Here is a 115,343-nt window from a genome sequence, read left to right on the forward strand (position 1 = left end):
TGAATAATTTTCGAGCCGAGCCGACATAACCGGTGTAGCCTTCACGCAGTGAAGCTGTTGGAATAAATGCGACTTTCTTATTTTCAATTTCTTCCTTTATCAGACTTCCTACACTTGAAAAGTGCGAACATAAAAATAGTTTCATCAATATTCTCCTTTATAAATCCCGACTTGTTACTCACATTATATCATATTTTTTCTTCAGTTACATCCACCAAATTTTAGTACACTGCCATTCGGCTTGCTTCTGTAACCGACATCCGTTTAATCTTCTCCTGCATTGTTTCCTTTGTATCTTCATTGATTTCTATACGGATTTCCCTTATGTTTTGATTAAGAATACCCTCTCAATGTATGAAAGGCCGGTTCAATTATATGTGTCTATTTTAATTCTGGAAACAGTTTCTCCAATTCTTCATGAAATGTCCCATTCCTTAATGGTTTGCCGCAGCGTCTCGATGGTCTGCGTTTTCTGCTCATTGATGTTCCGGTTTACAGCCTGCATTTCTTCCTCGGTTGTAGTAGATTCCTGCCAGCCTCTGTTCACGATCATTTTTCTGGATCTTCTGTTGGTTCTGGAAGTCTCCGGCTGCTTTTCCTATAACGGTATGGGTTTCCGTCTGAAACTTCCGTTCCGGATTTTTCTTTGTGGATACAGAAAGCTCTTTTCCATTAATAGAACCGTTTATAACAACATATCTTTCACGCATTTACTCCGATAGTCACTCGGCGATATTTTGTATCTTTCTTTAAATGTTCGGTTAAACGTTCTTTGACTTTCAAATCCACTATCCAGTAGGAATCCGAATCACCAATGCTCAGATTTTACTTGAAACAACAACTTATTCCATCAATGAGATTTCTAAGATTGTCGGGTATGATAACCAGCTTTATTTCAGCCGACTCTTCCACAAGCTAAAAGGATATTCACCTAGAGAATACCAAAAGATAAGAAATAAGTTCTGAAAACCATAATATTATAAGAATCCAATTTATGTGAACTACTCGGTAACTAAGTTACCAGAGCATCTGAAATCTGGCGGGATACCGCCTTTTTTCAGGGTGCGTCCATGACACCACTACTGCTTACCTTTCGGCTATACAGCTACTTTTATTATTTCTGGATTCTTTAGTCCGGTTACGGACAGTTCTTTCTGTTTTCCGGATACGGAAAGATATTTACGCAGGATATTAAATGCTCCTACTGCATCCGCATTATTTTTTACTTTTAGGGCATTTCCAGAGCACTCGGTAACATGGATTATTTAAATAATGTGACATAGGACGCAATTTCCTATGAAACAAAAAGAGAGATGCCGTAAAGGTATCTCTCCCAAAATCATTACTTCTGATGACTGATAACCCATTGTAATATAGTCTCAAATCTTATTTTTCCCGCAGCTAAATCAAGACTTCCTCCCGCCGTTTCGATCAATCTAAATTGACATAGTAATAAAATTATATTCCGTTCATTTTCTTTCTTTCCAGTTTACCCCAGTTCAGTTTGTTCTTCTTGTATCCCACAAATGCAGTCACACGGACAAATGCCAGATAAAAGCGGAGAAAAGTTGTTTCAAAAAAACAAGCAGTAATAGCAAGGCTCAGTTCTCGAAAAGAAAGCCTCTGGTCAATGGTATAGATTCTTGAAAAATATGCAGTTAATGTGAGTAAAATACCATACAGGGCATAGCAGGCAAGAAATACCAGCATAAATTTCACATTTAGCATATCCATCATCACAGATAAAACCATTGTAAGTATACCAAAAAGTTCAATAAATGGTGACAATAATTCGTAAAACAGAAAATAAATATAGGATAAAAGTCCTACAGCTCCGTACCGTGGGTTTGCCAGCATTTTACGGTGTCCCCACATACACTGGAACAATCCTCTCTGCCATCTTTTCCGCTGCTTGCCCAATTCACTTAATTTTTCCGGTGTTTGCGACCAGCAGATGGCATCCTGTGCAAAATCAATCTTATATGGCTTACGATTCATGCGGCTGAATTCATGAAGTCTGACTACCAGTTCCATATCCTCGCCCATTGTACTGCTGTCATATCCGCCTACGGCAATCACTGTTTTTTTCTCAAATAATCCAAAAGCTCCGGATATGATCATGTTTGCATTGATTTTATCCAACAGGATACGTGCTGCCAGAAAAGAACGGTCATATTCCAGGGATTGCATTCTTGCTATTATATTTCTAGGCAGCCTATATTTTATCACATGACCTTTTTTTATGACAACACCATTGGCTGGACGGACACTTCCACCAACGGCTATTACATTTTCGTCCTCCAGAACCGGACGAACGATTTTCTCCAGTGAATCATGCTGTAAAATAGAGTCCGCATCCATACAGATAAACCAAGGATACCTGGCTGCATTGATTCCGGCATTTAGGCTGTCTGCTTTTCCGCCGTTCTTCTTACGGATCAAAGTAATGGGTACTTTCTGGTTCGGGCATTCATAAACATCTTCCTCGGGCTGACATTGGATTAGATGACGGATCGGGCGCGCCACTCGCTCCATATGAAATGCATCAATCAGGATCTGAGATGTTTTGTCTTTAGAACCATCATCTATCACTATAATTTCATATAGTTTATAATCCAGGTTGAGAAGTGAAGTAACTGTGTCCTTCACCGTGATCTCCTCATTATAAGCCGGAACAAGAATGGAAACCGGTATGTAATAGCTTTGCCACAGTTTATTGTGCAGCTGTTCAAGGTGGTATGATTTGTACAGTTCAATTGCTCCTGCTACAACCGACAAAAACAAAAAGCTGGAATATCCAATCAGATATATAATAAAAAACAGATTGACACATTCCAGAAAAAAACGAAATGCATCGGTCATAAACCCGCCCTCCTTTGTGCTTTTGCTGCATCTAACTGGTACTCTAACATTTCTTTTGCATAGCGGTCATTTCCCTGTAAAATATCAGCTAATGCGTCCCTATCTGTATTCAGAACTGCAAGGCTTTTTGCAGCATTATGACGGACATACCAGTTTTTACTGGAAATCTCTTTTTTCAAAATTTCCAGTGTCTGCGGTCCGGGATACATAGCAAGAGCGGAAATACAGGCATTCTGCAATTCCCAGACCCCTTCCTTTTCTTCTTTGGCGTGATGAAGCAAAAAAGAAACACTTCGTTCATCCTGATATCTGCCAAAATAGCGGACACATGCGATCTGAATTTCCCTATCCTGGCTTGTTTCCAACATAGACAGCATTTCATCCTTCCAGTTTGACGATGCATATCGAATATAATCCAACAGGTTTACCTGCATCCTTGGATGAAATTCACTCAATTTTTTCCAAAGGAGTGGTATCAGTTCTTCTTTTTTATCGAAGGAAAGAAGTCCATCTACAAGTATTTTTTTATGCGGAAGCAGCTGCTCATTTGCATTCAGGAATTCCAATGCCTGCATAACTGCGTGTATATCTTCTGAACTGTATAACGCCCGCAAAGCATTCTCTCTGCAATAGAGACTTTTATTTCTAAGCAGGTCAAAAAGAAATGGGAAAACAATTTCCTTAGCCTGGAATTTCGTCATATGAAATATGGCAAATACATAAGCCAAGCAGGCCTTTTCCATATCCGATTTTCTTTTATAAACCGGTATCAGTTCTTCCATCAGCCGACTTACAGATGCTATTCCCTGCTGGAATTGTTCCGGCATACGGTTTTCAACTTTATATAATGCTTCACTGAACGTCAGAAGTCTACTGGTTGACTGAAGCTCTTTAACCAGCCTTTTTTCCTGCTTTTTATTTTCCGTTATATTATCTAAAAACAGCTGTCTGTATTCTTCGCAATATCGTTGTTCCCTCCTTTTCAGAACACAGGAACGATATCTTGAAATTATCTCTGTGAAGCAGTTAAACAGAATAATCCCCACACAGACAATAAAATAAAAAACAATCACAAATTGTGCTATCATTCGTGTTCCTTTCCTGTCCAGTATGTCTTCAGAACCTGGTATGCTTCTTTTAATCTTTCATGGTAAGATACTGTATTTTCCCATCCTTTCAGTTTAAGCCGTCCCATCTCGATAGTATTTCCTTCTCTGCCAAGACCTATAAACATCTCTTTGATCCCCACTGCTTCAATGCCATAATTTCCGTCATAATAATCATCATGAATCTGCATTCGGGACGGATCAGAAAAATTCAGCAGCTGCCATGGGATTCTAATTTCCACATCATCTCCGTTACAGATAAAATCTGCCCTGGAATCATAAGCAGATGCAGATGGATTTCCATTACCATAATACAGCTTTCCACTTTCAAAGGTTCTTAACGGTGTGGCAACATCCTGATACTGACCAATAACATCCCGTAATACCATGCAGATATTTTCGAATACAGCGCTATCCCGAGCCGGTGGATCAATATAAGAATCTTCTCCTGTAATATCTTCCTCATAATTGGCATGAATGGGATTATACCGATCCTGAACCAACAGACGAGTATTATCTTTTCCATTTAAGATCAGTACAAAATCTGTAGGTCTTTCAAATTCTGCTGTACAATTTTCCATACGGGTACTGCCTGTTTTAGGGGTCGTATCAACCGGAACATACAGCGTGTCATTTTCCAGATCAAAGCCCTTTTTATGGAGATATAAATAAACATCGGAGGCATCATACTTCACACTGATGAAAGAGCCGTCTTCATATTGGATCACCATATCTTTATCCGTCCATTCGGAAGTATCCCCGTCCACGTAACAAACACTTTCTTTTTCCCCACAGTCAAATGCCAGCAAGCCAAAATGCTGGTCATTTGTCTGAGCATCTTCCCAGTAAATATTACGGCTTAAATCTACAGCATACATGGTATTCCAGGTATGCTTGAACCATTCATCCTGCCAGGAATAGACACAGCCTCCGGAAAGTCCGGCAGCCATAATGTCTTCATAACAATCTACCAGAATCTTTCCCTGTTCTTTTTCAGAATAGTATCCAAGTCCTCTGCTGGTCACCTGATTCTCCTGAATCTCACCTCGTCCTGTGGCTGCACCAAATTCAACAGCCAAAACCGGCATTGTATGATGTTCGTTTAAAAGTCTTAAATATGCCCGATAAGTATTCCGTTTTCCGTCAGGAGTGATACAGTCACTAAAGTCAATCTTTTTATCAGACAAGCTGTTCCATGTTGTGTATTCCATACAGGAAAGGTAATCCTGATCATATGGAGATGCACTGTAGCTGGCAAACTGACCTGATATAAATTTATCAGTTGCAGTTATATGTTCTGCGTCGATCCGGGCACATTTTCGGAAATATTCTGCAATCTCTTTAGGATAATCAAAGGGATCTGTTGCATTTCCACTGGAAAAGGAGAGCAGACGCTGCTCATCATATCTTGTTGATTCATAGTACAGCATCCTGTCACCTGTTTCTGCAAGCAGGGATTCAAAGGCAGAAGCATCTTTTGAAGCAGTAAGATAGGTTCCTTTATACGGTTCCATATCCGGATATTTCTCATCTGTATATGCAACGGTTGTATCTTCCCATCCATTTCCGATAATATATCCCAGCACCCATTTCGAGACATCGTGTAAATAAAGTCCTGTACTTGTATCTGCATCATTATTGATGATAAGTCGTTTTCCATGGATCACATCTACAGTGACCAGGCAATTATCCAGAAGCTTTCCTGCAAAGGAGTCGGCATATGCATCCACTCGGGAGTTCTGTATATAATCATTTACCCAGATTCCCTGAAGTAAATATAACGGCTCCTCATGTTGGGAATTGTATTCATAGAACGCTTTATAAAAAGACGGATTCTGGACAGAATAGACTCTCAGCGTATTTGCTCCTGCTTCCTGGATCAGCTGAAACCAGCGCAGATAGGTTTCTTTGGTGATCGCATAATCGGTAGACCATTCACCTGGAATACCGCTTCCCATGTCAATTCCTCTGACTTCAAATGGTTTCCACTTATCTTTGTCCTTTATAAGTATCTCTTTATTCTCAGTCCGGACAAATGTGTTTACATGATTGTCCCGGCCTGAGTCTACATAAAATCCGCCATAAAACACAGCTATAAATCCAATAAATACAAGCAGAATGATGGCAGATATACTGATAATAAATCGTTTCATATTTTAATCATTAACCTCATTATACTGCTTTACACGGGAGGATGCTGAATACTGACGCAGAGTCTCAATGTTTTCATCCAGCCATTTTCCTCTGTTTCGCAAGTAACCTTTTAATTGTCCTTCAGCGGCAGATCTGCTGTCAAGATTTCTCGATACCGGAACCAGAAGTCCCTTTGCCTGCTGTTCCACACTTCCCCATCGTGCATCGTTTCTTGCAAGAGCTGGTGCGATAAAATCAAGGGTTTCATCGATATAACGATAAAGTGATTCTTCACTTAACAGACCTTTTCGCAGGGAATGATATCGCTGGATGATCCGTTCAGTAAAATCCTCATCTTTAATAAGCATTTCAAACCATAATCGGTTGTTCAGGAAAAATCCTGTATAAGGAAGTTCCTCCTCGAAATAGTTATTGCAGGCATTATTAAAATCCCATACACACATACGATACAGATTGTCGGTTCCCTTATAAATATAAGTGGAATAGTTTCCGGCATCTGCATTACTGGAAAGCTCATTGATTATAAAGTAATCTACAAAGCTGTCTACATCTATCATAGAAGTGTAGCCATGTTTTTCCCTGTCATAATCATATGAATACAGAGTTTTTTCAAAATTTGAAAAATCCTGTCGGATTTCTTCTGTCAGTCTGGCATCCCTGTTCCTGTTTCCGGGATATTCTATCTGCAGCAGGAAGGGGGTTTTGTAGGTATACGTTGTAAAGCTGTTTAAAGCTTCTTCGCCCGCATGCTGATGATCCAGGCGAAGCAGGTATCCGGAAAATGTGCTGCGCTTGGCATTTACACGAAGTCCCAGCCTGGCGCCATCTTTTCCGCCGGTTATCATTTCAGTCATTACATATAGACCTTCATATTCACCATTAAGAATTACTTCGCAGAATCTTACATTTGGCGCATAAGACATCATTTCTCCGGCAAGATTGTAAAACATATAATTTCGTATGGCTGTTTTATCGAGCCAGGGACCGTATAATACCCATTCATGGTGCGCATCCATTCCCATAATGGAAAGCGAATTGTTTTCCCCTTTTTTATCTACAAGTCTGATGGCATAGCTTGGCTTATCAAACTTTCTTGAGGAATTACCTCTCATTCGTATACGGATTTCAGAAGAGACATCTGCCGTTTCATTTGCATGATGGTACTCTTTGCTGTCATTCCCAATTATATCCATCTGAGCAGCAATTGTAGTTTCCCCATCCGTAGCGCGTGTATAAATGCGGTTGTTTCCATCATCCTTAATGGGTCTTCCCGGGATTTCTATCCCATCTGTATCAATTTTGACAATCGGAAGATATGTACACAGACCGCCATCCGCAGGATCCGTACATGGTTCCTGGGGAATTTCCTGTTCATGCTGATGAATTCTCTCTGTTTTTCGGTAGTCCTTATAAGACAATGGCGCAAAAACGGCAATCAGGATAACCGCAAAGCAGCATATAAATCCTATTATTTTATATTTCATATCAGTTATAAATCTCATCGCTTTGAGCTACAATATTAACACTTTCGATTTGTCCAAGGTTATAGAAATCATCTGTTAAAGCCGGATACTGTTTCTGAACTTTCTCCAGTATTTTTCTGGATAATTCATAAATGTACTCAGCATTTTCCTCTGTCGTATTTTTTACCCGAAGAACGACACCAGTCCCAAAATAACGAAAGACCTGAGATTCTATATTTTCACAGCGGCTTCTTTTTGCACGGATGATCAAAAGCATACGGTTATCACTGCGAATCGCTCCCATGATAAGAAAAATAAGAAAAATAGCAGAACTGCCTACTGCAGCAACCAGATAATCTCCAACTCCACAGCATATTCCCACAATAATCGTCCAGAAAATATATACAGTATCTCTGGAATCTTTTATTGCAGTTCGAAAACGCACAATAGATAATGCACCGACCATACCAAGCGACAATGCAATATTGTTTCCTATGACAGTCATAACTGTTCCTGTCATAACCGTCAGAACGATCAGTGTTACTCCAAATTTTTTGCTGTAAATCGTTCCCTTATGTGAAATCACATATGAAATAAAAATAAACAGACCAATGACAGCACTTACCAGAATATGCATTATAATTTGCTGCCAGGTCATATCCCCCTGTTGGGCAAGCAGGTTATAAATCGTCTCTTTCATTTCCTTTCCTCCTAAAACCTGTAGTTACAGCCAATTTGTCTTGCCATACAATATTTGCTCACGGAAAGCTCGCTTTTCTGAACGGGCAGAAGCATATGCTTGATATAGCTTAACAAAAAGCCATTGTATTTTACTTCCAGCACTACAGCAAAAGGCGACATTACACTGTTTAACACCAGATTTCTATCAAACACATTAAAATTCACTTCATTAGCCCGTATTCTGGAATCAAAGGTTATTCGAATAGAGTTTTCTGGCGCGATAAATGCAAATCTGTCATATTCTACAACTGTTTTAGGACGGTATGCCCACATTTCCATAATTGAATAACATTCCTGTCCAAACTCACTGCCACTGTTTAAAAGTACAGAATAATCACCCTCAATGAGAGCCTGCGCTTCCTTTCTGGATAATCTTAATGACCGCTTTCGCTGATATGGTCCCTGCTTCTGCTTCATTTCAAACAGTGCAAAATCCGCATCAGGACTATATACCCGCAAACGAAACTTTCTTCTTAACTCCAGACCATCTTCTTTTTCCTGAAAATCCCGATTTGACAAAGAATCAAAGTACAAAGAACGTACCTGGTAACCATCTGGTCCATTATGTAAATCGGTATGAACCACATTTGACAGATAATTCCGGAGTTTTAAAGCTTCTGCCTGATTCAGCAGAAATTTCTTTTCTTCTCGCAGTACATCGCGCACAGTATTATTTCCTCCTGCTTTTGCTTTTTAGTAAATCCAACTCTATAGTATACATCCAAAAAATTCTTCTGTCTAGAATACAACTTCATACTATACAATGACCTCTCAGTTACTATTCAGGGGTTAGCTGGACTTGAGGAAACCGATGGTGTAGACTGATAACAGTCAAAGCCATCGGGTAAGCTCATCTGTATTTGTTTTCCATTTTGGGGAACATATCCAAAATACATTCCACTGACATTAACCCTTTTTGCGGATAACTGCTTTTGGAATTCTTGTAACCCACTTTATTCCACTATTTATGAAATTTCCAAAATGGAGCGATTTGAAAATGTACTTTATTCTGTTTCGAAATAAAGTACATTCTGAAATAAAGTGCATTTTGAAATTTTTGTACTTTATGCTATAATCCTTGTATCTAAGCCATTTATTAACCACTAACTATAAAGTACAAAATTTTTTACTTTTAAATTTTTCGATGAAAAAGGCTAATTTCGTACTTTATTAAAAAAGCAAAAAAGGCATCGTACAAAAATTTTAAAAGTTGAACACTTGAATTTCTCACAGTTTTCACAGAAAGGAAATGTTTATGATAAAAGGAACCTTATATGGCGTAGGAGTAGGTCCGGGCGATCCGCGGCTCATGACGTATCTGGCAGTTGACACGATTCAGAAGTGCCCGGTGATTGCGGTACCGGCGGATGGAAAGGAAAATGCAGTTTCCTATAAAATTGCCAGTGGGATCGTGGAAAATCTGGATGAAAAGGAATGCTTAAACCTCACTACTCCGATGACAAAAGATAAAGCTGTTTTAAATGCAGCATACCAGGCTGCCTCGGATCAGATTATAAAGCAGCTGGAACAGGGGAAGGATGTTGCCTGCCTCACGCTCGGAGATCCGACGATTTACAGTACCTATATTTATATCCATCGAATTGTAAAAGCACATGGTTATGCAACTGAAATCATCAATGGCATTCCGTCCTTCTGCGCGGTCAGCGCCAAGCTTCAGGACAGTCTTGTCGACCGCTCAGAACAGCTTCATATTATTCCGTCCACTTATGATATTGAGGCGGCGCTGGAACTTCCAGGTACCAAGGTTCTGATGAAAGCAGCTTCCAAGATGCCGCTTGTCAAGGCGACCCTGAAAGAAAAGCATATGACAGGTACCATGATCGAAAATTGCGGTATGCCAGAGGAGCATATTTATCATAAAATCGATGAAATTCCAGATCGGGCAAGTTATTATTCGATTATTGTCGTGAAGGAAGGGAACCATGATTGAATTAAAGCATCTGACAAAAAAATACGATCATTTTCTGGCGGTCGAGGATCTGAACCTGAAAATTGAGACAGGCGAGTTCTTTGGGCTTTTGGGACCGAATGGTGCCGGAAAAACGACCACCATCGGAATGCTCTCCACTCTCCTGCTTCCGACTTCGGGTGAAATCTGGATCAACGGAGAGCTGCTGACCCGTCAGAAAAATCAGCTGAAACAAAAACTCAGTGTCGTTACGCAGGAATACTCGATGCGTCAGGATATGACGATGAACGAGATTATGGAATATCAGGGACGTCTTTATTATATGCCGATCAAAAAGATTCGGGAGCGGTCAGAGGAATTGCTGGAATTCTGCGGGTTGATCGATTATCGGAAGAGAACCGTCCGAAAGCTTTCCGGAGGCATGAAGCGGAAGCTGATGGTCTGCCGGGCACTTTTAACAGAACCGGAAATCCTTCTTCTGGATGAACCGACTGCAGGGATGGATGCATTTGCCCGCCGTCAGATGTGGAATCTTCTGAAAAAGCTGAATCAGCAAAAGCTTACCATTCTTCTGACAACGCATTATATGGAGGAAGCAGAAACGCTTTGTGACCGTGTCGGCTTTATGTGCGGTGGACGTCTGGAGGAAACAGATGCTCCGGGGCATATGATAGAGACGCTGGGGCGGTATGCGGTTGATGAGACTTCACCAGATGGGCTGAAATCACACTATTTTCATGGAAAGGAGGAGGCAATTCAGTATTTGTCCGCGTCAGAACAGGAAACAGCGCTTCGCAGTACGACATTGGAAGATGTATTTCTGGAGACAATCGGGCAGCAGCTGGAATGCCGGTAAAAATGGGTATTCTTACTGTGTTATGGGAAAAATGGGTAGAATTCCGGCGGGATTTTTATAAAATCACGCTGGCTGCCATGATTGCCCCTCTTTTATATATTCTGGTGTTTGGTCTTGGAATCCAGACCATGTCGCACGGACAATCGTATCTGAACTTTCTGATTCCGGGAGTGGTTGCCCTGACGACCATGAACGGCAGTTTCAATGCTATCGCCCAGAATTTAAACGTCCAGAGATTGTACGAAAAAGCATTTGACCAGGTCATCATCTCTCCTACCCCGCTGTGGCAGTTCATCGCGGGACAGATCATCGGCGGAAGTCTCCGGGGATTATATGCGGGAGCCGTGATTATTCTTCTGATTTTGCCGATCGGAACGGGGCTCTGTTTTAACGGCTGGTCGTTCCTTCTAATGTTTTTAAACGGATCTGTGTTTTCCACAATTGGAGTTGTGGTATCTTTTTATGCCAAAAACCATGCCGATGTGCCGCGCTTTTCGAATTACGTGATTATGCCGATGGCATATCTGTGCAATACATTCTTTTCAGCCCGGAGTATGCCGGATGGTCTGCGCCAGGTGATTGAATATCTGCCGTTATCGCAGACCAGTGCGGCGCTTCGCAGCATCGCCAATCATGAGGCATTTTCTTATACAACGATTGGGATCCTGCTTCTGTATCTGGCGTGTTTTTCGGTTGCTGCGTCCTGGTTTCTGTATAAGAAAAAGAATTTATAAACACAGGGGAAGGAGTTTTCTGTCTATGAAAAAAATAGGTTTCATTCTTCTGGGAATCATTTGTATCTTATTTAGCAGCCGGTGGACGTTGACGGCACAGGCAGGTGCTGGAACGCTACTTTCCCTGGAGGATGGTGAATATGCCATCGAGGTAACGATGACCGGAGGAAGCGGAAAGGCTTCGATCCAAAGTCCTGCTCTTCTGACGGTGACAGATGGAACGGCATACATATCCATCACATGGAGCAGTTCCAATTATGATTACATGGTGGTAGATAATAGAAAATACGAGAATGAAAGTGCCAAGGACGCAAATTCTCATTTTACGATCCCTGTTTTGGATCTGACAAAAGAACTTACAGTCAGGGCGGATACACTGGCGATGGGAACGCCTCATGAAATCGAATATACCCTTCAATTCAATACTACGTCGATTGCGTCTAAGAGCACACTTCCGCAGGAAGGGGCGAAACGTGTGCTGATGATGGCAGCCGTTATTATTATCGGTGGCGGGATTCTGAATCATATCGTAAATGAACGCCGGAAGCGGGATTATACGGGGAAACGCCGGACTTAAATTAAAAGGGATTCGTAACTGTTCAGTACCTTCACAGTCACGCGCAGTAAATGCGCAGACCTACTGAACAGTTACAGGGATTCTTCTTTAAAAACCAGATTCGGGAGCATCCCCTTTCAATGCCTTTATCTTATTTATTATTCAGCCTGCTTTTGTACATAAAACAGGCGAGAATCAAAGTCGCAGCTCTCTCTTCTACCATCCATATACTGTCCGGAAGAGGCGTCACTGGTAATCAGTCCTAAATTCATCAGTTCGTCACCATAGTGGGTGCTTACGGCACTTTCATGTCCTTCTGTATATTCCGTGACATTGTAAAGATCGGATTCTTCCAGTCCCTGTAAATACAGCCGCGTAAACGGACCATTGGCGACATTCAGTGTCCGGTACCAGCCGACCAGGGCTTCTGTGCGGTCTTCACTGACTGCCATCCAGGCAGTGATATTGTTTTCAAACGGACTGGAAAGTCTGTAAAAAGTACCATACTGAATCAGGGACCGGTGCTGTTTCATAAAGGCGGTCTGAATTTTTAATTCAGATAGCTCATCTTCTCCGAGCTGTGCCAGATCCAGTTCATAGCCGAACGTTCCGAAGAACGCGGTATTGGCACGTGTCCAAAGAGGTGTCTGACGATGAAGCTGATGGTTCGGAGAAGCAGATACATGGGATCCCATCGAGCTGATCGGGTAACCATAGGAAGTACCGTATTGAATCCGCAGGCGTTCAATCGCATCTGTATCATCACTGATCCATCCCTGCGGTGCGTAATACAGCATACCTGCATCAAAACGCGCTCCGCCGCTGGCGCACGATTCGAACAGAATGTCCGGAAAGCGTGTGGTCAGCCGCTCATACATCTGATAAACACCCAGAATGTAGCGGTGAAATACTTCTCCCTGCTGTCTGGCGGAAACTCCTCTGCTCCATACATCACTGAGACTTCGGTTCATATCCCACTTGATATAGGAAATGGAGGTGCCTTCCAGAATCGATGCAATCTTTTCATAGATGTAATCAAGGATCTCCTGCCGGGAAAAATCCAATACATACTGGTAACGTCCGTGACAAGGCGTTCGCCCTGGAATCTGGAGGATCCAATCCGGATGCGTGCGGAATAAATCGGAATCGGCATTTACCATCTCCGGTTCGATCCAGAGACCAAACTTCATGCCGAGCGCTTCTATCTTCTGTGCCAGTCCGGAAAGACCGTTTGGCAGACGGTCGCGGTTTGCCTCCCAGTCGCCCAGTCCGGCTTTTGAGCTGCTTCTGGCACCAAACCAGCCGTCATCTAAAACAAACAGCTCTATGCCGCATTTCTGCGCTCTGGAAGCCAGCTGTAGAAGTTTTTCTTCGGTAAAATTGAAGTAAGTTGCCTCCCAGTTATTGATCAGGATTGGGCGCTCGCGATCACGCCAGTACCCCCTTGCCAGTCGGCGCCGGTACAGCCGGTGTAAAGTCTGGCTCATGTCGTTAAGTCCCTGAGAGGAGTAAACAAGCACTGCCTCCGGAGTCTGGAAGCTTTCACCAGGGTTCAGCTCCCAGCTAAAGCCAAACGGATTAATTCCTATCATAAGACGGGTGGTTCCATGTGACTCCACTTCTGCCTGAGCCAGAAAATTACCGCTGTAAATCAAGCTGCAGCCAATGGCTTCTCCCTGAAATTCGTCAGCCGAAGGGCGTTTTAAAATAATGAACGGATTCTGCTCATGGGAAGAATGTCCCCGGGTGCTGTCAATCGCCTGAATGCCATACTCAAGCCTGCGTGTGTGGAGTGCGCGCTCTCTCGCCCATGCCCCAGAAAACTGCATCCACTCATAATCGTGGTCAGGAAGATCCAGGCAAAGACTCATCGCGGTCTGAACCTGTACAGAAATGTCTCCCTGATTGGAAATAGAAGCACTTCGGGCAATGACACCGCCCTCGACAAATATTGTATATAAAAGATGCAGCTCCAGATTAGTATGGGTATCTTTTAACGTAATAATAAGAGTTTCAGCTTCCCCGTCCTGTTCAGTATAAGTAGCGGGAAGTCCCGGCAGTTTTGGCTTTCCGGATGTAACCTGATATCCAGTAAATTGAAAATCTGAATAGGTACTTCCATCATTCTGGAGAATCTCTACTGCCGGATGCCGGTAATCACCGCTTCCGTAAGTACCGTACTCCAGCTTAATATGTCCAAGTGAAAAGGTGCGATCGTTTTCATAGAGATAAGATGCCATGTCTCTGGGAGCTAATTCAAGAAGGTATGAGAAATCTTCCTTGTCACGAATCTTTTTCCCATAATACAGCTGTCCCATATGTCCGTTTGGAAGAACCATCATGATATAGCTGATGGTCTGGTTATATAAATGAAATATCTTCGATGATTCGTGATATACAATACTCATATCCTTATTTCCTCCTGTTCATCTGTCGCTTGTCATTTAATCAGATATAGACTGCTTGCTAAACTTTATTCTACCAGAAAATAGATTAAATGAACAGACTACGGACAGGAATATGGAAAATTCTATAAATTTGATTCTGTCTCTGTTATCGGTTGTGTGTACGTGTATGTGAACGGTAACGATTTATTTATAATAACGAATGGTCAGGTAATGCCCTGCGTCAATATGGTCATCCGAAAGACTGTTCATCTGGCGCAGCTCCCGTACATACTCTTCAACTGACTCCTCCGAATCTGCACAATATGTCTGAGCAATGCTCCAGAGCGTATCTCCATCTTTCAGATGAATACTGGTATAGTACTTTTCCGGTCTAGTATCTGCTTCTTCCTCAGCCATCACATACATCAGACTCCGTCCAAAAAAGCCCGAAAGCAGCATGATGAAAACAACAGCTAAAACCATAACACCTTTTTTCAACGTATACATTTGCAATCTTCTCCTCTCGTGTTTTGTTGGAATCGTCTTTTTGTATTCAAATCTGTTCTTAAAGAATGAGAAGAGATTTGAATATTATAAAAATGTCAGGAACATTTGTTCTGTATGATTACATTATACGATACGAACAAATGTTTGTCAATGATTTTGAAAGAAAAAAACAAACATTTGTTCGCAGTTTGCTACTGTTCCCGCATACGTGCCCAGTAACGAAATTTTCCGTGTCTTCGCATTTAAATACGGCAAATTTCTGTTGCCACCACCTTTTCTTACGGTATTTTCGGTTTCAAAAGTGACGTAAGAAAACGCGGCTTTGCTCGTAAGCAGCAGACACCTGCTCCCTATAAAAATCTAAATACTTTAGGTATATAGATTTTATAGGAAATCATACATATTGCACAAAACTGCGCTGCTATTTCTGGCAAATATGACCACAAAAGTCGATGAAACTATTCGCGAAAGCATCCTTTCACGAATAGTTGATAGTTTCATTCCTATTTTTACTATCAAAATCATAATCTATGTATAACAATAATCATGTATAACATATATATAACATACCACAGAATCAGATTGACGCCATTGTGGTTTCATGATAATCTATATACATAAAATAAAGTATGACGCAATTTGAAATTTCAGTTTAAATCGAACGTTATAAGACTTGGCGCATGATCTTTGCAAAGCACTTCTTTGAAATCAGTTTGATAAGCAGAGTATTATCTCGCGTAACTGTCTACATGAGTATGAACAGTTACCATCTCGCAGCAAGAATGTCAGGGTATTAAACAAACAGGTAACTGTTCAGTACCTTCACAGTCACACGCAAAAATCCATTAAAAATTACCTACGGCAATGGGATTTTTGCCTGCTGACCCATGTTTTCGTACGGTCAGCGCAGTAAATGCGCAGACCTACTGAATAGTTGCATAAACAGTTACAAAAAAATAGATTGGAGAATATAGAATATGGGAGAAATTAAACAGGCAAACTTTCGAATCGATTCCGATACAGCGGATGCTTTCCGTGCATTTTGCGAACAAAAAGGAATGAACCAGGCCCAGGGCTTTGATCATGTGATGCAGGTGTTTGAGTTAAATCAAGCCAAATCCTCAATCCCGGGGAGAAGTGTCGAGATTGAGGAGTTTGAAACCATGGTTAAGTCCATCACCTCCGCATATCTGTATAGCTTGGAATTGAACCAGAATGCAGAAGCCAGAGCACGGGAGGAGTTCTCTTCTGAACTCCAGAGAAAAGAACTGCGCCTCACAGAGTTACAGAAAAAAGTAGAACAACTTCAAGCAGAAAAGAAAAAAATGGATGCGGAGTCCGCTTTGCTGACCAAGCAGGAACAGACACTCACCGAACAGCTAGAATCGCTCAGAAAAGGTGCTGCTGACCAGGAGCAGATCAACCAGATGCTGAAGGAGAAACTAGAAGAGGCACAAAATCAGCTGAAGAAAAATGAACATTCAAAAGAATCAGAAGAAATGCTTAAGAATGAGCTTTTACAATGCAAACAGGAGCTTCATGATACGGTACTTGCTCTCTCTCACTCTCAGAAGGAACAGGAGGTAAAGTCAGAGTCCTATCAGCATGCATCCGATCGGATTCTGGCACTTGAAACTGAAAATAAAGAACTACAGCAGAAACTCACAGGACTTACCCAGGAATTATCAAAACAAAAAGCAGATGCTGATATGGGTCTTCAGCAATGCAAAGCCCAGGGGGAGCTTACGATGGAGCGCGCACTATTCAAAAAAGAACGGGAAATGCAGGAACTCCTTCGTCAGGCAGACAAAGAAAATGCCCGTTTGGAAGTGCTGCTTGAGCAGGCAAGAGAACAGCTTAAAAAAGAAAACATTGATAAAGACGAACAATAGTTTGCATTTTGCCCGAACATATGTTACTATATATAATATAATAAGGGCTTACTATAGGCCAGACCTTTCAGTGATTCAGCTGCTGGTCCCATCAGGTGGGCGTTCGACTTGTATCCTGCCAGAATCACTGTATATCCGATATTAAAAACATTTTATATACTTCATCGACAGGAGGAATCTATATGGCACAGGGACGTATTACAGATAAACAGAAAGAGATCTTGGAATTTATTAAAGCATGCATTTTAAAGAAAGGTTATCCGCCGACGGTACGTGAAATTTGTGAAAAGGTACAGCTTAAGTCTACCTCTTCTGTCCACTCTCATCTGGAACAGCTTGAGAAGAACGGATATATTCACCGGGATCCGACAAAACCGAGAGCCATCGAGATCGTTGATGACACCTTTAACCTGTCCCGCCGCGAACTGGTGAATGTACCCCTTATCGGTACTGTAGCAGCCGGTGCGCCGATTCTGGCTGATGAGAATGTGGAGAACTATTTCCCGATTCCGGCAGAACTGCTTCCGAACAGCGAAACTTTTATGCTGAAGGTCCGCGGCAATAGTATGATCGATGTGGGCATCTATGACGGAGATCGTGTTATCGTGGAACAGACCAGTGTCGCAGAGAATGGCGAGATCGTGGTTGCACTCATCGATGATTCAGCTACCGTTAAGCGTTTCTTCAAGGAGAACGGTCACTATCGTCTCCAGCCAGAGAATGCAACCATGGATCCGATTATTGTGGATAAAGTACAGATTCTTGGCAAAGTAATCGGTCTGCTGCGCCTTATGCGGTAACCTCTTGGTTTACTGACGCTTACCTTTTGCTTATTATCATGAAAATGACAGAAGCATTATGTGGCAAAAATTAACTCAAAAGCTCTATGCTATTCGTTGACGTCCGGAGATACGGTACGCTCAATTTTATAGAATAGAGCTTTTTTGTTCGTATGATTCATTTTTGCAATATGCTTCTTTCGGTGATTAAACCGGTGCATACCGCTCAAAAAGCCAGTCTTCCAGTGCATTTAAGTTATCATCGGAATGTTCTACTTCCCGGGCATATCTCCAGGAGATTTCTTCCACATCCTTCATGGAAAGTTTCTTTCCATTTTCCAGCCATCTGACCATCAGAAATTCCTGTATCCAGCGGACAGAGAACAATGCCAGTTCCATCTTGGAACAGACCATATCGTCGTAGACAGCCCCGCAAAAATAGGTATAGACAAAAAACATTAAAAGCTGCTCGCCCAGATTTTCCCATTCTTCTTTGTGACTTCCTAAGCTTCCATATGCCTTATGAAATTCTTCGCAAATTTTATGATAGGTTTCCTCACTTCCCTGATACAGCCACTTTTCAGCACCATCCAGCACATCATCCCATTCCGGACGCAGGCGTTCCAGACCGCGTAGTACCTGCAATTCTTCTATCTGGCGTGCCCACCGATGGAGAGATGCTGCATCAATGCCTTTTTCAGCAAGACTTTCTGATACAAATTCCTGGAGTTTTTTTCTCTGATGATGAGCTTCACAGTTTCGCAGAAGTTCATCAATTTCATATTCCTTCTGCTCTTCCACCCGGATCTGATATTGTTCTGTCAGCTGTTCGGATGCCGACATTCGGAGAGTCAGAGGAAGGGATCGATCCTGTAAAATCGAAAACAGAACATCTCTTGTATCTTCCAACTGGGAAAACATCATAAAATCGAATTCTTCAAAATCGTCCTCCAAATCGTCCTCTTCTTCCAGAAAACGGACCGGTTCTTTACAGGAAAGAATGATTCTAGCCGCCTCCGGACAGGACAGGGAAAGAGATAATTCCCGAAGTCCCTCGTATTCTTCCGTATGTCTCGGGTACATCCGGCAGGTATCACAAAGAGAATCTGGTCCCAGTGCTTTATAAAGATCGCAGAGATTTTCTTCATTTAAAAATGCACAGCGCCGATTGTTCTGGTAAAAACATTCTTCATCCCAGTCAATAGAATTGCGTAATCGCGTTCCGAACTCGCTCTTTTCATCTCCATATCGCTCCAGAGAGGCTTCATCAATCACGATCTGCCATCCGGCACAGCAGCTATCCGGACAATCTCCTGCTGTACAGACAAATTTATCATAATAATGTGGTTCTAAATATCGCATTTATTTTCCTTCTTTCTTTTTATATAGATCCAGGCACATAAGGCAGTAAAAATAACAGCCGCAGCAATCCATACCGACCATACCGGAATCGGACAGACTCTTGCGTTCATCATGTTCAGTCCCTGATAAAGTGTGAAAGCACCAAATATGGAAAAAATAACAAATGCCAGTGTATTCAGCAGCCCATCGGGAGTTTTGCTCTTTAAAAGATATCCAACCAGCATTCCGAGAATATCCGCTGCAAAAAGTCCCAGAGAGCATCCAATCCATACAACAAAGGCTGATTTCATGCCTTCATTGGCTCCGAACGTGATGGCTGTAAGCTGAGTCTTATCTCCCAGTTCTGCCACAAAAAATGTACAAAAAACAGCTAAGGGTGCGAACTGAATCTTTGATTTACCGCCCTCCTCCTCTTCTTCTTCATCATCACCGGCAAGAGTCGATGCGGCGAAATACAGAAATGCAAGTGCTGCAATCATCTTAATAAGCCAGTCAGGAATAAATTCACTGACAAGTCCGCCCGCCAGAACCGCAAGACCATTCAGAACAAGAATCGCCGCCGCAGTTCCTAGTATAATATCTCTCAACTTATATTTTGAAGTCAGAGCAATCAGCATAAGCTGGGTTTTATCGCCCATCTCTGCGATAAATTCTGTAAAAAACACTTTAAAAAACAGCATCATTTTTCATTTCCTCCTAGATGTAATGCATGTTCCTTCACCGCTCACTGTCGATTATGATGTCCTCCCTTTTTTGCATCAATGCACAAAAGAAAAACTCATGTATATCAACTGACAGCTATGCATGATACAAAAACTGTCGTCCATCGATATACATGAGTCTCATTATTTAAGATTTGCCAGATTATACAGTTGCTATAATCAGAATGTTGACAAACCACACTTTCGCGCTAACTACTCCCTCATGGAATATTGAATTTACTTGATAAATAGTATCAAATAAAGAATGTGTTGTCAACGGAATTTAACGCTTTTACCTACGATTGTTTCATTCGGGTTATGATCTCATTTGCCCTTTTGTAAACTTCCTTTGGCTCCACCCCAATGAAGAATTTCTGGTCTTCATAGAGGATCTTGCCGTTGATCATGGTCATCTTCACATTCTGTTTGCTTCCGCTGTATACCAGGTTTTTCATCGGGTTGTTGATAGGTTGCATATTCGGCTGGTTCAGATCGATCATAATCAGATCCGCCTTTTTGCCTTCTGCAAGGCAGTCGCAGTCTGTCAGTCCCATTGCTTTTGCACCGCCGGTTACTGCCATTTTCAGAACTTCTTCTGCTGGTACTGCAGATGCATCCCGATCATGAAGTTTTCCCAGTCCCGTCACTAAAAACATTTCCCGGAACATATCCAGGCAGTTGTTGCTGGCTGGTCCATCTGTGCCGATGGCCATATTGACTCCGTGTTTCAAAAATGCCGTAGTGTTGGCGATGCCGCTTGCAAGTTTTGTGTTGGATCCAGGATTGGTTACCGCTGTCAGTCCTTTCCTGCGGAAGAGTTCTATTTCCTCATCGGTAAACCAAATGCAATGATATCCACCGCCCCCATGTTCAAATAAGCCCAGGGAATCCAGATAAGCTGCAGGTGTAGTTCCATGGCGCTGTACACACTCTGCCACTTCCCGTTCTGTTTCTGACATATGAGCAAATACAGGAGCCTTGTAGCGCTGTGACAGCTCGGCAATCTTTTTTAAGAGTTCTTCGGAACAAGTGTATTCTGCATGAAATCCCAGACAATACCTGATCAGCTCATCATATTGGTTGTAGGTATTAAAATCTGCCTCCACTTCCTCCAATGAAGAGGAAAAATCATTGATTCCGCTGACGAGTACACTCCGGAATCCACATTCTACCGATGCTTTAGCCATCATTTCTGTATTCAGATACATATCAAAGCAGGAGGTAATACCGCTGGTCAGGTATTCCATGATTCCCAGTTTGGAGAGCCAGTAGATATCATCCGGCTGTAATTTTGCTTCCATCGGGAAGATCTGCTTTGTCAGCCAGTCCTGCAGCGGCATATCATCCGCATAGGATCGAAGAAACGTCATGGCTGTGTGCGTATGTGCATTTTTAAAGCCCGGCATGATGAGATTTTTTTCTGCATCGATCTCACGGTCCCACACATTGCCGCATTCCTTATGAGGACCTACATATGTAATAGTGTTCCCTTCGACCCATACCTCTCCGTGGATGATATCCATATTTCCATTCATCGGAAGAATCTGGGCATTATAAAAACGAATATTCATGTTCTACCTCTTTCCTTTGTCGTAAATCTCTCCAAGTGCACGAGGAGCACGATTGTATTTTGAGAAGAAAATCAAAAGCAGCATTGTAACGATATAAGGCAGCGTCATGGCAAGATCCGAGTAACTGCTGGGCATCTGCATCTTCTGGACAAGATAATAGCCTCCGGATCGGGCAAAACCAAATAGCAGGCAGGATCCAAGTGTAGGAAGGATCTTCCAGTTTCCGAATATCATGGCTGCAATCGCCAGATATCCGTATCCCACATAGATGTTGGAAGAAAAGTTCGCTGAAATGGAATAAGCAAAGCTGATTCCAGCCAGACCGGACAGAGCACCGGATACAAGGACTGCAATCAGACGAATCCAGGTAACATTCTCTCCTGCTGCGTCTACTGCGTGAGGATTATCTCCACAGGCACGAAGATTCATGCCATAACGCGTTTTATACAGCACATACCAGGCAACAACTGCGATCAGAAGGATCAGGATCTCAAATGGATAGACATCTTTAAATGCGGCTCCAATTACTGGGATGCCGGAGAGCAGCGGAATTGTAAACCGTGCAGACACACCCAGAACAAATTTTTCCGAAGCTGCACCGAACACAAGGCGGTTTAAAAGTTTTGTAAAAAATGCAGTCAGTGACATAGCCAGGATATTGATCACGACTCCGCCAATGATCTGATTTGCCTTCAGACGGATACATAACAGTCCATATAAGAGCGAATACAGCATTCCACCTGCCATGGCACATACAATTGCGAGATAATAAGGAACCTGGGAATTGCTTCCAAAATAGCCTGCAGCCAGAACGGCCACAAAGGCGCCTATAAATGCCCCCATTCCCTGCAATCCCTCCAAAGCCAGATTCGTCACGCCGCTCTTTTCGCTGTAGATCCCTCCGATTGCCATTACGAACAGCGGGATCGCAAAGGATAAACCATCAATCAGGATTCGTTCCATCAGCTGATCCCCCTTTCTGTCTCTTCATTTAACTCTTGTTTCATTCGATTCACTTTGTAACGGATATATACACCGCAGGCGGAAAACAGCAGGATCAATCCGGTGATAACGGATGCGATCTCTGATTCCAGACCGGATGATGAATTCATGTAGGTACTGCCCTTGCTGATCACTGTGATCAGAAGAGATGAAAATATGATGCCGATGGGATGGTTTCCTGCAAGAAGTGCCACTGCGATGGCATCAAAACCGGTGCTTGGAAGGACGCGGGGCTGAATCGAACCAAAATACCCCAGGTAGTACGTCACTCCTGCCAGGCCTCCTAATGCACCGGAGAACATCATCGCCATGATCATGCTTTTGCCAACATTGACACCTGCATACATGGCCGCTTTTCTTCCAAGTCCCACGCATTTGAGTTCATAGCCAAATACGGTGCGATCTAGCACGAACTTCACCAGGACTGCAGTCAGAACTGCAAGAAGGATTCCTAAGGGAATATCCATTTTCAAGTTTCCGACGGGTGTGTCCATCAGAGTCAGGCGGGATGCTTTCGAGACGGCCTGGACTGCCTGGAAACCGGATTGATATAGTACGTGTTGATGAAAAAGCTGATCACATACTGGGCCGTATAGTTTATCATGATCGAAGATACGACTTCATTGATATTAAATTTGTATTTTAACCAGCCAATAAGTGCACCGATGAGTGCACCAACGACTGCTCCGACAATCAGTACGCATGGCTTAGCCACCGCTGCCGGAAGGGAACTATATCCGATCACCAGAGTTGTGATAAAACCAGAGGTAAGCATCTGACCGGAGACACCGATATTAAAGAGTCCGGCACACATACCGACTGCTACTGCCAGAGACGCAAAAAGCATCGGAGTCCAGGCATTCATATAACTGGTGAAGTCGGTCAGCATATTCTTATATCCGGCATAACTCGGTTTCGGGAGGAATCCAGCCCCCTGAAGAAGGTTACCATAGGCCGACAGAGGATTCTTGCCAAGCGAAAGAATGATCACAGCTCCAGCCAGAAGGCTTAAGAAAATGGCCGACATGGGAATGGTGATACCCTGGTATTTTTCATTTCCCAGGAGTCTGACAAGCATCTTTTTCAATCTGTGTTTAATTTTCAGCATTTTGGTGCACCCCCATCATAAATTCTCCCACTTCATTTGATGTAAGCGTTTTTGCAGCTGCTATTTTCTGGATTTCTCCATTATATATTACTCCGATGGTATCTGCACAATTCATGATCTCATCCAGCTCTAACGAAATCAGCAGGATTGCCTTTCCTGCATCTCTCTGTCGGATAATCTGCTTATGGATATTTTCGATGGCTCCGATATCCAGACCTCTGGTTGGCTGCACAAAGATCATCAGAGGAGACTGAAGTTCAATCTCTCTTCCGATGATGGCCTTCTGCTGATTACCGCCGCTCATGGAGCGGACAATGGTCTTGTTTCCCTGACTGCTCCGGATGTCATACCGGTCAATCAGTTCATTTCCGTACTGGGAAAATTCTGCTTTATCCAGTACACCTTTATGGGAAAATGGTTCTCGGAAGTAGTTTTTCAGTCCCAGATTTTCCTCCAGGGTAAAATCCATGACCAGGCCGCAGCTCTGCCGATCCTCCGGAATATAAGAGATTCCTTCCAGGGTTCGTTTGCGGATGGAGTAATTGGTGATATCGACTCCATTCAGAAGAATACTACCTGAAGCTGCCTTCTCAACTCCTGCAATCGCATCTGCAATCTCAATTTGACCATTGCCGGATACTCCGGCAATGGCAAATACTTCTCCGCCGTGGACAGAAAAGGATACATTTTTTACTACTTCAAAATGATCCTGATTTTTTACAGTGAGATTCTTTACCTCTAACACAGTCTCCCGGTAATGAGGCTCTGATTTCTCTACTTCAAAAGAAACTTCCCGTCCAACCATCAAATTGGCCATCTGCTTTGTAGAGGTCGTGGCGACATCTAGAACATCGATGAGCTTTCCTCTGTTTAAAATCGCACATCTATCTGCAATTTTTTTTGATTTCCTCCAGCTTATGGGTGATCAGGATGATGGTTTTTCCATCATCTCTGAGGTTGCGGATGATCGTCAGCAGGGATTCAATCTCCTGAGGCGTCAGCACTGCTGTCGGCTCATCAAAGATCAGAATTTCAGCTTCCCGGTACAGCATTTTCAGGATCTCGACACGCTGCTGTGTCGATACACTTGTATTTTCGATCACATCGATCGGATTGACTTCCAGACCGTACTTCTTAGAAAGCGCCTCGATCTCCTGATCTGCTTTTTTTAAATCAACATAGGGAAGGATTCCAAACAGTTTGTCTTTCTTCTTTAAACCCAGAATAATGTTTTCTGTAATCGTGTAATTCTGTACCAGCTTAAAATGCTGATGGACCATACCAATATTGAGTTTTGTTGCGTAGCTTGGAGAATGAATCTGTTCTTTCTTACCCCGATGAAGATCTCACCTTCATCCGGTTCATACATACCAAATATCATGCTCATCAAAGTTGATTTTCCGGCACCGTTTTCGCCAAGCAGTGCGAAGATCTCACCTTTTTTAATTTGAAGCGTCACATCATCGTTTGCCACGATACCTGGGAAACGTTTTGTGATGTGCTTCATTTCAATGATATATTCCGACATTTAAGCCTCCTCATTTTCTGGTACAGAACGTATTATTTCAATCCTGGGAAATCTTCCGGCTCAATTCCGTTAAAGTTTGCTGCCGGAACGATAGTTCCATCTTTTACAAGTTCATATGCTTCGTCCATCTTCTTCACGGTATCCTCAGACATGCTTTGACGTCCTTCCTCTGTTACATAACCAACAGAATCAGAATCTGCACCTAACAGAGCGTTTGCTCCCTGGAAACCTCCGTCTGCGATAGCATTTAATTGTTTCTCTACGTTCATGCTCATAACTTTCAGTACAGAAGTCAGAATAATGTTATCAGAACCGTTAGCACCATCATCATACTGGTCTACGTCACAGCCTACTACTTTTACATTGCCAGCTTCTTTAGCAGCAGTAAATACACCGTTTCCAGAACCGCCTGCAGCTACGAACAGAATATCACAGCCCTCATCGATGAGAGCTTTTCCAACAACTTTACCGGTTGCTTCATCTGCAAAGCTTCCAACATAGTTTCCACCTACATTTTTATTGGTAACGTCAACGCCTGCGTAAGATGGGATCTCTACGATCTCAACACCGGTATCATATTTCTCATTTGCGTAATTGACACCACTCTCAAAACCGTACTGATAGTTTACATTGCTTGGGTATGCAATACCGGTTACTACAGCTACCTTTTTGCTTTCAGACTCCAGTGCAGCTGCCATTCCCGCGAAGAAACCTCCTTCCTGCTCCTTGAAAGTCATTGCATAAATATTATCACATTCGATGTCATTACCCTCAGAATCGGTCGGATTCGTATCTACAAGGATAAAATCTACATCTGGGTTATCGGTTGCGATGGTTCCGATTCCGGAGAATTGGAAGCCCGGGCATACGATCACATTGTAGTCTGCAACGATATCAGCAACTGCCTGAATAACTGCAGCCGGATCACCGGTTTCCTCGCGAACCGGAGTTACGGTTGCTCCCGGATGAGACTCGATAAATTTCAGGATACCGTTGTAGTTATCCTGGTTAAAGGAGCCGTCATCTACACCGGATGGACTGGTCACGATGGCGATCTTTAAATCTCCATCAGCGTTCTCAGCAGAAGCTGCTGTTTCAGCCGTATTTTCCTTTGTCTCGGCTGTATTATTGTTTCCACCGCATCCTGTCATTAACGCTGCGGATACTGCTACACCTGCTACAATACCAAATAATTTTTTCATCAATCTTTTCCTCCTATTTTTTGTTTTTGCCAAACATATTTGCAAGACTCTCCGTATACGGTGGTCTGCAGATTCCTTTTTCCGTTACAATTCCGGCGATCAGCGTGTGATCGGTTACATCAAATGCCGGATTATAACATTTGACACCCTCCGGTGCCATCGGTTTTTCATAAAATTTGCTTTTGATCTCTTCCGGACTTCGAAGTTCGATCTGGATATCATCGCCAGTTGCACAGTCAAGATCGATGGTTGAACTCGGTCCTAATACATAGAACGGAATTCCGTAATGTTTTGCAAGGATTGCAACACCACTGGTTCCAATCTTATTGGCCGCATCACCGTTGGCAGCGATACGATCACAGCCTACGAAGCAGGCCTGGATCCAGCCGTTTTTCATTACAATGCTGGCCATGTTATCACAAATCAATGTTACATCGATTCCTGCCTGCTCTAACTCATATGAGGTAAGTCTTGCTCCCTGAAGAAGCGGCCTTGTCTCATCTGCAAATACATGGAAATTCATGCCCTGCTCTTTTCCAAGGAAGAGAGGTCCTAAGGCAGTTCCATAGCGGGAGGTGGCTAAGGGTCCGGCATTGCAATGTGTCAGAATTCCGTCTCCGTCCTTAATAAGGCTTAAACCATATTCAGAAATCGCTCTGCACATCTGGCTGTCCTCTTCCTGAATATCCATGCACTCTTTCTTCAGATATCCAAGAATCTCTGGTACAGAAGCATCGCTATGGCTTGTCACTACCTGCTCCATGCGGTTTAATGCCCAGCTCAGGTTCACTGCCGTTGGACGGGAAGAGTTCAGATAATCCTTATACTCTCTGAATTTCTTTAAAAACTCATCGTAATCCCCGGTTTCAATCGTTCCGGCCAGAACATACATTCCAAATGCCGCACAAATTCCGATTGCCGGTGCTCCCCGGACTTTCAATTCAAAAATGGCATCATACAGATCCTTCGCCGTTCCAAGGGTCAGGTATTCGGTAACCGTTGGAAGCTTAGTCTGATCAATGATGGTCACAGCTTTGCCGTCTTCATGCAAGTACACATTTTTGATTGCTTCTGACTGATTGTCCACTTTATCATCTCCTTTGTTTTTTATTCATCACTCAGATCATTTTACCGATTCGAACTATGGATTCCGTAATCAGCTGTTTAAATAACGGTGCAACACGGTCAGCTGTTTCCTTCACTTCCTCCGCACTCAAAGGCTGATCAGTCATTCCGCATCCCAGATTGGAAATGCAGGAAATACCGCAGACCTTCATGCCCATATGATTGGCAGCTATGGCCTCGCATGCGGTGCTCATTCCTACTGCATCTCCTCCAAGTATCCGGCACATTTTTACTTCATGGGGAGTTTCAAAATTCGGACCGGACAGCTGGATATAGGTTCCCTCCTGAAGCGGAATCTGAAGGTCTGCAGCAGCACCCCGGATGATCTCACAAAGGTCCTTACGGTAAATCTCAGACATATCGCTGAAACGCTCTCCCAGCATCTCCTCATTGGGTCCGATGAGAGGAGACGGTACAAAATTACTGATCTGGTCGGTGATCATCATAAAATCACCGGCTTTGTAATCATAATTCACACTGCCGGAAGCATTGGTCAGAAACAAGACCCGGGCCCCCATCATCTTCATGAGACGGGTGGGAAGAACTACATCCTCCATGGAATATCCTTCATAGTAGTGGACACGTCCCTGCATGATTACGACCGGGACATCTCCTACGTATCCAAAGACAAATCTGCCCTTATGTCCGCTGACTGTGGACACAGGAAAACCCTCAATATCATGATAATCCAAAACAGCTTCTACCCGAATGGTATCTGCATAATCACCGAGTCCGGATCCCAGCATCAGTGCCACCTCCGGCTTAAAATTAATTTTGTCTTTAAAGCACTGATAGCATTTTAATAATCGTTCATACGCCTTTGTCATATCAGACCTCCTCGTATTCTTTGATCACAACCGGATGTCCTGAACAGAGTGCAAGATGATAGATCTTTGCAGCATCCTCCACATAAACACTGTTTGTATATGCTTCCGGTAATGTTCCGCCGATAGCCACGACACCGTGATTGGCCATCAGACAGGCATTTTTCCGTTCCAGGATTGGAACTGCATTCAGACCAACCTCTGCACTTCCCTGCTGTGCATAAGGACTTACCTCCAGTTTCCCTTTTAAGAAAGGAATCATTTCAATCAGTACAACTGGAATTTCCTGATGGTTTACCGCAAAACTGCTTGCATAAGGAGAATGTGTATGCACCACCGCATTAGCATGGGACAGGTGACGGTAAATCTCAGCATGCATTTTCCACTCGGAAGATGGCTTGTGTCTTCCTTCGACCAGATTGCCATCCAGATCAATCACTACGATATCCTCTTCCGCCATCAAACTGTAATCATAGGAGCTGGGAGTAATTACGATCCACTGCTTCTCACGAAAGTAAGCACTGATATTGCCGCTTGTTCCGGCCATCAGCTTTTCATCATGGGCCTTTTTCGCTGTCATCAGCACATTTTGTTTCAGTTCCTTCAAATCTGTCATAATCTTATCGCTCATCTCCTTTGGTTTTTGATTTTCTTTCCGCTTTCCCTTCCAGGACAGGGATCTGATGTGCCTGGAACCATTCCCATAGGTCCGGATTGGTTTTTCGGATGGAATGATCCACAACCACCTGACTGAGCTGCTCCAACTCTCCGATCACATACACCTCGTTGCGTCCGATCTTCGTATTGTCCACCACCAGGATCTTATGTTTCGCCTGCTTTAATACCTGACGACGGATATCTGCTTCTTCACGGGTGGAATCTGTAATACCTGCCTCCAGACTGCAGCCGGCACTGCTGACAAATGCATAATTGATAAAGCAGGTTTTCATCTGTTCCAGTACGGTCTGTCCTTCAAACGCTTCCCGATCGCGATTCAGCTCACCGCCAAATAAAATAAGACGAATCTGCGGATTCGCATCAATCTCCTTTGCCACTGCCAGAGAATTGGTCATGACGGTCAGCTTGCCGGGAAAATCCGCTAATTGCTTCGCAATATGAAGAGCCGTGGTACTGCAATCCAGAAAAATGGAACTCTTTTCGTGGATCCATTGCATGCAGAGAGATGCAAGAAGCTTTTTCTCTTCCTGCATCACCTTGCTGCGAACCGAGATGGGAGTTTCATTGCCAAAACCTTCGTTTAAGTAGGCACCTCCGTGAACACGGTTTAATTTCTCCTGTTTTTCCAGTTTTTCCAGATCCTTTCGAACCGTTTCTTCCGTAACTCCCATTTCACGGCTCAGATCCGTCACCATGACTACTTTATTCTTCTCCAGCATGGACAAGATGTATTCTGCACGTTCGATTGCATGCATATTACTGATAGTCCTCACCTTCCAGGTAATTATAGAAAGCGGTATTGCAGAAGCGTTCAACCGGTACAACTTCCAGGCCGTCGGAGATTTCCGTCAGTTTTTCAACAACCTCATCTTTATCTTCCGGTAAGGTAAATGGATGAATGGAATACGTATCGTTCGTGATTACGCAATCATAGATCTGATGATAATCAGTCTCCGGCATATCTGTTCTGGTTGAAGAATAAAGCGGCTGCCACCAGGATGCATAGAGCAGGCCCTTTGCTTCTTCATTTCCTTCATTTTTCTTTGCGTACGTCTTGATTACTTCGTCAAAACGATTCATATCCTCAAGATTGTCGAACTCAAGCTCAAGGTCATATTCTACTGCATATACCAGTGCAAGATCTTCATATTCTTTTACTTCGTAGGTTGGAGTAGCCTCCGGGATCGGACCCCACTCCGGCAGATACTGGTAAATACTAATCTTCGGCTCAAGCTGAACCTTTGCTGTGATATTCTCGCTGTTCAGAAGCCCCATCAGCTGATGTACATGTTTGATATCAGAATGACCGTACTGTAAGGTCAGTTCCGGTAAAAAGCGGGCACTGTATGCAGCAGATTTTAATCCATATCCGGTGGTTACCTTGTTCTGTACAGCTTCTTTTCCGATCTCTGCCAGTTTGCTGTCATCAAATAAGATAAAGGAATTCCATGCCTGGTCCAGTTTCGCGTAAATGTCTGGATCATTTGACATGCCAAGGTAGTTTCTTGCGTCTCCATTTGCATTGGCAATTGCCATCAGAAGACTGATTTCATCCTCAGCTGTAAAGGCATCTTCTGCAACGACTTTTTTCGCAGTTTCGGAAGTGATGAGGCTGGTATCCAGAGCAGTAGCAACGTATCTGGCATATTCATTCGTCTCATCCATCTTTACCCCATATTGTTCAAGACGATCTTTAATCTTATCTTCCGGATAGCTAAGAGCAAGCTCTTCATAATCAGCAGCAGCCACAGCAGCTTTCACAGCAGAAAACCAGGTCATGTCCCCCTCGACAGCCGGTGCCTCATCTCCTGCTACCTTTTTCAGGTCAGCGGAAAAAGCAGCACTGTCCGGATCTTCTTTGATCTGTACATCGAAAAACTCTGCCAGATATTCTGTCTCATGGGCATCAGCCTCTTTGGTTTCTTCCTGAGCTGCTTCTGTCTCCTGAGCAGCAGAAGTCTCAGCCGGTTTGGTCTCTGCGCCGGTCGGTGCTGCATCCTTTGCACCACAGCCCCCTACCATCGCGGTTGCGGCCATAGCAGCCATCATTACTGCAAGTTTTTTTCTCATCTCTTCTTCTCCTCTTATATGTATTTATTAGTTTTGCTACTAACTAGCAGCTGATTTATTTACATACATTATAAGCACCTTTTATAGGAAAAGCAAGTACTAATCTTTTTTTTTCTTTGTTTTTCTGTTTTTTGTTTTGTTTTTTCACCATAGGATGAGGTTTTCTATGTCACAAAAAGATCCCCCGAAAAATCGAAGGGATCTTTCTAGGAGAGCTGAATTGGAATCCGAGCTTCCAGTTTGCAAGTTTAAGTTCTGATTTAGCTAATCACTTGCAAAAGTAAATTCTGGCAAATCAAAATATCATGATTTTTATGGACGTTAGTTTTGCAAAGTTCTTCAAAACTGGAATTTACTATTAGAAACAAGTTGTTTTATGCTTCATATGCTGATATACCCTTGAATAATGTACTGTTTCACTTCAAATACGTGACCGCAGCAACAACACTTAAGCTTTCGCATAACAACAATTCCCGGCTCGCCCAGAAGTAACTCCAAGGATGATTTTCCCTCACTGGCTGCCACATACGCATCCATCTTCGCCTGTTCCTCATCCGTCAGCTGAATATGCCACCAATTATGTTCCTCATGGCACTTGGGACACGGCTGGTTGATTTTGTAAAGTCTTCCCATAGTCTGATCTCCTTTCGATTTTTTCTGCCCAACTATATCATCATCGAATTCGAATTTCCAATTAGCGGTTTCTGCGGATAACGTTTTGAGTCAAATTTTCGCTCAGACGTTCCTGCCTGAAATCATAAAGCGCTTTATCATAATTCCGGTTTTGGAATTCTTGTGACCCAATCCATTCCGTGTTTATAACCCACTTCAGTACACTATTTTTGAAATTTCCAAAATGGAGCGATTTTAAAAAGTAAGTTTTGAGTTAGGTTTTGAACTCTTTCAGACCGAAATCCTTCTTACCATGAAAAATGGCTACGGAATTGCTTCCGCAGCCGTTGTGCCTGAAAACCGTACCTTGGCACCGTGATCCCTCACAGGTTTTTTACAGGGTGATTTGAAAATCTGCATGATATGCTTTTCCAAAGCCGTCTCCATGAACCGAAACACATAACCCGATAACAAATAACCGATAAGCGATGACAATGAACCGTAACCACTCGTAATTTTTTGTTAGAAGTATGCCCTGTACGGAAATTCTACTTAGATATCCACCTCAAACAGCACCGTCTGATTATAACGATCCAGTGCAATCTGCATTTCCATGATCGTATTGGAGATGCGGTCATATTCCTGCCGGATCAGTTCCGGATCGTAGTTGATATACTTATACTCCGGTGCCGAACCAGAAGAACCGAAGGAGTTGCCATAGACTCGCGTTTTTGGAAGTCTCTTGCGCATATCGTCAAGCACCGTCTTTCTCTTGTTGAGCTGCGCCATCCGGATTAGGATGCCGTCAATGCTCATTTCCTGAGCGCCGACCTGCACTTTTGCGGTGGCATTGGTCAGATTCAATGTGTGCTTGATAGTAAGGATCTTCCTGTCAATCTCATCAATCGTATTCGCAACAGTCATGTAATCATATTCCGGAACGACTGGTTCCTCGTTGACCGCAGCCACGTAAGTACTGGATGTCGATTCCTTGTTTACCCAGAATGCCTTGTCTTCTTCCAGGCTTCTCAGCATCTTATTTGCATAAGCCGATGTAATTTTCTGCATGATTTTCGCCTCCCACAATGTTCTTATCAATATAAATAAAAATGATCTCAGTCCCACAGATCCCAGAGATATCTGGTAAAAAGCTTCATTCCTTCTTTCATACACCGATCTCGGTATGCTGCCAGTTCCTTCTCCGCTGCAAACCATTGGTCCAATATTTCCTTGTATTCCGGCACATCGGACATGGTATGCACACAGTAATAACCTTTATCTTTTTCCTGCTCTTTTTCTTCTTCGGTTTTCAGCTTTTCACCAAACATCCCGTATTTCCGGGTGAAAGCTTCTCTTGCCTGATCATATGCTTCTTCATATGGATTTTTCCGGTGACAGGTTTCCTCGTTTGCCTCCCGAAATAGAAATTCCATATGTTCCAGGATCCGGTTCCATTTCCGCACATTCTCTTCTTCGGTTCCTGTGAAAGATCCCGGATATCCATGACCGTTGATACGTAGATCGTTGAGCATGTTGGGGATGATAACAAGAAACCACTGGTCAATCGCCCAGGCATCACGGTAGCAGTATCCGTAACGCAATCTCTGACAGATGCAGATGATATCTTCTTTCCAACGTTTTATCCATCCCAAGGGGGAAACGTGAATCGGTCCGTAAGTAAGAAAAACAAGACATTCCGGTTTGCGCATCTTACTTTTCCGTTTCTTTCGCAGAATATCATTTAACATAAATTTATGTTCCGATTCCATGTTTCACCGTCCTCTCCGCTATCATTTGTTTCTGATCCGATTGTAAATCATACGGCAACGGATGTCATTCAACCATCGGTTTAAAATTCCCCATAAACGAGGAATATCCCCGTCAATGACGAGGATATCTTCAATCGTAGTATGCAATAATCTACTTAAAATAATGAAGTTGTCGATGCTGGGTAACGATTTACCGGACAGCCATTTGTAAATGGCCTGCGGATTTTCAAACCCGAAAGCTCCCTGGATTTCCCGAATCGTATACCCTTGTTCCAAAAGCAGTCTTCTTATGCGTTCCCCTGTCTCTTCCGGCTGGATTGACAAATACATTGGTTCCATACTTTGCACCTCCATGATTCAGGACCGTGTTTCTTGATAACGTAAATATTCTACCACGGAAAGGACAGACCCACCAGTACCAATCATACTATAGCAGTAGGGAATGTATGGTTTTTCCTACCACTATTATATGATCTTTTAAAAAAATATCAATATATATACTTATTGCTTTGATACAACACTTCTCAATAAACAAATTGCGTTCGTTGCAATTAGCGTATTCCAACCTTGTAACTCGTTTTATTTCACTATTTTTGAAATTTACAAAATGGAGCGCTTTTAAAAAGTAAGTTTTGAGTTGAAAGGAAAACACTTTATCAGCCTTGTTCGCGATAGATGGGAAAACACAGTTTTCAGGTTTTTCTCTCTTATTCGCGATAAAAGGGAAAAACCATTTGCAGGTTTTTCCCTTTCTGTTCGTGATATAAAAGGAATGAAACAAAAATCTATTACAATTCCTCCACATTCTCAACTACTTTTCCGTCTCTCCAGATGCGCTCCAGATCATAAAACAGTCTGTCATCGCGGGAGAAAATGTGTACGATCAGATCGCCGTAATCCATCAGGATCCATCCGGCAGTCTGATAGCCCTCGATCTGACGGCACTCATGACCGGCTTTGCCGAGTTCTTCCTCTACATTATCTGCCATTGCCTTTACCTGGCTGGCGTTGCTTCCGTCTGCGATGACAAAGTAATCAGCCAGTACAGATACTCCATGAATATCAATGACGCGAATATCTTCGCCTTTTTTATCTTCCAGCGCCTTTACGGCAAGTTTGGTCAGCTCTTTTGCTTCCACGGGGATTATCCTCCTCATTATTTTATTTAAATCCTGTTATTGTGTCTATTGATGAACATGACGTTCATGATAGTATTCCCAGGTCTGTTCGGTTGTATCATCCTCTGCCGTGCCCGTTTCCTTTAAATAATTGCGGGTGCTGTCCAGAATCTGATACAGCGCTTCGTCCAGATCTTCAAATGCAAGACGGCGGAGCTTCGGCAGATTTGGCGCCTTATCACGGCGCGGTTCGATGTAATCGGCTACGTACAGGATCTTGTCTAACAGGGACATCGCCGGTTTTCCGGTCGTATGGCAGGCGATTGCAGATAAGACCTCTGGATCGGTAATACCATACTTGTGTTCTGCCATCCATGCGCCTAATTTTGCATGAATCACAGCCGGAGCCCGCAGTTCACCTTCAGTCAGTTCAATGCCATGCTCCTGGCATTTGCAGATGATAGTCGCATCATCATAGCGCTTTGCACAGTCATGGAGAAGTCCAGCCATCTCCGCCTGATCCAGATTGGCACTGTAACGCATTGCCAGAGCCATACATGTGTATGAAACACCCAGCGTATGTTCATAGCGCATCGGGTTCAATTTCTTTTTCAAATGCTTTCGTATCTCTGTAATTCTTTCGTCCATTACACATTTACCTCCTGATACAAGCCGTGCTGTTCGATATATTGACAGACTTCCTTCGGCACCAGGGAACGAACGTCTGCTGCGTGTCCTGCTCGGAAAGCCGCGCGGATCTCCGCCGAAGCAACATCCATTTCACGGCAGTGAAGACGCAGAATATGCGCCTGATATTTCTGGTTTAAATAGGAAATCTGCTCATCCAGCGAACGATCCGCCTCCTCATGCTCTCTTGCTGCCGCCAAAAATGTGACGGCTGGAAGAACATATTCGGGATGATACCATTTTTCAATGTCCATAATTGAGTCTGCGCCCGCGATAAAGAAAAATTCAACATCCGGATATTCTTCTTTCAATAAGCGAAGCGTGTCTGCTGTGTAGGTATTTCCGCCGGTTCTGCGAAGTTCAAAATCAGACAGCTTAAAATAAGGATACGGCGCGATCGCAGCTGCAGTCATTGCCAAACGGTCCTTTGCCGCTGTGATCGTATGATCCTTTTTATGCGGCGGGATCCTGGAGGGCATATACCAGATGCAGTCAAGATCATATTCTTCATACGCCTGTCTTCCCAACATGATATGTCCATTATGGATCGGGTCAAATGTTCCCCCCATAATACCGATCTTTTTCATCGTCATCCGTATCCTTTCTGTCAGAGATTCATTCGCAGAATGCAGCCCCTTTATTTTGGCAGAACGATCTTACGTTTTTTCTCGTCCTTTGCCTCTTTATAAAGAACAATTTTCTTGCCGATTACCTGTACTACCTGTGCGTGGGTACGCTCGGCCAGAACGGCTGCCAGCTCATTGCCGTCATCGACGCAGTTCTTCAGAATATTCAGTTTAATTAACTCGCGAGCCTCCAGCGCCTCTGCCACAGCAGCGGTCAATTCCGGTGTCAGGCTGGATTTGCCGATCTGGAAGATCGGATCCATGGTCATCGCGAGACCTTTTAAATAAGCTCTCTGTTTGCTTGTCATAAAATCTATCTCCTGTTAAAATTCAAACTCAGATCCAGTGTGGATTTCTGAGTTTGAAATATTGTAAATGTCAATTATTTATAGTAATCAAATTCAAGACCATACATACGAACTGTATCGCCCTCTTCGATGCCAGCTTCTTCCAGCTCAGCCAGAATACCGCTGTCCTTTAAGAATTTCTGGAAGAACTGGAAGCCCTTCTCAGAATCAAGGTTTGTGTAACCAAGCATCTTCTCGATCTTCGGTCCTTCTACCACATAAATACCATCTTCATTGCGTTCCACGGTATACGGAAGATTCTCGCCCTGATACTGGTACTCAAATTCTTTTTCGAAAATAACTGGCTTGCGGTCAACCGTTTTCAGCAGATCATTTACATGGTAAAGGAGCTCTTTTACACCCTGTCCGGTAACTGCAGAAATGGCAAATACCTGGATGCCTTCCGGCTCAAATTCGCGTTTTAAGCGCTCTACCGGGTCTTCCCAGTCCTCTTCGCCGGTATTGTAAATCGAATCTACCTTGTTGGCAGCAATCACCTGCGGACGCTCTAAAAGCGACGGATTATATGCTTTTAACTCCGCATTGATGGTACGGATATCTTCAACCGGATCACGTCCCTCGACGGATGCCGCATCCACAACATGAACGAGAACCTTGGTTCTCTCGATATGGCGCAGGAAATCATGTCCCAGACCGATTCCCTGGGAAGCACCCTCGATGAGCCCCGGAATATCTGCCATGACAAAGCCTTGTCCATCCTGCAGATCAACCACGCCAAGATGCGGGTTCAGCGTCGTGAAATGATAATTGGCAATCTTCGGACGTGCATTGGAAACGCGTGAAAGCAAGGTCGATTTACCGACGTTCGGGAAACCAACCAGACCAACATCTGCGATTACCTTTAATTCCAGCTGTATCCAGAGTTCCTGTGCCGGCTGTCCCGGCTGTGCATACTTCGGAACCTGCATCGTCGAGGTCGCAAAGTGCATATTTCCAAGACCGCCCTTGCCACCTTTTAAAATCACTTCTCGGCGGTTCTCGCCGGACATATCCGCGATTACCTTACCGGATTCAAAATCCTTGATAACGGTTCCTTCCGGAACCTTGACAATCAGATCCTCGCCGTCTGCTCCGTGACAGCGGCGCTTTCCGCCCTGCTCTCCGTCGCCAGCCACATATTTGCGGACATGACGGAAATCGGTCAGGGTATTCAGTCCGTCGTCCACTTCAAAAATGACATCGCCGCCGCGACCGCCATCGCCGCCGTCCGGACCGCCAGCAGCTACGAAAAGTTCCCGGCGGAAGCTGACATGACCGTCGCCGCCTTTTCCGGATCTGATATAAATTTTTGCACTGTCGGCAAACATAAATACCTCCTTCTGATCTGAAAAAAGCTCCATACAATCCGTATGGAGCTTCTTTATAATTATTCGTTAATTGTTCTCGGGTAAACAGAAACCTGCTTTTTGTCTCTGCCCTTTCTTTCAAACTTTACGACGCCGTCAACCATAGCGAATAATGTATCATCTCCACCGCGTCCTACGTTCACACCTGGATGAATCTTGGTTCCGCGCTGTCTGTAAAGAATGTTGCCAGCTAATACGAACTGTCCGTCTGCTCTCTTCGCACCAAGTCTCTTGGACTCAGAATCACGACCGTTCTTTGTGGAACCAACACCTTTTTTATGAGCGAATAACTGAAGGTTCATTTTAAACATGCGTTACACCTCCCTGAATCGAATTTTAATGTATTTATCTCCATAACTCTCCGCGATATCGGTAAGTCCAAGTATCAGCGAATCCATCAGGAGTTTTGATTCCGCACTTACAGTACCGGTAAAATGAAAAATAAACTGACCTGTCTTTTCATCCACACTGCCCTTAAAACTGTCATCGGTAAATTTCTCCACCGAATTAGCCATATTGACAGTCAGAACGGATACAGCCGCACAGACAATATCTTTGCCGTACTCATCATATCCAGCATGTCCCTTTACTTCCACTCCCGTGGTACATCCTTTGGAATCGGAGTATACGTCTACTTGAATCATTTCAATTAAGCGTTGATCTTTTCGATCTTAACTTCTGTAAAGAGCTGTCTGTGACCATTTTTCTTATGGTAGCCAGTTTTTCTCTTATACTTGTAAACGATAACTTTTTTGCCTTTGCCTTCTTTAACAACTGTTGCGGATACAGTAGCACCCTCAACGGTCGGGCATCCGATCTTCATCTCACCGTTGTTAACAGCCAGAACCTGATCGAAAGTAACAGCTTCACCTGCAGCAGCACCGAGTCTCTCAACTTTGATTACATCGCCCTCGGCAACCTTATACTGCTTACCACCTGTTGCAATAATCGCGTACATCTGATGGCACCTCCTATTATCATTACTCGCCAGCTATGGCGGCTTACGCACTTTTAGCCTCGCTGTGCGGCACACTTAGATATTCTAGCATCGGAATATGGATCTGTCAACGGTTTTTTCTTGAATTTAGGAGAAAATTTTAAACCAGTGTTACGGATAAAGCTGCTTTTTCCAAGTCCTCATAAGTACCACCAAATTGTTCAAGGGCTTGTTCCTTTGTTAGTATGCCTTTTTCAATCAGGTTTAAAAGTATTTTAGCCTCACCAACCTTCTCCCCTTCTGCAAACTCCGCCTTCCGTATCAATTCCGTTTCCCTCTTCTCGTCATACTCAAAAATACACACCTCTATCGCCTCCGCTCGATTCTTCCTCAGAAACTCTGCCAATATATTTTCATCAATACATTCCGTCACAGCCTTTTCAGCTGCCTGATTGATATCTTTGTATTCAATCGCATACCGCCGTATTTTATGAACCAACAGCATATACTCTTTCAACAACCGGCAGGTTCCCAGGATCTCCAGATTTTTATCCAGATTGATATTTAAAACCTTCACAAGCAATTCCAGCTCAGGATGTTCTGTCTTCTGCATGAACGAATGTGACAATTTAAGCAGACCCTCCGCCTCCCGCTCTTTTTCTCCATTGTAGAATACTACAAAATGCGGTGTCGGCAATTCCACCAATGCCGATGCGTACAAGGTCTGGTTCCGGACCAGCATCTGGTACTCTTTTGCCACATAGAACAGAAAACGCAGTGGCATATTCGGATTCCATGTCGATTGATGTTCATATAAGTTTAACTGCATATCCAGCAAAAATGCCTGATCGTTTTTCATATTCATATATACAGCATTTTTCAGCGTCACAATCTCCAATTCTTTCGGATCTGTATAATGCGAATGATTCACTGCATTGTACAGACTCAGCAGATTCTCCCTTGTGCTGAACAGCATCCGGAACAGCGTGTCCTTGTGATTTCTCCGCACCCTCATTAAATTCCCCATAATTCTCCCCTTTCTGACAGGAGAATCTGGCTTTTCTGAGAATCCCCTGCTCTTTCGTATTGCCAATTTGGATAAGCATAAGATTTCTCAGATTAATAATTAGAATATAAGATTGCTTGAATTGCAGATAAAGAAATATATATGCTTGATGAGTCAAATGTAACACATCTGGTTCGGATATGCAAGTACGAATTTTGCAACTATTTATTCTGTAAATACGCACAAACATATAACGGGTGTATTTCCTGTATGTGAAATGATACATACAATATAGCTAAAAGCGATTCTATATATTTGTGCAAAAATAAGGAAATATTTTTCAAAACCATATTATGCATAAACATATTTGTATACACTTGGAGATTTTAAACCTGGTAGCGGGGGAAGGGGAAAATAGCAACTATCTTTAAGCCAGTTCCATTAAATGATTGATATAAAATTTCATCTAAAAAAACATAATCTAGTTCGTTATCAATGTCTGCAACAAAAAAATGTTCCAGGTTGATGGGTATTTCTGTCGCTGCTCTGGTTAGTGGCTGCTCCGTTTCCTCTGCTGCGGATACATTGTTTATAGGCTGCATATTGGATAACGCTTTTTGTGACAATGTTTCATTTGCGCTGACGCTTCTATTTTTACTGGTATGACTGGTAATAAGGTACATGAGAGTGAATCCACCAAAACAAATCATAAACGACTGCCATCTGAAAAAGTTTACATGAAAATTCCGATTAAAAAATAGATTCAAACACACCCCAGCAAACGCACCACCCAGACCAAACAGAAATGCTTTGTTTGAGAGCGAAAAATCAAGCGGAATTGTATCCGTTTTTTTCGTTAGCTTTTTAGCACAAAAATATCCGATTCCATAGAAGTCTAAAAAATATAAAATATCCAGTATGAAGCTCATCCTGTTTCCATAATAAATTTTATAATAGAAATAATGAAATGGATTCCATTTAACAGAAAAATTAATATTGACTTACCAGTCATGAAAGTAAACAGGCAATTTGCACTATTATATAAGGGCAATTTGCCTGTTTAAAGGATTGTCTTTATTTCATAATCACTCTACACTGCTTCTTATGACAGCAAACTTTTTCCCAATCTCCACTAGAACCCTGGACGTCTTCTCCAATGACGCCACCGGAATAAATTCATATTTTCCATGATAGTTATATCCGCCGGTGCAGAGATTCGGGCACGGGAGCCCCATGTAGGAGAGGCGGGCGCCGTCGGTGCCGCCGCGGATCGGAACGACCTCCGGCTCGATGCCGCAGGCTGCCATCGCCTCTTTGGCGGTATCGATCAGGTACATGCACGGCTCAATTTTTTCTTTCATGTTGTAGTAGCTGTCCGTTACTTCGGCGATCACGGTGCCCTTACCGTATTTGCGGTTCAGAAAATCGGCGGCTTCGGCGAAAAATTTCTTTTTCTGTTCAAATTTTTCATGGTCGTGATCGCGGATGATATAATTTAACTGCGCCTCTTCTACATTTCCGCTCATTTCATCCAGATGATAGAATCCCTCGTAACCCTCTGTGTACATCGGATTTTCGAAGACCGGCAGCAGGCTTTGAAATTCCATTCCGATGAGAATGGCATTTTTCATCTTGAGCTTCGCATCGCCCGGATGGATGCTGGCTCCCTGAATCCGGACTTTGCCGGAAGCGGCGTTGAAATTTTCATATTCGATCTCGCCGATCGGACCGCCGTCTACCGTATAAGCAACCGCTGCACCGAAGTCTTTCACATCGAAACGATCCGCGCCGCGTCCGATCTCCTCGTCCGGCGTAAATCCAATGCAGATCTCGCCGTGCGGGATCTCCGGGTGGCTCAGGAAATATTCTGCCATCGTCATGATCTCCGCCACGCCTGCCTTATCGTCGGCGCCCAGAAGCGTGGTTCCATCGGTTACGATCAGATCCTGACCTTTTAAGTCGGCTAAAAACGGAAATTCTGAAACTTTCATGACAATTTGTTTTTCTGCATTTAATACGATATCTTTGCCGTCATATGCCTGGACGATGCGCGGCTTTACGTTTGTTCCGGTTAAGGACGGCGCGGTGTCCATGTGGGAAATGAAGCCAAGTGCCGATGGTAGCTTTCTGCCCAACGTCGGATGCACCGTGAGCAGACGCAGTGCTAAAAGAAGCTTCCGCTTCTTGCGGTGCAGAGGTACTGTCAGTATTATCCGGAATGCGTGCAAACAAGTATCCGTACTTGCTCATCCGCACATCGGATGCACCCATTTCTTCCAGCTCGCGTTTCAGCTCATTGGCTAACAGAAGCTGTTTTTTTGTGCTCGGGCAGGTGTCATATGCCTCGTCTGACTGCGTATCATATGATACATATTTCAAAAAACGTTCTACGGCTGTTGTCATGAAAAATCATCCTCTCTTTCTCCTAAATCCCGGCTCAGCGGTTCCAGATAATGGACTAATATATCCCGGTGGCTTTTGATGCGCCACGTTTTATCCATTTCCTCATATGTAAAACTCTTTCGTCCGCCCTGCTGCATCCGCTCCCAGTATGCGTCCAGATGGAAAAATGGCAGGTAGTAAAGTTCATCCCTCTGTGAAAAATATATAATTAAGAAAGCAATCCCGCCCTGCTCTTCAAATTCCCGCATAAATGCGACCTGATGCGGATGGACGTTCTGCAGTGGAAATGTATCTGCCGCGCATTCTTTCGCATCAAAGCAGACCGGGACGCCCTGAATCGCGCCGATGTAATCGACGGTACTCTTCTGGTCGAAATACGCCAGCGTGATATGGCGGCTGGTTTTATCGATCGAAACGGGTGTGATCGGCGTCGGGATTTTCTGGATCAATGCCAGCTTTTTCTCACGGTAAAGATCGTTTGTGTGGTTTATCATATCCTCCAGGGTTGAACCACGAAGTCCCCGGCTGTTCCAAGTCCCCATGTTGTTGCTCCTCCACTTATTTTTTTGATTTTTCGCACAATTTAAAATTTACAGGCGATGATTGGCTGGGCGTTTTGGAGCTGATTTCATCATCTCTTCCATCCGTTTCATCTCCGCCGGCATAGGCGCGGTAAATTCTTTGCCCGCCAGATATGAAAGCGGCTCGGAGATCGTTTCCGGCATTACCAGCCGCCACGCATGAAGCATCTGCGAACGGACGCCGAAGCGTTTCTTCACTTCCTCATTGACCCGGGGATCGCCGTACTTCGGATCCCCGGCGATCGGGTGTCCGATGGAAGCCAGGTGGGCGCGGATCTGGTGGGAGCGTCCGGTGATCAGATGAACCTCCAGAAGGGTATATCCATTTCCAGATACCAGCGGTCTGTATGCAGTCCGGATCGGCAGACTTCCAGGGGTCTCCTCTTTTCGGATCGACACCTGATTCGTCTTTTCATTTTTCGTCAGCCATCCCTCGATCCGGGCTTCGCCTTTTACGATTCCCCGCACGACGCAGACATAATATTTTCCCAGACTCCGGTCCTTGATGACCTCAGACATGATCTGCAGTCCCGGCAGGGAACGTCCAGCTGCCACGATGCCGCTTGTGTTGCGGTCGAGGCGGTTGCAGACGGACGGGCGGAAGCACGCCAGTTCCTCTTTCTTTAATTTGCCGGAATCCAGCAGATAGTCAATCAGGTATTCAACCAGCGATTCATCCGTCTCTTTCGCTTTCTGGGACAGCATTCCAGATGGCTTATTGATCAGTAAAATATGTTCGTCCTCGTAGACGATATCGAGCTTTTTCTTTTGAACCTTCTGAATCTTCACTTCCGAAAATTTCTCGATCGTCTCCTCTGCCAGAAACAGCTTGATCTCATCGCCCTCGGTCAGATGTTCGGAACCGTCGCATTTTTTTCCGTTCAGGGTAATATTTTTCTTCCGCATCATTTTATAAATGAAGCTTTTTCCCGCCAGATTCAGATATTTTGCCAGCAGCTTGTCCAGGCGCTGCCCCGCCTCATTTTTAGATACTGTCAGCATCCGCATGGCTGCCGCCTCCCTTTTTTACATCGATAATCCTTTTATTACGCGCACACCGTACTCTACAGTTCCATCGTCCTCATACTCTGACGCCGGTTTCAGGCTGTGAATCCGCTTGTCAAAGGTGCTGCGTGAGGTCACGATTTTCAGGTTCGGATCCAGTTTGTTAGCCTTTAACAGTTCATTTAAACCTGCCTCCGCGCGCTTTACATTCAGCTTTGGATTAATGCAGTACACATAGATGCCGGTCGGGTGAACGACGGTCACATCGGACGGAATCACATCTTCCGGTGTCGTCAGAACCAGATCATAGAGAACTTCAAATTTTTCCTCATACGGCATATATGCCTCATGAAACGCCTGCTCCGGTGTATGGTATTTGAAAATGGCAATCAGCGGGGAAGCGAGATTCGCCGCCGGAAGTACCGTGACGATCGCCATGACCGTCAGAATTTTTTTGACGGAATCATTGTCTGTAAAAGACCGTCCAACCAGCTGTGCGATGATAAATAATGCCAGAAGTGCGATGATAAAAAGCTGTTTCCGCTTGAAATGATTGCGGTAGCCGTAATCGCCTTTTTTTATCTTTTTCACGGTGTAAAAATCCTTTCTATCATGTTTTTATTGAATGATACTAGCTTTTTGTCTGATTTAATGGTTTAACGCCTGCATCGCGCGCAGAATCCACTCATGCGGAACTATCTTGCAGAGCACAAAGAATGCCTTCATCCATACGCCGTAAATCGACACGCTTTTTCCCGCCATACAGTCGCGGATGGCAAGTTTTACAACTTTGTGCGGATCTGCCATCACCAGACGCTTATAAAGAGGAATCTCCCCGGTTGTCTCGGCAATGTCGAAAAATTCGGTTTTGACCGGTCCGGGGCAGACCGCCGTCACGCCGATTCTGCGCGGGCGGAGTTCTTCCCGCAGGGCGCGGCTGTAGCTTAAGACAAATGCCTTGGTTGCCGCATAGATGGCAAATCCCGGCTGCGGCAGAAAGGAGGCTGCTGACGCGAACTGGAGAATCCGGCTGTTTTCGCTCATATAGGGAAGCACCATATGCGTGACCGCGCACAGCGCCTCGCAGTTGAGCTCTACCATTCCCGTTTCATCGTCAAGCGGCAGGTTCCCGACCGTTCCGATTTTACCAAAGCCGGAAGCATTTACTAAAAGCTTTACGTTGGGCTTGCGCGCCGCCAGCTCGTTTTCCAGCGTCTCCCGCTGGGATGCATCCGTCAGATCGATGGCGAAACACCGCGCCGGGATCGGCAGCGTCCGTTCCAGCTCCTGCATCCGGTCCATCCGGCGGGCAATCAGCCAGACTTCCTGAAGTCCCGAAAAGCGATCCGCCAGCTGTCTGGCTGCCTCGCGCCCCATGCCGGAAGAGGCACCTGTAATTATCGCAATTTTCATGAGAAATTCCTCCCGTCTCAAGTATGTACGCTCGGAGTCGTTCCTGCATTCCGAGCGTACATACGTTTTATTTCTTCTTGTGCACGTTCCGGATGGTTTTTTTCTTTCCGCTTCCGCTGCTCTTTCCACCTACAGCGCCGCCAAATCCCCCCGCATTTCGTCCATTTTCATTTACGCCGGTCTGTTTGTGCCCGGTCATACCGCCCACAGCCGGTCTTTTGGCGTCTTTTGCACGATTGGCAGCAGCCGGTTTTGCCGTCTGGGTGCATGATGCGCCCCTTTATATCCGCCAGCCGCGAAATCGCGGCCTTTGATCTGCCGCGGACGGATCAGGCATTTCTTATCAAAACCGATCAGATCCGTTCTGCCTGCCAGACGGAGTGCTTCCAGCACCAGATCATAGTTTTTCGGATTGCGGTACTGGATTAACGCACGCTGCATCGCTTTCTCATGCGGGTTGGTCGGCACGTACACTTTTTCCATCGTGCGCGGATCATATCCCGTGTAATACATACACGTAGACAGTGTGGATGGTGTCGGATAGAAATCCTGCACCTGCTCCGGCATGTAGCCGAGGTCCCGCAGATATTCTGCCAGTTCGATCGCCTCCTTGAGCGTGGAACCCGGATGGGAGGACATCAGGTACGGAACGAGGTACTGCTTCATTCCCAGCGAGTCATTCATCGCTGCATATTCCTTCATGAACTGGCGGTAAACCTTATTCTCCGGTTTTCCCATCCGCTTTAATACATTATCCGATATATGTTCCGGCGCTACCTTGAGCTGTCCGCTGACATGGTACTGACAAAGCTCCCGCAAGAATGCCCTGTTTTTCTCCGCCAGCAGATAATCGAAACGGATACCCGAACGGATGAAAACTTTTTTTACCTTCGGAATCGCCCGCAGCTTCTTTAACAGGGAAATATAGTCGCTGTGATCGGCATTCATGTTTTTACACGGCTGCGGGAACAGGCACTGTTTGTGCGGACAGGCGCCGTAGGTCATCTGTTTTTCGCATGCCGGATGACGGAAGTTTGCGGTCGGACCGCCGACATCGTGGATGTACCCCTTGAAATCTGGTTCCTGGGTCAAAAGTTCTGCTTCCTGAATAATTGATTCATGGCTGCGGGTCTGCACGATGCGTCCCTGATGGAAGGTCAGCGCACAGAAGCTGCATCCGCCGAAGCATCCGCGGTTGCTGATGAGGCTGAATTTTACTTCCGTGATCGCTGGAATACCACCCGCTGCATCGTAACACGGATGCCAGGTTCTCATGTATGGAAGTGCGTAGACATCGTCCATCTCTTCCTGGGTCAGCGGTTTCGCCGCCGGATTCTGCACCACATAGAGGCGGTCGCTGTACGGCTCAACGAGGCGTTTTCCCGAAAATGGATCGGTGTTGCTGTACTGGGTGTAAAAGCTCTCCGCATACGTCTTTTTATCGGAGGAAACCTCGCGGTAAGACGGCAGACGGATTTCGTCGTAAACAGAATCCAGGTTTTCCGCCTTATAAACAGTTCCCTCGATGAAGGTGATATCCTTTGCCTCGATGCCGCTGGCCAGTGCATCCGCGATCTCCACGATCGAGCGCTCGCCCATTCCGTAGGAAATCAGATCTGCCTGGGAATCCAGCAGAATGGACCGTTTCATTTTTCCAGACCAGTAATCATAATGTGCCAGACGCCGCAGGCTGGCTTCGATACCGCCGAGAATGATTGGCTTTTTCGACCAGGTGCGGATCAGGTTAGAATAGACGATCGTCGCATAATCCGGACGTTTTCCCATCTCGCCGCCCGGTGTGTAGGAATCCTTTGCGCGGCGCTTTTTCGAAACCGAATAATGGTTTACCATAGAGTCCATATTTCCGGCGCTCACAAGCCATCCGAGACGCGGTTCGCCCAGAATCTGAATGGATTTCTGATTCTTCCAGTCCGGCTGGGCGATGATGCCTACTTTATAGCCGTGCGCTTCGAGCATACGGCTGATGATCGCGTGGCCGAATGACGGGTGATCGACATACGCATCCCCGCACACGTAGACAAAATCGCAGCTCTCCCAGCCGCGCTTGTCCATATCCGCCCGGCAGATCGGTAAAAAATCATGTATCATTTTATCTTGCCCCCTGTATCAGTTCCCGGTAGTCCCGGATATAAAAATCAGCTAATTCTTTCTTTTCTTCGGTCATGGAAAGTGAAAATACGTCCTCGACCGCGCCAACGCGCATACCAGCCCGTTTTCCAGCCAGAATCCCCGCCGGGACGTCCTCAAATACCAGACATTTTTCCGGCTGTACGCCCAGATCCGCCGCTACTTTCAGATAGATATCCGGCGCCGGTTTTCCTGCTGCCACCTCACAGGCAGTTGCCACCACACCGAAATAGGAACGGATATCCAGAGAATCCAGCACGGCTGCTACCATATCCTGTGCGTTGCTCGTTGCAATTCCCATGCGGATTCCTTTTTTCTTTAAAAATGAAAGAAATTCCGCAACACCCGATTTCAGCGGTACCTCATGGCGGTATTTATCGATCGACATTTCAATCCAGATGGCCTTTATCTCATCCAGGGTCATCGGCAGCTGGAAGCGATCTTTAAAATAGATTGCTGTCTCGGAAAAGCTCATGCCCTCGATCACCTTCTCAAGATCTTCCGGACAGTCATAGCCGTAACGCTTTAAAAATTCCACATCGATCGCTTTCCACATCCACATGGAATCGACCAGGGTGCCGTCGAGATCGAAGAGGACGGCGTCTACTGTGTTCCAGTTGATTTCAGGAGGTGTGTTATTTGGGGTGTCTGACAAATTTTCGTCATTTGATACACAATTTTGTGAGGTTAGCGTTCTTTCTTTTAATGCTCTAATTTCATCTTCCCTCAGCGCCCGGTACTCTCCCGTCGCCAGTGCCTCATCCAGGGCAAGCGGTCCCATCGAAAGGCGTTTCAGGTAAATAACTTCGCCGCCCTCTGCCTCAAACATCCGCTTTACCTGATGAAATTTTCCTTCATGGATGGTCAGGCGCGCCTCGCAGAGGTCTTCTCCTGCGTCGTTCCATTTTTTCTCGATCACAAGCTCTGCCGGCCGTACCGGTGTGCCATCCGTCAGCGTCAGTCCCGCCTGAAAGCGCGCTTCGATTCCTTCTTTCAGTGTTCCCTTTACGCGTGCAAAATAGACCTTATCCACGTGTTTTTTCGGTGCCAGAAGCTCATGCGCCAGCGCACCGTCGTTCGTGATGAGAAGCAGTCCTTCCGTATCAATATCGAGGCGTCCGACCGGGAAGAGGTCTTTTCGCTTTGCTTCATCAATAAGGTCAATGACAGTCTGATAGCGCCCGTCTTCCGTTGCGGAAACGACGCCCTGCGGTTTATTTAACATATAATATTCCGTGTCTGCCCAGCCAACCGGCTGTCCATCCAGTGTAACCCGGGTTTCGTCCGGGAATATTTTCCGGTCAGACTCGCGGCAGACGGTTCCATCGACCAGAACCCGCCCTTTGCGGATCATCTCTTTTACCTGACTGCGCGTTCCCTGCTTCATCTCTGCCAGGAAACGGTCTAAACGTATACTTTTACCCTGTCCCATCACTGCCACCTCCATCCGGGATTGTATTTATTTTTAAGCTGACCGCCCCGTTTCTGCGCCCAGCCAAGTGGAAATCCATCCACACAGATTAGTACAAGACCATCTGCTGCCTCTTCCTCTGCGGCTGTCAATGTCTCGCCCTTTAAATAGCGGATCGTGCGCTCATCCGAGGCATTAAAATTTAAGTAATTTACAAATTCCTGCATCCGCAGGTTCATTGCCAGCGCCTGGGATGGTTCAAACCGCCCTTTTTTCAGTTCTCCGAGCAGAAGTCCGGTACGCAGACAGCGGAGCGGCTTAAAATAACGTGTATTGTCGCCTGCCAGCGCTGCCGGGAGGTAATAGATGCGCTCGCCGTCACGGTAGAATTGCTCCGGATTCCAGGTTCTTACCGGAAGCTGGCGCAGAAGCTCAAACAGGGGGGAAAAATCCTCGGCGGTCTGGTTTTGCGCCACGTTTTTTCCCTTTCCAAACATTTTCCATTTCGCTTTTCCGGAAACCATCTGTCTGGACTTACCGTCTTCCGCCACACGGCACAACCGCGCTTCTATTTCCTCTACCAAAAGTGGATCGCTCAATGCTTTCTCACCGGCATTTTCCAAATCCTTGACATTTGCGTCTGGTTTCTCCGTCCGCTTCTCCAACAGCGCAACAAAATGTCCTTCGCCCTCCAGACGGTGCGGAAACAATCTCAGACAGCCCTCAATGCCACGGCTTCCCTCAAAGCCATATTCCGGTTTCTGCGGCACGACCGCCATCTGCGGATATTTCTCCAGAATATACTCGATCGTTCCCTCGTCCTCGTCCCTGTCAAAGGTACAAGTCGAATAAACCAGTTTCCCGCCCGGCGCAAGCATCTGCACGGCACAGTCGAGAATCTGGCGCTGCAGCGGCGCATAATAATCGGGACCTTTTTCGTTCCAGCTCTTTACCATCGACGGATCGCGGCGGAACATACCTTCGCCGGAGCACGGCGCATCGACCAGAATTTTATCAAAAAACTCCGGCAGGATACCAGCCATTTTTTCCGGTGCCTCGCTCGTTACACAGATATTTCCCGCTCCGAACATTTCCAGATTTTTAAGAAGCGCTTTTGCGCGCGAATTGCTGATATCATTGGAAAACAGGACACCTGTACCGGTTAATTTCGCCGCCAGTTCCGTACTTTTACCGCCCGGTGCCGCGCACAAATCCAGAACCCGGTCGCCCGGCTTGATCGGCAGCCATGCCGCCGGTGCCATCGCACTCGGTTCCTGCAAATAGTAGAGTCCCGCGTAGTACCACGGATGCCTGGATGGGCGTTCGCCCTGATAATAAAAACCGTTCTTCGTCCACGGCACTGGTTTCAAATTCCAGTCCGCCGTCTGTGCCATCTCTAAAAACTGTTCCGGTGTCAGCCTGCCCGTGTTGACGCGCAGCCCTGAACGCGGCTCTTCCTCATACGAAGCCAGATACTCCGGGTATTCCTCCCCCAGAAATTGTTTCATTTTTTCAAGAAATTCTTCCGGCAGTTCTCGGTAATCCAATCGTTTTCCTCCTGTTTTTGTCTATTGCTCTGTATATCCATTTATAATCGTGATTCTAAAGACTTTTTCTTGGCGCTCATTCGTTCTTTCTTTGTTCGGTATGCCGGTTTTCAGGCTTCCAAAAGGAATGAGCCATTTTCTGTCTACATATATATAATCTATCTTTATATTACTTTTTAATGATAGAAAGGCGCTCCCATGCCATATATAAAAAAAATATTATCCGCCCTGTTCCCAGCACTTATCCTGGCGCTTCTGCTCTCGCATCCGCGTCTCTCTGCGGATGGGGCACAGAAAGGACTTCTTTTATGGTTCAATACGGTCTTTCCGACGTTATTTCCCTTTATGCTCTTCTCAAAGCTTTTAGCTGAACACGGCGGCGTCCGGCTGCTTCTAGCGCCATTTCACCCGGTTTTGAAACATCTTGGGATGTCTGTCTACAGCGGCTATGCCCTGCTTGCCGGGCTGCTCTGCGGTTACCCGATGGGAATGAAAACTGCCGCCGATTTTAACCGGAAATCGCTGCTTTCGGCACATGAAAAACGGCTTCTGACCGCCATCAGCGCTTCGCCAAGCCCCATGTTTATCGCCGGATATGCTGCACCTAGGCTGAACCCGGCAGTTCCGCCAAACTATCTGGTTCTGGCACTATATACGCCGCTTTTATTGGTTGGAAGTCTCCTATGCATTTATAATAAAGTAACTTCTTTTACCCTTCAAAACCGATTTTTTTCGAAACAAACCGGCTCTGTCAAGCCCGCCCGCACAAAATCCACATCCGTTTCCGTTCCCGCTTCCTTCGACACCATCCTGATGGACTGCATCGAACTGCAGGTCCGCATCGGCGGTTTGATCATGCTGTATTCGATCCTCGCTGCCTTTGCCGACGCCTTCTGTTCCGGCACGCTGCGTCTGGTTCTGATCGGGACGGCTGAAATGACAACCGGCATCGATGCGATCGCCCGTTCTGGTGCCATATTCAGTATCCCGGTTCAATCCGGCGCGATGGCGGCATGTGCTGCGTTCGGCGGGTTATCCGGGATCGCCCAGACAAATTCAGTCATACGGGACAGCCGAAAAGACAGAGAAAAAAATGCCGGACTTTCCATCCGGCATTATGTACTGTGGAAACTGGTTCACGCCAGTCTCTCGTTCGTTCTCTTTATTCTGCTGCTTCGCCGGATGCCGCCTGTGTAGCGGCCACTGCTGCCTCGGCGCCTGTGTTCTCCTCCGGCTCGGTCACGACACTGCCAGCCAGCTCATTACGGTTGGAAGATACGACATCGTAGCTGGACTGCATCGAACTCATGTAAGACTCGAAACGGCTCTGCGCGCCCTCCATCGAATGCTTGATGATGGTCTGCAGGCTGCGGAGCATGTCGTCCGTGTACTGAACGGAACCCTGGCGGATATTGTTTGCCTCTGTGACAGCGTTGTCCACGATCTGCTGTGCCTGTGCATTTGCCTGCTCAATAATGCTGTTTGCTTCTGCATATGCACGCTGCATGATCTCATGCTCATTAACCAGCTCATTGGTCTGGGCGGTCGCCTCGGCTACCATCGCGTCTGCCTGGGAACGTGCCTCCTGCAGAATCGCATCCTGGTTGCTGATGATCTTCTGATATTTCTTGATCTCCTCCGGAATGCGAAGACGCAGTTCCACGAGCAGTTCTTCAATCTCTTCTTTATTTACTAAAATCTTCGTGTTGGACAGCGGCTGAAACTTGCAGCTGTCGATATAATCTTCAATTTCTGTGATGATCTGTTCAATTCTGCTCATAGCTTTTCTCCTTACTTACATTCCCTGTCTTCCTGAAGCGCCTGGTATTTCTCCTGTACTTGTTTTGCAATGACCGGATCGAGAAATTCGGAAATGTCTCCGCCGTACATCGCAACCTCTTTTGCCATACTGGAACTTAAATACGCGTATTTAAGGTTCGTTGTCAGAAACAGGGTATCTATTTCGGGTGCAATCACCCGGTTCATCTGCGCGAGCTGCAACTCATATTCGAAATCCGTGATCGCACGCAGACCACGCACGATGACCTTTGCGTGATTCTGGCGCATGAAATCGACCAGAAGTCCGTCAAACGACTGCACCTCCACGTTAGGAATGTCTTTTGTCACTTCCTCTAACATCTTAACACGTTCTTCGACAGAAAACAACGGAGATTTTGCGTTATTACACAAAACTCCCACGATGACCTGATCAAAAATTTCGGAGGATCGCTTTATAATATCAAAATGTCCGAGCGTCACCGGATCAAAGCTGCCCGGATAAATGGCTGTTTTCATCTTTTTTTCTCCTTTGGTATTCAAGCTTTTCGGATAAACAGATGTTTATTCGTCTTATATATCTTCTCTTTTTCGAGATGGTATCCCAGTTCTGAAAGGTAGCTGCACCCGGTCTCTTTCGATGCCTCTGTGATGATCATCGTATGTTCATCTGCCAGGGACGAATGCGCCAGATAAGTAAGCACTTCTTTCTCCCAAAGATGGTTATACGGAGGATCCATAAAAATGAAATCAAACGCACTCTTCCGGTTTTCTATCCGTTTCAATGCATCCGAAATATCACAGTTTAACAGCGTCGCCTTATCAGCTAGGCGGGCCGCTTTCAGATTGTCACGGATGCAGTCCGCCGCTTTCGGATTCTTCTCCACAAAAACAGCTTCTTTTGCCCCGCGGCTTAAAGCTTCGATCCCGATCGCCCCGCTTCCGCTGAATAAATCGAGAAATGTGCATCCATAGATATCATTCTGAATCATATTAAAAAGAGTTTCTTTGATACGGTCCGTCGTCGGTCTCGTATCCATTCCCTCGATCGTCTTTAAAGTAAGCCTTCTGGCACTTCCTGCTATTACCCGCATGGATTTTTCTCCATCTTACTAGAAATATTAATGTATTTTGAACTGCAACCGTAAAATTCACCAAACAGTTTGCGTATTTTTTAACACTACATCTGTTCTATTATAGTATGAGTTTTACTGATATACAAGCATAAAATCGGATCAATACTAACTTTTTTCCCTACATTGTGGGTGTTTTGCCCCAAAATGTCAATTTGCACAAAACCTTCTAGTGTATTTCACTTTTAAGATCCGCATACTGAGAATGTAACAAAAAGAGACACCCGGACAAACGAAAGTTTGAAGGGGCACACGCAAAAAAGGAGGCGTCTGTTATGTCTAGTTCCAACAACACTAACAAAACCAATGTACCGGAAGCCAAGGAAGCGATGAACCGCTTTAAGATGGAGGTTGCCAATGAGATTGGCGTTCCGTTAAGCGAGGGCTACAATGGTAACCTGACCTCCGCACAGGCTGGTTCCGTCGGCGGCTATATGGTCAAAAAGATGATTGAGGAACAGGAAAAAAAGATGGCTGGTAAATAAGGCATCGTAGGGCTCTTCTGAATCTTCGCTGAAACGGCGAAAAAAACGGCAGCAGCATGATTGACAAAACCGGACTTGAACGACCGATTTTCAATCATGCTGCTGTTCTTTTCTGCAAAACATTCATTCACTTGTTTGACAGACAGATTGTATACTTACTTTAGCGATAAAAATGCCGCCAGATTCCCCCTCTTATCTCCCATCACGCGGTGTGAATATAAAAGATCCGGATTGCATTTCGTACATACATTCGTCACAGCCAGATGCTCCGGCAAAATTCCGGCATCCAGAAGCACCAGGCGGTTCGCGCCCCAGAGGTCAAGCTGGTACTTGCCATTCCCCTTATTCATGAGAATCGATTTCCCATTCCAGGAATAACAGGATGTTGAATCATCCTGACTGATTTCTGCTCCAAATTCTTCTTTAAATGCATCTGCCACATCCTCACTGACCTCATAACAGTCCCGGCAGATGCTCGGTCCGATGCAGACGCACAGATCCTCCGGCTTCGTGCCGAACGCCTCTCCCATCGCCTCGATCGTTTTCTGTCCCATCCGGTGAACGGTTCCCTTCCAGCCGGAATGCGACAGTCCGATCGCACGATGCACCGGATCTACAAAATATAATGGTACACAGTCCGCAAAAAATGTAACCAGCGTCAGCCCCGACACGTTTGTGATAAGCCCGTCGATGTTTTCATAATCGCGTTCCCGCCAGATTCCTTTTCCAGCGTCCGCTTCCGTAACAAGACGGATATTCGTCGTGTGTGTCTGATGGCTGAGCACCATCTTTGACACATCCGTTCCCAGAATCCGCGCCATTTTCCGGTAATTTTCAAGCACATCGTCCCGGTTGTCGCCGCGCGTCAGCGAAAAGTTCATCGTACTGAAATACCCCTTGCTCGCTCCGCCAAGCCGGGTAGAAAATGCGTGGCGCACTATCCTGGTCTGCTCTAAAAGCGGAAAGGTAAAATAAGCCACTCCGTTTGACTCATGAAGGGTAATTGGTGCCGGATGAACTGTTTTTTGTATATAGGTAAGGGCCATGATTGTCACATCCTTTTTCTGTCTCTTGCTCAAATCTGATTGTGCAGTTTTTGAATTCTCTCATTTGTAATTATCCGCACCAGAACGCGTCCCGAATTAATCTCACGTTACTGCCAAGCACCGCCACCACATCAAACCGGCACGGCGTGTCCTCGGAAATATGATAACGCGTCATATAATACCGGGCGGTATGAAGAATCCTCGCCTGCTTGCGGGCATCCACTGCCTCCGCCGGATCGCCTTCGTGTTCATCGCGGCGGTATTTGACCTCGATAAAAACCAGGTAGTCTCTATCTCTTGCGATAATATCAATCTCACCCTGGCGACAGCGGAAATTCCGGCAGAGAATCTGGTAACCGTGCCGGGTGAGATATTCACACGCCAGGGTTTCATATTCAGTTCCGATGGCACGGCGGTTGAATGAATTTCCATGAAGATGAAAGTTTCTTTCTCCCATTCAGCTCCTTTTCTGTTATTTCATCCCCTGCATCGCGGCTTCCTCGCCCAGCAGCTTCTTCAAAAAGGTTCTCCGGTGGATCGGGCATGGACCATAGGTTAAAATTGCCTCGTTATGCATCTTGGTTCCGTATCCTTTATGCTTCGCAAACCCGTATTCCGGATAGATTTTATCATACTCCATCATCATATGATCCCTCGTCACTTTTGCCAGGATACTGGCTGCCGCGATCGAGACACTTTTTGCATCGCCCTTGATAATCTTAATCTGCTTTTCCTCCGAAATCCCCGGAATGATGACCGCGTCATTTAAAAAGATATCCGGCTCCTGCGGAAGCTGTGCGACTGCCTGACGCATTGCTTCATAGGTCGCCTGCAAAATATTGATGGAATCGATCACCTCCGGGCTTACAATTCCAATTCCGTAGGCAGCTGCCTTTTCTTTGATTTCCAGAAATAATTCTTCCCGGCATTTTTCCGACAATTTTTTGGAATCGTTCAGCCGCATAATCGTACAGTCTTTCGGAAGTACCGCGACCGCCGCCACCACCGGACCGGCTAATGGACCTCTGCCCGCCTCATCAATGCCGCAGACGATCCCTGCACTTTCGTACTGATGTTCATAGGCGCGCATTCCTTCGAGACGCGCCAGTTCTGCTTCCAGTTTTTCTCCTGTTAGTTTTCTCATGTTTTCCTATACCTCCGGCACTTCCAGCGTCACGCGCCCCAGTTTGCCGCTGCGGAAGTCATCTAATAGGAAGCCAGCCGCTTTTTTCGTATCCAGCTCGCTGCCCTTTAAAAGACAGGAACGTGCCCTTGCGATTTCACGCAGAATTTCCCAGGCTTTTTTTGTATCTTCGCCGTCCCCAGCCGTATTCTCAACCAGCGTCACACCATACCGCTCTTCCAGGCGCTTTCCGTAACGTCCGGACATATTTTTGATCAGCTCGGCTGCCAGCTCTTCCTTATCCAGAATCTCATCGTTGATCGAGCCGATAAATGCAAGGCACAGTCCCACATTCGGATCTTCAAATTTCGGCCAGAGGATTCCCGGCGTATCGAGAAGTTCCAGTGTCTTATTTAAGCGGATCCACTGGTTTCCCTTGGTAACACCCGGTTTATTTCCAGTCTTGGCGCAGGCTTTTCCGGCAAAGGAATTGATAAAGGTCGATTTTCCGACATTCGGAATGCCGACTACCATCGTCCGCACCGGGCGGTTTTTGATACCGCGGCGGCGGTCACGCTCAATTTTCTCCTTGCATGCCTCCTGCACCAGCGGCTGGATCTGCTTCATTCCCATGCCGCTGCGCGCGTTGATGCGGAGTGCATGGATGCCCTGCTCCTTAAACCATGCGATCCAGCGCTCTGTACAGCCGTCGTCCGCCAGATCCGCCTTATTTAAAAGGACAATCCGTCCCTTTCCCTTCGCAAGCTCATCAATATCCGGGTTGCGGCTGCCGAGCGGCACGCGCGCATCCACCAGCTCAATCACCAGATCGATCAGCTTGATATCTTCCTTCATGGCTCTTTTCGCCTTTGTCATATGTCCAGGGTACCATTGTATCTGCATGAAATTTTCTTCCTTTCTTAGAACCTATCTCGACGAAATCAACCCAAACCGGCTAACCGGCTGGATCCGCAGCCAGACCTTTCCTTTGATCTGCCGGAACTTCACATTTCCCACATTGGAAAAGCGGCTGTCCTCACTGCCGGAGCGGTTGTCACCCAGCAGAAAATATTCGTTTTTATCCAGACTAATCGGATATTCCGCCAGTCCAGCCAGAGCCGCCTTACCCAAGTCGTTCGGGGCGTCTAATTTTTCATTATTAATGTAAATATAACCGTCCTTGATCTGCACCGTCTCACCTGGCAGTCCAATGACGCGTTTTATATTGTAATTTCCCGTTTCTTTTTCAAATACAATAATGTCATAGCGCTTTGGGCGCATCACGCGGTAACTCAGGCGGTTCATCAGAACCTTTTCGTTCTGCGACAACACCGGTTCCATTGATTGACCGCTCACCCGTATCTGTGTCCCCATCGCAAACACGGCGAACCACGCGATCGAAATTACCACCGCGATATCCACGATCCATCCAACCACCAGACGGATGCGGTTTTTATCCTCTTTCAGCTCCATATGTCACTCCCTCTCTATCCGTTCCCCATGAATCATCGCTCATGTCGCAAGCGACCGCGCTCGGCGCGAGAATGTGCCAGGACACATTCTTTTTTATAATAGGGAATCACAAGGAATTTCCTATTACACGAAAAAAAGCTGCTGCACAGCTCCTCCCGCCGCGCCGGACACACATAACCGCATATCCGGATGCACAGCAGGCTGGCCTGTACAGCAGCCCCATCCGCTTCAGAAATTATTTTACTAACTCTTTTACCTTCGCTGCCTTGCCGATTCTGGATCTCAGGTAGTTCAGTTTTGCTCTTCTTACTTTACCTCTTCTTACTACTTCAACGTTCTCTACAGACGGAGAATGTAACGGCCAGGTCTTCTCTACACCAACACCGTTGGAGCTCTTTCTAACAGTGAAAGTCTCGCGAACGCCGCCGTTCTGTCTCTTAATAACAGTTCCCTCGAAAACCTGAATTCTCTCGCGGTTTCCCTCTTTGATCTTAGCAGATACACGTACTGTATCGCCTACGTTGAAACTCGGAACGGTTTCCTTTAACTGAGCTGCTTCAATGTTCTTAATAATCTCGTTCATCTTTGTGAACCTCCTTTAAAATCTTTGATGTTCTTAATACGATCTTTTATCCCGTAAAAACGTGCTTCCTGTAACAGCGGAACATCTCTTTATTTCACAGAATATGATTTTATCATAGAAATCCTTGATTTGCAAGGACTTTCTGCTCTCTTTTTTAGAGTTTTTTTGTTTCTTTTTCCTCTTTCTGACGAATCAGCTCTTCCAGATATTTCTTCTCTTTCTTATCCAGAACCGCATCCTTTAAAAGGTCCGGGCGCGTTCCAGCGTCCGTTCGATCGATTTCTGACGGCGCCAGGTCTCGATATTTTTGTGATGCCCGGTCAGAAGTACGTCCGGGACCGCCTTATCCATAAATACAACCGGGCGGGTGTACTGTGGATATTCCAGCAGATTGTCGTGAAATGACTCAAATTCCGCGGATACGTCATTATTTAACACACCAGGCACCAGACGGGAAATGCAGTCGATCATAACCATCGCCGGAAGCTCACCGCCCGTCAGGACATAATCGCCGATGGAGAGATAGTCGGTCACAACCAGCTCTAACGCGCGCTCATCGATCCCCTCATAATGCCCGCAGAGGAACACCAGATCCTCTTCTTTCGCCAGTTCTTCTGCGATTTTCTGGTTGAAAACCTGCCCCTGCGGAGTCAGATAGATCACGCGCGGACGTTTTCCGGTGCGCGCCGCCAGGGCTTCATATGCATCGTAAATCGGTTCCGGCTGCATCACCATACCGGCGCCGCCGCCATAGGGCGCATCGTCTACATGGTGGTGTTTGTCCTTCGAGTAATCGCGGATATTGATCGCCTCGACCGAGATCAGCCCTTTGTCAATCGCACGCCCCGTAATACTTGTGTTCAGTCCCCCCATTACCATCTCCGGAAACAGGGTCAGAATATGAAAATTCATCCGTTTCTCCTATATTTATACAGCACTTTCACAACGGTACTTTCATTTTAGGATTTTCATTCCATTTACAGATCCAGCAGACCGTCCATGATATGAACCGTTACAGTGCCAGCCTCCAGATCCACATTCAGGATGCATTCCTTGATGGATGGGAAAAGGTATTCTTTGCCCTCAGGTCCTTCGATCACGTACACGTCGTTAGCCGCTGTCTGAAGGATATCTTTCACCGTACCGAACTCCTCGCCCTCGTCCGTCAGCACTTTCAGACCAATCAGATCGGCAATGAAATTCTCATCTGGATTCAGTTTCACCGCCTGATCGCGGGTGATCAGAATATCCTTATTACGAAACGGCTCGCAGTCCTCAATCCGATTCATCTCTTTAAATTTAAGAATGACCATATTTTTGAAAAAACGCACCTGTTCCACGGTCACCGGCATTTTTTCTTTTCCAGTGTCGATATACGCTTTTTTTAATTTTTTAAAACGATTCACATCATCGGTGGTAGGAAATACTTTCACATCTCCGCGCAGGCCATGCGGGGATGTAATTACACCAACTCTCAGATAATCAACCATTCTATAATCCTCCTGTATGAAATAGAACGTGCCTTGCATTCCCGCGCCGGGGTGCGGTTGCGTTGGCATCCTCTTGAATTTCCTGTGATATAAAAAAGCCGGACACCCTTTCAGGCAGCCGGCTTTTCAGCTTCGTCTGTATTACTGAATCTCTACAATAACTTTCTTGTCTTCCTTGGATGAAGCCGCCTTGACAACCGAGCGAATCGCTTTCGCGATACGACCCTGTTTTCCAATTACCTTACCCATATCGGCCGGTGCAACGGAAAGCTCGATTACAGTCTCGTCGTCTTTGACCGATTCTGTAACCACTACCTCGTCCGGGTTCTCAACCAGTGCTTTCGCGATAACTTCTACTAATTCTTTCATACCTTTGCACCTCACAGGTCAGTATGCTTGATTTACTGGATACCAGCGATCTTTAAGAGTTTACCAACAGTCTCTGTCGGCTGAGCGCCTGTTGCTAACCATTTCTTAGCAGCTTCCTCATCGAATTTCAGAGTGCTCGGCTCTGTGTTCGGATCGTAGATACCGATCTCCTCGATGAATCTGCCATCTCTCGGGGATCTGGAATCTGCAACAACGATTCTATAGAAAGGAGCTTTCTTCTGACCCATTCTTCTTAATCTCATCTTTACCATTTTAAATTACCTCCTGAAATTTTCCTTATTTCCTTGAATTATAAAATATAGCTAATGCACACTGCATCTACTAACACTTGTTTAAAACGGCAGCTTCATCTTGCCAAGCATACCGCCGAGTCCGCCAAGACCCTTGCGTTTTCCGCCGCCTGCCATGCCCGGAAGCTGTTTCATCAGCTTTTTCATATCTCCGAACTGTTTTACCAGGCGGTTGACTTCTGCGATATCCACGCCTGCGCCCTGTGCGATTCGTTTCTTGCGGGACGGATTCATCAGATCCGGGTTGCGCCGCTCTTCGGCTGTCATCGAGAGGATGATCGCCTCTACGCGCCCCATCGTCTTCTCATTTTCATCTAAATCCAGACCCTTAAGCTGTCCCATGCCCGGCATCATGCTCATGATGCTAGCCATGCCGCCCATCTTCTTGATCTGGTTCATCTGATCGAGGAAGTCGTTGTAATCAAATTCTGCCTTCTTAATCTTGCGGCCGAGTTCTTTTGCCTTCTCCTCGTCGATCACAGCAGATGCTTTGTCGATAATGGAAAGAACATCGCCCATGCCCAAGATCCGGGAAGCCATACGGTCCGGGTAAAACTGTTCCAAATCGGAAAGTTTCTCGCCCATACCGACATAGAGAATCGGTTTTCCGGTTACCGCCTTGATAGAAAGAGCCGCACCGCCTCGCGTATCGCCATCCATCTTTGTCAGAACCACACCGTCAATGCCGATTTTGTCGTTAAACATGCTCGCTACATTGACTGCATCCTGACCAGTCATGGCATCTACAACGAGAAGTGTCTGATAAACATCCACATTCTCTTTGATCTCAACCAGCTCATCCATCATCGCTTCATCGATGTGGAGACGACCGGCTGTATCGATGATAACCACATTGTTGCCATTTTTCGCCGCGTGCTCAAGCGCTGCCTTTGCGATATTGACCGGTTTGTGGTTCGTTCCCATCGCAAATACGGGAACACCCTGTTTTTCACCATTTTTCTGCAGCTGTTCGATTGCCGCCGGTCGGTAGACATCACATGCTACCAGCAATGGATTTTTTCCCTTTGCCTTGAGCTTTCCGGCAATCTTTGCCGTCGTGGTCGTCTTACCAGCACCCTGGAGACCTGCCATCATGATGACGGTAATCTCATTGCCCGGTTTTAACGCAATCTCTGTCATTTCGGAGCCCATCAGCTTGACCAGCTCGTCGTTGACAATCTTTATTACCATCTGTCCTGGATTCAGACCATTTAAAACATCGGTTCCAATTGCCCGCTCCTGTACAGAATTGATAAACTGTTTTACTACCTTGAAGCTTACATCCGCTTCCAGAAGGGCCATCTTGACTTCTTTGAGTCCGGCTTTTACGTCGCTCTCGCTGAGTCGTCCCTTGCCTGTCAGGTTTTTAAACACATTCTGCAGTTTGTCTGCCAAGCTTTCAAATGCCATCAAAAACCTCCTGCATTATAAATCCAATATCTCGTTTGAGATTCTCCCGATTGCCTCAATCAGCGCCTGATTCTGTGTCTGGCTGAATTCTTCCGTCAACCGATGAATCTCAGTTACTTTTTCCTTGGTTTTCTGGAATTTGGCAATCAGTCCAAGCTTTTCCTCATAACCAAGAAGTGTACGGTCACAGCGCCGGATCAGATCATGCACACCCTGACGGGTAATGCCCTGTTCGTCTGCAATCTCGCTGAGGGACAGATCGTTAAATACCACATCCTCATATACACTTTGCTGATGCTTTGTCAGGAGTTCTCCGTAGAAATCATACAAAAGACCCTGTTCAACAATTTTTTCCATTCCTCATCACCTGTGTTATCATACACGATAATCTAATTGGTGTCAAGTATTTTTTCTTTACACTAATCAGATTATCAAACGAATTATTTTTTTTGCTGCTCTGTCTGTGTTTTCTTTCAAAAACAAGCAGCTTAATGATCGCATTACATCGTTTCAAATTCTATCCCCGCACCGGATGGCCATCTTCCTTCGGCATCTTCTTCGCCGCCCGCCAGAAACAGATCATATGTGCCGTCGCTGTGACCGCCCAGGAGATTGGGTACGACAGATACAGAATTGCCAGCGACCGCTGCGCTGCAAATATGGTAAAGATCCAAATCACTCGCAGTCCGCAGGCGCCGGTCAGAGAGACAAGCGTCGGCAGGATCGAATACCCAAGTCCCCGGATGCTTCCGACCATCGTATCCATCACGCCGCACAGGAAATACGTCGTACAGATGATCGACATCCGGAGCAGTCCATAGGAAATAACGTCGGCGTCTTCTGAATATACCTGCAACAGCCACGGACCGCCGAGGTATGCTGCAAATCCAAGCACCAGTCCTACTGTCACAACGACGCTTGGCAGGTGGCAAGAATCTTTTTGATCCGCGTATATTTCTCCGCTCCGATATTCTGGCTCGTAAAGCTTAAATTGGTCTGATACAGCGCATTCATCGAGGTATACACAAATCCCTCGATATTCTGCGACGCCGTGTTGCCTGCCATCGCGATCGAACCGAAGGAATTGACGGACGACTGAATCAGTACGTTGGAGATCGCAAAAATCGCACCCTGGATACCAGCCGGAAGACCTACCTTTATAATAAGAAGAAGTTTTCTACGGTTGACTCCCAGCTTGGAAAGCGACAGCTTCATCGCGCCATCTGAACGCATCAGGCAGCGGATAACCAGAAATGCGGAAATACACTGGGAAATCACGGTTGCCAGCGCGACACCCGCTACATCCATCTGGAGCTGGGTAACAAAGAATACGTTCAGTGCCGCATTGATAACACCTGCCACGGTCAGGAAATACAGCGGACGTTTCGTATCGCCGATCGCGCGCAGGATTGCACTTCCGAAATTGTACACCATCGTTGCCGGCATACCGGCAAAATAAATCCGCATGTAGATCGTCGATTTATCGATGACATCGTCCGGCGTCCCCATCAGTTCCAGCCAGAAACGTGAGGTAAACAAACCCAAAAAGACCAGAAACAGCCCGCTCATCAGGCTGACCGTGATCGCCGTATGGATTGTCTCGCTCATGTCACGGTCATTCTTCGCACCATAATAGCGCGCTACCAGGACGTTCGCGCCGATCGACAGACCGATAAAGACGTTAATGAGAAGATTAATAAGGGAACTGGTCGAGCCGACTGCTGCCAGAGACTGGCTGCCTGCAAAACGTCCCACCACAATCACATCCGCCGCATTAAAAAGAAGCTGAAGCACGCCAGAAAGCATCAACGGAATGGAGTATGTAAGTACCTTTCTGAGAATCGGGCCATTGCACATATCCATTTCATAGGATTTCGCCATGTTTTTTTCCTTTCGTATCCAAAAAAAGTCCTTTCATTTTCAAAGGCTGGTCAGTTGATACTATTCTACCCCCTTTCCATGCGCTTTTCAAGCGTTCTTTTAATCGTTGACTTTTTCCCGGCGCGTTTTATAATAAGGGTAGATAATTTACGGCGTAAACTGTCTGGCATCTTCACAGTTACAGCCACTTTACTTATAAGGAGGACATCATGATGAACACACAGCGACTTGAGAAAGTTTTAAAGAAAATGGAAACAGAAGGACTCGAGCAGATGATTATTTCCGATCCTTATGCGATCTATTATCTGACGGGTCGTTTTATTGATCCGGGTGAACGTCTGCTGGCGCTTTACATTAACCAGTCCGGCAAGAATAAGATCTTTATCAATAACCTCTTTACCGTTCCGGAAGATCTGGGCGTAGAGAAATTCCGCTTCTCGGATACAGACGATTACCTGACTCCTCTGTGCGACTGTGTTGAGGCAGGCAAACCGCTCGGTATTGATAAAACATTTGCTGCCCGTTTCCTGATTCCGGTCATCGATCATTCGGGCGCTTCCTCCTACAAGGTCAGCTCCATCTGCATCGATGAGGTCCGTGCGTGCAAGGATGACGAAGAACGTGAAAAAATGCGTGCGGTTTCCGCAATCAATGATAAGGCGATGGCACAGTTCCGAGGTCTGATCCATGAGGGCGTGACTGAGGAAGAGATCGCTTCCAAGATGTTAGATATTTATAAGAGTCTCGGTGCAGACGGATATTCCTTTGAACCACTGGTTGGCTTCGGTGCAAACTGCGCGCTTGGACACCACGGTCCGGACAACACGGTTCTGAAAGAGGGCGACACCGTCCTGTTTGATGTTGGATGCAGGAAGGATGGCTATTGTGCCGATATGACACGTACTTTCTTCTATAAAAAAGTACCGTCTGAGAAGCACCGCGCTATTTATGAGACCGTCCGCCGCGCAAATGCTGCCGCAGAAGCAATTCTGAAACCGGGCGTTCCGCTCTGCGAAGTCGATAAAGCTGCCCGCCAGATCATCGAGGATGCCGGATATGGTCCGAACTTTACCCATCGGCTGGGACATTTCATCGGTCTGGAAGTACATGAGTACGGCGATGTTTCTTCTGCGAACACCAAGGTCGCTGAGGTTGGCAATATCTTCTCCATCGAACCAGGTATTTATGTAGAAGGCGAAGTTGGCGTGAGAATCGAGGATCTGGTGCTGATTACTGAGGATGGATGCGAGATTCTGAACTCCTTCAGCAAGGAGCTGGATATTGTAGAGTAATCACATCGCATCATTTATAACACGATTATAAAAAAGAAACTGTTACAGATGGTATTTCTGGTAATTCCGATTACAAATCACGAATCATCCAGAAAGCCGGCATCTGTAGACAGTTTCTTTTTAGTTTTCTTTAAAAGCTAATTATAATTTTCATTTATAAAAAGGCGTTTTTACGCGTTCAGCTTCTCCGTCATCATTTCATTCACTTTACCCGGATTTGCCTTGCCCTTCATCGCTTTCATCACCTGACCGACCAGGAAACCAAGTACCTTTGTCTTTCCGCTATTGTACTCTTCCACCGTCTTCGGGTTTGCGGCAAGCACATCGGAAACTGCCTGTTCCAGAGCACTGTCGTCATTGACCATGCCAAGTCCGTGTGCATCGACATAGGCGGACGGATCGACATCTTGCTCAAAAATAGCTGTAAATACTTCTTTGGCCGTGTTGTTATTGATCGTTCCGGCATCGACCAGATCGGTGAGCTGTGCCAGATGTATCGGGGAGAACCACAGGCTTTCAGCGTCTTCTCCTTTTTCCTTGAGCAGGCGGCTTGCCTCGCCGATCAGCCAGTTTGCCACCTTCTTCGGTTTCTGGCAGAGGGTGGTGGTCTTTTCAAACATATCCGCCATTTTCTTAGACTCAGTCAGGATGCGGCTGTCATATTCAGACAGACCATATTCGCTCTGGTAACGTGCCATTTTTTCTGGCTGCAATTCCGGCAGGGCGGCGCGGACAGATTCCAGCCACTCATCGCTGATGCAGACCGGCGGAAGATCCGGATCCGGGAAATAACGGTAATCTTTCGCATCCTCTTTGGAACGCATCGCATAGGAGTATTCCTTGTTGTCATCCCAGCGTCTCGTCTCCTGGATGACTTTCCTGCCCTCTTCCAGCAGCTCAATCTGGCGGGCGCGCTCGCCGTCGATCGCACGGGCAATCGCCTTGAAAGAGTTCAAGTTCTTCATCTCGGTTCTCGTACCAAATGTCTCACTTCCCACCTCACGAACCGATAAGTTGACATCGGCACGCATCGAACCTTCCTGCAACTTGCAATCGGATGCGCCCAGATACTGTACCAGCAGGCGCAGGCGTTCGAGGTAGGCAATAACCTCATCAGCACTCCGCATATCCGGCTCGGAAACGATCTCGATCAGCGGCACGCCGCTTCGGTTGTAATCAACCAGCGAGCAGTCTTCCCACTCGTCGTGAATCAGCTTTCCGGCATCTTCCTCCATATGAATTTCATGAATACGAATTTTCTTTTCACCGGCAGGCGTGTCGATCGGGATATAGCCGTCGTGGCAGATCGGGAGATACAGCTGGGAAATCTGGTAGTTCTGCGGGTTATCCGGGTAAAAATAGTTTTTCCGGTCAAATTTACAGAACTGGTTGATACCGCAGTTTGCCGCCAGACCGACAGACATCGCGTATTCAACAACCTTCTTATTTAAAACCGGCAGAGAACCCGGCATACCGGTACAAACCGGGCAGGTATGAGTATTTGGTTTTGCTCCAAATTCGGTGGAGCAGCCGCAGAAAATCTTGGTTTTCGTCGCCAGCTCTACGTGTACCTCCAAGCCGATGACTGTCTCATATTCTTTCTTCATCTTATCTGCCCTCCTTGTCTGTCATAACCGGAAGCTTCCATGCACCTCTCGCCTTTTCGTATGCAGATGCCGCGCCAAACAGCTTCTTTTCCTGAAAGCAGTCTGCAATCATCTGAAGCCCGATCGGAAGTCCCTTCGAATCCAGCCCGCACGGAACTGAAATGCCCGGAAGACCTGCCAGGTTGACCGAAACAGTATAAATATCGCCCAGATACATCTTCATCGGATCGGAAAGGCTGTCGCCCAGCAGCGGTGCCGTGGACGGCGCTGCCGGTCCCAGAATGACATCGTATTTCTCAAACGCCTTGTCAAATGCCTGTTTAATCAATGCTTTTGTGCGGAGTGCTTTCAGATAATATGCATCGTAGTAGCCGGAACTCAAAACGAACGAACCGAGCATGATACGGCGTTTTACCTCTGGTCCAAAGCCCTCGGAACGGCTCTTTTTATACATTTCATGTAAATCTTCATATTTCGGTGTGCGGTAACCGTACTTCACACCGTCAAACCGGGACAGGTTGGAGCTTGCCTCCGCCGATGCAATGACGTAATATGCTGGGATCGCATACTCAACCATGCCTAAATCAAAAAACTCCACTTCTGCCCCGCGTTCTTTTAACGCCTCAGCTGCCGCCAGAACAGCTTTTTTTACATCTTCATCGAGTCCTTCGCCCAGATAATCGGACGGGATTCCGATCTTCATCCCTTTTACCTCTCCGGTCAGGGCAGCGGTAAAATTGTACGCCTCCCGCTTGACAGAGGTGCTGTCCTTTTTATCATAGGAAGCGATCGTCTCCAGAATTGCCGCGCAGTCTGCGGTATCTTTCGCAATCGGTCCAATCTGATCCAGCGAGGAACCATAGGCGATCAGACCATACCGGGAAACCGTTCCATAGGTCGGTTTAATGCCGGTCACGCCGCAGAAGGAACTTGGCTGGCGGATGGAACCGCCCGTATCTGAACCAAGAGCAAAAAAGGTCTCTCCCGCTGCGACAGCCGCACACGAGCCACCGGAGGATCCGCCCGGTACATGCTCTGTATTCCACGGGTTTTTCGTCGGTCCAAACCAGGATGTCTCGGTCGTACTTCCCATCGCAAATTCATCCATATTTGTCTTGCCAAGCAGGATCGCACCGGCTTTTTTGAGGTTCAGCGCTGCCTCCGCTGAGTACGGAGGTACAAATCCTCTTAAAATTTTGGAACTGCACGTTGTCTCAATTCCCTCTGTACAAATATTATCCTTGATCGCCATCGGAACGCCCGCCAGCGGTCCGGTCAGGGTGCCATCGTCAATCTGTTTCTGGATCTCATCCGCCTGTGCCAGTGCTGCCTCCTCGGTCAGCGTTACATAAGCATGAACTGTATCTTCATATTTATGAATCCGTTCCAGAGATGCCTGTACCGCCTCCCGGACGGAGATTCGTTTTTCTTTAATTTCTTTTCCCAGCTCCAGCGCTGTTAATTCTGAAATTCCCATCCTGATTTCCTCCATATTGCTGCCTGTATCTCTAATTCTTTTTACTCCACTGTCCTTGGCACCTTGTACTGTTTTTCTTTCTGCTCCGGTGCATTCGAAAGCATCGCATCTGATTCATCTCCATTTTCCACGACATCTTCGCGGAACACATTGTGAATGTCAAAGACATGCGACATCGGTTCTACCTCCGAAGTATCAAGCTGATTCAGCATATCGATATACTCAAGCATCCGGCTCATGTCGCTTTTCGCTGCCTCTTTTTCCTCCGGGGAAAGGGAAAGCTTTGCTAAAATACCAACATAATCAATCATTTCATCGTCTATTTTCACTGCCATAAGTTCTGTTCCTTCCTATTATAATATGTGTTATGGACAAGCTCTTTGTTTCATAGGAAATTGCGTCCTGTCACGTTACGGTACCAGACGGCTCATATCTCTCGGGAAGAGCGAAACCTCACGGACATTCTCCTCTTCAAGCAGCTGCATCGTCATACGTTCCAGACCGATACCGAGTCCGCCGTGAGGCGGCATACCGTGTTTGAAGGTGCTTAAATACTGTTCCATTCCCTCGGTATCCATACCGCGTTTTTCAATCTTCTCCATCAACTCGGTGTAGCTGTGGATACGCTGTCCGCCGGTTGTGACTTCCAGTCCACGGAATAAAAGGTCAAAGCTGAGTGTTACTTTCGGGTCTGTCGGGTCATCCATCGCATAGAATGGACGCTTCTTGGATGGATAATGGGTGACAAACACAAAATCGGCGCCGTACTCTTCTTTAAAATAGCGTCCAATCAGGTGTTCTTCCTCCGGCTCCAGATCGTATGGGTTTTTGATCTGGGTTCCATATTTTTCGGAGGCAAGGCGTTTCGCCTCGGTAAAGGTCACTGCCGGAATCTTCTCTACTTCCGGAAGTTTGACTTTAAGAATTTCCAGCTCCGTGGAATATTCCTTCTTTAAAATTTCCACCATATGCTGAAGAAATCCGGTTTCCATCGCCATGATATCGGTAAAATCATCGATATATCCCATCTCAAAATCCAGTCCGGTATATTCGTTTAAATGGCGTTTCGTGTTATGCTTCTCCGCACGGAACACCGGACCAACCTCCATCACACGGTCAAACACGCCGACCATCATCTGTTTGTAAAACTGCGGACTCTGCGCTAACACCGCCGGGCGGTGAAAATAATCGAGTTTAAAGACGTTTGCTCCACCCTCGGCTCCTTTTGCTCCGATCTTCGGGGAATGAATTTCCGTAAATCCTTCTCCATGCAGGTACTCCCGGAATGCCCGTGCGATTCCTTCCTGGATTCTGAAACGTGCGCGCTCCCGCAGGTTGCGGAGTGTCAGAGAACGCATATCCAGTTTGGCTTCCAAGGATGCGCTCATTTTCCATTTTGATACGGCAATCGGCATCGGTTCTTCCGGTTTTGAGAGGATCCGAACACTCTTTAAACGAAGTTCCATGCCTCTCGGCGCCCGCTCTTCTTTTCGGAGGACACCGGAAACTTCTACGAATGTTTCTTCTCTTAATTCAGCAAAATCCGCGTCGGTCACACCTTTTTCATAGACAGTCTGCAGCACGCCGTCACGTTTCCGGAGAATCACAAATGCGATATCGCCCATGTTGCGGACACTCATGATCGCGCCGTTTACCTTTACTTCCCGTCCTTCCATACCGTCTGCAAACACGGCTGCCAGATCCAGCACTTCTTTTTCCTTTTTACCTGTCATAAATTCCATCGCTGTTTCCTCTCTTTCTCTGCTTTTTGATATGTCCGGGACGGGAATAATGAAAAAGAATGTGCCTTGGCACATTCTCGCGCCGAGCGCGGTCGCTTGCGACAAACTACATCTTCGCGCGAGTACACATCATTGGCACGTTAGTGCCTTTTTGTGTAATAGGGGATTCCAAGGAATTTCCTATTACACAAAAAGTCCCGGAATGACGTTCACTCACATCATTCCGGGACGGGATATTCCCGCGGTACCACCCGCATTTAAAAAGAAACGATTGTTTTTCTTTTTACTCTTTCGCTGCTTAACGCGCAGTCACGTGATGACCTACCTGCGGCGGCTGGCGGGGTGTCCAGTGTCGCTCTCAGTCATCCGGCTCCGGAGTGTTCCCTATTGTTCCGCTCCCTCCTGACACGGCTCTCAGCCGGTGACCGCGTCTTTCTGTCGGATTCTTCGAAACAGAGTCTCCATCTTTGCCTTTTAAAAAAGTGGGCACGAATACCATGATTATCATGGCATCCTTGCCCACCCCGTTGGATTCAATTTTTTATGTTCAAACTATAAACTATTTTTCTGAGTTTGTAAAGAGGTTTTTTGATTTTTTTTTCACGCAGTAATTCTGTATGGAATATGTCAGCTTCGCTGACCAGTATCACGCGCCAAGTCTCACAGATGTTCGACTTAAATAGAAGAAATCTTGTACAATATCCTCCCTTGAAACATTTTTTCAAAATTCGTGTGCAAATTGTATTGACATTCAGAATTTTTCGTGTATACTACTACACATAAAAGCAAGGGCGCTTCGAGATGATCGAGGTGCCCTTGCTTTTATGTAATAGGAAATTCCTTGGAATTCCTTATTACACCAAAAGGCACTAACGTGCCAATGATACGCACTCGCGCGAAGATGTAAGCTGTCGCAAGCGACCGCGCCCGGCGTGAGAATGTGTCAGAGCACATTCATCTTACGTGGATTTAATCATCACAAAATCGCAGACATAAAACCTGAAAGGAGACATGAGTTATGAAAAAAAACATCCCTGAACTGTATGGAAGTCTTGTATTCAACGACAAAGTCATGAAAAGCAAATTGCCGCGAGATGTTTATAAGGCACTCCGCAAAACGATTGAAAATGGCAGCCATCTGGATCTCGATATTGCAAATGCAGTCGCAGTTGCAATGAAGGAATGGGCAGTTGAAAATGGTGCAACTCACTTCACACACTGGTTCCAGCCGATGACCGGCATCACTGCTGAGAAGCACGACAGTTTCATCAACCCGGTTGGCAATGGCGAAGTTATCATGGATTTCTCCGGCAAAGAGCTGGTAAAGGGCGAACCGGATGCATCCAGTTTCCCATCCGGCGGACTTCGTGCCACCTTTGAGGCAAGAGGTTATACAGCCTGGGATCCAACCTCCCCGGCATTTATTAAAGACGATACACTCTGCATCCCGACCGCATTCTGTTCCTACAGCGGCGAGGCACTTGATACCAAAACCCCTCTTCTGCGTTCGATGGAAACCATCAACCGCGAGGCGCTGCGTGTCCTGAAACTCTTCGGAAATGAAGATGTGACCCGCGTTGTCTCCACCGTTGGTCCGGAACAGGAGTATTTCCTGGTTGATAAAGAACTGTTTAATAAGAGAAGCGATTTGAAGTTCTGCGGAAGAACTCTGTTTGGCGCACCAGCTCCGAAAGGTCAGGAAATGGATGACCACTATTTCGGCGCTCTCCGTCCGAGAGTTTCCGCTTTCATGAAAGAACTGGATGAAGAGCTCTGGAAGCTCGGTATTCCGGCAAAAACCAAACACAACGAGGTAGCTCCGGCGCAGCATGAACTTGCCACCATCTACACGACTACCAATGTGGCAGTTGACAACAACCAGCTCACTATGGAAATCATGAAACGTGTGGCAGAGAAACATGGCCTTGTGTGCCTGCTCCATGAGAAACCATTTGAGGGCATCAACGGAAGCGGTAAACACAACAACTGGTCTTTATCGACCAACACCGGCGAAAACCTTCTTGATCCGGATCGCGATCCGGCAAAGAACTTACAGTTCCTTCTCTTCCTGTTCGCAACGATCAAGGCAGTCGATGTCTACGGCGATCTGCTCCGCGTATCAGTTGCAACTGCCGGAAATGACCACCGTCTGGGCGGCAACGAGGCGCCGCCAGCTATCGTGTCTATGTTTATCGGCGATGATCTGGAAGCAGTTCTCAATATTGTGGAAAAAGATCTGGAGTCTGAGGCAAAAGAAATCCAGACGATGAAGCCGGGCGCAAAGGTTCTGCCACACTTTATCAAAGATACGACCGACCGCAACCGCACTTCTCCGTTTGCCTTTACCGGCAATAAATTCGAGTTCCGTATGCCAGGTTCCGCTCTCTCTGTATCGGAACCGAACATTGTCATCAATACAGCCGTAGCTGAAGTTTTAGGCGAATTTGCAGACCGTCTGGAAGGTCTTTCAGGCAAGGCTCTGGAGGCAGAAATCCATCTGCTCTTAAAGGAAGTGCTGCGTGATCACCGCCACATCGTATTCAACGGCAACGGTTACACCAGCGAATGGGTAGAGGAAGCTCACAAACGCGGACTCTTCGACCTGCCGAGCTGCGCAGAGGCATTTCCGCGCCTGATTGCTGAGAAAAACGTAGAACTGTTCCTGAAACACGGCATCTACACCAAGGAGGAACTCTTCTCCCGCTACGAAATCAAGGAAGAGAACTACATCAAGACCATCAACATCGAGGCAAAGACGATGCTTTCGATGATGAAGAAGACCTTCCTGCCGTCCGTCCTCTCCTACTGCAAGGAGCTGGCTGAAACCGCCGCAAAGACAAAGGCAATCCTGCCGGACGCACCGATCAGCGCCGAGAGCAAACTGCTTGAGAAGCTGTCCAGTCTCTACACCGAGATTTCCGAGAAAACCGAAGCACTGGCAGAGGCTGAAAAAGCGGCAGAATCCATGGAAGATAATATCGAGAAGGTTGCATATTTCCACTATACGATTCTTGCCAAGATGGATGACTTGAGAAGCAGCGTTGATACCGCAGAAGCCCTGATTCCAGATTCCTTCCTGCCGTATCCGACTTACGATGAACTGCTGTTCTCCGTATAATCTGACATGTCAATATTATGACTTGATTGAAAAATCGAGAAAAATGTGTTATGATTTGGCTGCAAAATATTGGTATATTGTCTTTTATACTGATATTTTGCAGTCAATTTTGGGTTCTTATCCCTGTTATTTTCTTATCATTCAGGTATCTTGAATACAAAGGAGGTTTATATCATGAGGGAGTCACTCACATACGAAACCGGGCTTCGTGAGGAATGCGGCGTATTTGGAATGTTTGACCTGGAGGGCGGCGATGTTGCCAGAGATATGTACTACGGACTCAGCGCACTCCAGCACCGCGGTCAGGAGTCATGCGGCATCGCAGTCTGTGACACGAACGGCCCAAAGGGCGTTGTCAACTGCTACAAAGGGCTGGGACTTGTCAATGAGGTATTTCATGATGAGACGTTAAAACGCCTCGGCGGCAATCTGGGAGTTGGTCATGTTCGCTACTCCACAACCGGTTCTTCTACCATCGAAAACACACAGCCACTGGTACTTAAGTATTTTAAGGGAACACTCTGTCTGGCGCACAACGGAAACCTGGTAAATGCGTTTGAGATGCGCCGCCAGCTTGAAGAAACCGGCGCAATCTTCCAGACGACGATGGATTCAGAGGTAATCGCGTTCCACATCGCCAGAGAACGTCTGGCTGCCCCGACCGCTGAAGAGGCAATCAAACGGACCGCGGCAAAAACACGTGGCGCTTATGCCTGATTATCTCCAGCCCGCGCAAGCTGATCGGTGTTCGTGACCCGTTTGGTCTGCGTCCTCTCTGCCTCGGCAAAAAGGGAAATGTCTGGATCATGGCATCGGAAAGCTGTGCCATCACCTCGGTCGGCGGCGAATTTATCCGTGATATCGAACCGGGTGAAATCGTGACCATCACCCGCGACGGCGTTTTTTCTGATAAAAGCCTGCAGCAGGAAAAACGGGCGCACTGCGTTTTCGAATACATCTATTTTGCCCGCCTCGACAGCCACATCGATGATGTGAGCGTCTATGAGGCTAGGCTGCGCGGCGGCGCGGCTCTCGCACATTCCTTCCCTGCCGATGCCGACCTCGTCGCCGGTGTACCGGATTCCGGCCTGACCGCCGCGATGGGATATGCGAAGGCATCCGGCATTCCATATGAGATTATTTTCCATAAAAATAGCTATGTCGGCAGAACCTTCATCAAACCGACCCAGGAAGAACGCGAAAATAGCGTCCGTATCAAGCTTAATATTCTGGAACCGGCTGTCAGGGGAAAACGCATTGTCCTCGTCGATGACTCTATCGTGCGCGGTACGACGATGAAAAACCTGATCCGCATGCTCAAAAAAGCCGGGGCGAAGGAAGTCCATGTGCGCGTCAGCTCTCCGCCATTCCTCTTCCCCTGCTATTTCGGTACCGATGTCCCATCCAATAAACAGCTCATCGCCAGCAGCCATTCCGTCGAAGAAATCTGCCGGGAGATCGGTGCGGATTCGCTTGGATATATGCCGATTGAAGATCTTGAGGAGATGGCAGGCGGACTGCCGCTCTGTACGGCATGTTTTACCGGAAACTATCCGATGGATGTGCCGGATGGGGAGATTAAGGATGCATTAGAATAAATATTTCGCAAATGAAAAAGAATGTGCCTTGGCACATTCTCGCGCCGAGCGCGGTCGCTTGCGACATGTTTCTGCTTCGCGCGAGTGCGCATCATTGGCACGTTAGTGCCTTTTTGTGTAATAGGGAATTCCAAGGAATTTCCTATTACATAAAAAGGGCTCTTACCGAGTCCTTTTTTATCCCTCACACTTTTTCACGTTTTGTCAAAACTTTTGTTTTTGTTTAAAATGTCTTATATGTTTTTATACATTGGATGACGGACGGTTGTTCTGCGCTTTTAACGCTTTCAACTCGTCAAATACAACATCGTTCAGAACCTTAATGTAGGTTCCCTTCATACCGGACGAACGGGACTCAATAACGCCTGCACTTTCAAACTTGCGGAGTGCATTGACGATAACGGAACGGGTAATGCCGACTCTGTCTGCAATCTTGCTGGCTACCAGAATGCCCTCGTTGCCTTCCAGCTCATCGAAGATGTGGGTAATTGCTTCCAGTTCGGAGAAGGACAGGGTGCTGATCGCTGATTTAACGATCTGGATCTTTCTTGTCTCCTCTGCATTCTCCTCGTTGACAGAACGCATCATCTCAAGTCCGACAACAGTGGTTCCGTACTCACTCAGGATGATATCGTCGATGTCGTACTGTGCATCTGATTTGTAGATGAACAGAGTACCCAGTCTCTCACCGGATATATCAATAGGCGTGATGATCGCCTGATACTTCTTCACGTTCTCCTCGGCGAATCCCAATGTGGCAAGGTTGACATTTTCCTTCGTTGACAAAACGCTTAAAAGGCGTTCATTCAACATACGGTCAACAAAACCGCCGACCTGATCCTTGATCAACTCTTCGATCTCATCCACACCCTCATGAATCGCAACTCCGAGTACTTTACCTTTCTTGCTGATTACGAGAATATTGGATTCCAGTATGTCACTGAGGACTTCACAAATGTCATTGAACACAACCTTATGAGAATGGTTGTTGTGCAATAACTTATTAATTTTTCTAGTTTTGTCCAGTAATTGAACGCTCATTTTACCAGTTACCTCCTTTGCCTTTATCGTAAATTAGAATTCGATCCTAACCTGTAAGAATTGTAACACGATTTTCGTATAATAGCAAGAGTTTTTCTGTATTTTTCATTTTTTTTAATAATTAATATCTATTTCAAGAGTTTTTATGAGTTTTTTACAAAACCGCAGGCTTCGTTAGAACAAAGAAGCTTATTTCCCTTTTCGAGCATAATATGTCCACATTTCGGACACATTTCTTTTGACGGTTTCTGCCAGGTCATAAAATCGCAGTCCGGGTTATTTTCGCAGCCGTAATATCTTCTGCCCTTTTTCGATTTACGGATGACAATCTCACCACCACATTTCGGGCACTTCACGCCGATCTTTTCCAGATACGGCTTCGTGTTTTTACAGTCTGGGAATCCCGGGCAGGCAAGGAATTTGCCGTGCGGGCCATACTTAATTACCATGTTGCGCCCGCACTGGTCACAGATCACATCCGTCACCTCGTCAGCAATCTTGACGCTCTCAAGCGTCTTCTCCGCTTCTTTAACCGCCTTGTCAAGATCCGGATAAAAGTTTTCGATAACAGTCTTCCAGCCGATCGTGCCGTCCCCGATGCTGTCGAGCAGGTACTCCATATTTGCCGTAAACTGCAAATCAACGATGGATGGGAACGCCTTCTTCATCATCCGGTTGACTACCTCGCCAAGCTCCGTCACATAGAGGTTCTTATTTTCCTTCGCTACATAACGGCGCGCGATGATTGTCGTGATGGTCGGTGCATAGGTACTTGGCCGTCCGATGCCCTGCTCTTCCAGCGCCTTGACGAGCGACGCCTCTGTATAATGTGCCGGTGGCTGTGTAAAATGCTGTGCCGGTTCTAACTGGTTTAAATCCAGCTTCATGCCTGCTTCCAGCGACTCGTTCAGAACGCCGTCGGTCTCCTTATCCTCGTCCTGTGAATAGACGGACATGAAGCCGTCAAATTTGATTTTGGACGCCGACAGGGTGAAAAGCTCCTCTCCGGCTGCTACCTTGACGGAGGTTGTCTCGTAAACCGCCGGGCGCATCCGGCTCGCCGTAAAGCGCTTCCAGATAAGCTGGTACAGACGGAACTGGTCTCTGGAAAGCTGTTCTTTTACCTGTACCGGCGTCAGTGTAATGTCGGTCGGACGGATCGCCTCGTGTGCGTCCTGGATCTTGGCATCTGATTTTGCCGCCGCCGGCGCCTCGGACACGTAACTTGCCCCAAACTGGTCGCCGATATAGCTTCTCGCCGCCGCATCTGCCTCTGCCGCGATGCGGGTGGAATCGGTACGCAGGTAGGTGATCAGACCGATTGTGCCGCGTCCCTTGATATCCACGCCCTCATAGAGCTGCTGGGCAAGGCGCATCGTCTTCTGCGTTGAGAAATTCAGCGTCTTGGATGCCTCCTGCTGCAGCGTACTGGTCGTAAACGGGATCGGCGCCTTCTTCACGCGCTCGCCCAGCTTCACATCGCGCACTTCGTACTCACAGCCCTCCAGACGCTTCATAAGCGCCTCCACTTCCTCTTTGCTGTGAATTGCCTTCCTGCCGTCCTTATCGCCGTAATAATGGGCGGTCAGCTTCTTTCTGGAGCCATGTACGTGGAGCTGTGCATCCAGCGTCCAGTATTCTTCCGGTATAAACGCATTGATCTCTTCCTCACGGTCACAGATCATACGCAGCGCGACCGACTGCACACGACCGGCGCTGAGTCCTCTCTTGACCTTCGCCCAGAGAAGCGGCTGATGAGGTAACCCACCATACGGTCGAGCATACGTCTCGCCTGCTGTGCATCCACCAGATTTTCATCGATGGCACGCGGCTCTTTTAAAGATGCCTTGACGGCGTTTTTTGTAATCTCATTGAAACTGATACGGTAAACCTTTTTATCTTTCTGTTCATCCAGCTTTAATGCTTTCATCAGGTGCCAGGAGATCGCCTCTCCCTCGCGGTCCGGGTCAGTTGCGAGATAAATCTTATCTGCTTTTTTAACCTCTTTCCGCAGACGCGCCAACACATCGCCCTTTCCCCGGATGGTGATATACTTCGGCTCATATCCATGCTCTACGTCCACTCCCAGCGTACTCTTAGGGAGGTCGCGCACATGACCGCCGGAGGCGTCCACCTCATAGTTGGAACCCAAAAATTTTTTAATTGTCTTGACTTTCGCCGGAGACTCTACAATAACCAGATTTTTTGCCATAACAGACCTCTATACAATCTTCCTAACGTAATATTGATTCATTGGCTGCAGGATCACTCCCTGCATTTCCAGATTTAAAAGCGCAGTCATGCATTCCCCTGCTGTCAACCCACAGCTTTTCATGACCGCTTCCAGATGTTTCGGTTGTGAATCTAGGCAACTATACACCATTTTTTCCGACTTGGCAAGTGCATTTACTGATTTTATTGTTTTTTTACAAGAATTTTTACATTTTATATGGAAGAAATCCAACACATCCTCCGGTTTCGTCACGATCCCCGCTCCCTGCGCAATCAGCCGGTTGCAGCCCTCACTGAGCGGATCAATGCGCCGTCCCGGCAGCGCAAATACCTCTTTTCCCTGCTCCAGCGCCAGATCCGCCGTAATCAGGGAGCCGCTTCTTTTTCGTGCTTCCACGACCAGCACCAGGTCGGAAAGTCCGCTGATGATCCGGTTCCGGATTGGAAAATGGGATGCCGTCGGCGGTACACCCGGTCCATATTCTGACAATATGCCGCCTTGTTCACGGATGCGCGCATGCAGTCGGATGCCGGATGGCGGATAACAGGTGTCAATCCCACAGCCCATCACGGCATACGTCAGTCCGCCGCCATCCATCGCGCCCTTATGCCCCGCCTGATCGATCCCCAGCGCCATGCCGCTCACTACCTGCACGCCGTTTTCTGCCAGAATCCGACCGAAATACTCTGCCTCCTGTCGTCCATACGGCGTACAGCTGCGCGCCCCGATGACTGCCGCGGATGGTTTCGCATCTTCTGGAAGCATTCCACGCACAAACAGCCACATCGGTTTATCATAGATATGCATCAGGCGCTTCGGATATGCCGCCTCACCGCACAGAATGAAACGTACCCCCTGCTCCTCCAGCCTATCGTATTCTTCCACGCGCTGTTTGAAGAGCAGAACCGCTTCCTCCAGCCCCTTTTTCACAGCCTTTCCGAGAAAGGAACATATAAACGGATCCAGTTTCTTCCTATTATATAAAACCCGCTCATAGATTCCCTCAAAACTGCCGCACGATTCATATAATTTAGCCGCCGTCACCGCGCCGATTCCATCCACTCGCGATAGCCAGTAGGCATGGATGCGCTCACGGTCGGAATACTGCATATTTTCTGTCAGAGGCACTTTTTTATGCGGCGGTTCCTGTGTTTTTCCATATAGTTCCTGCATAGAAAGCTGAGCATTCTGTACATTGCTCTCTTCTTTTCCTATTTCCATATCTTTCCCCCTATATATGTCAGATCGGCTGCCTTTTACCTTATAACAATTACAACCCTTGTTAAACTTTTTATTCTTTCAATCTTTTAGACATGCTTCTTTTCAGAGACTCCCCCAATATTTTTTTTCAAAACTCCGGAATCCTATCGCCTCCGCTAACTGCGTCCGCCCGATCTCCGCCTGTCCATCCAGATCGGCAAGTGTGCGCGCTACTTTTAAAATCTTTCCGTGTCCCCTGGCACTGATTCCCTGCTGCCGTTCGACCTTTTCCAGAAATACCGCCTCTTCCCCGGATAGACGGCAATACTCTTCGATCTGGCGGCGGGTCATCTGGCTATTGTAGGAGATCGATTCGTCTGCAAACCTCTTTTCCTGTCGAGCGCGCGCCTCCATGACGCGGGCGCGCATGACAGCGGAGGAATTCCTCTGCTCTGTCTGTGGAAAACTCCCCTCATCTATACTCTTCTCTGCAGCCATCATCCCCAAATCCTGCCGCGGTACTTCCACCCCAATATCGATTCGATCTAAAAATGGTCCCGAAACGCGGTTCAGATACCGGCGGATCTGGGTTGGAGTACAACGGCATTTTCCCAAATCTGGGAAAAAACCGCATTTGCAGGGATTCATCGCCGCCGCAATCATCGTTTTTGCCGGAAATACAACCGTCTGGTTGAGACGGGAAACCGTGATGCTTCCTTCCTCCATCGGCTGACGCAGCAGATCCAAGATTTTCGGCTGAAACTCCGTTAACTCATCTAAAAAAAGGGTTCCATAACTGGCGAGTGAGATCTCCCCGGCTTCGGATTTCGTCCTCCGCCTGCCATCGCCTGGGCGGTCGTGCTGTGATGCGGGCTGCGGAACGGACGCTGCAAAACCAGCGGTGTGTCTGGCTTCAGGAGACCGCAGATACTGTATATCTTCGAAACTTCAATGCTTTCCTCCAGCGTAAGCGGCGGCAAAATTGTCGGAATACGCCGAGCTGCCATCGTTTTTCCCGTTCCAGCCGGCCCGATATAGAGAATGTTGTGACGCCCCGCTGCTGCCGCCTCGGTTGCCTGCCGCACCAGCGGAAGTCCGACGATCTCATCAAAATCGACGTCAAATTCTTCCTGTCCCGCCTGAAACAGATCTGGTGTGAACCATTGTCCGTGAATCTGTTCCGGATGCTGCAGGCAAGCCGTCAGCGCTTTCACATCCCGGACTCCGACGATCTCGATCCCATCCACAGCCCGTCCCTCCTGTACATTCTCTTCGGATAGAAAAACCCGTTTCATTCCGCAGCGGCGCGCTTCATAGACCATCGAGAGAACACCGGTCAACGGCTTGATGCTGCCGTCCAAACCCAGTTCACCGATAAACGCCCATTGGTCCCAATCCGGTGCAGAATTGTTCTCCTCATCTTCCATCCCATCCATTTCCGGGCAGGTTTCATCCATCTTTCTTATTTTTGCCTTTTCACCCTGTTCCCACAAGCACCTCAAAATTCCTGCCGCGATCGCCAGATCACACCCCGTTCCCTCTTTCCGCACCCCGGCTGGCGATAAATTGACCGTGATCCGCTTCGGCGGCAGACAAAACCCCGCATTCCGAAGTGCGGTCCGAACGCGCTCCTGCGCCTCCCGCACCTCCTCCGCCAGGTAGCCCACCATGACAAAACTCGGCAATCCGTTGCTCACATCAACTTCCACCGTGATCCGGTAGCCATCGATGCCGCGGGTGCTGAAACTGTTTATTTTACTGAACATATATTTCCCCCTATTATTGATTTTTTACCTTGCCTTGTATTTTTCATATCATACAGGCTTAAAATTTGGATACTTTTAATGATATTTTGAATTTTTAGAATTAAAAATATATTATAACAATCTTATCTTCTCTGAAATTGATATCACCCAAAAGAGGTAGGGTCTTCTCAACTGAGATAAAAGAGATTCTACTTGAATTTGATTTGAAATTAAAATAAATAGATTTGAATCATGAAATCAGATTTACCAGACCTAAAATAGATATTCACTCTTTCATTATATATAGACCTGCGGCAGAATGCAAGCCAAAACAGCTTAGAACTATGACACTAATTAATTGACATTGTGCGCACACAAAAACAAAACGCTGCAGCAAAATGCTAACATATAACATTCTGCTGCAGCTTTTTGTTTTTGATCTATCTCTTTAAATAAAATCTTCTCCCAGCTTCTCTGCCGCCGCGCGTGCAATCTGCTCCGGCGTGATCGGAAGCTCATAGAATCGTTTTCCGACTGCATTGTACACCGCATCAGCAATCGCCGGAAGCGGCGTGTTGATAACAATCTCGCCGATCGACTTTGCTCCGAACGGACCAGATGGCTCATAACTGCTCTCAAATTCAACGTTTAAATGTCCATAGTCAATCCGGGTCGGAATCTTATACTGCATCAGGGAATTTTCACGCACACCACCCTGTGCATTGCGGGTAATATTTTCCGTCAGCGCCATGCCGATTCCCTGCATCAGACCGCCCTCAACCTGCAGGCGGGACAGATTCGGATTGATCGGTGTACCGCAGTCTACCGCTGCCGCATAATTAATAACGCTGGTTTCGCCTGTCTCCATATCAATCTCAAGCTCAACCGCACCTGCCATAAACGGAGGCGGGGAAATGTGGGCGGTTCTCGACTCAGTTACCTCCAGCGGAATTTCATGCCCGTACATGGATGCCGTTGCGATATCAGCCAGAGCGATCTTCTTCGTCTCATCCCCGGCTTTTTCGGTTGTGAATACCTCTTTTCCGTCAAATTCCACTGCATCCGCCGGGACGCCCAGAAGCTCTGCACCCAGTTTACAGATCTGCTCACGCAGGCGCAGCGCACACCGTTCGGTCGCTTTTCCGGTCAGATAGGTCGTACTCGATGCATAAGAACCTGAGTCATACGGGGATGAATCCGTGTCCGCGCCCAGCACCGTGATCGCGTCGATTGGGCATTCCAGCACTTCCGCCGCAATCTGCGCCAGAATCGTGTCACAGCCGGTTCCCATATCTGCCGCTCCGAGCGACAATGTATAGAACCCTTCGTCGTTGACTTTGAGACGGGCACTTCCGACATCCATCGCCGTGATTGCCGATCCCTGCATCGCCATACCCATGCCGACGCTGCGGACCTTGCCATTGCCCATGTCACGCACCGGATATTTGTCTTCCCAGCCGATCATCTCACGCACTTTTTTTACACAACGGTCGAGTGCGCAGCTTGTATTAACCTGATTATAATATGCTGGCATCAGATCGCCCTCTTTAACCATGTTTTTCAGGCGGATCTCAAAGCGATCCATCTGAATCTGGTCTGCCAGCTCATTGACCGCCGACTCGATCGCGAAAAGTCCCTGTGTCGCACCATAGCCACGGTACGCGCCTGCCGACATGATATTCGTATAGACAACATCGCTGATAAAGCGGAATGCTTCAACACTTCCATACAACGGGATCGATTTGTGTCCTGACAGTCCAACGGTTGTCGGTCCATGCTCGCCGTAAGCACCGGTATTGGACAATGTGTAAAGATCGATGCCGCGGATCGTGCCGTCCTTCATCGCGCCCAGACGCACATGCATCTCCATCTCATGGCGCGGCGAAGACGCCGTCTGTGCCTCCATCCGGCTATAAATCAGCTTCGACGGTTTTTTCGTCATCCAGGTAACGAATGCCGGATAGACTTCACAGACCGCCGTCTGCTTTGCACCAAAACCCCCGCCGATTCTCGGCTTGCTCACGCGCACCATCGACTTCGGGATATGAAGCGCATTTGCCACGATTCTGCGGCAGTGGAACACGATCTGCGTGGAACTTAAAATATTTAATCTTCCGTAGGTATCGATCGAACAATAGGTACGGAATGTCTCCATCATCGTCTGCTGGCACGGCTTTGTGTGGTATACATGATCAATCACGATGTCGCAGTCCTTTAAAACCGCCTCGACATCCCCGTTGCCGCACTCATCGTGCGCGCAGAGGTTGCGCTTGTTGTCTGCGCCGACCGGAGCAAGACTCTCCCAGTTGTCCTCTGGGTGAACCAGGATCGGGTTGTCCTTTGACGTATGGAAATCCAGAACCGGCTCTAAGACTTCGTACTGTACCTTGATCAGGCGGAGTGCTTTATCGACACATTTTTCATCTTTTCCTGCTACAATCGCCACGATATCGCCCTGAAAACGAACATGGCGGTCGATCAGGAGACGGTCATACGGGCTCGCCTCCGGGTATGTCTGCCCCGCCTGTGTGTAGCGCTTTGCATCCTGCGGCACATCCTCCCAGGTATAAATTGCCTCGATGCCCGGAACTTTCATTGCGATCGCGGTGTTGATCGTTTTTACCATCGCATTCGCATACGGGGAACGCAGAAGTTTGACGATCAGGCAGTCCTGCGGCGCCAGATCATCCACGTAAACCGGCTGTCCGGTTACCAGCTGCATCGCATCTTTTTTTCGTACAGAAGTATTGACCACTCTCATTCTGCCGCCTCCTTCTGTTTTTCTCTCTTCCAGTCTAAAAATGCCAGAATGCCGCGAAGCTGTCCTTCATAACCGGAACAGCGGCACAGGTTTCCTGCCAGATATTCGCGGATTTCATCCTCCTCCGGGAACTCTTTTTCCCGGAACAGCGCCAGCGCATTCATGATAAAGCCCGGATTACAGAAGCCGCACTGTTCGGCTCCCTGATCGGCAATGAATGCGCCAAATTCTTTTGCCTCCTCCTGGAGTCCTTCCAGCGTCGTCACGCTGTGACCGTCCGCCCGCGCCGCCAGCACGGAACAGGAAAGCACTGGTTTTTCATCCAGGAATACGGTACAGAGTCCGCAGTTTGCCGTCTCGCAGCCGCGCTTGACACTGTAACAGCCCTGACTGCGTACCAGATCAATCAGAAGCGTATCCGGTTCAATCTCCGGGGAAATCTTCGTTCCATTTAGAGTAATCGTTATCTGCATCATATGTGAATCTCCTAATATTCATACTGTTATACGATCATTTTATTGCCCTATTTCGTTTAGCACTCTTCCAGCACACGCACCGCCCGCTTTATCAGAACACCGGTTAAATGTTTCCGGTATTCAGCGCTGCCGCGCATATTTGAAGACGTCTGAACCTGATCACGGATCCACTTTGCAAGACAGGCTGCTTTCTTCCCGGTCTGCGTCTTGTCCTGACTTTCTCTGGTATCGGCATCCGCATCTGCTTTTGTTTCAGCCTTTTGCTTTTCCTCTATAAGCGCCTGTATTGTCTCCGCTGATGCCTCGAACAACACAGCACGCCCCGGACGCGCACCGATGCTAAAACGATATGCTCCATCCGCCCGTTTCGCCGCTGCACAGGTCAGCACTGGAAAATCAGTCTGCGTATTCCGCACGGACTGGTAGTGATATACGGCTTTGTCTTTATGGACAATTAATTTGACTAAAATGTCCCGGCCGCCGATCTGTTTTGCAAATTCCACCAACGGCATCCTTCCAGCTTTGTAAAGTTCCACTTCGGTGTCCATCGCCAGGAACATCGTCAGGACATCTGAAAATCCAAATCTGCCATAGATACTGCCTCCGACTGTCGCCAGGTTCCGAAGCTGCACGCCGACGATATGGCGCACCGACTCGCGCATGGCACCGTCTGTGTATGCCGCCAATCCCGGATGTTCTTCCAGCTGGCGCAGGGTAACCATCGCGCCAATCTCAAACGCATCCTCTGTCTCCTCTATCTGATCCAGCCCCAGCCCTGAAATATCAATCGCGGTTCCTACATTGCCCCGGCTCATCTTCAGCCAGATCATACCGCCTATCACCCGGTTCGCTTTTTTCTGATTCAGCTCCCAGGCTTCCTCCAGGCTTTCTACCCGTTTATATTCTCGAATCGTCATCATAGGTTTTTCCTCTTTTTCATCTATTTCTTAAATAACAAAATTATCCATCTTTTATTATAGCATAAAACATGGTATAATTCCGTTGTTATTTTTAAAATACAACGAGACCCCTTTTTCCAGAAAAGATTAGGAGGATTTGACAAAAACTATGAAACCATCCATCCGTACCTACCTCTGCAACGACGAAAACCATCGTTTCTTTGGCGAAGGTCCTCGTCAGCTTCTTCATGCCATCGATGAAACCGGATCGCTCCGCTCCGCCGCTCTGTCCATGAATATGGCGTATACAAAAGCACTTCGGATTATCTGCTCCGCCGAAGCCACGCTTGGATTTCCACTGACCGTCCGCACCACCGGCGGAAAAGGCGGCGGAGGCAGCCAGATGACGGCGGAGGCGAGGGAGTTTCTAGCTAAGTATGAGGCATATCGGGATGCATGTACGGAGAGTGGGAAACAGTTATATGAAGAATTTTTTTGCAGGCGGAAATCTGTTTTTTTCTCTTCTGGAACACAAACGTCCTCTTTCACTTGTTTGCAAAATTCAAACGATGTTCGGGTCGCCTGCATCATCATGGCCTCCGGTCTTGGAAAACGTTTCGGCTCGAACAAGCTCATGGCTTCGTTCCACGGTACTCCGCTCATCCACTCGGTTCTGAATGTGACCGGTTCTGTTCCGCTCTTTGCCGATCGTCTCGTTGTAACGCGCTCCCGGGAGGTTCACGATTACTGTCAGTCCCTGGGGATTCCGGTGCTGATTCATACACTTCCCAATCGGAACGAGGCGCTCTGCCTGGGACTTACACACATGTTAAAAAGGCACCCGGATTTATCAGGCTGTCTCTTTGCACTCGGCGATCAGCCGCTTCTGCGTCCACGGACACTGGAACGGATATGCCGGCGCTATCTCGAATGCAGAATATCACCAAGTCACTCAAAATCTGTTTTCCCAGATTCTGATTTTTCCATTTTGAAATCAAAATTGCCTCAGAATTCAGGAATTGCAGAAAAATCACCGATTGTACAGCTCTGCAGCGTCCAAATGACGGCTTCTCCCGAACCTTCCGTCTCAACCACCGTCGGAAGCCCGATTCTCTTCGACCGGGCATATTTTGACGAACTGCTCCATCTGCCGGAAAAAGCTGGCGGAAGCCATGTTCTCCGCCAGCATCTGGACGTTGTCCAGTATGTGACTGCCGAAGTGCCGGAGGAATTGATGGATGTAGACACGCCGGAGGAGCTCAAACGCCTGGAGAATCTGGTAACAATCGAATAAAACTATAAGGACTGACATCGCACATGCAGCATGATGCCAGTCCCTTTTTATCAATCTACGTATCACTTTCAGCCATACATTCCATATTTTATAGATGGATCTTATATTTTTATGTACCTATGACCTTTTTCTAATCTTCCTATTTCTTACGCCTCTTCCTTCGGCAGCAGCACATTCAGGATAATCGCCATGAAAGCTGCCGGAACGATACCAGATCCGCCGAATACAAGCTGAATTGCTTCCGGCATCTTGGAAAGGATGGTTGCATGTGCACCCATGCCGTAACCAACACCCAGTGCAACAGAGACGATGGTCAGGTTGCGTGAAGTCATCTTCTCTTTCGTGATAAGCTGAATACCGCTAACTACGATCGAAGAGAACATCATAACCGCTGCGCCTCCCAGTACCGACTGCGGCATGATCGAAACGATCGCACCCAGCTTCGGAATCAGACCGCACAGAATCAGGAATACCGCGCCGGTTGCAAGTGCCATGCGATTGACTACCTTTGTCATCGTAACCAGACCTACGTTCTGGCTGAACGAAGTGTTCGGAAGAACACCGAACAGCGCCGCAATACTGGAACCAAGTCCATCGCAGATAACGCCGCCGGAAAGCTCTTTATCGGTCGCCTCACGGTCCATACCGCCCTCAACGACACCGGAAATATCTCCGACCGTCTCAACAGCGGTTACAATAAACATGATAAGAACCGGCAAAATCGCGCGCATATCAAAGACAATTTTAACCGGGACGATCGGCGGAATGCTGATCCAGCTCGCCTGTGCTACCTTATCCCAGTTTAATACCCATGCTTTGGTATATTCGGTTCCGTCCGCTGCAATACCCGTGTGCGGAAGCACCAGACCCATGATGAATGCTACAGCATAACCGGCAATAATTCCGACCAGAATCGAGGAAGAACTTAAATATCCCTTCGTTCCGTGCTTCACTGCCAGAATCACAATCAGGACAAAAATAGCAAGCAGCATATTTTCCATGGAACCAAAGTCCTGCGCCGAGCTGCCGCCGCCGAAGGAATTGACGCCGACCCCGATCAATGACAGACCAATCGAAAGAACGACCGTACCTGTTACGACCGACGGGAAAAATCGGCGAAGCGGCTTTAAGAAGCATCCAAGCACACTCTCGAACAGACCGCCGATGATCGAAGCACCCATAATGGCGCCGTACGCTAAAATACCGCCGCCCATCGTAGCCGCCACGCTGTTGAATACACCGATGAAACCAGAGCTGGTTCCCATGATAATCGGAACCTTGCCGCCAACCGGACCAACCGAAAATAACTGCAGCAGCGTGATCAGTCCCGCCACCAGCATCGCATTCTGCAGAAGCTCGATCTGCAGCTGTGCCAGATCGTTTCCGCCCGTGATACCACAGGCGCCTGTGATGATCAGAAGTGGTGTCAGGTTACCGACAAACATCGCAAGCACGTGCTGCAGTCCCAGCGGAATCGCCTGTTTTAACGGCATCTTCGCCTCAAACTCATAGGCAGGTCCCGTAAATTTCTTTTCATTTTCCATAGATTTTCTCTCCCTGTACCCAATTTAAAACTACCTTTTTACACAGTTTCCAAAACATTCTCAATTATAAAAAAAAGCATATGAACTGTAAAGATTGTTTTTTCATTTGTATATTATTTTTCATTAAGTAAGTTATAAGTATTACTTATAATTTGCTTACCCAGTCCACAATATCACCAAATACCTCTTCCCGGTTGATCTCATGAAACAGTTCATGCCTTGCCCCCGGATAAAGTTGCATCGCCACATTGGTACATCCGGTTTCTTGCAGATCTTCCATCGCGCGACGCACACCGCGTCCGCCTTCTCCGACCGGGTCCTCCTCTCCCGATATCAGCAGAATCGGCAGATTTTTCGGAATTCCATCAAAGCCTCTCTTCCGCTTCAAATCCAGCATGACCTGGAAAAAATCGACGAATGCCCCATCGGTAAATAAAAACTGGCAGTATGGATCCGCCTCGTATTTTTCATCCTCCTCCGTCACGCGCGACAGCCATTGATGTTCCGTTTTTCCTTTTTCAAAATAGCGGTTATAGCTTCCAAGAACCAGCTGGTGCAGCCGCTCATTTCGTCCATTTCTTCCTTCCAGCCACGCTGCCGCTGCCACGACGGTTCCGCCCAGCCACAAAAGTGGTTCCGGCTGGCTTCCGGTTCCCATGAAAATTGCGCCGTCCAGCCATTCTCCATAATGCGTGATAAAACGGCGTCCAAAAAACGAACCCATGCTGTGCCCCAGAAGAATATGCGGAATGCCCTGAAACTTGTGTTTCGCAAAACGTGCCACCTGCGCCATCGCACCGTTCACGCGGCGGACACCATTTTTCTCCGCGAACTCGCCCAATTCCCCTGGTTTTGCTGTCCGTCCATGTCCCGGATGATCGTGCCCGATGACCGCAATCCCCGCCCGGTTCATCGCCTGTGCAAATTCTTCGTATCTGCCAATGTGCTCGATCATACCGTGCGCCACCTGAATGACCGCCCACGGTGTTTCCTCCGGCTCCCAGCAGATGCCATGGATTCTGCCGCTCCCATCCTGAAATGGAATATAAAAATCTTTGCCCTGTGCCATCCTGATTTCCCCGCTTTCTAAATGCTATATCGAATTATCTCTCTCAACATTGCCTGAAATATTTTTTATTTTCCTGTTTTATTGAAGCATATAATTTTCAGATCCTTTTCATATACAGGATACCACAAAAACACTCTATTATACAATTTTCCCCCCTAAAAAAGAATGTGCCTTGTTGTGTAATAGGGAATTCCCTATTACACAACAAAAGCTCCATCTTTCGACGGAGCTTCTGCAGTCATACGTTTTATATATCGTATGTCATATATTCATGAATCAGTGATTCATTAGTTGTTTGTATACAGAGTAACGAGCTTGTTCAGGTACTGGTATCTAGCCTTTGCCTCTTCCTCGTTCTTTGCATCCAGCGCGCCGGCTCTATCCGGATTCTTCAGAGCCAGAGATGCGTAACGAACCTCACCCTTTAAGAATGCCTGGTAGTCACCTGTCGGTGCCTTGCTGTCCAGAGTGAACTTCTTGTCCTCTGCAGCCGGATTGTAACGGAAGTTGTGCCAGTAACCGCACTCTACCGCCAGTTTCTCCTCGGTCTGAGCCTTGTCCATACCTTTTTTGATACCGTGGTTGATACACGGAGCATAAGCAATGACTAAGGACGGACCCGGATATGCCTCTGCCTCAGCGATTGCCTTAACAGTCTGAGCATAATCAGCACCCATGGAGATCTGGGCAACGTATACATAGCCGTAGCTCATAGCGATGGAAGCAAGATCTTTCTTCTTCACATCTTTACCACCTGCTGCAAACTGTGCAACTGCACCGGTCGGAGTTGCCTTAGAGGACTGTCCGCCTGTGTTGGAGTAAACCTCGGTATCATATACCATGATGTTGATATCCTTGCCGGAAGCAAGTACGTGGTCAACACCGCCGAAACCGATATCGTAAGCCCAACCGTCGCCACCGAATACCCACTGGGATTTCTTAGCGAGGAAGTCTTTGTTCTTCACAATATCCTTGCAGTTCGGGCAGTCGATGCCGTCCAGAGCCTCTACCAGCTTGTCGGTAGCTGCGCCGTTCAATGCACCGATTCCGTAAGTATCCAGCCACTCTTTGCAAGCTGCTTTCACTTCATCGGTCGCCTGTTCTGCCGCCATCACAGCCTCAACCTTACCCTTTAAGCCGTCACGGATTGCGTTCTGAGCCAAAAGCATACCATAACCGAACTCTGCGTTGTCCTCGAACAGGGAGTTGTCCCAAGCCGGACCCTTGCCAGCCTTGTTCATGGTGTAAGGTGTGGACGGTGAAGAGTTGCCCCAGATAGAAGAGCATCCGGTTGCGTTGGCAATGTACATACGATCGCCGAACAGCTGAGTAATCAGTTTTGCGTACGGAGTCTCGCCGCATCCTGCACAAGCGCCGGAGAACTCAAGTAACGGCTGTTTGAACTGGCTTCCCTTAACGGTTGTCTCTTTATATTTATCAATGACATCCTGTTTGATCGGAAGTGTCTGACCGTAGTCATAACCCTTCTGAGCCTCCAGATTCTTGTCAAGACTTACCATCGTAAGTGCTTTCTCACCCTTCTTGCCCGGGCAGACATTTGCACAGGAACCACATCCGGTACAATCCAAGGAAGAAATAGTCATCACGAACTTGTACTGCGGCATACCTGTAAGCGGCAGTGTCTTTGTTCCTTCCGGAGCGGCAGCAGCCTCTTCCTCGGTCATCGCGATCGGGCGGATAACTGCGTGCGGGCACACATAAGAACAGAAGTTACACTGGATACAGTTGTCCGGATTCCAAACCGGTACATTGACTGCGATACCACGTTTCTCGTATGCAGCGGAACCAGACGGAGTTGTACCATCTACATAATCGGTAAATGCAGATACCGGCAGGTTGTTACCCTCCTGAGCATTAACAGCAGCCTGAACGGTGTTGACAAACTTAACAACATCTGCTCTTCCCTCGGTTGCGTGAGTCATCTCAAGTCCCTCGTCCTCGCCGTTCTTCCAGCTTTCCGGAACCTGAATCTCTACAACGTTCTGAGCGCCTGCATCGATAGCAGCCCAGTTTTTCTTAACAACATCTTCGCCCTTACGACCGTAGGTTGCCTTTGCAGCAGCCTTCATCAGTTCGATCGCTCTCTCCTCCGGAATAATATTTGCCAGCTTGAAGAATGCGGACTGAAGGATGGTATTGATACGGGTCGGGCCCATACCGGTCTCGATACCCAGTTTAACACCGTCGATGGTGTAGAATTTAATCTTGTGGTCAGCGATGAACTTCTTAACCTGTCCCGGTAAGTGCTGCTCCAGCTCTTCCATGTTCCACGGGCAGTTTAACAGGAATGTACCGCCGTCAACCAGTTCCTGAACCATGTTGTACTTACGGATGTAAGCCGGGTTGTGACAGGCAACAAAGTTTGCCTTGTGGATCAGGTAGGTGGATTTGATCGGTTTATGACCAAAACGAAGGTGGGACATTGTAACACCACCAGATTTCTTGGAGTCATAATCGAAGTAAGCCTGTGCGTACATATCGGTATTATCGCCGATGATCTTGATAGAGTTCTTGTTTGCACCTACAGTACCGTCAGCACCAAGACCCCAGAACTTACAGTTTACAGTTCCTTCCGGAGTGGTAACAAGCGGTGCGCCAAGCTCCAGGGAAAGGTTGGTAACATCATCTACGATACCGATGGTGAACTGTTTCTTGGTTGTGTTCTCATATACAGCTACGATCTGAGCCGGTGTGGTATCCTTGGAACCAAGTCCGTAACGACCTGTGAAGATCGGAGTCTGATCGAATTTTGTACCCTTTAATGCTGCTACTACATCAAGGTAAAGCGGCTCGCCAAGGGAACCCGGCTCTTTGGTGCGGTCTAATACGGAAATCTGCTTAACAGTATCCGGAATAGCGTCTACCAGTGCGCTGGCTACGAACGGACGGTACAGGCGAACCTTTACAACGCCGACTTTCTTTCCAGCTGCTACGAGGTAATCGATCGTCTCCTCGATGGTATCGTTGACAGAACCCATTGCAATGATAACGTGCTCTGCATCCGGAGCGCCATAGTAGTTGAACAGCTTGTAGTCTGTGCCAATCTTCTCATTGACCTTGTCCATGTATTCCTGAACAATCGCCGGAAGTGCATCGTAGTACGGGTTGCAAGCCTCTCTTACCTGGAAGAAGATATCCGGGTTCTGAGCGGAACCGCGCTGACACGGGTGGTTCGGGTTCAGTGCATTCTTACGGAATGCATCGATTGCATCCATATCTGCCATATCTTTCAGATCTTCATAATCCCAGGTCTCGATCTTCTGAATCTCATGGGATGTACGGAAACCATCGAAGAAGTTAATGAACGGAATCTTGCCCTTGATGGATGCCAGATGTGCAACCGGGGTTAAATCCATAACTTCCTGTACGCTGGATTCACACAGCATCGCGCAGCCTGTCTGACGGCACGCATAAATATCAGAATGGTCACCGAAGATGGATAACGCATGGCTGGCCAGTGCACGAGCAGAAACATTAAATACGCCCGGGAGCTGCTCACCTGCAATCTTGTATAAGTTCGGGATCATCAGAAGCAGACCCTGGGAAGCGGTGTACGTGGTTGTCAGCGCACCTGCTGCCAGAGATCCGTGCACTGCACCTGCTGCACCTGCCTCAGACTGCATCTCTGTAATCTGAACTGTGTGGCCGAAAATATTGGTTCTTCCGTCTGTTGCCCATTCATCGGTAGCCTCAGCCATCGGAGAAGAAGGGGTAATCGGATAGATAGCTGCCACGTCGGTGTATGCGTAAGAAGCATGCGCTGCTGCGTGGTTTCCATCCATGGTTTTCATCTTTCTTGCCATAATGAATATTCCTCCTATTGATAGTGAATGTATTCAGTAATAAATCTCCCCAAATAGATTGTCCTGGAAATTTACCTGATAATATTATAACAAATTCTCGTCAAAATGCAAATAATTTTGATTTATATCCGGTATTATTTTTCGAACAATTACAAAAAAGCTGTCTACTGTTTTTTCAGATAGTCGATAAAACCACAAAATATGAAAAAAAGCGCCGCCAGATGAAGAAAGCCTCTCCATCCAGCGGTGCTTTTCATTCAAATGCCGCTTGAATGCCCTTTTATCATTCATTTTTGCAATCTATCTTACAGCACTTTCTATATTTCACCTTAGTTTTGCCTTGGTTTTAATTGCTTCCAGGTCCATTTGCTTCCACAACCGGGTTCGTTTCCTCTGGCTCTGGAGTTGTCTCCTGTGGTCCTTCGTTGGATTCCGCCGCTGTCGTGGTCGGAGCTTTTGTCTCGCCGCCAGGGCTGGACGGTGCCGCTGTGGTTGTCTCATGTGCCGCTGTCGCTCCTCATTAGCTGCATTGTCTCAGCCGCAGTGCTCTCTGCTGCCGCCGTTGCCTCCGTTGCGTTGGTCGCTACAGTAGCGGAACTGTTACGTTTGATCTGCGCTGCCTTTCCACGATAGCTGCTATTGTGAAAAAATTCACGACTCACTTCTTTATCATTCTCATAGGTAACCAGATCCGTGGACCAGCGGCTGCCCGGAGTCGCTGCCTTTGTCTGCACTTCCTGATTCGGCTGCAGGGAACCATCCTCGGTATAAACCGCAGACGGCGGATCAATCTCGCCTGTCTTCTCAGAAGACATACGGATCTTGACACCCTCTTTCAGAATCGGAACTCCATACAGTGCGATCGTCAGTTTTCGATCAGATGCGCTGAAGCTTGCCTTGATAGCCAGCGGATATTCCGAGTTGTTGACGAACTTGAAGTCCGGTCCGCCGTAGCTGACTGCCGCATCCTCGCCCGGTGTAACGTAGGACGGCTCGTAGCTGTGTGCGTGGCGCTCCGTACTCTTCAGCCCCGCAAATACAACCGCATTGTATAAGGTCGAAGATACCTGGCAGACGCCGCCGCCTGGCTCCTGGACAACCTCGCCATTTAAGTATGCGGTTGCCGGCTTGTAGCCTTTTTCTTCGGTTCTCGCACCGGTCGTATTGTTAAAGGAAAATTCCTGTCCTGGTTTGACAATCGTTCCGTTTAACGCTGCGACCGCCAGACGGATATTCTCGTTTCGGTTGCTGTTGGAGGTCGTCGTGGTTGTGTAGGTGGACATTGTCTTGTACTTATCCTGTACCGACGAATCCGCTGCGACTTCCTTCGTCTCTGCGGTCAGGACGGCATCAAACTCTTTCTTGTCAATCGCATCGACCATCGCCTGTGCCAGCTTATCCTGATCAATGACAAGTCCCTTGGTGCCCTCGCTGAACTCAAACTTACCCGTTTCCTTATTGTAACCGGAGATACCGCCGCTCTTGGCTGCCATGTTCCAGTTTCCGGCAATCAGTGCTGCCTCTGCCTTGGCATCCTCGATCATATTTTCCGTGTTGACTTCATATGTCTCACCCGGTTTCAGATCACTTGCATAGATCTCCTCGAGAAGCTGATCAACTTTATCCGCCATCAGATTGGTAACGTCGGTCTCTTTGTCCTCGTATTTGGCCTTCATCTTCCAGTCAAATGAATCAAGGATCGCCTTGCGCGCCTCCTCCTGCGTCATTCCGTAAATATTGACGCCGTTGACGGTCACCGCTCCATCTGCCACGGTACTCTCCTGTACGATATCCGATTCGGTCGCCCCGCCTGCCGCGCTGCCCCCACCGCACCCGCGGGAGGCAATCGCCGCTATCAGGATAACCGCCAGGACACCGATCACGATCAAAAGGATCTGTGTAATATCCAGACGGTTTCTTCTCTTCTTTTTATAACGCCCGGAAGTATGACTCCGACCGGCTGCCGCCCGATTCATCACAGTATCCCGGCGTCCCGTGCTTGTGTGCGCATCTGTACTTTTTGTATGGCTGGATGTTCCGGACGACGAACGATGCCCGGTACTGCTATGTCCGGCACGGCTGTACGAACTCAGCGTTCCGCCCTCCAATCCTCTATGTTCAAAATTCCTTCCTCCTGAAGAATTTCTGTTGTACTCACTCATTTTCCATCACCTGTCCGTCTTTTCCATGAAATTTTATTATATGTGTTTATTTGAAAATATCTCTGCTACAGTATAGCACAATTCCAGGAAAAGAAAATAACATAATTCTTAAATTAACTTATAAATTTTTTTGATCCCCACAACCGTTTCCTGGTACAAATTTCCACAGCCGCTCTGTTTTTTGTATAACGCTTCTTCTTTCAAATATATCTGATGTAAACAATCATTTTTGTTCCCGTTTACACACTGGCAAACTGCAGCGGGTATCTGCCGCATACTTGACTTTTCCATCTAATGCGGGTAGTCTTACAGCAGAAGGAGGTCTGCATCTATGCAGTTAATTGATTTACACGTTCATTCTACTGCTTCGGACGGCACACTCACGCCCACCGAAGTGACAAATCTGGCGCTCCAATGCGGTCTGACCGCCTATGCGCTGACGGATCATGATACAGTTGACGGCGTTGCGGAAGCCATGCAGGCAGCCGAGAACACCTCCCTGACTGTCATTCCCGGTGCCGAATTTTCCAGTCCTTATGAAGGAAAAGAAATCCATATTCTGGGGCTCTATCTGAACCCGCACTGCCCGGAACTTTTATCTGCACTGCGGCAGGTCCGCGAGATCCGTAACCGGCGCAATGAAGAGCTTCTCGCTTTATTTCAGGCAGATGGATTTCCCATTAAATATGAAGATTTAATTCACGGAAATGAACACACTGTCATCACCCGTGCCCATTTTGCACGCGCACTGCTTGAAAAAGGCTGTGTCACTTCGGTCAGCCAGGCATTTGATAAATACCTCGGGGACGGCAAAAAATATTACCGCCCGAAGCAGATGATTGAGCCGGAGGAAGCGATCCGCCTGATCCGTGTAGCTGGCGGTTTACCAGCGCTCGCACATCCTCTCCAGTATAAACTTGGCTGGAAAAAGACCGAGCAGCTTCTCTCCTATTTAAAAGAAGCCGGAATGATGGGCATCGAGGTTTATTATTCCTCACACTCTCAATCCGACAGTCTTCATTTACGTGAAATAGCTTCCCGTCTCGGTCTGGTCTCCACCGGCGGTTCCGATTTTCACGGTGCCAACAAACCAGATATCCATCTTGGAAGCGGCTACGGCGGTCTGCGGGTTTCTGCACTGCTGCTGGACAACATAAAAGCCCGGTTACAGCAGAAAAACAGCTAAAATGCTGATTTACCCGCTCACGCTTCTATCGGTTCCGTATGTTCAGGCATTTACAATCTATATGAAAACTTCTTAATGAACCTGCTGAACAGACGTCTGTTTATATGTTTACATATGATAGAGCGCCTGCTCAATCCCTTCTTCCGAGACGGACTCCGCCAGTACGGCTTTCATTCCCGCCGCGCTGGCGGTTTTTTCTGTCTTTTCTCCGATACAGACGGCTGTAAATCCGTTCAATGTCTCCTTATCCGGCTGTAAAATATCCAGGAATCCCTGTACCGTCGATCCGCTCGTAAACGTGGCCGCATCGATCGCGCCCTCTTTTAGGAGTTCACGGATGCGCTCTGCAAGCGGCGATTCCTCCGGCGTGATCGTATCGTAAAGTGTCACATCCATATAGGATATTCCGGCAGCTTCAAATGCCTGCGTCAGTTCCGGCGAACCATGTCTGGCGCGCAGGATGCATACGCGTTCGTTCTGCTTCACCTGTTTTGCCAGCCCTTTTCCGAGATCTGCCGCATAAAAGCGCTCCGGAATATAATCTGGGTAAATGCCGTGTTCCCGGCAGACGGACGCGGTTCCCTCACCGATCACAGCAAAACGCAGATGGGAGAGGCTCCTGAAATCTTTCTGCATCTGGTTCAAAAGCTCAAAGAAATATTGTGCCCCTGCCGGACTCGTGAGCACCAGCCAGTGATACGATTCCAGATTCCGAACCAGTTCATACAGTTTTTCTTTATCCGCTGTGCCAGCATCCGCTTTTTCTGATTTTTTCCAGACCGGTTTTAACTCAATCGTCGGAAATTCCAGCACCTCCGCTCCGGCATCGCGCAGATGTTCCGCCAGCTTCTGGCTGCGCTCCTTCGGGCGGGTAATCACGATCCGTTTTCCTGCCAACGGCTTTTCTTCTCTCCATGCACACGTATCAGCAAGCGCACAGACCTCCCCGATCACAAGGATGGCAGGCGCCTTGACGCCCTGACGCACACCCTCTTCCGGAAGTGTCTGCAGGGTTGCGCGGATCATTCTCTGGGACGCAAGGGTTCCGTTCATCAGAAATGCCGCCGGCGTCTCCGGTTTCATTCCCGCATTCAGAAGCCCCTCACAGATCCTCGGCGCATTCGCAACACTCATCAGAAAAATTAAGGTGCCGCCGACCCGAGCAAGTGCCTCAAAATCCAGAGCCGGCATGCCCTCCATTCGATGTCCGGTAATCACATGAAACGATCCCGCCAATCCGCGGTGCGTCACCGGGATGCCAAAATATGCCGGAACCGCCAGGCTGGAGCTGATACCTGGAACCACCTCAAACGGGATCTGATGTTTCTTTAAAAATTCAGCTTCTTCGCCGCCGCGTCCAAAGACGAACGGATCCCCGCCCTTGAGGCGCACGATCGTTCCGCCCTTTTTCGCTTCCTCTAATAAAATTTCTAAGATTTCTTCCTGCTTCTTCGAATGGCGTCCACTCCGTTTACCAACGTCAATTTTCCGCGTGTGCTCCGGAATCCAGCCCAGTACCGCGTCGCCTGCCAAAGCGTCGTAGACGACGGCATCCGCCTGCTCCAGAAGTTCTCTGCCGCGCAGAGTAAAAAGCCCTGCATCGCCAGGGCCCGAGCCGATAAGGTAGACTTTCCCCAGCGGAGACAGTGCAGGCTTTCCCGATAACTGTTCCGCCAATTTTCTTCCAAGCTCCGCTGCTTTCTCTGCCTCCCCCTCAATGGAGCCAATACGGACTTCTCCCGTTTCTTCCTTATAATAAAGACCTCGCAGCTTGATTTTTCCATTTTCAAGCACCGCCGAAGCTGCTGTCGGCGACGAACATCCGCCTCCAAGCGTGGCGACAAAGCCCTGTTCTGCCCTGGTTAAAACCGCAGACTCCTCAGAGTGAACCATTTTCACAAAAGGGATCTCCCGGTCACGCCGTCCCTGGATTGCCAGAATACCCTGTCCTGCTGACGGGATCATTTCCTCCACAGAAAAATAACGGCTGATGCGATCTGCAAATCCCAGACGAATCAGCCCCGCCGCTGCCAGAATCAGCGCATCATATTCGCCAGAATCGAGCTTTCGCAAACGCGTGTTCAGGTTGCCTCGGATCCCCTTAAATTCTGCATCCGGGAATAATCTCTGCCCCTGTAGGACGCGGCGGCGGCTGGAAGTTCCGATTACCGGGTGTGCCGGAAGCTCGGATAAGCCTTCACGCAGAACCAGCACATCGCGACAATCTTCGCGCTCTAAAAGCGCCAGCACCGGCAGCTCCTCCGGCGGACAGAGCGGCATATCTTTTAAGGAATGAACTGTCAGCTCGCACCGCCCTTCATAAAGCGCCTGATCCAGCTCTTTTACAAACAATCCCCTGCCGCCAACCGCATCAAGTGGACGGTCAAGCACCTTGTCTCCCGTCGTTTTCATCGTGATCAATTCAAATCCTGTCTCCGGACAGACATTCTGCATCGCTGCGATCGCCATCTTTGACTGAACAACTGCCAGCGCACTGTCGCGGCTGCCTACGCGGATCCTATTTTTATCTGTCAATTTTTAATCTCCTCTATAAAATATATTAAGTATCTTCTACCTCTGCCTCCGCCAGCACGCGGCGTACTTCTTTTGCTACACGATGCGTCAATCCCGGATCCGCTCCGCCAGAAATCAATCCGGCTGTCAGTTCTCTGCCCTGGGCGATCGCCGGGAAATAAAACTCTGACTGACTTTTATCGGAAGCCATATTAAACCAGACGGAATGGCTCGACGCATCCTCCTTGATCCCTGCGTCCGTCCCCGTCTGCCCGGTCGCTGCCAGCGCCATAAAAAAGCTTTTTCCTGCCAGATCGTATCACGAACTTCCTCATAGGTTTGTTCAATCAGACAGATTTTCCGTGAATCCGCCAGCTTCCGTATCTCTTCCGAAGTGTTCGGTGCAATCACCGTGATCGCTGCGCCAAATTTTTCCAGCACGCCGACCCGCCTCGATGCCACACTTCCAGCTCCCACAACCAGCACCTGCCGATCTGTCATATCTATAAAAATCGGAAAATAGGACATTTCTCTTCTCCCACTATTTTCGTTTGGTAACTGTTCAGTGCCTTCACAGTCACGCGCAATAAATCCGCAGACCTACTGAACAGTTACTTCGTTTGTTTCTATGCCACCGGAATTGAGTTCATCTCTTCAAAACCGTATTTCCGTATTATTATAAGGTTTCACGTTTTATAAATCAAGCATGAGGCAGACCTATTTTTCATTTTAGAACCTCTTTTGTTTCTGTTCACGGGTAGGCACTTTGGGAACCGAAAGTGCCGTAAGAAAACGTGGTGGCAGCAGGAATTTGCCGTATTGAAATGCGAAGCCACGGCAAATTCCGTTACTTTTTACGTATGCGTGTACAGTAACCCTCTTTTATTAATACCCGTATACGTAAAAGTAATCCTTGTTTTGTCTTGCCAGAACGGTGCAGATTTTGTATACTTATAACACATTTAAATTCAATACAATGAGTATAAAAAGATTGACTAATACCAATAAAGGAGTTACAACGATGGAAGAATTTTACAAAGCAATCGAAGACAAGATCAAAGCTTCCGGCTATCCGGGCGAGGTAAACGGCGAGGATATCTACAACGACATCTGCGATCAGATGGAGGAAAAAGAAAATGGAACCTATCTGTTTCTCTCCAAAAAAGACAATGGCGTCGTATTTGAATACAAGGTAGACATTCTGGATGAGTCCTTCAATCTCTCCTATGTTCATATTACCGCAAATAACGACACGTTTCATATTGATTTTGACAATTAATAGACAATCTTTTCTTGGACATCCCTGTATTTTTGACATACAGGGATATTTTTTTAAGGATTTTTTTGGAAAATGTGAGCATTGCGCCCTTTATAGAGGTCTGTTATAATTATCATTGTTAAAAGATTGACGAAATTATAAACTGCACACAGGGTTGTGTGCCAATCCATGAAGGAGGGCTAAATATGAAAATCCAGAACATTTCCGATGTAAACACATTTTTTAAAGTAATTGATTCCTGCAAAGGAACCGTCGAACTGGTTTCCCCGGAGCGACCGCATCAACCTGAAATCCAAGCTGTCCCAGTATCTGTCGATGGCAAATATTTTTTCCAATGGCTATATCAAAGAGCTGGAGCTGGTTGCTTATGAGAAAGAGGACTTAGACCGACTGATTAAATTTATGTATCAGGGGGAGTAAGCTCTCTTCTGAGGTGTACACGGTATGTACGTTGCCATTGTATAAAAAAATGTTTGAATGATGCGATAGAAACTGTATAAAAAAGCTTTCTGGCTACATGGCAGATTGGCTCTGCTGCACAGGAAGCTTTTTTCCGTTTTATGAATCTAAGTCAAACCGTTTCTCATACTTCACGCAGTAAACACGCAAACCTTCTAAACAGCTACGCTTCTATCCGCGCCAGCTCTTGAAAGACTTTTTCAATTTCTTCCCGCGACGCCCGGAATGTTCCCTGCACCATCTGGGTGCTCCCGCCGCCGCGTCCCTGCAGACGGGCGTTTAATTCTTTTCCGAATGCACGCATATCACGGCCGAGGCTTCCGGCTGTGTAGTTATAACCTGACGCGTCATCGCCAGAGCACACCAGCACGGTCTCTCCTTTTTCCTGTTCCAATAGCAGATTTGCAAACTGACGCACCAGAACTGGCGTCATGCCCTGCTCAAATACAGTCAACGCTTTCTGCCCCTGCGGATAGACGTCTGCCTGCATGGTGAGAATGCGCTGCCAGAGGCGGTTGATCTCACCGTCCTTGCGCCCGCTCTCCTCTTTCAGATGGCTGACCGCCTCTGCCGCCTTCTCCGGTTTTGCAGAAAGCAGGTTAGAGATCGTCTGCATCTGCTCCGTCTTCGCCTCAAAATTCTCCAGCGCACGGTCACCACAGAGCATGGAGAAACGCACGCCGCCCTTGTAATTCATCAGGGAAAGCACCTTGATCACGCCGATCTCTCCCGTGTAATCCACGTGTGTGCCGCAGCAGGCACAGATATCCGCCCCCGGAATCTCTACAATGCGGACCTGACCGGTCAGCTCTTTCTTGCTGCGGTAATCGATCGTTTTCAATTCCTCCTCACCCGGATATGTCACCTGTACCGGAAGATTTGCCCAGACAACCGCATTTGCCTTCTTCTCGATTTCCTTTAACTGTTCCCAGTTAAGCGGACCATTCAGATCGACCGTCACTTCATCGTGTCCCATATGAAATCCGACATTATCATATCCGTATGCGGCATGAATCAGCCCCGATATGATATGTTCTCCCGTATGTTGCTGCATGTTGGAAAAACGCTGTTCCCAGTCGATGGCCGCGTGAACGGTGCTTCCCACCTCCAGCGGCGCGTCCGTCTCATGAACAACCACGCCATGTTTCTCCTCCACATGTGTCACATGCACTTCCCCGATCCGTCCGGTGTCCGACGGCTGTCCGCCGCCCTCCGGGTAAAATCCGGTTTGGGAAAGTTCCACCTCAAATCCGTGCTTTGCCGGGCGACAGGCGGTGACGATGGCATCAAATTCTTTTACATACGGTGTCTGATAATATAACGGTTCCATTTTCATTCCTCTTTTCATTTCGTTGTACAATGTTCTGTGACAAATCGTTATGGATAAACATCCATGTCGATCCGCCCGGTTATCTCGGTTATCTCGATTATTTCAACAAAAAATTTATAGTAAAATATTTCCGTCCTAATTTTCCTGATTTATGGAAACTGTGGCAAGCTGCCCCTCATATGATGAAGTGTATAGAAAATCTCGGAGGACATAACCATGAGTGATTTAGCGGCTACCAACTGCGGTTGCGGATGTGATAACAACGGAGGAAGCTGCGGCTGTAATTGTGGCTGTGGATGCGGCGGTTTCGGCAACAACAACTGTCTCTTTCTGATTCTGATTCTGCTGTGCTGCGGCGGATGTGGCGGCGGATGCTTTGATCACGGATGCGGCGGCAACAACTGCGACTGCCTGATCTGGATCCTGCTTCTGTGCTGCTGCTGTGGCGGCGGTGGCTTTGGCTGCTGATAAACATCCGCCCATATCCAGCATATCTTTTGAGAATGCATCCATGTACATTTTAATACCGCAGATTTAACACCATCACATCTTATTTGCGCGTCAACTGATAAATCAATGCATTGCAGATCGCGGCGGCTACATTGCTGCCGCCTTTTCTGCCTCTTGCCACAATATAAGGAGTGTCCGGCAAGGATATAATCAATTCCTTGGACGGCACGACATTGACAAAGCCGACCGGCACGCCGATGATGAGCTTCGGGTGGATTTTTCCCTCCTGAATCAACTCGTACAGACGCACTAGCGCGGTCGGTGCATTCCCAACTGCAAAAATACAGTCTTTTCCCATTTCTGCCGCCTTGTCCATGCTGGCAACCGCACGGGTGGTCCCGGACGCTGCCGCTTTCTTCGCGACATCCTCGTCCGCCATAAAACAGTAGACCTCACCGCCCAGCGACGCAAGCGCGCGCTTGTTGATGCCGGATTTTCCCATATTCGTATCAGTCACGATGCACGCCCCATTTTTCAGGGCTTCCAACGCCTTATCGACTGCGCCCGGTGAAAATACAAGCGAATCTGCGTACTCAAAGTCAGCTGTCGTGTGAATCACGCGTTTCACAATTGGTGCTTCTTTCTCCGGAAATGTCCGTTCCCCCAGCTCCTCGGTGATAATCTCAAAACTTCTCGCCTCGATCTCCGACGGCAATACCTGACTGAGTTCTTTCATTTTTTCATCCATCTATCTACACTCCCTTTTCCAGAATCCGGTAAATTGCTTCCATATCCAAGTACTTCCGCATCGTGTCTGCCAGCCGGTTGTACTGCTCTTCCCGGTATTTCTCATAATCAAACGATAATCCGCCGACTTCCGGCTCCATTCCTTTTTCTTTCATCAGCGCACAGACAATCGTCTCCGCCACCTCTGCCTTGTCAAAAATGCCGTGGACGTAAGTGCCGTAGAGATTGTCCCGGCAGCAGCCATCTTGTTTTTCAGTGTGGTTTCCCGCCTGTTCTTCCCTAAGTTTCAATAAACTATGATTTACGGCTTTTTCCTGCTCCTTGATCACGTTCTTAACAATATCACCGCCGACAGATGATGTCTCTCCCATATGTATTTCATATCCTTCCGCCTCCATCCCCGAAAGCCCGGAAAAGATACCGCTGACCGTCCCGAAACATCCCTTGACCTGCGTCCTGGTCTTTTCTTCCTGAAACTGTGTCTGTAACGGCAGAAGTCCCATACCGGAGATCGTACGCCCAGGCACACCCGCCTCGGTTCCTTCCTGATCTGACAGCGTCTGTCCCATCATCTGATAGCCGCCGCAGATGCCCCAGATCGGCGTTCCTCCGGCTGCTTTCTTTAAAACTGCCGCTTCCAGACCATTCTGCCGCATCCAGAGCAAATCCTCGATCGTATTCTTCGTTCCCGGAAGAACAATCAGATCCGGTCGTCCCAGCTCAGACAGGCGGCTCACATAACGCACCGAAACGCCGGGGATCGGGTCAAAGACGTTCAGGTCAGTGAAATTGGATAAACGCGGAAAGCGGATGGCTGCAATGTCGATCCATGCCTCTACATGTTTTTCAGATGACTCGTTTTCCTGTTTAAGGGTATTATTCCGCCCTGTGGATGAAAGGCGGCTGCTTAAACTATCCTCGTCCTCGATATCCACATCCATGTACGGAACGACGCCGACCACCGGAATCTTGCATAATTTCTCGATCATCTCAACACCTGGATCCAGGATCGTCTTATCGCCGCGGAATTTGTTGATGATAAGCCCCTTTACCATCGCCTGTTCATCCGGTTCCAGAAGCGCTACCGTTCCATAGAGCTGTGCAAACACACCGCCCCGGTCGATGTCCCCGGCAATCAGCACCGGCGCACCCGCCATGCGCGCCATTCCCATGTTCACGATATCATCCGATTTTAAGTTGATCTCCGCCGGGCTGCCGGCGCCCTCGATCACGATGATATCGTACTGTTCGGACAAGTGCTGAAACGCTTTCTTGATTTCCGGGATTAGCTGCTTTTTATACTTGAAATATTCCTTCGCGGGCATTGTGCCGATCGGGACACCGCGCACGATCACCTGAGAACCGACATCGCTGGATGGCTTTAAGAGAATCGGATTCATGTCCACCGATGGCTCACAGCCCGCCGCCTGCGCCTGCACTACCTGTGCGCGTCCCATTTCCAATCCCTCGCTGGTAATATAGGAGTTCAGCGCCATATTCTGCGATTTAAACGGCGCCACGCGGTAGCCGTCCTGCTTGAAAATCCGGCAGAGTCCCGCCGCCAGCAGGCTTTTTCCCGCATTGGACATCGTTCCCTGTATCATGATTGCTTTTGCCACGGTGAAATCCTCCTTATTTTTGAGTGTCTTACCAAATAATGGTTGCTCAAAGCTATTTAATTCGAAGCTATTTTGTGCTTAACCGAAACTATTTTTCTGCCATTTGTCCTTTCAAATGACAGAGGCTATTTTATGGGTTCGTGTAACTGTTCAGTACCTTCACAGTCACGCGCAAAAATCCATTAAAAATTGCCTACGGCAATGGGATTTTTGCCTGCTGGCCCATGTTTTCGTACGGTCAGCGCAGTAAATGCGCAGACCTACTGAACAGTTACGGGTTCGTTTTATATTACAAATTCACATTGTGTTTTTCTTCAGATTGTACCTCTTTCAAAATATTTATCAACCTTTCATTTTCTCCTCGGTTCCGCACCGCCACCCGGTAATAATGACGGTTCAGCCCTTCAAAATTCTCACAGGCGCGAATCAAAATGCCATGCTCTAAACACCCCTGTTTGTAATCGCGCGAATCCTCATCCGGCGAACGGAACAACAGATAATTTGTCTGGGACGGATAAACGATAAATCCCAGTTCTTCCAGTTTTTCCGCCAGCCGCGGACGTTCCGTCTGCAAAGATTTAACCGTCCATTCCAGCAGATTTCCTTCTGAATGAGCCGCCAGTACCGCAAATGCCGCCACCCCGCCCGCCTGTGCCGGAGCCGAGACACTCCACGGCTGGCGGAACTTCTCGAGGCGTTCCCGGAGTCCGGCATTGGAGATGATGCCATAGCCCAGGCGAAGGCCTGCCATTGAGCAAATTTTGGTCAAGGCATTTAAGAGAATAACGTGATCTCCAACACCATTTAACAAATTTCCAACAAACGAACATTCTCTCCGTGTATCCAAAAACCACTGAAAACACTCGTCCAGCATAAGCCAGGTATGTGTTTCCCGGCAGACCTCCGCCAACCTTTCCAGCTCGGTGGCTGAAATAGCGCGCCCTGTCGGGTTATTGGGATTTCCGAGAATCAATATTTTTTCCCAGACGTTTTCATGTTTAGAGGATAAAGTTGGGACCGAATCTATCTTCGATGCATCCCCAGAGCCATCGCAAAGCATGGCATACAATTCTTCCCTCGTACTCTCCAGGGAAAATCCATTTTCTTCCCTTAAATGAAGCCACCGGATCTTGCAGCCGCACATCCGAAGCGCCTGCTCATACTCCGAAAATCCCGGTGCCAGCAAAATCGCCTGTTTGGGCCGAATCGCTGAGACAACTGCATATAAAATATCCGAAGCACCGTTTCCAAACACGAGCCAGTCCTTCGGAATCGGCGTGCCGTCTGCCTCATAAAAAGCAGCCGCTGCACGCCGCAGCTTCCGGCATAAAGCATCCGGATATTGTTCCCAAGCAGCCGACGATGCTATCACAGCATCACGGACAGCCTGCGGCATTCCAAGACGATTTGTATTGACTGAAAAATCTAACTCTACGGCTGCATCACCGTAAATATCGCCGCCGTGCGTGTATGGCATAGATGCTTCCTCCCTGTTGTTCCCTCTTTTTTGTGTATTCTTTATCTGGTTACTCTTTCCTTCGTTCGTTCTTTTTTTGATATTTTTATCTGTTTGATTGCTTCATTATTTGGATTTTTTGCCTTTTTTATATTCTTCTTTGTTAAAATTCCCTTATCAAAACAAAATCACGGCCCGCATCACCAGTGCCAGAAGTCCCATGATTCCCGCCGCTCCATACATCAGGCGGTTGACACGGCGGATGTCCTGCGGTTCAATCGGGTGTATCTCATCACCGATATATGGCTTCGGAACTAACTTGCCGAAATACCAGGCATCGCCCGCCAGTCGCAAGCCCAGCGCGCCGGCGCATGCCGACTCGGTCTGCGCGGAATTGGGGCTTTTGTGGTTCCGGCGATCACGCCGCCAGATACGGTAAGCATTCTTTCCGTCATATCGTAAAAGGTATGCAGCTACTATCAATAAAAGCGCTGCCAGGCGCGACGGAATCAGGTTTACCAGATCGTCCAGTTTTGCTGCCGCGCGTCCAAAATGCAGATACCTGTCATTTTTATATCCGACCATCGAATCCATCGTGTTGACTGCCTTGTACAGCCAGCCAAGAAGCGGACCTCCGATCGCCAGATAAAACAAAGGCGCAATCACTCCATCCGACGCATTTTCCGCTACCGTCTCAACTGCCGCCCGTGCGATCCCCGCCTCTGAAAGAGGTTTCGTATCGCGCCCGACAATCATCGACACTGCATAGCGGGCTCCCTCGATCTCTCCCGCCTCCAGCTTCCGGCAGACCGCCATGCTCTCATCCCGCAGGGAGCGCGCCGCCAGCAGATAGTAAGTCATGACCGCCTCGACTACTGTCTGAATCCAGATGCCGCCCAGACGGGAAATCCAGAGGATTGCGCCTGCCACACTGCCTGTCACAAGCAGCACCAGACACACAAAAAGAACGCCCGCGCGGCGTTCCCCCCGTTCCGTTGCATGCTTTTTTCCAGCTGGACGCAAATATTTTTCCAGCCACACAATCAGATTTCCGATCGCCCGGACCGGATGCGGCATCGAATGCGGATCACCCAGGCACAGATCCAGAAGATAACCTGCCAGAATCGCAGCTAAGTGATATCCGACCATTCTGCCTTCTATCATTCCTGTCAATACTTTACTGATTGCTGTCATTTTGTCTACTCCCAACTATTCTTTTATTTGATCCGCATTCCCAGACCGCAGATAACCCGGTGCACTTCCTCCGAATATGCGGCGATCCGCTGGCAAATGCGCCCGTCTGTCTCCCGATAATCGCGCTCAAATGCTTCCATCGGCACAATGCCGCAGCCGATTTCATCCGCCGTCACGAATGCATCCGGATTTTCCTGCATCAGGCGTTCTGCAAACACGTATGGATCGCGCCCGGCTTCCATCTCATGCCTCACAAACAGTTCAAAATGCGTGATCAGATCCGCCTGCATGATCGTCTGTTCGTCCGTTTCTAATCTCCCGTCCGCGATGCGTGCCGTAACTCTACACGCTTCTGGATTTTTCGATCGATTCAGAACGGTGGATAAGTCTTTTGTTTTCCTCCGTTCCAAAGTACGTTTTTCCCACAATTTCATCGCATACGCTGTCTTTCCTTGTTCCCTGCCGCCAATTATAAAAATCATTCTGCTTTTCCTCGCTTAAAAATTCAAAAATCGCAGGCACGTACCTGCCAGCCGCATCGCCGCCAGCACTAGCAGCACATTCCGCTCGCAGCTCTGCAGAAAATGCCCTGCCAGATCGCCGTTGATGCCGCCAAATTCCCGCATGGAAAAACGATAATAGCAAACAAAGGTTGCAAGAGCCGTCAACGCTGCCAGAGCGCCGCGCAGATGTCCCCAGTAAATCATCCAGCTGATCGCCAACACTGCTAAAACTGCCATACTCACGCGAACAACCTTTGTCTCGGCACTTCTGGAAAATTCAGCGGCAAGCCCGTCCTTTTTCGCCTTTGGAAATGCCACCACCGAATAGCCGCTGCAGGCACGTTCCAGCATAAGCGCCCCCGGCAGCAGCCACACATCTGCTCCCACAAGCTCAGAAACTGCTCCCGCATAGAGAAGCAGGTACAGCCCCAGACCGATGATCGCAAACGCCCCCGTATGGGGATCTTTTAAAATCGCCAGCTTTTTTTCCCGCTCGCCGTAGGAATGGCGCGCATCCGTCACATCGAGATACCCGTCCATATGGATTCCACCGGTAATCAATAGTGGAACTGCCGTCAACAGGCAGGTCCGGAACAGAACTCCAGCACCAAAAATTTCACAGAGCGCAAACGTGGCTATCTCTACCGCCCCGATCACCGCCCCGATCAGCGGAAAAAAACAAAGCGCATAGCGCATCCGCTCTTCCGTCCAGTCCATGCGCGGCATCGGAATGCGTGAATACATGGAAAATGCAATGACAAAACTTCCTATCAGATTCAATCTTCGATCCCCCTGACTCTATTCTGGCAACCATAACTTTAGCAGGCATTCCGCTCTGTTCCACTCACTGACTACCCTACATCTTTTGTCCTTTCATCGGCTGCAAAAACAGGTGTTGACACCGCAAGCGGAATTCCATACACCACTTCCGTCACCGAATCCGCCATCTGTCCCAGTTCCCGGTTGATCCGTCCCAGAAGCTCTATGTACCGCTCCGATTCCAGATCATACGTCACACCGTCCGAAAAGATCTCATTCGTTACAATGATAAGGTCATGGCACTGGTTTTGCAAGTGTTTTATTCCTTGCAGAATCCGCTCTTGCGCACCATTTTCCTGAGCATAAAATTCATTGAGGACAAGGTTGGACATACATTCAAGGAGAAGCACTGGTTTTTGTGACACTCGACAGGGCTCCCAGCGCTTCAAACTATCGTTTTCCTGTTCAGCGTCCAAACCAGCCGAATTGGACTCTTCGAATCTCTTCTCTAATTCTAATGTTTCCAACCCCGTATACCGCTCAATCGTCTCAAACCCTTTTGCCGCGCGCATCCGCCGATGGCGCTCCACCCGTTTTCTGCCTTCATCATCCCAAATCCGCATCGTCGCCAGATACCAGAGTGTCCCGCCAGTCCTATTCCGGCACTGCACGGCAGTCTGTTCAGCATATTCGGATTTGCCGCTGCCACTGCCGCCTGTAATTATATATAACATCGTTCATTTATCCTCATTTTCACTGAATTGTGGCAGCTTCCATGTTTTAAAAACATAAGCAAAAACTGTTTAAATCCGTATATCTCATCACATCAGCGGCTTATATTCCTCTATTTCCATCTCCGCAAACGTATCCATATCCCGGTAAATGGACAGCGCCATATCCAGCAGTGGAAACAGCGCCAGCGCCCCTGTACCTTCTCCGAGTCGAAGTCCCGCCTGGATAGCCGGAGTTACTCCTATCAAATCAAGCAGCCAGATAGACGCCGGTTCCGCCGATACATGGGCTGCCAGCATATAGTCCGTCGCTGCCGGTGCAATTCTTCCAGCAGCTGCCGCCGCAGCTGCCGCGATAACCCCGTCAATCACAACCGGAACATGATAGATGGCACCGCCCAAAAAAGCACCTGCCATCGCCGCCAGATCGAATCCGCCTACCTTTTGCAATACCTCCATGCCATCCATGGGATCCGGGTGATGCAGTCCGATTCCACGCCGGATTGCCTCCGTTTTCCGTTTCAATCCAGCCGAATCTAACCCCGCCCCAGCTCCAGTGACAAGTTCTGGATCCTTTTGCAGCAGAACCGATGCGACCGCACTGCTGGTCGTCGTATTGCCGATCCCCATTTCACCCACTGCAGACAAGCGGTACCCCTGCTCCTTCAGCACACGCACTGCATCGATTCCCGTCAAAATGGCTGTCAACACCTCCTGGCGCGTCATCGCTGCTGCTTTTGTAAAATTGGAAGTTCCACGGCGGATTTTCCGTTCCGTTAGGGGATGAAGTTCTCCCCGATGTTCTACCTCACAGGCAATTCCCATATCGATCGGAAACACATCTGTCTCTGCCTTTTCTGCCATCAGGCAGGAACAGCTCCTCCCGCGTGTCATATTCGAAACAACTGCCGCCGTAACCTCCTGCCCGGTCTGTGATACTCCTTCCTCGACTACCCCATTATCTGCGCAAAAAATTAAAAGCGCACGCTTGGAGAAGTCTGGCACTTCCTCCCCCTGCGCTGCCGCCGCCCGCACAATATCTTCCTCCAGGACTCCCAGACTGCCAAGCGGTTTTGCCACATGCCCCCAATGCTTTTCTGCCTGCTCCCGGATTGTCTTGTCCGCTGGTACAATCTGTTTCTTAAGCTGGTCAAACCGTATTTCCAGCTCTTTTTCCGAAAAATGCCGAAAATCTTCCAGGGATTCCAATGTCTTCATATTCTCCTGCTGCATCTATATGTTCCTCCCGTTTTCGTTTCCGCCCTTTTCCATGGGTCCGTGAACGGGCGTACCCTTTCAGTCTATCGTTTACCGGTTCAAAATTCCGCCTATGATTGTACCATCGACCGGAACAATACGCAAATACAAATTTGTTATCACACCGAAAGCACGAGAAACGACGTTACTGTTCACGCATACGTGCCCAGTAACGGAATTTGCCGTGGCTTCGCATTTAAATACGGCAAATTCCTGCTGCCACCACGTTTTCTTACGGCACTTTCGGTTTCAAAAGTGCCTACCTGTGAACAGTAACAAAACGACACCACCCATCCGGGCAGTGCCGTCTTTTTCAAGCCCATCTTATAAAATTCTATTCCACATATCCATACAAAAAATTATACAATCTCAGGAAGCGCAATCACTTAATCCTCACGCAACCCCTTTCAACATCCACTCATACGCATCATACGCCGTCCGCAGGGAAATCTCGGCAGTCTCTAGTTCTGCTTTTTTCTGCAGATAAGACGCCTCACCCTGTAAATACGTTGCTTTATTAATCGCACCGGACTGATACTTAATCTGGGTGGCGCCGTATGTTTTTTCGGCAGACTGGCAGGCTGCCTGCGCCGCGTCGCGTTCTAGGCTTAATGCCGCTATCTCAGCGTACTGCTCATCCGCTGAGGCGCTTGCGGCGCTCTCGGCTTCCTCGATCTGCTGGTGGCGCAGCTTGCGCGCCGCATCTCCGGTTGCGGAGTACCGTCTGGCTGATTTGACACTGGAACTTGCAATGACAGCTGCCGCGCGGTCCGCATTCAGATTCATAGAAGCCAGTTCCGTTGCCGATACGGCTGGAATTTCCCCCAGCGTAATAGAAGTTCCGCTCTTTCCAAGTAAAATGGCAAGCTGGCGCAGCGCCTTATTTGCCTGATCGGTCGTGGATTGTAATGCTGTCTGGGCGCTTAGCAGGTTTTTCTGAGCCTGCAGCAGATCCGTCTCCGTGCAAAGCCCCGCTGCCAGTTCCCGCTCTTTGCGATCCACCTGCGCCTGATAGTTCTCTGCCGTCTTGGCAGCCGCCTCCACCTCGTCCTGAAGCTGCCGGCAGGTGCCCCACTGGATCTGTGCGGTCTTTACGACCTGCCAGACCGTCCGGTTTCTGGACGCACGCTTGACGCCGAATTTAAGGAAGTGAGCGACTTTTTATACTGCTTCGCTGCCATCGACAGCGTTTGTGCATTTCGCTCATAGGTGCCGATCAGTGCCTCATCTCCGCCCGCATCTTCGAGCTCATCTGCTTTATAGCTCATATCCCGGGCACCGGAAATCATCGCATCGTAGGCTTCCTGGTAGACGGCAAGGCTGTCCTGATAACTGTATTCGGCGCTGACAGCCATTCCATTGCCGCGTCGCACCAGCGCCTCCAGTTCCCCGTACTCTATCACAGAATCCGCGAGCTGTTCCTCCGTATAGGAGCCGGACTGGCTGGCGATCGTGTTGTCTGCACTGTTTTCGGTTATGGTGCCATCTTCCAGCGCCGGACCATCTGCCTCGCTGTCTGAATCACTTTCTGTGCCGGAAATCAAAGGCGTTTTCGCCGCCTGCGCCGGGCTCGATACAAAAATACAAGCCGCCAGGGCAATTCCGAGCGAACGACTCAATCTGCTTTTTCCGATTCGTTTCACATTATGACCGTCTAGGTGCACATCCAAAGCACTTGCACCGCTTCGGTCTCTTTCTTGCCCCTTGCGCATCTTTTGCTCTGTCCCAGCTTCCGCGTTCGTCCATTTTCCTTTCAGATTTCGCATCATCCGCCTACCCCTTTCTACTGCGTGGACGCCAGGCCGTCCACCGCCCACTGGTAGGCGAGCTGCGCCTGGAGAAGCGACATCGCTGCCGTCTCTTTTGCCACGGATGCCGATTCATAGGAATAGGTTGCGCTCTGGTATGCGTTCTGGCTGATAAGTCCGGCTGCCAGCTTGCGGTCGTTGGTCTGTTTCGTCTTTTCTTCTAATTCAAGGCTGCGTTTTGCCTGTTCATACTGTGCCTCAGACAGCTTCAGATTCTGATAAGCCGACTGGACATTCGACTTGACTGCCTCCTTCCCGCTGGTCAGAGTTGTCTGGTACTGCTCTTTAAGGGTGCTTGTCATCGCATTGTTGACCTGACGTGCCAGAATCTTTAACTGATAATTATTTTCCTGTGCTTTCGCAATATCCTCTTCGAGGTTGACCGATGCACTCATCTGTTCCTGCGGGTCTGGTAATGCACCGATTTCTACTGATGCGCCATATTTCCATCCAAGCATCTGGCACAGGGATTCCTTCGTCGATGCAATATTGCTCTCCGCCGTCGTGATGGACGCCTGCGCCTTTAAAAGAGTCTCCTTGGCATCCAGCACATCCGTCTGGGTCGCGCTTCCGGATGAAAACTTTAAGTTTGCCGTCTCATAGTCTTTTTCTGCCTTGGACACGTGATTCTGCACACTCTTTAAGTTTTCCTGGGCATTCCAGTACTGGATCATCAGGTTCTGCGCCTGCTGTACCAACGATTTCTCGGTCTGCGTATACCCCCACGCCTTAACATTCGCATCATCGACGTTATTATCGCCCTGCTCGCGCATCTGAGTCGCGGAAGCCTCGCTTCTCTGTGCTGCCGCCAGCGAAGAACCATAGTTCGCATCGTCTGAATCCGGGTACTCGATACTGCTCTCGATCTCATCTGCCGCGTCATAATATTCCTGCGCGATCTCATTGCTGTCTTTGCCTTGATAATCCTTGTACTCGATCCGGTTCTTCTCCACTGTGCTGTTGTACTCATGGATCCGATCAGCAATCTCGTCAAATTCGAGCTTATCATCCTGCAGCGAAGCCCATTTTTCTGTGGAATATGCAAATTGCGGGCTGGCTGCCAATACCTGGACCGGCGCACCTGCCGCCAGGAATACTCCCAGTGAGCAGGCTGCCACGCCAGAGGCAATCCGGCGGGTCAGGCAGAATCTTCTATTTTGATTCATGTATGTCACTCCATTCCGTTCTATCTGATTTTAACAACCATTCCTATTCTGCTTTCATTTAACGCAGTTGTTTTCAGTCGTTTTTCCATTATTTTAACCATACCATATCTTCGTGTCATTTTTGTGAAATATCGCAACCGTTTCTTTCCTCACAGTTACGATATTGTTACTGTTCACGCATCGTGCCCAGTAACGGAATTTGCCGTGGCTTCGCATTTAAATACGGCAAATTCCTGCCGCCACCACGTTTTCTTACGGCACTTTCGGTTCCAAAAGTGCCTACCCGTGTACAGTAACACGATATTTCCGCAGCAAATATTTTATTTCCTACAATATTTTTTCAATTAACCTATATCTAATCCACATCCGGTATCTCTTCCTTCGGTTTCCGGCTCAGCAGTGCGTAATATACTGGAACCATGAAGAGCGCGACAATCACACCTGCGGTCAGACCGCCGATATCTACGATCGCCAGACCCTGTGTCGTGGAACCGCTGCTTCCGATTGCCAGTGCCATCGGAATCATCGAGAGGATGGTTGTCATACTTGTCATCAGAATCGGTCGGATACGGGTCGCACCTGCCTCAATGAGCGCTGTCCGCAGATCCATCGAGGAGCGATACTGGTTGACCGTATCCACGTAGAGAATACCGTTATTTACAACAGTTCCGACCAGAATCAGGAAGCCAAGCAGGGACGTCATACTGATGCTGACGCCGGTCAGCTTCAGTAATCCGAAGGAACCAACCAAACTGAACGGGATGGTCGTCATAACCATGATGGAAAACTTCACAGACTCAAACTGTGCCGCCATGACAACGAATACCAGGAATACTGCAATCGCAATCGCGCGGTACAGGGAGCTGAACTCACTCTTCATCATACGGTCACGGCTGTTCTGCCCAATGCTGATTGTACCGCTTAAGTTCGGAGTAATTACCTCACTGTTGATTTGCTGCTGTACATTATCACCGGTGTAATCGGCAGAGATTGTGATCTCATATGCACCGTCGGTTCTGGAAATCGAAGCCGGACTGTCCTCAAATACGACATTTGCCACATCGGTCAGTGCCACCTTCTGTCCGTTTGTTCCCGTCAAAATAATATCTTTTATGTTATCAACTGTCTCGTACTCGCCCTCCGGATACTCAACCGTTACCGTAATGTCCTCGCCGTCAATTTTAAGTGTCGTCGCGTCGATACCACTCAACATCTGGTTGATCGTCGTTCCGATGCTGGAAGCCGTAAGTCCATACGCCTTTGCCATGACCGGATCAACCTTCAGGGTAATGATCGGTGCATTATTCTCAATACTGGAATGGATGTTGATGACATCCGTTCTTGCTGTCATTTCCTTGACAATCTTATCACTAACTTCTTTTAATTCATCATACTGCGTGCCGTGAAGAATCACTTCATAGCCGCGCTGTCTTCCCATGAAGCTCATGGAAGTCGATGCCGATACGTCGATCGTACAGTTTGCAATGTTATCCATCTCTTTCTGCCACTGATCGGCTACATCGTCTGTTTTCATGGTACGGTCATCTTTCAGATAGGCACTGATCTCGCCGCTGTCTCCGTTGTAACGCAGCATGTACGAATCAACCTGGTTGCTCGCGGAAACAATCGCCTCCGCTTCTGCCAGCGCTTCCTCGATCTTTTCCTGTTTCAGACCCGGACGCGTCTCAATGCTGACACTGACCGTACCGGTATCATCCGATGTCATCAGCTCCGTCTGCATTCCGCTCGCCAGAATTACCGTCAGTACAAGTACCAGAACCGAAAATCCCATAACCATCGCTTTATGGTTTAACAGGCGGTCCATGATGCCGCGGTACCATTTCTGTAAACGTTCAATCGGACGTCCCATCAGGGCGCGCTTCGCCTCGCTCGGTTTGTAGAACAGATAACACAGCGGAACCACCGTCATCGCAGAAAGCAGGGACGCCGACATACAGAACACGATCGTGAATCCCAGCGGTTTGAACATCTGTCCGGTCATACCGTTTAAGAATGCTAGCGGCAGGAATACGACACAGGTCGTGATCGTCGAACCGATGATCGAGTTGATGACAATGCCGGTTCCGTGAAGCGCTGCTGAAAAATAGCCAAGCGCCCCCTTGTCTTCCTGCTCCGCCGTTGCACGGAAACAGCTCTCCAGTACAACGATCGAGTTATCGACCATCATGCCGACGCCGAGTACCAGCGCACTCATCGTGATAACGTTCAACGAAAATCCTGCCATCGTGATCGCAATCAAGGACATCAAAATCGAAGTCGGAATCGAGCTTCCGACGATCAGGGACGCCTTATAATCGCCAAAGAACAGGAAAATGATGAACATGGAGATGATAACCGCCAGAACCATTGTCTCTGCTACGTCTTTTAAGGAATCAAGAATCGTGTCAGATGTATCATTTGCAACCGTGATCGTCAGATCCGAATCATCTGCCATCAATTCTTCAACTTTCTCTTTGACAGCCGAGGACACTTCCATATCTGTGCTGTCCTGCTGCTTCTGAATCGAAATGGAGATCGTCTCCTGACCGTTGTAACGGGAAATGCCGCCCCGGTCTTTCGTTGCCTCATATACATTTGCCACATCCGA

The 115,343-nt window shown here is 47.5% G+C and carries 108 protein-coding genes and 6 pseudogenes (1 of these 114 running past the window's edge); 17 read left to right on the forward strand and 97 right to left on the reverse strand.

Annotated elements, in window-relative coordinates; translation table 11 throughout:
* The 3 genes and pseudogenes from DWZ16_RS06240 to DWZ16_RS06250 form a co-directional block, all read right to left on the reverse strand.
* A pseudogene (locus DWZ16_RS06240) lies at window positions 1-145 on the reverse strand (peptidase E); the annotation flags it as partial.
* 270 nt (window positions 146-415) lie between these two features.
* On the reverse strand, window positions 416-553 hold the full coding sequence (locus DWZ16_RS15415) for a hypothetical protein (protein ID WP_181357141.1): 138 nt from the start codon (window positions 551-553) through the stop codon (window positions 416-418).
* A gap of 132 nt (window positions 554-685) precedes the next feature.
* Window positions 686-796: pseudogene (locus tag DWZ16_RS06250) on the reverse strand (AraC family transcriptional regulator); the annotation flags it as partial.
* 11 nt (window positions 797-807) lie between these two features.
* Here DWZ16_RS06250 and DWZ16_RS06255 point away from each other — a divergent pair.
* A complete protein-coding gene (locus DWZ16_RS06255) occupies window positions 808-966 on the forward strand; it encodes a helix-turn-helix domain-containing protein (RefSeq protein WP_333489807.1) in 159 nt (52 codons plus the stop codon).
* Window positions 967-1,458: 492 nt separating this feature from the next.
* Here the strand turns inward: DWZ16_RS06255 and DWZ16_RS06265 are convergent, their stop codons facing one another.
* The 6 genes from DWZ16_RS06265 to DWZ16_RS06290 all read right to left on the reverse strand — a co-directional run bounded on the left by DWZ16_RS06265 (window position 1,459) and on the right by DWZ16_RS06290 (window position 8,992).
* Window positions 1,459-2,862, reverse strand: a complete 1,404-nt coding sequence (locus tag DWZ16_RS06265) for a glycosyltransferase family 2 protein (RefSeq protein ID WP_118522468.1) — start codon at window positions 2,860-2,862, stop codon at window positions 1,459-1,461.
* On the reverse strand, window positions 2,859-3,437 hold the full coding sequence (locus DWZ16_RS15340) for a HEAT repeat domain-containing protein (RefSeq protein WP_147353096.1): 579 nt from the start codon (window positions 3,435-3,437) through the stop codon (window positions 2,859-2,861). The genes DWZ16_RS06265 and DWZ16_RS15340 overlap by 4 nt, the downstream gene beginning before the upstream one ends.
* Before the next feature lie 509 nt (window positions 3,438-3,946).
* Entirely contained in the window at window positions 3,947-6,121 is a 2,175-nt protein-coding gene (locus DWZ16_RS06275) for a hypothetical protein (protein ID WP_118522469.1), read from the reverse strand.
* Window positions 6,122-6,124: 3 nt separating this feature from the next.
* Complete coding sequence (locus tag DWZ16_RS06280) at window positions 6,125-7,624, reverse strand: CotH kinase family protein (RefSeq protein WP_118522470.1); 1,500 nt, start codon at window positions 7,622-7,624, stop codon at window positions 6,125-6,127.
* Window positions 7,608-8,285, reverse strand: a complete 678-nt coding sequence (locus DWZ16_RS06285) for a DUF4956 domain-containing protein (RefSeq protein ID WP_118467686.1) — start codon at window positions 8,283-8,285, stop codon at window positions 7,608-7,610. Before DWZ16_RS06285 ends, DWZ16_RS06280 begins: the two co-directional genes overlap by 17 nt.
* A gap of 11 nt (window positions 8,286-8,296) precedes the next feature.
* Window positions 8,297-8,992, reverse strand: a complete 696-nt coding sequence (locus DWZ16_RS06290; protein ID WP_118467688.1) for a polyphosphate polymerase domain-containing protein — start codon at window positions 8,990-8,992, stop codon at window positions 8,297-8,299.
* Window positions 8,993-9,581: 589 nt separating this feature from the next.
* Here DWZ16_RS06290 and cobI point away from each other — a divergent pair.
* Genes cobI through DWZ16_RS06310 form a run of 4 tightly spaced genes read left to right on the forward strand, consistent with a single transcriptional unit; the run spans window position 9,582 to window position 12,423 of the window.
* The gene (gene cobI / locus DWZ16_RS06295; protein WP_333489804.1) at window positions 9,582-10,277 is read left to right on the forward strand and encodes a precorrin-2 C(20)-methyltransferase; all 696 of its coding nucleotides are present in this window, start codon (window positions 9,582-9,584) and stop codon (window positions 10,275-10,277) included.
* Entirely contained in the window at window positions 10,270-11,112 is an 843-nt protein-coding gene (locus tag DWZ16_RS06300) for an ABC transporter ATP-binding protein (protein WP_118491399.1), read from the forward strand. The genes cobI and DWZ16_RS06300 overlap by 8 nt, the downstream gene beginning before the upstream one ends.
* A complete protein-coding gene (locus tag DWZ16_RS06305) occupies window positions 11,103-11,846 on the forward strand; it encodes an ABC transporter permease (RefSeq protein WP_243021941.1) in 744 nt (247 codons plus the stop codon). Before DWZ16_RS06300 ends, DWZ16_RS06305 begins: the two co-directional genes overlap by 10 nt.
* Before the next feature lie 25 nt (window positions 11,847-11,871).
* A complete protein-coding gene (locus DWZ16_RS06310) occupies window positions 11,872-12,423 on the forward strand; it encodes a hypothetical protein (protein WP_118522471.1) in 552 nt (183 codons plus the stop codon).
* A gap of 137 nt (window positions 12,424-12,560) precedes the next feature.
* Here the strand turns inward: DWZ16_RS06310 and DWZ16_RS06315 are convergent, their stop codons facing one another.
* Both DWZ16_RS06315 and DWZ16_RS06320 read right to left on the reverse strand, forming a co-directional pair.
* Window positions 12,561-14,810, reverse strand: a complete 2,250-nt coding sequence (locus DWZ16_RS06315; RefSeq protein WP_118522472.1) for an alpha-galactosidase — start codon at window positions 14,808-14,810, stop codon at window positions 12,561-12,563.
* Between the two features lie 183 nt (window positions 14,811-14,993).
* Window positions 14,994-15,296 (reverse strand): LysM peptidoglycan-binding domain-containing protein, encoded by a 303-nt coding sequence (locus tag DWZ16_RS06320; protein WP_022359414.1) that lies wholly within the window; start codon window positions 15,294-15,296, stop codon window positions 14,994-14,996.
* 977 nt (window positions 15,297-16,273) lie between these two features.
* On the opposite strand from DWZ16_RS06320, the gene DWZ16_RS06325 reads away from it, so the two are divergent.
* Complete coding sequence (locus DWZ16_RS06325) at window positions 16,274-17,188, forward strand: hypothetical protein (protein ID WP_118522473.1); 915 nt, start codon at window positions 16,274-16,276, stop codon at window positions 17,186-17,188.
* Between the two features lie 182 nt (window positions 17,189-17,370).
* Window positions 17,371-17,988 carry a transcriptional repressor LexA gene (gene lexA, locus DWZ16_RS06330; protein WP_022359416.1) on the forward strand — a complete coding sequence of 206 codons (618 nt, stop codon included), beginning with the start codon at window positions 17,371-17,373 and terminating at the stop codon, window positions 17,986-17,988.
* A gap of 186 nt (window positions 17,989-18,174) precedes the next feature.
* On the opposite strand, the gene fliB is transcribed toward lexA, so the two are convergent.
* The 38 genes and pseudogenes from fliB to DWZ16_RS06505 form a co-directional block, all read right to left on the reverse strand.
* The gene (gene fliB, locus DWZ16_RS06335; RefSeq protein WP_118522474.1) at window positions 18,175-19,329 is read right to left on the reverse strand and encodes a flagellin lysine-N-methylase; all 1,155 of its coding nucleotides are present in this window, start codon (window positions 19,327-19,329) and stop codon (window positions 18,175-18,177) included.
* A complete protein-coding gene (locus tag DWZ16_RS06340; RefSeq protein WP_118522475.1) occupies window positions 19,317-20,012 on the reverse strand; it encodes a TMEM165/GDT1 family protein in 696 nt (231 codons plus the stop codon). Before DWZ16_RS06340 ends, fliB begins: the two co-directional genes overlap by 13 nt.
* A 314-nt stretch (window positions 20,013-20,326) precedes the next feature.
* Window positions 20,327-21,601: an amidohydrolase family protein gene (locus DWZ16_RS06345; protein WP_118522476.1), complete on the reverse strand. Its 1,275-nt coding sequence runs from the start codon at window positions 21,599-21,601 to the stop codon at window positions 20,327-20,329.
* 3 nt (window positions 21,602-21,604) lie between these two features.
* Window positions 21,605-22,564, reverse strand: coding sequence for an ABC transporter permease (locus DWZ16_RS06350; protein WP_118522477.1), 960 nt, complete (start codon window positions 22,562-22,564; stop codon window positions 21,605-21,607).
* Complete coding sequence (locus DWZ16_RS16645) at window positions 22,564-23,070, reverse strand: hypothetical protein (RefSeq protein WP_412694295.1); 507 nt, start codon at window positions 23,068-23,070, stop codon at window positions 22,564-22,566. Before DWZ16_RS16645 ends, DWZ16_RS06350 begins: the two co-directional genes overlap by 1 nt.
* Window positions 23,071-23,102: 32 nt before the next feature.
* Window positions 23,103-23,711, reverse strand: a complete 609-nt coding sequence (locus DWZ16_RS16650) for a hypothetical protein (protein ID WP_412694296.1) — start codon at window positions 23,709-23,711, stop codon at window positions 23,103-23,105.
* Complete coding sequence (locus tag DWZ16_RS16005; RefSeq protein ID WP_243015351.1) at window positions 23,698-24,516, reverse strand: ATP-binding cassette domain-containing protein; 819 nt, start codon at window positions 24,514-24,516, stop codon at window positions 23,698-23,700. Before DWZ16_RS16005 ends, DWZ16_RS16650 begins: the two co-directional genes overlap by 14 nt.
* A 79-nt stretch (window positions 24,517-24,595) precedes the next feature.
* Window positions 24,596-24,991, reverse strand: coding sequence for an ATP-binding cassette domain-containing protein (locus DWZ16_RS16655; RefSeq protein WP_412694297.1), 396 nt, complete (start codon window positions 24,989-24,991; stop codon window positions 24,596-24,598).
* Complete coding sequence (locus tag DWZ16_RS16660; RefSeq protein ID WP_412694127.1) at window positions 24,925-25,239, reverse strand: ATP-binding cassette domain-containing protein; 315 nt, start codon at window positions 25,237-25,239, stop codon at window positions 24,925-24,927. Before DWZ16_RS16660 ends, DWZ16_RS16655 begins: the two co-directional genes overlap by 67 nt.
* A gap of 32 nt (window positions 25,240-25,271) precedes the next feature.
* Window positions 25,272-26,441, reverse strand: a complete 1,170-nt coding sequence (locus DWZ16_RS06365) for a BMP family lipoprotein (protein ID WP_118522478.1) — start codon at window positions 26,439-26,441, stop codon at window positions 25,272-25,274.
* Between the two features lie 13 nt (window positions 26,442-26,454).
* Entirely contained in the window at window positions 26,455-27,528 is a 1,074-nt protein-coding gene (gene mtnA / locus DWZ16_RS06370) for an S-methyl-5-thioribose-1-phosphate isomerase (RefSeq protein WP_243021942.1), read from the reverse strand.
* Window positions 27,529-27,559: 31 nt separating this feature from the next.
* Window positions 27,560-28,393 carry a purine-nucleoside phosphorylase gene (locus DWZ16_RS06375; RefSeq protein WP_118522479.1) on the reverse strand — a complete coding sequence of 278 codons (834 nt, stop codon included), beginning with the start codon at window positions 28,391-28,393 and terminating at the stop codon, window positions 27,560-27,562.
* Window position 28,394: 1 nt separating this feature from the next.
* The gene (locus DWZ16_RS06380; RefSeq protein WP_118467704.1) at window positions 28,395-29,006 is read right to left on the reverse strand and encodes a class II aldolase/adducin family protein; all 612 of its coding nucleotides are present in this window, start codon (window positions 29,004-29,006) and stop codon (window positions 28,395-28,397) included.
* Window positions 29,007-29,010: 4 nt separating this feature from the next.
* Complete coding sequence (locus tag DWZ16_RS06385) at window positions 29,011-29,823, reverse strand: DeoR/GlpR family DNA-binding transcription regulator (protein WP_106999897.1); 813 nt, start codon at window positions 29,821-29,823, stop codon at window positions 29,011-29,013.
* A gap of 1 nt (window position 29,824) precedes the next feature.
* Window positions 29,825-31,138, reverse strand: a complete 1,314-nt coding sequence (locus tag DWZ16_RS06390; protein WP_118522480.1) for a hypothetical protein — start codon at window positions 31,136-31,138, stop codon at window positions 29,825-29,827.
* A gap of 381 nt (window positions 31,139-31,519) precedes the next feature.
* The gene (locus DWZ16_RS06395) at window positions 31,520-31,771 is read right to left on the reverse strand and encodes a hypothetical protein (protein WP_117795419.1); all 252 of its coding nucleotides are present in this window, start codon (window positions 31,769-31,771) and stop codon (window positions 31,520-31,522) included.
* A gap of 531 nt (window positions 31,772-32,302) precedes the next feature.
* Window positions 32,303-32,818, reverse strand: coding sequence for a hypothetical protein (locus DWZ16_RS06400; protein WP_106999899.1), 516 nt, complete (start codon window positions 32,816-32,818; stop codon window positions 32,303-32,305).
* A 47-nt stretch (window positions 32,819-32,865) separates the two neighbouring features.
* Entirely contained in the window at window positions 32,866-33,519 is a 654-nt protein-coding gene (locus DWZ16_RS06405) for a hypothetical protein (protein ID WP_118293498.1), read from the reverse strand.
* Window positions 33,520-33,540: 21 nt separating this feature from the next.
* Window positions 33,541-33,858 (reverse strand): helix-turn-helix domain-containing protein, encoded by a 318-nt coding sequence (locus tag DWZ16_RS06410; protein ID WP_106999901.1) that lies wholly within the window; start codon window positions 33,856-33,858, stop codon window positions 33,541-33,543.
* Between the two features lie 449 nt (window positions 33,859-34,307).
* On the reverse strand, window positions 34,308-34,676 hold the full coding sequence (gene rsfS / locus DWZ16_RS06420) for a ribosome silencing factor (protein WP_106999903.1): 369 nt from the start codon (window positions 34,674-34,676) through the stop codon (window positions 34,308-34,310).
* A gap of 27 nt (window positions 34,677-34,703) precedes the next feature.
* Window positions 34,704-35,285: a bis(5'-nucleosyl)-tetraphosphatase (symmetrical) YqeK gene (yqeK, locus tag DWZ16_RS06425; protein WP_022359429.1), complete on the reverse strand. Its 582-nt coding sequence runs from the start codon at window positions 35,283-35,285 to the stop codon at window positions 34,704-34,706.
* Entirely contained in the window at window positions 35,285-35,911 is a 627-nt protein-coding gene (nadD, locus tag DWZ16_RS06430; protein WP_117795776.1) for a nicotinate-nucleotide adenylyltransferase, read from the reverse strand. Before nadD ends, yqeK begins: the two co-directional genes overlap by 1 nt.
* Window positions 35,912-35,961: 50 nt before the next feature.
* Entirely contained in the window at window positions 35,962-36,258 is a 297-nt protein-coding gene (gene yhbY / locus DWZ16_RS06435; RefSeq protein WP_022359431.1) for a ribosome assembly RNA-binding protein YhbY, read from the reverse strand.
* 74 nt (window positions 36,259-36,332) lie between these two features.
* Window positions 36,333-37,625 (reverse strand): GTPase ObgE, encoded by a 1,293-nt coding sequence (gene obgE / locus DWZ16_RS06440; RefSeq protein WP_118522482.1) that lies wholly within the window; start codon window positions 37,623-37,625, stop codon window positions 36,333-36,335.
* A gap of 59 nt (window positions 37,626-37,684) precedes the next feature.
* Window positions 37,685-37,975 (reverse strand): 50S ribosomal protein L27, encoded by a 291-nt coding sequence (gene rpmA / locus DWZ16_RS06445; protein ID WP_022359433.1) that lies wholly within the window; start codon window positions 37,973-37,975, stop codon window positions 37,685-37,687.
* Window positions 37,976-37,978: 3 nt separating this feature from the next.
* On the reverse strand, window positions 37,979-38,308 hold the full coding sequence (locus DWZ16_RS06450; RefSeq protein ID WP_118472358.1) for a ribosomal-processing cysteine protease Prp: 330 nt from the start codon (window positions 38,306-38,308) through the stop codon (window positions 37,979-37,981).
* A 5-nt stretch (window positions 38,309-38,313) separates the two neighbouring features.
* Window positions 38,314-38,622 (reverse strand): 50S ribosomal protein L21, encoded by a 309-nt coding sequence (rplU, locus tag DWZ16_RS06455; protein WP_106999905.1) that lies wholly within the window; start codon window positions 38,620-38,622, stop codon window positions 38,314-38,316.
* 139 nt (window positions 38,623-38,761) lie between these two features.
* Window positions 38,762-39,628, reverse strand: a complete 867-nt coding sequence (locus DWZ16_RS06460) for a transposase (protein WP_118472359.1) — start codon at window positions 39,626-39,628, stop codon at window positions 38,762-38,764.
* Window positions 39,629-39,993: 365 nt separating this feature from the next.
* A complete protein-coding gene (locus DWZ16_RS06465; RefSeq protein ID WP_118472360.1) occupies window positions 39,994-40,536 on the reverse strand; it encodes a hypothetical protein in 543 nt (180 codons plus the stop codon).
* Between the two features lie 156 nt (window positions 40,537-40,692).
* Window positions 40,693-42,010: pseudogene (pepT, locus tag DWZ16_RS06470) on the reverse strand (peptidase T).
* Entirely contained in the window at window positions 42,007-42,552 is a 546-nt protein-coding gene (locus DWZ16_RS06475; RefSeq protein ID WP_022358599.1) for a Holliday junction resolvase RecU, read from the reverse strand. The pseudogene pepT and the gene DWZ16_RS06475 overlap by 4 nt, the downstream one beginning before the upstream one ends.
* A gap of 48 nt (window positions 42,553-42,600) precedes the next feature.
* Window positions 42,601-43,599 (reverse strand): RluA family pseudouridine synthase, encoded by a 999-nt coding sequence (locus DWZ16_RS06480; RefSeq protein WP_118482380.1) that lies wholly within the window; start codon window positions 43,597-43,599, stop codon window positions 42,601-42,603.
* An 18-nt stretch (window positions 43,600-43,617) separates the two neighbouring features.
* Window positions 43,618-44,187: a hypothetical protein gene (locus DWZ16_RS06485; protein ID WP_022358597.1), complete on the reverse strand. Its 570-nt coding sequence runs from the start codon at window positions 44,185-44,187 to the stop codon at window positions 43,618-43,620.
* Window positions 44,188-44,244: 57 nt separating this feature from the next.
* The gene (locus tag DWZ16_RS06490; RefSeq protein ID WP_118293503.1) at window positions 44,245-45,009 is read right to left on the reverse strand and encodes an SDR family NAD(P)-dependent oxidoreductase; all 765 of its coding nucleotides are present in this window, start codon (window positions 45,007-45,009) and stop codon (window positions 44,245-44,247) included.
* A 67-nt stretch (window positions 45,010-45,076) separates the two neighbouring features.
* Window positions 45,077-45,208: a hypothetical protein gene (locus tag DWZ16_RS16665; RefSeq protein ID WP_412694298.1), complete on the reverse strand. Its 132-nt coding sequence runs from the start codon at window positions 45,206-45,208 to the stop codon at window positions 45,077-45,079.
* Window positions 45,205-47,118 carry a YgiQ family radical SAM protein gene (locus DWZ16_RS06495; protein ID WP_118482381.1) on the reverse strand — a complete coding sequence of 638 codons (1,914 nt, stop codon included), beginning with the start codon at window positions 47,116-47,118 and terminating at the stop codon, window positions 45,205-45,207. Before DWZ16_RS06495 ends, DWZ16_RS16665 begins: the two co-directional genes overlap by 4 nt.
* Window position 47,119: 1 nt before the next feature.
* A complete protein-coding gene (locus DWZ16_RS16670) occupies window positions 47,120-48,589 on the reverse strand; it encodes a pseudouridine synthase (RefSeq protein ID WP_118482382.1) in 1,470 nt (489 codons plus the stop codon).
* Window positions 48,589-50,115: an RsmB/NOP family class I SAM-dependent RNA methyltransferase gene (locus DWZ16_RS06505; RefSeq protein ID WP_270252288.1), complete on the reverse strand. Its 1,527-nt coding sequence runs from the start codon at window positions 50,113-50,115 to the stop codon at window positions 48,589-48,591. The genes DWZ16_RS16670 and DWZ16_RS06505 overlap by 1 nt, the downstream gene beginning before the upstream one ends.
* A 198-nt stretch (window positions 50,116-50,313) precedes the next feature.
* Between DWZ16_RS06505 and DWZ16_RS06510 the strand changes: the two genes are divergently transcribed.
* Complete coding sequence (locus tag DWZ16_RS06510) at window positions 50,314-51,312, forward strand: nucleoside recognition protein (protein ID WP_243015350.1); 999 nt, start codon at window positions 50,314-50,316, stop codon at window positions 51,310-51,312.
* Here the strand turns inward: DWZ16_RS06510 and DWZ16_RS06515 are convergent.
* From DWZ16_RS06515 to rsmD, 3 genes are read right to left on the reverse strand one after another with little or no spacing between them, the layout of a single operon-like run.
* Window positions 51,278-51,895: a vacuolar family H+-ATPase subunit H gene (locus tag DWZ16_RS06515; RefSeq protein ID WP_118482383.1), complete on the reverse strand. Its 618-nt coding sequence runs from the start codon at window positions 51,893-51,895 to the stop codon at window positions 51,278-51,280. The two genes, DWZ16_RS06510 and DWZ16_RS06515, sit on opposite strands and share 35 nt — an antisense overlap.
* An 11-nt stretch (window positions 51,896-51,906) precedes the next feature.
* Window positions 51,907-52,410, reverse strand: a complete 504-nt coding sequence (gene coaD, locus DWZ16_RS06520; protein WP_022358775.1) for a pantetheine-phosphate adenylyltransferase — start codon at window positions 52,408-52,410, stop codon at window positions 51,907-51,909.
* Window positions 52,411-52,430: 20 nt separating this feature from the next.
* Window positions 52,431-52,985 carry a 16S rRNA (guanine(966)-N(2))-methyltransferase RsmD gene (gene rsmD / locus DWZ16_RS06525; RefSeq protein WP_022358774.1) on the reverse strand — a complete coding sequence of 185 codons (555 nt, stop codon included), beginning with the start codon at window positions 52,983-52,985 and terminating at the stop codon, window positions 52,431-52,433.
* Between the two features lie 314 nt (window positions 52,986-53,299).
* Between rsmD and DWZ16_RS06530 the strand changes: the two genes are divergently transcribed.
* Window positions 53,300-53,509 (forward strand): alpha/beta-type small acid-soluble spore protein, encoded by a 210-nt coding sequence (locus tag DWZ16_RS06530; protein ID WP_022358773.1) that lies wholly within the window; start codon window positions 53,300-53,302, stop codon window positions 53,507-53,509.
* Window positions 53,510-53,664: 155 nt separating this feature from the next.
* On the opposite strand, the gene pgeF is transcribed toward DWZ16_RS06530, so the two are convergent.
* The 14 genes from pgeF to DWZ16_RS06595 form a co-directional block, all read right to left on the reverse strand.
* Window positions 53,665-54,555 carry a peptidoglycan editing factor PgeF gene (gene pgeF, locus DWZ16_RS06535; protein ID WP_118482384.1) on the reverse strand — a complete coding sequence of 297 codons (891 nt, stop codon included), beginning with the start codon at window positions 54,553-54,555 and terminating at the stop codon, window positions 53,665-53,667.
* A gap of 70 nt (window positions 54,556-54,625) precedes the next feature.
* Window positions 54,626-55,012 (reverse strand): YraN family protein, encoded by a 387-nt coding sequence (locus DWZ16_RS06540; RefSeq protein WP_118482385.1) that lies wholly within the window; start codon window positions 55,010-55,012, stop codon window positions 54,626-54,628.
* Between the two features lie 15 nt (window positions 55,013-55,027).
* Complete coding sequence (locus DWZ16_RS06545; protein WP_118482386.1) at window positions 55,028-55,699, reverse strand: ribonuclease HII; 672 nt, start codon at window positions 55,697-55,699, stop codon at window positions 55,028-55,030.
* Window positions 55,700-55,705: 6 nt separating this feature from the next.
* A complete protein-coding gene (gene ylqF, locus DWZ16_RS06550; RefSeq protein WP_022358769.1) occupies window positions 55,706-56,581 on the reverse strand; it encodes a ribosome biogenesis GTPase YlqF in 876 nt (291 codons plus the stop codon).
* Between the two features lie 24 nt (window positions 56,582-56,605).
* The gene (lepB, locus tag DWZ16_RS06555; protein WP_106999916.1) at window positions 56,606-57,151 is read right to left on the reverse strand and encodes a signal peptidase I; all 546 of its coding nucleotides are present in this window, start codon (window positions 57,149-57,151) and stop codon (window positions 56,606-56,608) included.
* Window positions 57,152-57,386: 235 nt separating this feature from the next.
* Window positions 57,387-57,734: a 50S ribosomal protein L19 gene (rplS, locus tag DWZ16_RS06560; RefSeq protein WP_022360232.1), complete on the reverse strand. Its 348-nt coding sequence runs from the start codon at window positions 57,732-57,734 to the stop codon at window positions 57,387-57,389.
* 240 nt (window positions 57,735-57,974) lie between these two features.
* Entirely contained in the window at window positions 57,975-58,646 is a 672-nt protein-coding gene (gene trmD, locus DWZ16_RS06565; RefSeq protein WP_243021943.1) for a tRNA (guanosine(37)-N1)-methyltransferase TrmD, read from the reverse strand.
* 65 nt (window positions 58,647-58,711) lie between these two features.
* Complete coding sequence (rimM, locus tag DWZ16_RS06570; RefSeq protein WP_106999918.1) at window positions 58,712-59,224, reverse strand: ribosome maturation factor RimM; 513 nt, start codon at window positions 59,222-59,224, stop codon at window positions 58,712-58,714.
* A 141-nt stretch (window positions 59,225-59,365) separates the two neighbouring features.
* Window positions 59,366-59,593 carry a KH domain-containing protein gene (locus DWZ16_RS06575; protein WP_022360235.1) on the reverse strand — a complete coding sequence of 76 codons (228 nt, stop codon included), beginning with the start codon at window positions 59,591-59,593 and terminating at the stop codon, window positions 59,366-59,368.
* 32 nt (window positions 59,594-59,625) lie between these two features.
* Window positions 59,626-59,865, reverse strand: coding sequence for a 30S ribosomal protein S16 (gene rpsP, locus DWZ16_RS06580; protein ID WP_106999919.1), 240 nt, complete (start codon window positions 59,863-59,865; stop codon window positions 59,626-59,628).
* An 81-nt stretch (window positions 59,866-59,946) separates the two neighbouring features.
* The gene (gene ffh / locus DWZ16_RS06585) at window positions 59,947-61,314 is read right to left on the reverse strand and encodes a signal recognition particle protein (RefSeq protein WP_106999920.1); all 1,368 of its coding nucleotides are present in this window, start codon (window positions 61,312-61,314) and stop codon (window positions 59,947-59,949) included.
* A 15-nt stretch (window positions 61,315-61,329) separates the two neighbouring features.
* Window positions 61,330-61,671 carry a YlxM family DNA-binding protein gene (ylxM, locus tag DWZ16_RS06590; RefSeq protein ID WP_118482387.1) on the reverse strand — a complete coding sequence of 114 codons (342 nt, stop codon included), beginning with the start codon at window positions 61,669-61,671 and terminating at the stop codon, window positions 61,330-61,332.
* 160 nt (window positions 61,672-61,831) lie between these two features.
* Entirely contained in the window at window positions 61,832-62,224 is a 393-nt protein-coding gene (locus tag DWZ16_RS16675) for a hypothetical protein (protein ID WP_412694299.1), read from the reverse strand.
* Entirely contained in the window at window positions 62,221-63,195 is a 975-nt protein-coding gene (locus DWZ16_RS06595; RefSeq protein ID WP_412694300.1) for an MATE family efflux transporter, read from the reverse strand. Before DWZ16_RS06595 ends, DWZ16_RS16675 begins: the two co-directional genes overlap by 4 nt.
* Before the next feature lie 212 nt (window positions 63,196-63,407).
* On the opposite strand from DWZ16_RS06595, the gene DWZ16_RS06600 reads away from it, so the two are divergent.
* Window positions 63,408-64,487 carry a M24 family metallopeptidase gene (locus DWZ16_RS06600; protein ID WP_106999922.1) on the forward strand — a complete coding sequence of 360 codons (1,080 nt, stop codon included), beginning with the start codon at window positions 63,408-63,410 and terminating at the stop codon, window positions 64,485-64,487.
* 170 nt (window positions 64,488-64,657) lie between these two features.
* Here the strand turns inward: DWZ16_RS06600 and gatB are convergent, their stop codons facing one another.
* From gatB to aspS, 4 genes are all read right to left on the reverse strand, one after another.
* On the reverse strand, window positions 64,658-66,094 hold the full coding sequence (gene gatB / locus DWZ16_RS06605) for an Asp-tRNA(Asn)/Glu-tRNA(Gln) amidotransferase subunit GatB (RefSeq protein ID WP_106999923.1): 1,437 nt from the start codon (window positions 66,092-66,094) through the stop codon (window positions 64,658-64,660).
* A gap of 1 nt (window position 66,095) precedes the next feature.
* Complete coding sequence (gene gatA / locus DWZ16_RS06610) at window positions 66,096-67,571, reverse strand: Asp-tRNA(Asn)/Glu-tRNA(Gln) amidotransferase subunit GatA (RefSeq protein WP_118522483.1); 1,476 nt, start codon at window positions 67,569-67,571, stop codon at window positions 66,096-66,098.
* Between the two features lie 41 nt (window positions 67,572-67,612).
* On the reverse strand, window positions 67,613-67,906 hold the full coding sequence (gatC, locus tag DWZ16_RS06615; protein ID WP_106999925.1) for an Asp-tRNA(Asn)/Glu-tRNA(Gln) amidotransferase subunit GatC: 294 nt from the start codon (window positions 67,904-67,906) through the stop codon (window positions 67,613-67,615).
* A 75-nt stretch (window positions 67,907-67,981) separates the two neighbouring features.
* Entirely contained in the window at window positions 67,982-69,313 is a 1,332-nt protein-coding gene (gene aspS / locus DWZ16_RS06620; protein WP_022360244.1) for an aspartate--tRNA(Asn) ligase, read from the reverse strand.
* A gap of 1,018 nt (window positions 69,314-70,331) precedes the next feature.
* On the opposite strand from aspS, the gene DWZ16_RS06625 reads away from it, so the two are divergent.
* Both DWZ16_RS06625 and purF read left to right on the forward strand, forming a co-directional pair.
* Window positions 70,332-72,431, forward strand: a complete 2,100-nt coding sequence (locus DWZ16_RS06625) for a glutamine synthetase III (RefSeq protein ID WP_118482391.1) — start codon at window positions 70,332-70,334, stop codon at window positions 72,429-72,431.
* A gap of 174 nt (window positions 72,432-72,605) precedes the next feature.
* Window positions 72,606-74,029: pseudogene (gene purF / locus DWZ16_RS06630) on the forward strand (amidophosphoribosyltransferase).
* Window positions 74,030-74,272: 243 nt separating this feature from the next.
* On the opposite strand, the gene codY reads toward purF, so the two are convergent.
* The 8 genes and pseudogenes from codY to DWZ16_RS06665 all read right to left on the reverse strand — a co-directional run bounded on the left by codY (window position 74,273) and on the right by DWZ16_RS06665 (window position 84,405).
* Window positions 74,273-75,070: a GTP-sensing pleiotropic transcriptional regulator CodY gene (gene codY / locus DWZ16_RS06635; protein ID WP_022360247.1), complete on the reverse strand. Its 798-nt coding sequence runs from the start codon at window positions 75,068-75,070 to the stop codon at window positions 74,273-74,275.
* A 143-nt stretch (window positions 75,071-75,213) separates the two neighbouring features.
* Window positions 75,214-77,282, reverse strand: a pseudogene (gene topA, locus DWZ16_RS06640) (type I DNA topoisomerase).
* Window positions 77,283-77,291: 9 nt separating this feature from the next.
* Window positions 77,292-78,524, reverse strand: a complete 1,233-nt coding sequence (dprA, locus tag DWZ16_RS06645; protein WP_347559415.1) for a DNA-processing protein DprA — start codon at window positions 78,522-78,524, stop codon at window positions 77,292-77,294.
* A gap of 102 nt (window positions 78,525-78,626) precedes the next feature.
* Window positions 78,627-79,313, reverse strand: a complete 687-nt coding sequence (locus DWZ16_RS16680; protein WP_412694302.1) for an ATP-binding protein — start codon at window positions 79,311-79,313, stop codon at window positions 78,627-78,629.
* The gene (locus tag DWZ16_RS16685; protein ID WP_412694301.1) at window positions 79,280-80,269 is read right to left on the reverse strand and encodes a magnesium chelatase domain-containing protein; all 990 of its coding nucleotides are present in this window, start codon (window positions 80,267-80,269) and stop codon (window positions 79,280-79,282) included. The genes DWZ16_RS16680 and DWZ16_RS16685 overlap by 34 nt, the downstream gene beginning before the upstream one ends.
* 427 nt (window positions 80,270-80,696) lie before the next feature.
* Entirely contained in the window at window positions 80,697-83,009 is a 2,313-nt protein-coding gene (locus DWZ16_RS06655) for a xanthine dehydrogenase family protein molybdopterin-binding subunit (RefSeq protein WP_118468604.1), read from the reverse strand.
* Entirely contained in the window at window positions 83,006-83,482 is a 477-nt protein-coding gene (locus DWZ16_RS06660; protein WP_107000403.1) for a (2Fe-2S)-binding protein, read from the reverse strand. Before DWZ16_RS06660 ends, DWZ16_RS06655 begins: the two co-directional genes overlap by 4 nt.
* Before the next feature lie 59 nt (window positions 83,483-83,541).
* Window positions 83,542-84,405, reverse strand: a complete 864-nt coding sequence (locus tag DWZ16_RS06665) for an FAD binding domain-containing protein (RefSeq protein ID WP_117795471.1) — start codon at window positions 84,403-84,405, stop codon at window positions 83,542-83,544.
* 136 nt (window positions 84,406-84,541) lie between these two features.
* On the opposite strand from DWZ16_RS06665, the gene DWZ16_RS15420 reads away from it, so the two are divergent.
* A complete protein-coding gene (locus DWZ16_RS15420; protein ID WP_182427305.1) occupies window positions 84,542-85,678 on the forward strand; it encodes an NTP transferase domain-containing protein in 1,137 nt (378 codons plus the stop codon).
* 146 nt (window positions 85,679-85,824) lie between these two features.
* Here the strand turns inward: DWZ16_RS15420 and DWZ16_RS06675 are convergent, their stop codons facing one another.
* The 4 genes from DWZ16_RS06675 to DWZ16_RS06690 all read right to left on the reverse strand — a co-directional run bounded on the left by DWZ16_RS06675 (window position 85,825) and on the right by DWZ16_RS06690 (window position 94,277).
* A complete protein-coding gene (locus DWZ16_RS06675) occupies window positions 85,825-87,222 on the reverse strand; it encodes a uracil-xanthine permease family protein (protein ID WP_118522484.1) in 1,398 nt (465 codons plus the stop codon).
* 145 nt (window positions 87,223-87,367) lie between these two features.
* On the reverse strand, window positions 87,368-88,291 hold the full coding sequence (locus DWZ16_RS06680; RefSeq protein ID WP_106999934.1) for an alpha/beta hydrolase: 924 nt from the start codon (window positions 88,289-88,291) through the stop codon (window positions 87,368-87,370).
* Window positions 88,292-88,578: 287 nt separating this feature from the next.
* Complete coding sequence (gene nifJ / locus DWZ16_RS06685) at window positions 88,579-92,115, reverse strand: pyruvate:ferredoxin (flavodoxin) oxidoreductase (protein WP_106999935.1); 3,537 nt, start codon at window positions 92,113-92,115, stop codon at window positions 88,579-88,581.
* Between the two features lie 497 nt (window positions 92,116-92,612).
* Window positions 92,613-94,277, reverse strand: coding sequence for a VanW family protein (locus DWZ16_RS06690; RefSeq protein WP_243021944.1), 1,665 nt, complete (start codon window positions 94,275-94,277; stop codon window positions 92,613-92,615).
* A gap of 331 nt (window positions 94,278-94,608) precedes the next feature.
* On the opposite strand from DWZ16_RS06690, the gene DWZ16_RS06695 reads away from it, so the two are divergent.
* Window positions 94,609-95,463 carry a PHP domain-containing protein gene (locus DWZ16_RS06695; protein WP_118482152.1) on the forward strand — a complete coding sequence of 285 codons (855 nt, stop codon included), beginning with the start codon at window positions 94,609-94,611 and terminating at the stop codon, window positions 95,461-95,463.
* A 108-nt stretch (window positions 95,464-95,571) separates the two neighbouring features.
* Here DWZ16_RS06695 and hemC read toward each other — a convergent pair whose 3' ends face one another.
* Window positions 95,572-97,998: a hydroxymethylbilane synthase gene (gene hemC, locus DWZ16_RS06700; RefSeq protein ID WP_243015299.1), complete on the reverse strand. Its 2,427-nt coding sequence runs from the start codon at window positions 97,996-97,998 to the stop codon at window positions 95,572-95,574.
* A 25-nt stretch (window positions 97,999-98,023) separates the two neighbouring features.
* Entirely contained in the window at window positions 98,024-98,269 is a 246-nt protein-coding gene (locus DWZ16_RS16690) for a hypothetical protein (protein ID WP_118482153.1), read from the reverse strand.
* Between the two features lie 729 nt (window positions 98,270-98,998).
* Between DWZ16_RS16690 and DWZ16_RS06715 the strand changes: the two genes are divergently transcribed.
* Together DWZ16_RS06715 and DWZ16_RS06720 are read left to right on the forward strand one after the other, a co-directional pair.
* A complete protein-coding gene (locus DWZ16_RS06715; protein WP_022359554.1) occupies window positions 98,999-99,256 on the forward strand; it encodes a hypothetical protein in 258 nt (85 codons plus the stop codon).
* Window positions 99,257-99,441: 185 nt separating this feature from the next.
* A pseudogene (locus tag DWZ16_RS06720) lies at window positions 99,442-99,676 on the forward strand (polya polymerase).
* Between the two features lie 202 nt (window positions 99,677-99,878).
* Here the strand turns inward: DWZ16_RS06720 and DWZ16_RS06725 are convergent.
* Entirely contained in the window at window positions 99,879-101,045 is a 1,167-nt protein-coding gene (locus DWZ16_RS06725) for an alanyl-tRNA editing protein (protein ID WP_118482155.1), read from the reverse strand.
* Between the two features lie 216 nt (window positions 101,046-101,261).
* On the opposite strand from DWZ16_RS06725, the gene DWZ16_RS06730 reads away from it, so the two are divergent.
* Complete coding sequence (locus tag DWZ16_RS06730) at window positions 101,262-101,513, forward strand: hypothetical protein (RefSeq protein ID WP_022359551.1); 252 nt, start codon at window positions 101,262-101,264, stop codon at window positions 101,511-101,513.
* 82 nt (window positions 101,514-101,595) lie between these two features.
* On the opposite strand, the gene DWZ16_RS06735 is transcribed toward DWZ16_RS06730, so the two are convergent.
* The 12 genes from DWZ16_RS06735 to DWZ16_RS06790 form a co-directional block, all read right to left on the reverse strand.
* The gene (locus DWZ16_RS06735) at window positions 101,596-102,231 is read right to left on the reverse strand and encodes a precorrin-8X methylmutase (protein ID WP_107000405.1); all 636 of its coding nucleotides are present in this window, start codon (window positions 102,229-102,231) and stop codon (window positions 101,596-101,598) included.
* A gap of 16 nt (window positions 102,232-102,247) precedes the next feature.
* The gene (locus DWZ16_RS06740; RefSeq protein WP_118482156.1) at window positions 102,248-103,861 is read right to left on the reverse strand and encodes a cobyric acid synthase; all 1,614 of its coding nucleotides are present in this window, start codon (window positions 103,859-103,861) and stop codon (window positions 102,248-102,250) included.
* 289 nt (window positions 103,862-104,150) lie between these two features.
* Window positions 104,151-105,338: a pyridoxal phosphate-dependent aminotransferase gene (locus DWZ16_RS06745; protein WP_118482157.1), complete on the reverse strand. Its 1,188-nt coding sequence runs from the start codon at window positions 105,336-105,338 to the stop codon at window positions 104,151-104,153.
* Window positions 105,339-105,494: 156 nt separating this feature from the next.
* The gene (gene cbiB, locus DWZ16_RS06750; RefSeq protein ID WP_243015300.1) at window positions 105,495-106,511 is read right to left on the reverse strand and encodes an adenosylcobinamide-phosphate synthase CbiB; all 1,017 of its coding nucleotides are present in this window, start codon (window positions 106,509-106,511) and stop codon (window positions 105,495-105,497) included.
* A gap of 23 nt (window positions 106,512-106,534) precedes the next feature.
* Window positions 106,535-106,993 (reverse strand): bifunctional adenosylcobinamide kinase/adenosylcobinamide-phosphate guanylyltransferase, encoded by a 459-nt coding sequence (locus DWZ16_RS06755; RefSeq protein ID WP_118482158.1) that lies wholly within the window; start codon window positions 106,991-106,993, stop codon window positions 106,535-106,537.
* Between the two features lie 15 nt (window positions 106,994-107,008).
* The gene (locus DWZ16_RS06760; protein WP_118482159.1) at window positions 107,009-107,794 is read right to left on the reverse strand and encodes an adenosylcobinamide-GDP ribazoletransferase; all 786 of its coding nucleotides are present in this window, start codon (window positions 107,792-107,794) and stop codon (window positions 107,009-107,011) included.
* A 71-nt stretch (window positions 107,795-107,865) separates the two neighbouring features.
* On the reverse strand, window positions 107,866-108,507 hold the full coding sequence (locus tag DWZ16_RS06765; protein WP_118482160.1) for a bifunctional adenosylcobinamide kinase/adenosylcobinamide-phosphate guanylyltransferase: 642 nt from the start codon (window positions 108,505-108,507) through the stop codon (window positions 107,866-107,868).
* Between the two features lie 87 nt (window positions 108,508-108,594).
* Window positions 108,595-109,737, reverse strand: coding sequence for a nicotinate-nucleotide--dimethylbenzimidazole phosphoribosyltransferase (gene cobT, locus DWZ16_RS06770; RefSeq protein WP_118482161.1), 1,143 nt, complete (start codon window positions 109,735-109,737; stop codon window positions 108,595-108,597).
* Between the two features lie 417 nt (window positions 109,738-110,154).
* The gene (locus tag DWZ16_RS06775) at window positions 110,155-110,841 is read right to left on the reverse strand and encodes a TolC family protein (protein ID WP_118482162.1); all 687 of its coding nucleotides are present in this window, start codon (window positions 110,839-110,841) and stop codon (window positions 110,155-110,157) included.
* 11 nt (window positions 110,842-110,852) lie between these two features.
* Window positions 110,853-111,404 (reverse strand): hypothetical protein, encoded by a 552-nt coding sequence (locus DWZ16_RS06780; protein WP_147353404.1) that lies wholly within the window; start codon window positions 111,402-111,404, stop codon window positions 110,853-110,855.
* 140 nt (window positions 111,405-111,544) lie between these two features.
* Complete coding sequence (locus tag DWZ16_RS06785; protein ID WP_118482164.1) at window positions 111,545-112,735, reverse strand: TolC family protein; 1,191 nt, start codon at window positions 112,733-112,735, stop codon at window positions 111,545-111,547.
* 355 nt (window positions 112,736-113,090) lie between these two features.
* Window positions 113,091-115,343 carry the 3' portion of an efflux RND transporter permease subunit gene (locus tag DWZ16_RS06790; protein WP_118522485.1) on the reverse strand. Its footprint extends 756 nt past the window's final position, so the window shows 2,253 of its 3,009 coding nt (coding positions 757-3,009); its start codon lies beyond the right edge, outside the window; the stop codon is at window positions 113,091-113,093.

The sequence above is a fragment of the Clostridium sp. AF29-8BH genome, from assembly GCF_003478145.1.
Lineage (GTDB): Bacteria > Bacillota > Clostridia > Lachnospirales > Lachnospiraceae > Otoolea > Otoolea fessa.

Excerpts from the sequence above, each read along its gene's own strand:
- DWZ16_RS15415 (WP_181357141.1), bottom strand. The coding sequence starts at position 553 with ATGATCGTGAACAGAGGCTGGCAGGAATCTACTACAACCGAGGAAGAA.
- DWZ16_RS06265 (WP_118522468.1), bottom strand. The coding sequence starts at position 2,862 with ATGACCGATGCATTTCGTTTTTTTCTGGAATGTGTCAATCTGTTTTTT.
- DWZ16_RS15340 (WP_147353096.1), bottom strand. The coding sequence starts at position 3,437 with ATGCAGGCATTGGAATTCCTGAATGCAAATGAGCAGCTGCTTCCGCAT.
- DWZ16_RS06275 (WP_118522469.1), bottom strand. The coding sequence starts at position 6,121 with ATGAAACGATTTATTATCAGTATATCTGCCATCATTCTGCTTGTATTT.
- DWZ16_RS06280 (WP_118522470.1), bottom strand. The coding sequence starts at position 7,624 with ATGAGATTTATAACTGATATGAAATATAAAATAATAGGATTTATATGC.
- DWZ16_RS06285 (WP_118467686.1), bottom strand. The coding sequence starts at position 8,285 with ATGAAAGAGACGATTTATAACCTGCTTGCCCAACAGGGGGATATGACC.
- cobI (WP_333489804.1), top strand. The coding sequence starts at position 9,582 with ATGATAAAAGGAACCTTATATGGCGTAGGAGTAGGTCCGGGCGATCCG.
- DWZ16_RS06300 (WP_118491399.1), top strand. The coding sequence starts at position 10,270 with ATGATTGAATTAAAGCATCTGACAAAAAAATACGATCATTTTCTGGCG.
- DWZ16_RS06305 (WP_243021941.1), top strand. The coding sequence starts at position 11,103 with ATGCCGGTAAAAATGGGTATTCTTACTGTGTTATGGGAAAAATGGGTA.
- DWZ16_RS06310 (WP_118522471.1), top strand. The coding sequence starts at position 11,872 with ATGAAAAAAATAGGTTTCATTCTTCTGGGAATCATTTGTATCTTATTT.
- DWZ16_RS06315 (WP_118522472.1), bottom strand. The coding sequence starts at position 14,810 with ATGAGTATTGTATATCACGAATCATCGAAGATATTTCATTTATATAAC.
- DWZ16_RS06320 (WP_022359414.1), bottom strand. The coding sequence starts at position 15,296 with ATGTATACGTTGAAAAAAGGTGTTATGGTTTTAGCTGTTGTTTTCATC.
- DWZ16_RS06325 (WP_118522473.1), top strand. The coding sequence starts at position 16,274 with ATGGGAGAAATTAAACAGGCAAACTTTCGAATCGATTCCGATACAGCG.
- lexA (WP_022359416.1), top strand. The coding sequence starts at position 17,371 with ATGGCACAGGGACGTATTACAGATAAACAGAAAGAGATCTTGGAATTT.
- fliB (WP_118522474.1), bottom strand. The coding sequence starts at position 19,329 with ATGCGATATTTAGAACCACATTATTATGATAAATTTGTCTGTACAGCA.
- DWZ16_RS06340 (WP_118522475.1), bottom strand. The coding sequence starts at position 20,012 with ATGATGCTGTTTTTTAAAGTGTTTTTTACAGAATTTATCGCAGAGATG.
- DWZ16_RS06345 (WP_118522476.1), bottom strand. The coding sequence starts at position 21,601 with ATGAATATTCGTTTTTATAATGCCCAGATTCTTCCGATGAATGGAAAT.
- DWZ16_RS06350 (WP_118522477.1), bottom strand. The coding sequence starts at position 22,564 with ATGGAACGAATCCTGATTGATGGTTTATCCTTTGCGATCCCGCTGTTC.
- DWZ16_RS16645 (WP_412694295.1), bottom strand. The coding sequence starts at position 23,070 with ATGGATATTCCCTTAGGAATCCTTCTTGCAGTTCTGACTGCAGTCCTG.
- DWZ16_RS16650 (WP_412694296.1), bottom strand. The coding sequence starts at position 23,711 with ATGCTGAAAATTAAACACAGATTGAAAAAGATGCTTGTCAGACTCCTG.
- DWZ16_RS16005 (WP_243015351.1), bottom strand. The coding sequence starts at position 24,516 with ATGGTTGGACGGGAAGTTTCTTTTGAAGTAGAGAAATCAGAGCCTCAT.
- DWZ16_RS16655 (WP_412694297.1), bottom strand. The coding sequence starts at position 24,991 with ATGGTCCATCAGCATTTTAAGCTGGTACAGAATTACACGATTACAGAA.
- DWZ16_RS16660 (WP_412694127.1), bottom strand. The coding sequence starts at position 25,239 with ATGTCGGAATATATCATTGAAATGAAGCACATCACAAAACGTTTCCCA.
- DWZ16_RS06365 (WP_118522478.1), bottom strand. The coding sequence starts at position 26,441 with ATGAAAAAATTATTTGGTATTGTAGCAGGTGTAGCAGTATCCGCAGCG.
- DWZ16_RS06375 (WP_118522479.1), bottom strand. The coding sequence starts at position 28,393 with ATGACAAAGGCGTATGAACGATTATTAAAATGCTATCAGTGCTTTAAA.
- DWZ16_RS06380 (WP_118467704.1), bottom strand. The coding sequence starts at position 29,006 with ATGACAGATTTGAAGGAACTGAAACAAAATGTGCTGATGACAGCGAAA.
- DWZ16_RS06385 (WP_106999897.1), bottom strand. The coding sequence starts at position 29,823 with ATGCATGCAATCGAACGTGCAGAATACATCTTGTCCATGCTGGAGAAG.
- DWZ16_RS06390 (WP_118522480.1), bottom strand. The coding sequence starts at position 31,138 with ATGAGAAAAAAACTTGCAGTAATGATGGCTGCTATGGCCGCAACCGCG.
- DWZ16_RS06395 (WP_117795419.1), bottom strand. The coding sequence starts at position 31,771 with ATGGGAAGACTTTACAAAATCAACCAGCCGTGTCCCAAGTGCCATGAG.
- DWZ16_RS06400 (WP_106999899.1), bottom strand. The coding sequence starts at position 32,818 with ATGCAGAAAATTACATCGGCTTATGCAAATAAGATGCTGAGAAGCCTG.
- DWZ16_RS06405 (WP_118293498.1), bottom strand. The coding sequence starts at position 33,519 with ATGGAATCGGAACATAAATTTATGTTAAATGATATTCTGCGAAAGAAA.
- DWZ16_RS06410 (WP_106999901.1), bottom strand. The coding sequence starts at position 33,858 with ATGGAACCAATGTATTTGTCAATCCAGCCGGAAGAGACAGGGGAACGC.
- rsfS (WP_106999903.1), bottom strand. The coding sequence starts at position 34,676 with ATGAGGAGGATAATCCCCGTGGAAGCAAAAGAGCTGACCAAACTTGCC.
- yqeK (WP_022359429.1), bottom strand. The coding sequence starts at position 35,285 with ATGGACGAAAGAATTACAGAGATACGAAAGCATTTGAAAAAGAAATTG.
- nadD (WP_117795776.1), bottom strand. The coding sequence starts at position 35,911 with ATGAAAAAGATCGGTATTATGGGGGGAACATTTGACCCGATCCATAAT.
- yhbY (WP_022359431.1), bottom strand. The coding sequence starts at position 36,258 with ATGACAAGCAAACAGAGAGCTTATTTAAAAGGTCTCGCGATGACCATG.
- obgE (WP_118522482.1), bottom strand. The coding sequence starts at position 37,625 with ATGTTTGCCGACAGTGCAAAAATTTATATCAGATCCGGAAAAGGCGGC.
- rpmA (WP_022359433.1), bottom strand. The coding sequence starts at position 37,975 with ATGTTTAAAATGAACCTTCAGTTATTCGCTCATAAAAAAGGTGTTGGT.
- DWZ16_RS06450 (WP_118472358.1), bottom strand. The coding sequence starts at position 38,308 with ATGATTCAAGTAGACGTATACTCCGATTCCAAAGGATGTACCACGGGA.
- rplU (WP_106999905.1), bottom strand. The coding sequence starts at position 38,622 with ATGTACGCGATTATTGCAACAGGTGGTAAGCAGTATAAGGTTGCCGAG.
- DWZ16_RS06460 (WP_118472359.1), bottom strand. The coding sequence starts at position 39,628 with ATGGGGAATTTAATGAGGGTGCGGAGAAATCACAAGGACACGCTGTTC.
- DWZ16_RS06465 (WP_118472360.1), bottom strand. The coding sequence starts at position 40,536 with ATGAGCTTCATACTGGATATTTTATATTTTTTAGACTTCTATGGAATC.
- DWZ16_RS06475 (WP_022358599.1), bottom strand. The coding sequence starts at position 42,552 with ATGGGGACTTGGAACAGCCGGGGACTTCGTGGTTCAACCCTGGAGGAT.
- DWZ16_RS06480 (WP_118482380.1), bottom strand. The coding sequence starts at position 43,599 with ATGCGGATGCTGACAGTATCTAAAAATGAGGCGGGGCAGCGCCTGGAC.
- DWZ16_RS06490 (WP_118293503.1), bottom strand. The coding sequence starts at position 45,009 with ATGAAAATTGCGATAATTACAGGTGCCTCTTCCGGCATGGGGCGCGAG.
- DWZ16_RS16665 (WP_412694298.1), bottom strand. The coding sequence starts at position 45,208 with ATGACCGGGCACAAACAGACCGGCGTAAATGAAAATGGACGAAATGCG.
- DWZ16_RS06495 (WP_118482381.1), bottom strand. The coding sequence starts at position 47,118 with ATGATACATGATTTTTTACCGATCTGCCGGGCGGATATGGACAAGCGC.
- DWZ16_RS16670 (WP_118482382.1), bottom strand. The coding sequence starts at position 48,589 with ATGGGACAGGGTAAAAGTATACGTTTAGACCGTTTCCTGGCAGAGATG.
- DWZ16_RS06510 (WP_243015350.1), top strand. The coding sequence starts at position 50,314 with ATGCCATATATAAAAAAAATATTATCCGCCCTGTTCCCAGCACTTATC.
- DWZ16_RS06515 (WP_118482383.1), bottom strand. The coding sequence starts at position 51,895 with ATGAGCAGAATTGAACAGATCATCACAGAAATTGAAGATTATATCGAC.
- coaD (WP_022358775.1), bottom strand. The coding sequence starts at position 52,410 with ATGAAAACAGCCATTTATCCGGGCAGCTTTGATCCGGTGACGCTCGGA.
- rsmD (WP_022358774.1), bottom strand. The coding sequence starts at position 52,985 with ATGCGGGTAATAGCAGGAAGTGCCAGAAGGCTTACTTTAAAGACGATC.
- DWZ16_RS06530 (WP_022358773.1), top strand. The coding sequence starts at position 53,300 with ATGTCTAGTTCCAACAACACTAACAAAACCAATGTACCGGAAGCCAAG.
- pgeF (WP_118482384.1), bottom strand. The coding sequence starts at position 54,555 with ATGGCCCTTACCTATATACAAAAAACAGTTCATCCGGCACCAATTACC.
- DWZ16_RS06540 (WP_118482385.1), bottom strand. The coding sequence starts at position 55,012 with ATGGGAGAAAGAAACTTTCATCTTCATGGAAATTCATTCAACCGCCGT.
- DWZ16_RS06545 (WP_118482386.1), bottom strand. The coding sequence starts at position 55,699 with ATGAGAAAACTAACAGGAGAAAAACTGGAAGCAGAACTGGCGCGTCTC.
- ylqF (WP_022358769.1), bottom strand. The coding sequence starts at position 56,581 with ATGCAGATACAATGGTACCCTGGACATATGACAAAGGCGAAAAGAGCC.
- lepB (WP_106999916.1), bottom strand. The coding sequence starts at position 57,151 with ATGGAGCTGAAAGAGGATAAAAACCGCATCCGTCTGGTGGTTGGATGG.
- rplS (WP_022360232.1), bottom strand. The coding sequence starts at position 57,734 with ATGAACGAGATTATTAAGAACATTGAAGCAGCTCAGTTAAAGGAAACC.
- trmD (WP_243021943.1), bottom strand. The coding sequence starts at position 58,646 with ATGAATTTTCATATTCTGACCCTGTTTCCGGAGATGGTAATGGGGGGA.
- rimM (WP_106999918.1), bottom strand. The coding sequence starts at position 59,224 with ATGGTTGATTATCTGAGAGTTGGTGTAATTACATCCCCGCATGGCCTG.
- DWZ16_RS06575 (WP_022360235.1), bottom strand. The coding sequence starts at position 59,593 with ATGAAAGAATTAGTAGAAGTTATCGCGAAAGCACTGGTTGAGAACCCG.
- rpsP (WP_106999919.1), bottom strand. The coding sequence starts at position 59,865 with ATGGTAAAGATGAGATTAAGAAGAATGGGTCAGAAGAAAGCTCCTTTC.
- ffh (WP_106999920.1), bottom strand. The coding sequence starts at position 61,314 with ATGGCATTTGAAAGCTTGGCAGACAAACTGCAGAATGTGTTTAAAAAC.
- ylxM (WP_118482387.1), bottom strand. The coding sequence starts at position 61,671 with ATGGAAAAAATTGTTGAACAGGGTCTTTTGTATGATTTCTACGGAGAA.
- DWZ16_RS06595 (WP_412694300.1), bottom strand. The coding sequence starts at position 63,195 with ATGGCGAAATCCTATGAAATGGATATGTGCAATGGCCCGATTCTCAGA.
- DWZ16_RS06600 (WP_106999922.1), top strand. The coding sequence starts at position 63,408 with ATGAACACACAGCGACTTGAGAAAGTTTTAAAGAAAATGGAAACAGAA.
- gatB (WP_106999923.1), bottom strand. The coding sequence starts at position 66,094 with ATGAAGAAAGAATATGAGACAGTCATCGGCTTGGAGGTACACGTAGAG.
- gatA (WP_118522483.1), bottom strand. The coding sequence starts at position 67,571 with ATGGGAATTTCAGAATTAACAGCGCTGGAGCTGGGAAAAGAAATTAAA.
- gatC (WP_106999925.1), bottom strand. The coding sequence starts at position 67,906 with ATGGCAGTGAAAATAGACGATGAAATGATTGATTATGTTGGTATTTTA.
- aspS (WP_022360244.1), bottom strand. The coding sequence starts at position 69,313 with ATGGAATTTATGACAGGTAAAAAGGAAAAAGAAGTGCTGGATCTGGCA.
- DWZ16_RS06625 (WP_118482391.1), top strand. The coding sequence starts at position 70,332 with ATGAAAAAAAACATCCCTGAACTGTATGGAAGTCTTGTATTCAACGAC.
- codY (WP_022360247.1), bottom strand. The coding sequence starts at position 75,070 with ATGAGCGTTCAATTACTGGACAAAACTAGAAAAATTAATAAGTTATTG.
- dprA (WP_347559415.1), bottom strand. The coding sequence starts at position 78,524 with ATGGAAATAGGAAAAGAAGAGAGCAATGTACAGAATGCTCAGCTTTCT.
- DWZ16_RS16685 (WP_412694301.1), bottom strand. The coding sequence starts at position 80,269 with ATGTTCAGTAAAATAAACAGTTTCAGCACCCGCGGCATCGATGGCTAC.
- DWZ16_RS06655 (WP_118468604.1), bottom strand. The coding sequence starts at position 83,009 with ATGAGAGTGGTCAATACTTCTGTACGAAAAAAAGATGCGATGCAGCTG.
- DWZ16_RS06660 (WP_107000403.1), bottom strand. The coding sequence starts at position 83,482 with ATGCAGATAACGATTACTCTAAATGGAACGAAGATTTCCCCGGAGATT.
- DWZ16_RS06665 (WP_117795471.1), bottom strand. The coding sequence starts at position 84,405 with ATGATGACGATTCGAGAATATAAACGGGTAGAAAGCCTGGAGGAAGCC.
- DWZ16_RS06675 (WP_118522484.1), bottom strand. The coding sequence starts at position 87,222 with ATGGAAAATGAAAAGAAATTTACGGGACCTGCCTATGAGTTTGAGGCG.
- DWZ16_RS06680 (WP_106999934.1), bottom strand. The coding sequence starts at position 88,291 with ATGGCACAGGGCAAAGATTTTTATATTCCATTTCAGGATGGGAGCGGC.
- nifJ (WP_106999935.1), bottom strand. The coding sequence starts at position 92,115 with ATGGCAAGAAAGATGAAAACCATGGATGGAAACCACGCAGCAGCGCAT.
- DWZ16_RS06690 (WP_243021944.1), bottom strand. The coding sequence starts at position 94,277 with ATGAGTGAGTACAACAGAAATTCTTCAGGAGGAAGGAATTTTGAACAT.
- DWZ16_RS06695 (WP_118482152.1), top strand. The coding sequence starts at position 94,609 with ATGCAGTTAATTGATTTACACGTTCATTCTACTGCTTCGGACGGCACA.
- DWZ16_RS16690 (WP_118482153.1), bottom strand. The coding sequence starts at position 98,269 with ATGGCGCTGGCAGCGACCGGGCAGACGGGGACGGACGCAGGGATCAAG.
- DWZ16_RS06715 (WP_022359554.1), top strand. The coding sequence starts at position 98,999 with ATGGAAGAATTTTACAAAGCAATCGAAGACAAGATCAAAGCTTCCGGC.
- DWZ16_RS06725 (WP_118482155.1), bottom strand. The coding sequence starts at position 101,045 with ATGGAACCGTTATATTATCAGACACCGTATGTAAAAGAATTTGATGCC.
- DWZ16_RS06730 (WP_022359551.1), top strand. The coding sequence starts at position 101,262 with ATGAGTGATTTAGCGGCTACCAACTGCGGTTGCGGATGTGATAACAAC.
- DWZ16_RS06735 (WP_107000405.1), bottom strand. The coding sequence starts at position 102,231 with ATGAAAGAACTCAGTCAGGTATTGCCGTCGGAGATCGAGGCGAGAAGT.
- DWZ16_RS06745 (WP_118482157.1), bottom strand. The coding sequence starts at position 105,338 with ATGCCATACACGCACGGCGGCGATATTTACGGTGATGCAGCCGTAGAG.
- cbiB (WP_243015300.1), bottom strand. The coding sequence starts at position 106,511 with ATGACAGCAATCAGTAAAGTATTGACAGGAATGATAGAAGGCAGAATG.
- DWZ16_RS06755 (WP_118482158.1), bottom strand. The coding sequence starts at position 106,993 with ATGATTTTTATAATTGGCGGCAGGGAACAAGGAAAGACAGCGTATGCG.
- DWZ16_RS06765 (WP_118482160.1), bottom strand. The coding sequence starts at position 108,507 with ATGTTATATATAATTACAGGCGGCAGTGGCAGCGGCAAATCCGAATAT.
- cobT (WP_118482161.1), bottom strand. The coding sequence starts at position 109,737 with ATGCAGCAGGAGAATATGAAGACATTGGAATCCCTGGAAGATTTTCGG.
- DWZ16_RS06785 (WP_118482164.1), bottom strand. The coding sequence starts at position 112,735 with ATGAATCAAAATAGAAGATTCTGCCTGACCCGCCGGATTGCCTCTGGC.